Annotated in this window: 80 protein-coding genes and 1 tRNA gene (1 of these 81 cut by a window edge); 42 read left to right on the plus strand and 39 right to left on the minus strand. The window is 65.7% G+C overall.

Annotated elements, in window-relative coordinates; genetic code table 11:
* The 4 genes in view from F2P45_RS05950 to F2P45_RS05965 are tightly spaced (at most 35 nt apart) and all read left to right on the plus strand, a layout consistent with a single transcriptional unit that may run on beyond the window.
* Window positions 1-720: the 3' portion of an SPOR domain-containing protein gene (locus tag F2P45_RS05950; protein WP_166871414.1), read on the plus strand. The gene continues 303 nt to the left of window position 1, outside the view; only the last 720 of its 1,023 coding nucleotides appear in the window; its start codon lies beyond the left edge, outside the window; the stop codon is at window positions 718-720.
* A gap of 25 nt (window positions 721-745) precedes the next feature.
* On the plus strand, window positions 746-1,231 hold the full coding sequence (locus F2P45_RS05955; protein ID WP_166871415.1) for a CvpA family protein: 486 nt from the start codon (window positions 746-748) through the stop codon (window positions 1,229-1,231).
* 35 nt (window positions 1,232-1,266) lie between these two features.
* On the plus strand, window positions 1,267-2,787 hold the full coding sequence (gene purF / locus F2P45_RS05960; RefSeq protein WP_166871417.1) for an amidophosphoribosyltransferase: 1,521 nt from the start codon (window positions 1,267-1,269) through the stop codon (window positions 2,785-2,787).
* Window positions 2,788-2,790: 3 nt separating this feature from the next.
* Window positions 2,791-4,035 (plus strand): cystathionine gamma-synthase family protein, encoded by a 1,245-nt coding sequence (locus tag F2P45_RS05965; protein ID WP_166871419.1) that lies wholly within the window; start codon window positions 2,791-2,793, stop codon window positions 4,033-4,035.
* On the opposite strand, the gene F2P45_RS05970 is transcribed toward F2P45_RS05965, so the two are convergent.
* The 16 genes from F2P45_RS05970 to F2P45_RS06045 all read right to left on the minus strand — a co-directional run bounded on the left by F2P45_RS05970 (window position 4,032) and on the right by F2P45_RS06045 (window position 48,417).
* A complete protein-coding gene (locus F2P45_RS05970; RefSeq protein ID WP_166871420.1) occupies window positions 4,032-5,993 on the minus strand; it encodes a YehQ family protein in 1,962 nt (653 codons plus the stop codon). The two genes, F2P45_RS05965 and F2P45_RS05970, sit on opposite strands and share 4 nt — an antisense overlap.
* A complete protein-coding gene (locus tag F2P45_RS05975) occupies window positions 5,990-7,141 on the minus strand; it encodes a vWA domain-containing protein (RefSeq protein ID WP_166871422.1) in 1,152 nt (383 codons plus the stop codon). The genes F2P45_RS05970 and F2P45_RS05975 overlap by 4 nt, the downstream gene beginning before the upstream one ends.
* Window positions 7,138-9,471, minus strand: coding sequence for a DUF5682 family protein (locus F2P45_RS05980; RefSeq protein ID WP_166871424.1), 2,334 nt, complete (start codon window positions 9,469-9,471; stop codon window positions 7,138-7,140). Before F2P45_RS05980 ends, F2P45_RS05975 begins: the two co-directional genes overlap by 4 nt.
* Window positions 9,468-10,565 carry an ATP-binding protein gene (locus F2P45_RS05985; protein WP_229504935.1) on the minus strand — a complete coding sequence of 366 codons (1,098 nt, stop codon included), beginning with the start codon at window positions 10,563-10,565 and terminating at the stop codon, window positions 9,468-9,470. Before F2P45_RS05985 ends, F2P45_RS05980 begins: the two co-directional genes overlap by 4 nt.
* A gap of 70 nt (window positions 10,566-10,635) precedes the next feature.
* Entirely contained in the window at window positions 10,636-12,591 is a 1,956-nt protein-coding gene (locus F2P45_RS05990) for a DUF4132 domain-containing protein (RefSeq protein ID WP_166871429.1), read from the minus strand.
* Complete coding sequence (locus F2P45_RS05995) at window positions 12,588-16,277, minus strand: DUF4132 domain-containing protein (protein WP_166871431.1); 3,690 nt, start codon at window positions 16,275-16,277, stop codon at window positions 12,588-12,590. The genes F2P45_RS05990 and F2P45_RS05995 overlap by 4 nt, the downstream gene beginning before the upstream one ends.
* 35 nt (window positions 16,278-16,312) lie before the next feature.
* Complete coding sequence (locus F2P45_RS06000) at window positions 16,313-19,981, minus strand: DUF4132 domain-containing protein (RefSeq protein WP_166871433.1); 3,669 nt, start codon at window positions 19,979-19,981, stop codon at window positions 16,313-16,315.
* 36 nt (window positions 19,982-20,017) lie between these two features.
* Complete coding sequence (locus tag F2P45_RS06005) at window positions 20,018-22,522, minus strand: DUF4132 domain-containing protein (RefSeq protein WP_166871435.1); 2,505 nt, start codon at window positions 22,520-22,522, stop codon at window positions 20,018-20,020.
* A gap of 55 nt (window positions 22,523-22,577) precedes the next feature.
* Entirely contained in the window at window positions 22,578-26,324 is a 3,747-nt protein-coding gene (locus F2P45_RS06010; protein WP_166871438.1) for a DUF4132 domain-containing protein, read from the minus strand.
* 37 nt (window positions 26,325-26,361) lie between these two features.
* Entirely contained in the window at window positions 26,362-29,925 is a 3,564-nt protein-coding gene (locus F2P45_RS06015; RefSeq protein WP_166871440.1) for a WGR and DUF4132 domain-containing protein, read from the minus strand.
* A gap of 36 nt (window positions 29,926-29,961) precedes the next feature.
* Window positions 29,962-30,246 carry a hypothetical protein gene (locus F2P45_RS06020; protein ID WP_166871442.1) on the minus strand — a complete coding sequence of 95 codons (285 nt, stop codon included), beginning with the start codon at window positions 30,244-30,246 and terminating at the stop codon, window positions 29,962-29,964.
* A 15-nt stretch (window positions 30,247-30,261) separates the two neighbouring features.
* Window positions 30,262-33,945 (minus strand): DUF4132 domain-containing protein, encoded by a 3,684-nt coding sequence (locus tag F2P45_RS06025; RefSeq protein ID WP_223164681.1) that lies wholly within the window; start codon window positions 33,943-33,945, stop codon window positions 30,262-30,264.
* A 36-nt stretch (window positions 33,946-33,981) separates the two neighbouring features.
* A complete protein-coding gene (locus F2P45_RS35565) occupies window positions 33,982-37,425 on the minus strand; it encodes a DUF4132 domain-containing protein (RefSeq protein ID WP_223164682.1) in 3,444 nt (1,147 codons plus the stop codon).
* Between the two features lie 27 nt (window positions 37,426-37,452).
* On the minus strand, window positions 37,453-40,932 hold the full coding sequence (locus F2P45_RS06035) for a DUF4132 domain-containing protein (protein ID WP_223164683.1): 3,480 nt from the start codon (window positions 40,930-40,932) through the stop codon (window positions 37,453-37,455).
* 35 nt (window positions 40,933-40,967) lie between these two features.
* Entirely contained in the window at window positions 40,968-44,654 is a 3,687-nt protein-coding gene (locus tag F2P45_RS06040; protein WP_166871448.1) for a DUF4132 domain-containing protein, read from the minus strand.
* A 109-nt stretch (window positions 44,655-44,763) separates the two neighbouring features.
* The gene (locus F2P45_RS06045) at window positions 44,764-48,417 is read right to left on the minus strand and encodes a DUF4132 domain-containing protein (RefSeq protein WP_166871450.1); all 3,654 of its coding nucleotides are present in this window, start codon (window positions 48,415-48,417) and stop codon (window positions 44,764-44,766) included.
* A 188-nt stretch (window positions 48,418-48,605) separates the two neighbouring features.
* Between F2P45_RS06045 and F2P45_RS06050 the strand changes: the two genes are divergently transcribed.
* Entirely contained in the window at window positions 48,606-49,331 is a 726-nt protein-coding gene (locus F2P45_RS06050) for a tetratricopeptide repeat protein (RefSeq protein WP_166871452.1), read from the plus strand.
* A 175-nt stretch (window positions 49,332-49,506) separates the two neighbouring features.
* Here F2P45_RS06050 and lexA read toward each other — a convergent pair whose 3' ends face one another.
* Window positions 49,507-50,142, minus strand: coding sequence for a transcriptional repressor LexA (lexA, locus tag F2P45_RS06055; RefSeq protein ID WP_166871454.1), 636 nt, complete (start codon window positions 50,140-50,142; stop codon window positions 49,507-49,509).
* Between the two features lie 191 nt (window positions 50,143-50,333).
* On the opposite strand from lexA, the gene F2P45_RS06060 reads away from it, so the two are divergent.
* The 8 genes from F2P45_RS06060 (at window position 50,334) to F2P45_RS06095 (ending at window position 55,734) form a co-directional block, all read left to right on the plus strand.
* On the plus strand, window positions 50,334-50,780 hold the full coding sequence (locus tag F2P45_RS06060; RefSeq protein WP_166871456.1) for a DUF29 domain-containing protein: 447 nt from the start codon (window positions 50,334-50,336) through the stop codon (window positions 50,778-50,780).
* Window positions 50,781-50,918: 138 nt separating this feature from the next.
* Complete coding sequence (gene rpsF, locus F2P45_RS06065; RefSeq protein WP_054263949.1) at window positions 50,919-51,323, plus strand: 30S ribosomal protein S6; 405 nt, start codon at window positions 50,919-50,921, stop codon at window positions 51,321-51,323.
* Window positions 51,324-51,364: 41 nt separating this feature from the next.
* Window positions 51,365-51,658: a primosomal replication protein N gene (priB, locus tag F2P45_RS06070; RefSeq protein WP_166871458.1), complete on the plus strand. Its 294-nt coding sequence runs from the start codon at window positions 51,365-51,367 to the stop codon at window positions 51,656-51,658.
* 34 nt (window positions 51,659-51,692) lie between these two features.
* A complete protein-coding gene (rpsR, locus tag F2P45_RS06075; RefSeq protein ID WP_008450941.1) occupies window positions 51,693-51,983 on the plus strand; it encodes a 30S ribosomal protein S18 in 291 nt (96 codons plus the stop codon).
* A 26-nt stretch (window positions 51,984-52,009) separates the two neighbouring features.
* Window positions 52,010-52,462 (plus strand): 50S ribosomal protein L9, encoded by a 453-nt coding sequence (rplI, locus tag F2P45_RS06080; protein WP_126074165.1) that lies wholly within the window; start codon window positions 52,010-52,012, stop codon window positions 52,460-52,462.
* Between the two features lie 152 nt (window positions 52,463-52,614).
* On the plus strand, window positions 52,615-54,000 hold the full coding sequence (locus F2P45_RS06085) for a replicative DNA helicase (protein ID WP_166871460.1): 1,386 nt from the start codon (window positions 52,615-52,617) through the stop codon (window positions 53,998-54,000).
* 85 nt (window positions 54,001-54,085) lie between these two features.
* On the plus strand, window positions 54,086-54,712 hold the full coding sequence (locus F2P45_RS06090; protein ID WP_166871462.1) for a DUF47 domain-containing protein: 627 nt from the start codon (window positions 54,086-54,088) through the stop codon (window positions 54,710-54,712).
* A gap of 11 nt (window positions 54,713-54,723) precedes the next feature.
* The gene (locus F2P45_RS06095; protein WP_166871464.1) at window positions 54,724-55,734 is read left to right on the plus strand and encodes an inorganic phosphate transporter; all 1,011 of its coding nucleotides are present in this window, start codon (window positions 54,724-54,726) and stop codon (window positions 55,732-55,734) included.
* 73 nt (window positions 55,735-55,807) lie between these two features.
* Here the strand turns inward: F2P45_RS06095 and F2P45_RS06100 are convergent, their stop codons facing one another.
* From F2P45_RS06100 to F2P45_RS06115, 4 genes are all read right to left on the minus strand, one after another.
* Complete coding sequence (locus F2P45_RS06100) at window positions 55,808-57,574, minus strand: GspE/PulE family protein (protein ID WP_229504936.1); 1,767 nt, start codon at window positions 57,572-57,574, stop codon at window positions 55,808-55,810.
* A 109-nt stretch (window positions 57,575-57,683) separates the two neighbouring features.
* Window positions 57,684-58,091, minus strand: coding sequence for a hypothetical protein (locus F2P45_RS06105; RefSeq protein WP_166871468.1), 408 nt, complete (start codon window positions 58,089-58,091; stop codon window positions 57,684-57,686).
* Window positions 58,092-58,330: 239 nt separating this feature from the next.
* A complete protein-coding gene (locus F2P45_RS06110; protein ID WP_166871470.1) occupies window positions 58,331-58,663 on the minus strand; it encodes an antibiotic biosynthesis monooxygenase family protein in 333 nt (110 codons plus the stop codon).
* 116 nt (window positions 58,664-58,779) lie between these two features.
* Complete coding sequence (locus F2P45_RS06115; protein ID WP_166871472.1) at window positions 58,780-59,670, minus strand: MBL fold metallo-hydrolase; 891 nt, start codon at window positions 59,668-59,670, stop codon at window positions 58,780-58,782.
* 243 nt (window positions 59,671-59,913) lie between these two features.
* Here F2P45_RS06115 and F2P45_RS06120 point away from each other — a divergent pair, with 243 nt between their 5' ends.
* The 5 genes from F2P45_RS06120 to F2P45_RS06140 all read left to right on the plus strand — a co-directional run bounded on the left by F2P45_RS06120 (window position 59,914) and on the right by F2P45_RS06140 (window position 70,537).
* The gene (locus F2P45_RS06120; RefSeq protein ID WP_166871474.1) at window positions 59,914-61,530 is read left to right on the plus strand and encodes an HD family phosphohydrolase; all 1,617 of its coding nucleotides are present in this window, start codon (window positions 59,914-59,916) and stop codon (window positions 61,528-61,530) included.
* On the plus strand, window positions 61,527-63,788 hold the full coding sequence (locus tag F2P45_RS06125) for a CHASE2 domain-containing protein (RefSeq protein WP_166871475.1): 2,262 nt from the start codon (window positions 61,527-61,529) through the stop codon (window positions 63,786-63,788). Before F2P45_RS06120 ends, F2P45_RS06125 begins: the two co-directional genes overlap by 4 nt.
* 218 nt (window positions 63,789-64,006) lie before the next feature.
* Window positions 64,007-65,590, plus strand: coding sequence for a ShlB/FhaC/HecB family hemolysin secretion/activation protein (locus tag F2P45_RS06130; RefSeq protein ID WP_166871477.1), 1,584 nt, complete (start codon window positions 64,007-64,009; stop codon window positions 65,588-65,590).
* An 11-nt stretch (window positions 65,591-65,601) separates the two neighbouring features.
* Window positions 65,602-69,822: a two-partner secretion domain-containing protein gene (locus F2P45_RS06135; protein WP_166871479.1), complete on the plus strand. Its 4,221-nt coding sequence runs from the start codon at window positions 65,602-65,604 to the stop codon at window positions 69,820-69,822.
* Window positions 69,791-70,537 carry a FecR family protein gene (locus F2P45_RS06140; RefSeq protein WP_370663211.1) on the plus strand — a complete coding sequence of 249 codons (747 nt, stop codon included), beginning with the start codon at window positions 69,791-69,793 and terminating at the stop codon, window positions 70,535-70,537. The genes F2P45_RS06135 and F2P45_RS06140 overlap by 32 nt, the downstream gene beginning before the upstream one ends.
* Here F2P45_RS06140 and F2P45_RS06145 read toward each other — a convergent pair.
* Genes F2P45_RS06145 through F2P45_RS06155 form a run of 3 tightly spaced genes read right to left on the minus strand, consistent with a single transcriptional unit; the run spans window position 70,534 to window position 72,980 of the window.
* Window positions 70,534-71,436, minus strand: a complete 903-nt coding sequence (locus F2P45_RS06145) for a lipase secretion chaperone (RefSeq protein ID WP_166871481.1) — start codon at window positions 71,434-71,436, stop codon at window positions 70,534-70,536. The genes F2P45_RS06140 and F2P45_RS06145 overlap by 4 nt on opposite strands.
* Window positions 71,433-72,305, minus strand: coding sequence for a peptidylprolyl isomerase (locus F2P45_RS06150; protein ID WP_166871483.1), 873 nt, complete (start codon window positions 72,303-72,305; stop codon window positions 71,433-71,435). The genes F2P45_RS06145 and F2P45_RS06150 overlap by 4 nt, the downstream gene beginning before the upstream one ends.
* A gap of 27 nt (window positions 72,306-72,332) precedes the next feature.
* Window positions 72,333-72,980, minus strand: a complete 648-nt coding sequence (locus F2P45_RS06155; RefSeq protein WP_166871485.1) for an esterase/lipase family protein — start codon at window positions 72,978-72,980, stop codon at window positions 72,333-72,335.
* A gap of 240 nt (window positions 72,981-73,220) precedes the next feature.
* Between F2P45_RS06155 and F2P45_RS06160 the strand changes: the two genes are divergently transcribed.
* On the plus strand, window positions 73,221-74,240 hold the full coding sequence (locus F2P45_RS06160; protein ID WP_166871486.1) for an AraC family transcriptional regulator: 1,020 nt from the start codon (window positions 73,221-73,223) through the stop codon (window positions 74,238-74,240).
* A 14-nt stretch (window positions 74,241-74,254) separates the two neighbouring features.
* On the opposite strand, the gene F2P45_RS06165 is transcribed toward F2P45_RS06160, so the two are convergent.
* The 5 genes from F2P45_RS06165 to F2P45_RS06185 all read right to left on the minus strand — a co-directional run bounded on the left by F2P45_RS06165 (window position 74,255) and on the right by F2P45_RS06185 (window position 81,173).
* A complete protein-coding gene (locus F2P45_RS06165; RefSeq protein WP_166871487.1) occupies window positions 74,255-74,650 on the minus strand; it encodes a hypothetical protein in 396 nt (131 codons plus the stop codon).
* Window positions 74,643-77,924, minus strand: coding sequence for an ATP-binding protein (locus F2P45_RS06170; RefSeq protein ID WP_166871488.1), 3,282 nt, complete (start codon window positions 77,922-77,924; stop codon window positions 74,643-74,645). Before F2P45_RS06170 ends, F2P45_RS06165 begins: the two co-directional genes overlap by 8 nt.
* A gap of 110 nt (window positions 77,925-78,034) precedes the next feature.
* Window positions 78,035-79,840, minus strand: coding sequence for a PhoH family protein (locus tag F2P45_RS06175; protein ID WP_166871489.1), 1,806 nt, complete (start codon window positions 79,838-79,840; stop codon window positions 78,035-78,037).
* Window positions 79,841-80,088: 248 nt separating this feature from the next.
* Window positions 80,089-80,559: a peroxiredoxin gene (locus tag F2P45_RS06180; protein ID WP_166871490.1), complete on the minus strand. Its 471-nt coding sequence runs from the start codon at window positions 80,557-80,559 to the stop codon at window positions 80,089-80,091.
* 233 nt (window positions 80,560-80,792) lie between these two features.
* On the minus strand, window positions 80,793-81,173 hold the full coding sequence (locus F2P45_RS06185; RefSeq protein WP_166871491.1) for an Mth938-like domain-containing protein: 381 nt from the start codon (window positions 81,171-81,173) through the stop codon (window positions 80,793-80,795).
* A gap of 237 nt (window positions 81,174-81,410) precedes the next feature.
* Between F2P45_RS06185 and F2P45_RS06190 the strand changes: the two genes are divergently transcribed.
* Both F2P45_RS06190 and F2P45_RS06195 read left to right on the plus strand, forming a co-directional pair.
* On the plus strand, window positions 81,411-82,640 hold the full coding sequence (locus F2P45_RS06190) for a pyridoxal phosphate-dependent aminotransferase (protein ID WP_166871492.1): 1,230 nt from the start codon (window positions 81,411-81,413) through the stop codon (window positions 82,638-82,640).
* A gap of 22 nt (window positions 82,641-82,662) precedes the next feature.
* Window positions 82,663-83,985: a homoserine dehydrogenase gene (locus tag F2P45_RS06195; protein ID WP_166871493.1), complete on the plus strand. Its 1,323-nt coding sequence runs from the start codon at window positions 82,663-82,665 to the stop codon at window positions 83,983-83,985.
* 166 nt (window positions 83,986-84,151) lie between these two features.
* On the opposite strand, the gene F2P45_RS06200 is transcribed toward F2P45_RS06195, so the two are convergent.
* The 3 genes from F2P45_RS06200 to F2P45_RS06210 form a co-directional block, all read right to left on the minus strand.
* Window positions 84,152-85,318: a DUF3103 family protein gene (locus F2P45_RS06200; protein ID WP_166871495.1), complete on the minus strand. Its 1,167-nt coding sequence runs from the start codon at window positions 85,316-85,318 to the stop codon at window positions 84,152-84,154.
* 114 nt (window positions 85,319-85,432) lie between these two features.
* On the minus strand, window positions 85,433-86,881 hold the full coding sequence (locus tag F2P45_RS06205; RefSeq protein ID WP_166871497.1) for a sensor histidine kinase: 1,449 nt from the start codon (window positions 86,879-86,881) through the stop codon (window positions 85,433-85,435).
* A gap of 9 nt (window positions 86,882-86,890) precedes the next feature.
* Window positions 86,891-87,586 carry a response regulator gene (locus tag F2P45_RS06210; protein WP_166871499.1) on the minus strand — a complete coding sequence of 232 codons (696 nt, stop codon included), beginning with the start codon at window positions 87,584-87,586 and terminating at the stop codon, window positions 86,891-86,893.
* Between the two features lie 144 nt (window positions 87,587-87,730).
* Between F2P45_RS06210 and F2P45_RS06215 the strand changes: the two genes are divergently transcribed.
* From F2P45_RS06215 to F2P45_RS06235, 5 genes are all read left to right on the plus strand, one after another.
* The gene (locus F2P45_RS06215; protein WP_166871501.1) at window positions 87,731-88,807 is read left to right on the plus strand and encodes a porin; all 1,077 of its coding nucleotides are present in this window, start codon (window positions 87,731-87,733) and stop codon (window positions 88,805-88,807) included.
* A gap of 94 nt (window positions 88,808-88,901) precedes the next feature.
* Complete coding sequence (locus F2P45_RS06220) at window positions 88,902-89,846, plus strand: tripartite tricarboxylate transporter substrate binding protein (protein ID WP_166871502.1); 945 nt, start codon at window positions 88,902-88,904, stop codon at window positions 89,844-89,846.
* A 26-nt stretch (window positions 89,847-89,872) separates the two neighbouring features.
* The gene (locus F2P45_RS06225) at window positions 89,873-90,964 is read left to right on the plus strand and encodes an ABC transporter substrate-binding protein (RefSeq protein ID WP_166871504.1); all 1,092 of its coding nucleotides are present in this window, start codon (window positions 89,873-89,875) and stop codon (window positions 90,962-90,964) included.
* Between the two features lie 63 nt (window positions 90,965-91,027).
* On the plus strand, window positions 91,028-92,794 hold the full coding sequence (locus tag F2P45_RS06230; RefSeq protein WP_166871506.1) for an ABC transporter permease: 1,767 nt from the start codon (window positions 91,028-91,030) through the stop codon (window positions 92,792-92,794).
* A gap of 22 nt (window positions 92,795-92,816) precedes the next feature.
* Window positions 92,817-93,893, plus strand: a complete 1,077-nt coding sequence (locus F2P45_RS06235; protein ID WP_166871508.1) for an ABC transporter ATP-binding protein — start codon at window positions 92,817-92,819, stop codon at window positions 93,891-93,893.
* A gap of 164 nt (window positions 93,894-94,057) precedes the next feature.
* Here the strand turns inward: F2P45_RS06235 and F2P45_RS06240 are convergent, their stop codons facing one another.
* Window positions 94,058-94,852, minus strand: coding sequence for a DUF2145 domain-containing protein (locus F2P45_RS06240; protein WP_166871510.1), 795 nt, complete (start codon window positions 94,850-94,852; stop codon window positions 94,058-94,060).
* A 2-nt stretch (window positions 94,853-94,854) separates the two neighbouring features.
* Window positions 94,855-95,268, minus strand: coding sequence for a hypothetical protein (locus F2P45_RS06245; RefSeq protein ID WP_166871511.1), 414 nt, complete (start codon window positions 95,266-95,268; stop codon window positions 94,855-94,857).
* A gap of 142 nt (window positions 95,269-95,410) precedes the next feature.
* Here F2P45_RS06245 and F2P45_RS06250 point away from each other — a divergent pair, with 142 nt between their 5' ends.
* From F2P45_RS06250 to F2P45_RS06260, 3 genes are all read left to right on the plus strand, one after another.
* Complete coding sequence (locus F2P45_RS06250; RefSeq protein ID WP_229421833.1) at window positions 95,411-96,145, plus strand: helix-turn-helix domain-containing protein; 735 nt, start codon at window positions 95,411-95,413, stop codon at window positions 96,143-96,145.
* A 61-nt stretch (window positions 96,146-96,206) separates the two neighbouring features.
* Entirely contained in the window at window positions 96,207-98,093 is a 1,887-nt protein-coding gene (locus tag F2P45_RS06255; protein WP_166871514.1) for an MFS transporter, read from the plus strand.
* Window positions 98,094-98,220: 127 nt separating this feature from the next.
* A complete protein-coding gene (locus F2P45_RS06260; RefSeq protein WP_229504937.1) occupies window positions 98,221-100,452 on the plus strand; it encodes an ATP-binding protein in 2,232 nt (743 codons plus the stop codon).
* Here F2P45_RS06260 and F2P45_RS06265 read toward each other — a convergent pair.
* Window positions 100,449-101,981: a hybrid sensor histidine kinase/response regulator gene (locus F2P45_RS06265; RefSeq protein WP_166871516.1), complete on the minus strand. Its 1,533-nt coding sequence runs from the start codon at window positions 101,979-101,981 to the stop codon at window positions 100,449-100,451. The two genes, F2P45_RS06260 and F2P45_RS06265, sit on opposite strands and share 4 nt — an antisense overlap.
* 14 nt (window positions 101,982-101,995) lie before the next feature.
* Window positions 101,996-103,498, minus strand: a complete 1,503-nt coding sequence (locus F2P45_RS06270) for an ATPase domain-containing protein (protein ID WP_166871517.1) — start codon at window positions 103,496-103,498, stop codon at window positions 101,996-101,998.
* Window positions 103,499-103,737: 239 nt separating this feature from the next.
* On the opposite strand from F2P45_RS06270, the gene F2P45_RS06275 reads away from it, so the two are divergent.
* Window positions 103,738-103,814 (plus strand) — tRNA-Pro (locus F2P45_RS06275).
* A gap of 202 nt (window positions 103,815-104,016) precedes the next feature.
* Here F2P45_RS06275 and F2P45_RS06280 read toward each other — a convergent pair.
* The 3 genes from F2P45_RS06280 to F2P45_RS06290 form a co-directional block, all read right to left on the minus strand.
* Entirely contained in the window at window positions 104,017-105,150 is a 1,134-nt protein-coding gene (locus F2P45_RS06280) for a sensor histidine kinase (RefSeq protein ID WP_166871519.1), read from the minus strand.
* Between the two features lie 464 nt (window positions 105,151-105,614).
* Window positions 105,615-106,217, minus strand: a complete 603-nt coding sequence (locus tag F2P45_RS35435; RefSeq protein WP_187367147.1) for a hypothetical protein — start codon at window positions 106,215-106,217, stop codon at window positions 105,615-105,617.
* A 4-nt stretch (window positions 106,218-106,221) separates the two neighbouring features.
* Window positions 106,222-106,647, minus strand: coding sequence for an Arc family DNA-binding protein (locus F2P45_RS06290; protein ID WP_223164684.1), 426 nt, complete (start codon window positions 106,645-106,647; stop codon window positions 106,222-106,224).
* Here F2P45_RS06290 and F2P45_RS37220 point away from each other — a divergent pair.
* From F2P45_RS37220 to F2P45_RS06345, 12 genes are all read left to right on the plus strand, one after another.
* Window positions 106,624-106,803: an Arc family DNA-binding protein gene (locus F2P45_RS37220; protein WP_166871521.1), complete on the plus strand. Its 180-nt coding sequence runs from the start codon at window positions 106,624-106,626 to the stop codon at window positions 106,801-106,803. The two genes, F2P45_RS06290 and F2P45_RS37220, sit on opposite strands and share 24 nt — an antisense overlap.
* A 209-nt stretch (window positions 106,804-107,012) precedes the next feature.
* Window positions 107,013-107,492 (plus strand): hypothetical protein, encoded by a 480-nt coding sequence (locus F2P45_RS06300; RefSeq protein ID WP_166871523.1) that lies wholly within the window; start codon window positions 107,013-107,015, stop codon window positions 107,490-107,492.
* Entirely contained in the window at window positions 107,489-107,710 is a 222-nt protein-coding gene (locus tag F2P45_RS06305; RefSeq protein WP_166871524.1) for a hypothetical protein, read from the plus strand. The genes F2P45_RS06300 and F2P45_RS06305 overlap by 4 nt, the downstream gene beginning before the upstream one ends.
* Window positions 107,707-107,988, plus strand: coding sequence for a hypothetical protein (locus F2P45_RS06310; RefSeq protein ID WP_166871526.1), 282 nt, complete (start codon window positions 107,707-107,709; stop codon window positions 107,986-107,988). Before F2P45_RS06305 ends, F2P45_RS06310 begins: the two co-directional genes overlap by 4 nt.
* Window positions 107,985-108,449 (plus strand): hypothetical protein, encoded by a 465-nt coding sequence (locus tag F2P45_RS06315; RefSeq protein WP_166871529.1) that lies wholly within the window; start codon window positions 107,985-107,987, stop codon window positions 108,447-108,449. The genes F2P45_RS06310 and F2P45_RS06315 overlap by 4 nt, the downstream gene beginning before the upstream one ends.
* A gap of 139 nt (window positions 108,450-108,588) precedes the next feature.
* On the plus strand, window positions 108,589-109,671 hold the full coding sequence (locus F2P45_RS06320) for a hypothetical protein (RefSeq protein WP_166871532.1): 1,083 nt from the start codon (window positions 108,589-108,591) through the stop codon (window positions 109,669-109,671).
* Window positions 109,672-109,809: 138 nt separating this feature from the next.
* On the plus strand, window positions 109,810-110,109 hold the full coding sequence (locus F2P45_RS35570; protein ID WP_223164685.1) for a hypothetical protein: 300 nt from the start codon (window positions 109,810-109,812) through the stop codon (window positions 110,107-110,109).
* Window positions 110,106-110,327, plus strand: a complete 222-nt coding sequence (locus F2P45_RS06325; RefSeq protein ID WP_166871535.1) for a transcriptional regulator — start codon at window positions 110,106-110,108, stop codon at window positions 110,325-110,327. The genes F2P45_RS35570 and F2P45_RS06325 overlap by 4 nt, the downstream gene beginning before the upstream one ends.
* A 10-nt stretch (window positions 110,328-110,337) precedes the next feature.
* Window positions 110,338-111,114: an ORF6N domain-containing protein gene (locus tag F2P45_RS06330; protein WP_166871538.1), complete on the plus strand. Its 777-nt coding sequence runs from the start codon at window positions 110,338-110,340 to the stop codon at window positions 111,112-111,114.
* An 11-nt stretch (window positions 111,115-111,125) separates the two neighbouring features.
* The gene (locus F2P45_RS06335; protein ID WP_166871541.1) at window positions 111,126-111,485 is read left to right on the plus strand and encodes a hypothetical protein; all 360 of its coding nucleotides are present in this window, start codon (window positions 111,126-111,128) and stop codon (window positions 111,483-111,485) included.
* Entirely contained in the window at window positions 111,478-111,780 is a 303-nt protein-coding gene (locus tag F2P45_RS06340) for a hypothetical protein (RefSeq protein ID WP_166871543.1), read from the plus strand. The genes F2P45_RS06335 and F2P45_RS06340 overlap by 8 nt, the downstream gene beginning before the upstream one ends.
* A complete protein-coding gene (locus tag F2P45_RS06345) occupies window positions 111,773-112,663 on the plus strand; it encodes a hypothetical protein (protein WP_166871546.1) in 891 nt (296 codons plus the stop codon). Before F2P45_RS06340 ends, F2P45_RS06345 begins: the two co-directional genes overlap by 8 nt.
* Window positions 112,664-112,822 lie beyond the last annotated feature (159 nt).

Below are 112,822 nucleotides of genomic sequence, written 5' to 3' on the forward strand. Positions count from 1 at the left end.
CGCATTCCGTCCAAAGACAAGGTCGCACCGCAGGCGCAGCCGCGCGCCGTGGCCGCCGCCGATGCGCTCGACAAGCGCGAAGAAATCGTCGAGGTGCCGCCGACGCCGCTGGTGACCTTGCCGAAAGAGCGCCCGGTGCCAAGGGAGGAAACCAAGCCGCAACCGAAGCCGGTTGTCAAGCCGGAGCCGAAGCCGGTCGTCAAGCCCGAGCCGAAAGTCGTCGCCAAAGTCGAGAGACCGAAGCCGGAACCGAAGCCTGAGCCCAAGCACGAGCCGAAGCCGGAACCGAAACCGGAGCCGAAAGTCGCCGAGGTCAAGCGCGTCGAAAAACCGGTCGAAAAACCCGTCGAGAAGCCGCTTGAAAAACCGCTCGCCAAGGCGCCGCCCAAGGCCGAGGAAAAGGAAAAGCCGGCCGTCAAGCCGCCGGTGCCGGACGCCCAGCGCGCCATGTCCATCCTTGAAGGCAAGGCGCCCGAGAAATCCGCCGACGACAACCAGCGCTACGTGGTGCAGGTCGCGGCGCTGGCCACCCAGGAAAAAGTCAACGAATTGCAGGCCAGGCTGGCCGGCGCCGGCATCCGCTCGTTCACGCACAAGACCTCGACCCAGTCGGGCGACCGGATCCGCGTGCAGGTGGGACCGTTCAACAAAGATGAAGCCGAAAAAGTGCGCGCCAAGTTAAGCAAGATGGGACTGTCGGGCATCATGGTTCCGGGCTGATGGTGCGGATGCGGGCGGACGCAAGGTGACCGAGTTCGATTATGTGGTGCTGGTGATCCTGGTGTCCTCGGGCGTCATCGGGACCCTGCGCGGCCTGGTCAAGGAAATCCTGTCGCTGATCAGCTGGGTGGTGGCCTTCGTCGTCGCCAACGCCTATGGCGCCCAGCTCGCGCCGATGCTGTCCATGATTCCCGGCGAGACGGTGCGCCTGATGGTGGCCTTCGTGGCGCTGTTCCTCGGCACCCGCATCGTCATGGGACTGGTCATGATGGCGGTCGACCTGGTGGTCAAGGCCACCGGATTGAGTCCGGCGAACCGCTTGCTGGGCGCCGTGTTCGGGCTCGCGCGCGGGCTTGTGATCGTGCTGGCCGCCGTCATTTTGTGCGGCATGACCGACCTGCCCAAGCAGGCTTTTTGGACCAACGCGGTCACGAGCCCCTGGGCGGAGCAGGGCGCGCGCATGGTAAAGACATTTTTGCCGCCGGAGCTGGCGCGGCATGTACAGTTTTGACATTCTTTAAAATCAGTAGTCTCTAGGAGCGCTTCATGTGTGGCATCGTCGGCGTCGTCTCGAATAACCCCGTTAATCAAGTGCTGTATGACGCTTTGCTGCTGTTGCAGCACCGCGGTCAGGATGCGGCGGGGATCGCAACCAGTCATTCCAATATGTTTAGCATGCACAAGGCCAATGGCCTGGTGCGTGACGTTTTCCGCACGCGTAACATGCGTTCGCTGCAGGGGAACTCGGGCATCGGCCACTGCCGCTATCCGACCGCCGGTTCGTCCAGCGAGGAAGAAGCGCAACCGTTCTACGTGAATGCGCCGTTCGGCATCACGCTCGCGCACAACGGCAACCTGACCAACCAGGAACAGCTCAAGTCCGAGATGTTCCGCAACGACCGCCGCCACATCAACACCGACTCCGACTCGGAAGTGCTGCTCAACGTGCTGGCGCATGAAATCCAGGAATCGACCACCGGCTTCACGCTCGATCCCGATTCCATCTTCAAGGCTGTCGCCGCGGTGCACCGGCGCGTGCGCGGCGCCTACGCCGTCGTCGCCCAGATCGCCGGCCACGGCCTGCTGGCCTTCCGCGATCCGTTCGGCATCCGTCCGCTGTGCATTGGCACCAACGAAACCGACAACGGCACCGAATACCTGGTCGCCAGCGAATCGGTGGCGCTCGAAGGCATGGGCTTCCGCTTCCTGCGCGATATCGCGCCGGGCGAAGCGGTCTTCATCGACATGGACATGAAGCTGCACGAACGCCAGTGCGCCGACAATCCGTCGCTCAATCCGTGCGCGTTCGAATACGTGTACCTGGCCCGCCCGGACTCGATCCTCGACGGCGCCTCGGTCTACGCCACGCGCCTGAAAATGGGCGAGTACCTGGCCGACAAAGTGCGCCAGCAGTTCAAGTCGGGCGACATCGACGTGGTCATGCCGATTCCCGATTCTTCGCGTCCCGCCGCGATCCAGCTGGCACTCAAGCTGGGCGTCGAGTACCGCGAAGGCTTCATCAAGAACCGCTACATCGGCCGCACCTTCCTGATGCCGGGCCAGGCGATCCGCCGCAAGTCGGTACGCCAGAAGCTCAACGCCATCGGCTCCGAATTCAAGGGCAAGAACGTGCTGCTGGTCGACGACTCGATCGTGCGCGGCACCACCAGCCAGGAAATCGTGCAGATGGCGCGCGAAGCGGGCGCCCGCAACGTGTTCTTCGCCTCGGCCGCGCCTCCGGTGCTGTTCCCGAACGTGTACGGGATCGACATGCCGACCCGCGATGAACTGATCGCCTACGGCCGCAGCACCGAGGAAGTCTGCCGCGAGATCACGGCCGACGCCCTGGTGTACCAGGATGTCGATGCGCTCAAGCGCGCGATCTCCGACGTCAACCCGGCCCTGACCAGCTTCGAGGCGTCCTGCTTCGACGGCGTGTACGTGACCGGCGACGTCACGCCCGCCTACCTGGACCGGCTGGAATTCGCGCGCCACAATCCGAAAGCCGCACCGGCCGAAGACGCGGCGCGCACCCAGCTGAACCTGAACCTGGCGAACGCCGAGTAACGGATGAGCGAGAAGAAAAGCTACGGCTTCACCACGACCATCCTGCACAACGACCGGCAAAAGCCGATCGAGCATGGGTCGCTGCACAAGCCGATCCACACCTCGGTCACCTTCGGCTACAACGACGCGCGCCAACTGGCGTCGGTGTTCCAGGGGAAGGAAGCGGGCTTTCGCTACGGCCGCCAGGGCAATCCGACCATCTCCGCGCTCGAAGACAAGATCACGAAGATGGAAGACGGCGTCTCCACCCTGTGCTTTGCGACCGGCATGGGAGCCATCGGCGCCGTGTTCCAGGCGCTGCTGCGCGCCGGCGATCACATTGTGTCGTCGTCGTTCTTGTTCGGTAATACCAACAGCCTGTGGCAAACCGCCGCGGGGCAGGGCGTGGATGTGGCGTTTGCCGATGCCACCGACGTGGCCAACGTGGAAGCCGCGCTCACGCCGGCCACGCGGATGGTGTTCGTCGAGACCATCGCCAACCCGCGCACGCAGGTGGCGGACCTGGCGCGCATCGGCCAGTTGTGCAAGGAGCGCGGCATTCTGTTCGTGGTCGATAACACCATGACCTCGCCCTACCTGTTCCGGCCAAAAACGGTCGGTGCGGGACTGGTGGTGAACGCGCTGACCAAGTCGATCGGAGGCCACGGCAATGCGCTCGGCGGCAGCCTGACCGACACCGGCATGTACGACTGGAGCGCGTTCCCGAACATTGCGGCCAACTACAAGCGCAATCCGCCGGCGCAGTGGGGCATGGCGCAGTTGCGCGCCAAGGCCCTGCGCGACTTCGGCGCCTCGCTGGCGCCGGAAGCGGCGCACCATATCGCGGTGGGGGCGGAAACGCTGGCGCTGCGCATGGAGCGGGCATCAAGCAATGCGCTGGCGGTCACGCGCATGTTAGAGGCCGACGAGCGCGTGGCGGCGGTGTACTACCCTGGTCTGGCCTCGCACCCGCAGCATGCGCTGTCGACCAATCTGTTCAAGGCCTACGGTTCGCTGTTCAGCTTTGAACTGAAAGACGGCATCGACTGCTTCGACTACCTCAATCGCCTCAAGCTCGGTATTTCGGCCAGTAACCTGGGCGATACGCGCACGCTGGTCATTCCGGTCTCGCACACCATCTTCTACGAGATGGGTGCCGAGCGGCGCGCCAGCATGGGCATCGCCGAATCGCTGATCCGGGTCTCGGTCGGCATCGAAGACAGCGCCGACTTGCTCGACGATTTTCAGTCCGCGCTGGCGGTCGCTTAGCTGTCGCTGGCCAGGGTGTGCAGCAGCGCGTACAGCGCTGCCAGCCGCTCCGGCAGTATTCCCGGGTCGCTGCTTTTCACGCTCTCCAGCGCGGCGGCCAGGGCGTCGGCGCAGCGCGTCAGGCCGGCCGCGCGCAGGGCTGACGCCTGTTCCGCGGCGCGCACCACGGCGGCATCGCCCTGATGCCGCACTCCCTGGCGCAGGCTTTGCGCCAGCAGATTCATCGTCCCTTCCAACAGTTCATGCAGCGCGCTTTTGTCGTCGCCCTGGCCGCGCGCCAGATGCACGGGCGTGCCTTGCGCCGCCAGTTGCGGCACCTGCAAGCCCTGCGCCGTCAGCACCGCCAGCGGCATCATGCTCAGTTGCCCGGCCTCGCTCGATACGCTGCCCGCCAGCGCCAGCGGTCCATCGGCCAGCGCGCGCGCCAATGCATCGATGGCACCCGGCGTGGCCGGGTCGTGCCGCAGGCGCAGCAGCAGGAGATCGTCCTCCCCGAGCGCTACCTGCACGCGCGCGCACAAGGTCTGGCTGGCGGCATCCCACAGGCAGTCGACGACGGCCGCCACCGGCACCACATGCACATGCTCGATCGCGTGCAGCGGCCGCACGAAATCGGGCGGCAGGGAGCGCAGGTGCGCGCGCAGGCTGGCCACGTCCGGCTGGCGCAGCGGACTTGCCAGCGTGTCCCAGGCGCCGCCGGACAGCGGCAGCGCCGACGTCTGCGTGGCGCCGGTGCCGACCGTCAGCAAGCCATTGGCGCGCCGCTTGGCCGCCCGCGTGACAATCTGGCTGGCCGCCAGCCGGTGCAGCGGCATGCCCACCAGGCGCCGGTCGCGCAGGGCGACGGCGGTGACGCCGCTGTCGCCGCGCGGCCAGGTTTTTTCCATGACGGTGACGGCCAGCGTGTCGGGGTCGGCCCAGATCATGCGCACGCCGTCGACCGCTTCGTCGGACCAGCACTGGCTGCCCATCGGCACCAGGCGCAGGTGGTCGAGCGCCACTTCACCGGAGACCCCCACGCCGAGAATCTGGCTGGCCGGCAGGGGCGTGCGCGCGCGCGCCGCGCCCAGGCGGGCGATGAGCATCGAGACGAGGTGCAGCAGGGTGGCCGGATCGGCATTGCTGGCGCGCGCATGCTGGCCGGCGACCGCCTGGCGCAGCTGGGTCAGCGCTTCGACCACCCAGCGCCATCCGAGCCGACCGGCTTCCTGGAGCGCCTTTTCGAAGCGCGTGTCGAGGATCAGGGGACTCTGGCTGGTGCCGTCGAGCCAGAGCTGGGACGCCAGCGCCACGATTGCTTCGGCAGCACTGCCGCCATCCTGCAGCGGCGCCGGCGCCGCATCGGCGCCCAGGTCCAGCTCCACCGTGATGCTGGCAAAGCCGCTCTGCTGGCGCTGGCCCTGCGCAAAGGCCCACACGGCCAGCGCAATGTGCGCGCAGTTCTCGGCCTGTTTGCAGTCGCAGCGCGCCAGCGCCAGGCTGGTACGCGACAAGAAGCGCACATCGCACATCGGCAGGCGGGCATTCGGCGTGGACCCGGCCGTGAGCCGGATCGCCGGGCGTGCGGCCGCCATGCGGCGTGCCTGCTCGAGCGTCGTGCGCGGCAGCAGATCGACCGCGCCGGCCAGGGTCGACGGGCACCACGGCGCGGTGTCGGCCACGGCCTCGCTGGCGCCGCCGGCGTATTTGGACTGATACGCCAGCACCAGTGTGACCCGGTGCCGGCACAGGCCCGTGGCGGGACAGCTGCAGCGCGCTTCGCGCAGCGGCAGGCCAGGGGGCAGGGTGGTGCTGACGCCGTCGACGTAGCGCGCCAGCACGGTGCCGTCGGGCTGCTGTTCGATCTCGGGTAGCTTGCCTTCGACGACATCTTTCTGCGCGCGCTTCACGAAGCCCGCGTTCGACAGCGCGGTCAGCGCATCCACGCTCAGTTCCAGCAAATCGGTACGGGTGCTCATTGCGCTATTTTCTCCGCCAGCCAGGCGGCCAGCTGGCCCGGCGTCATGGCGGCGACGTGGGCGCCAACGCGCACCAGGCGCGCCGCCGTCTCGCGGTCGTAACTCGGATTGGCCGCCGAATCGAGCGCCGCCAGGCCCAGTACGGTGGCGCCGGCCGATATCAGCGCCTGCACGCGCCGCACCAGTTCCGTGTCATGGCCGCCTTCGTAAAAATCGCTGACCAGCACCACCACCGTGCGCTGCGGATTGACCACCAGCGACTGCGCATACGCTACCGCGCCGGCGATATTGGTGCCGCCGCCGAGCTGCACTTTCATCAGCAGTTCGACCGGATCGGAAACATCGGCCGTCAGGTCCACGACCGTGGTGTCGAAAGCGATCAGCGAGGTACGCATGCCTGGCAGCTGCCACAGGCAGGCCGCCATCACCGCCGAGTGAATCACCGAATCGACCATCGAGCCGCTCTGGTCGATCAGCAGGATGACGTCCCAGCGCTCGGCGTGGCGCTTGACGCGGCTGATGAAGGCCGGCCGCTTGATGTACAGTTTGCGCCGCTCCGGGTCCCAGTGTTTCAGGTTCCCGGCCACGGTGCGCTTGAAATCGAAATTGGCCGCCGCCGCGATGCGCGACGGGCGGCGCCGGTCGCGGCTGCCGCCAAACGCCTGGCGCACTTCGGTCACCAGTTTTTCCATGATGCGGCGCACCACTTCCGCCACCAGGCGGCGCGCCGCCGACAGCACGTCGGGGTTCATCAGGTGCTTGGTGTGCAGGACGGCGCGCAGCAGCGTCTCGGATGGTTCGATCCGCTCCAGCACTTCCAGGTTGGTCACCACGTCATCGATGCCGAAGCGTTCGACCGCGTCGCGTTCGAGGCGCTCGATCACCTCTTGCGGGAACAATTCGTGGATGGTGTTGATCCAGTCGGGCGTGCTCAGTACCGATGCACCGTCGGGCGAGCCGGTACGGTCCTGCGCTTGCTGGCGTTCGCCGCGCGCCAGCCGGTCCGGATCGCGCCCGTACAGCCACTCCAGGGCCTCATCGGCGGCACTGGCCGGGCCGGCCGGGCAAGGGATGCAATTTTCGGCGGTTTCGCCCAGCAGCAGGCGCCAGCGCACCAGCGGATCGGGCAGCGTCAATGGCCCGCTCATGGCGCGATTCCCCAGATGGCCAGGCGCTCGATGGCGGCGCGTTCGAGCGCATCGTGCCGCGCCAGCAGCGCGGGCGCCGTGGCGAGGCGGCCGGTAAGGGAGCGCTGCGAGCGGTGGCCGGCGTCGTGCAGCTTGAGCACATCGCCAGCGAGCGCGCCGCGCTCCTGGGTTGGCAGCCAGGTAAAGGCGGCGCGCATCGCCGGCAGCGCCAGCACGAAGTCGGCGTCGTCCAGGGTGCGCACCAGCGCGTCGAGCGCCTTGACGAAGCGCGCGTCCTGGCACAGGGACTGGCGCGCCAGTGCCAGCAGGCCGGCCAGGGCGTCGCCCACCATGGCCGGCGGCAGGGAGGCGAGCAGCTCGCTGGCCAGGGTGCCGGCATCGGGATCGGCATCGCTGGCCAGCAGCAGGCCGAGCGCCGCGCCACGGCTGACGGGCGCCGCGTCCATGCTGGCTGCCACGCGCCGGCACACCGCAAGCGCGCGCAAGGCTTCGACGCCGGGCAGCGCGCTAGCGCGTGCTTCGCGCACCAGCATGGCGATGGCGCTGTAGGTGCCGACGTGGGCATCCTGCTCCATCGGGGCCACGCCGCCGCCCGCTTCCGCCAGCCACAGGGCGCGATCGAAGGCGGCGCCGATGGCCGTTTGCAGCACCGCGCTGCCGCTCACGCCAAGCGCGTCGCCGTGGCGGTACAAGGCAAACAGCACCTGCATCGGACTACCCAGCTCGCCGAAGTGCGCTTCCTGGCCGATGGCCTCGTGCAGCTCGCCGAGCAGGCGCCCGCTCACATCGGCCAGGCCGGCAAAGGCGGCGCGGTTCAGGGCGCCGGTAATGGCGCCGATCCGGCTGCTGCCGGCGGGACGCTGGCGCAGGATTTCTTCGAGGCGCGCGCGGGCCGCGTCGTGCAGGGTGGCGCCGTAGGTGGCCGCTTCGATCAGCGCGGCGCGCTGTTCGAGCGGTGCGCGCACGTCCCAGGTTTCTTGCTGGCCGCGCCCGAGCGCCAGGTTAGGGCCCGTGCTGCGGACGATGCCGGGAATGTCGAGCAGGGCCAGACGGTGCAGGGCGCGGCTGCGCGCACGCTGGGCCGGGTCGAGCAGGTCGATCCTGACCTGGCTTGGGAGAACGATGCCGAGCGCCGCCAGTTCGGCCTCGACGGCGGCCACCAGCGGCGGCTGCGGCGTGCCGGGCGCCAGCTCGCCGACGGCGTCGCCGGCCAGCACCGCCATCACTTCCACCAGCGCGGCGTCGGTACCCGGACGCACGCGGCCCCGGTAGGTCCAGGGCAAGGGCACGTCCAGCGCCTGGCTGACCAGGCTGCCGGCCAGCGCATCGAGCCAGTCGCTGCGCAGCGGCGCCGGGTGCGCGCGCATGCGCGCCAGGCCCATGGCGCGGCTGTGGATCGCAATCACGTCGGCGGTGGAGGCGGGCAGCTTTTTCTCGCGCAGGCGCGCCAGCACGGTGCGCAGCAGTTCCTTGCCGGCGCCCGCCAGGCCGAGCGTCCAGGCCCATTCGTACCAGGCGGGCGACGACATGCCGGATGCATAGCCGTCGTACGCATCGAGGCGCTTGAAGTGGTAGGGCACCAGGTAGGAGCCGTAGCGCAGGCCGGGCGCGCTCGGCGGCAGCGGCGTTTCTGGCTCGCTGGCGCAGTCGGCGGCGGGAATGGCGCGCCACAGCGCCGCCAGTGCGGGCGCATGGTAGCCGCCGCAGACCACCACTACCGGGCCGTCGTCCTGGTGCATGGCCCAGGCGATGTGGCGCGCCATCATCGCCTCGCGCGCCTGGTTGCCCGGCGAGCCGGGGTCGCCCGCGCGCAGATGGGCGAAGTGCGCATCGAGCCGGGCCGACAGTTCGTCAAACGCCAGCTCGCCCTCGAACAGATGGTCCCAGAGCGCGTCGCGGCCGTCGATCGCCATCGCGCGGCACAATGCATCTTCGTAGGCTGCCGCCGCATCGGGAGCGTCGTCGTCGTAGCGGTTCGAGATGCACGCAAAGGCGTCGTGCCAGGCCGGCAGGTCGATGAAGCGCAGTTGCGCGCCGCACGCGCGCGCAGCCTGCATGGCCTGCCATTCGGGCGAATGCAGCGCGAACGGCGACCACGAGGCGCGCCGCTCGAGCGCGTCTTCCGCCGCCGAGAAGTAGCTGTAGATCGCCACCGGCAGCCGGTGCGGCAGCGCCAGTTCGCCAAGGCGCGCGTTGAAATCGGCCGGGCCTTCGATCAGCACGTGGCGCGGCCGCAGTTCGGCAATGCGCTGCACCGCCAGCCGCGCGCAGGCGGGGCTGAAGTGGCGCACGCCGATGATCAGCGGCTCGCGCTGCGCAACCCGTGTCACGGCAGGCGGTGGCGCGCGTTGAAGTATTCGCGCCAGTGGTTGCCCTCGCGGCGCGCGACGCGCTGCTCGAAATAGCGGCGCAGTTTGGCGCGGTCGTCCGGATTGTCCTTGACCACGGTGCCGGCGATGCAGTCGACCAGGTCGGCCGCGTTGCCGGCGCGCTGTTCCAGGAACCAGGCGCGCACGCCGACCGCATGCGCCACGTTGACCGCTTCGGCGGTCGACATCACGGCGGCCAGCTTGTCCATGCCGTCCGGCGCGCCTTTTCCGCCGCCGGAACGCAGGTCGCGGAAGGTCGATACCAGCAGGTCCAGGATGGGGCCGGGGACGCGATGCGGAATGCCGCTGCGTTCCAGCAGGCGGGCCGAGGCTTGCTCCACCAGCGCCAGTTCGTGTCCGAAGTCGAGGATCGGGAACACGGTCTCGAAGTCGAAGCGGCGTTTCAGCGCGGCGCTCATTTCATTGACGCCGCGGTCGCGCGTATTGGCGGTGGCGATGATATTGAAGCCCTCGCGCGCATACAGCATGGCGTGCTCGTTTTCCAGTTCCGGCACCGCCATCACGCGGTCCGACAGCATGCCGAGCAGGCAATCCTGCACTTCCAGCGGGGCGCGCGTGATTTCTTCGAAGCGCACGATCAGGCCGTCGCGCATGCCGTGGTACAGCGGCGCCGGCACCAGCGCGCGCGGGCTCGGGCCTTCGTTGATCAAGAGCGCGTAGTTCCACGAGTACTTGATCTGGTCCTCGGTGATCGACGCGCCGCCCTGGATGGTCAGGGTCGACTGCCCGCACACGGCGGCGGCCAGCAATTCCGACAGCATGGATTTGGCGGTGCCGGGTTCGCCGACCAGCATCAGCCCGCGCCCGGTGGCCAGGGTCACCAGCATGCGCTCGATGGCGGCGACCGGCGCCACCACCTTGCGTTCGATGCCAAGGGCCTCGTCGCCGCTGATGAAAGCGCGCGCCGCGTTCAGGCTCAGGGCCCACCCCGGCGGGCGCGGCGCCTTGTCGGCCTTGGCCAGTTTGGCCAGCTCGCCCGCGTACTGGATTTCCGCCGGTGGGCGCTGCATCGCTGCGGTTTTGGTTTTGCTCATTGCTGTGGTCCGACTCATGAAAGGTTGTCGTGCGCCGTTTGTGGATTTGCCGAGATGATAACGTCTTTTCTCATGCGCGCAAGAATTCGAGATCGCGAATCAATTCACTGGCGGCGACCGGATCGAGCGTGGACAGGGTGCCGGCGACGACCTTCTTCAAGGTCTGCTGCGGATATTCGTGAACCAGGCCCGCAATGATACCGGGGGTTATGTGCAGTTCGGCCAGGCGGCCGTCGGCGAGCGGTTTGTTGAAGGTGACGATGCTGCCGCCATCCTGCGCCGTGCCACGGCGCCAGCCCTTGTTGGCCAGTCCCAGCACGCGCCCCGTCGGCACCACCACCCCTTGCCAGCGCAGCAGCGATGTGGCCATGGTCTCTTTTTTGCTCAAGGCACGGGTGTCGCGCCCGATCTGGGCAAACGGCTGCAGCAGCTCGTAGTCGGCAAACAGCTGGCCGAAGGCTGCGGCGTCCATCGGCGGCAGGTCGAGCGCATGCGGAATACCGATGTGGAGATTGCCGCACGCAGGCGGCAGGAACTCATCGTCGCCGGCGGTGGTGGTGGCGCCATCCGGTCCGACCCGAAAGCACGCCAGAAGACGCCCGCCGTCGCTGGCGCCTGGTTCGAGTTCGTACACGCCCAGCACCAGCCGCCGCACCAGATGGCGCACCAGCGGGTGGCAGGCCAGCAGGCGCACGAACACCTCCGGCTGCCAGCGCCGCTGCGCGCACATCGCCAGTTCGAGCCGCCTGACCTGCTGCGCTGCGATGGTGCGGGCGTCCTGCTTGAGCAGCTTGAAACGCGCCACGGCCGCCTTGGCCAACGCCGCTTTGTCTTTTCTGTTCGGCTTTGGCAGGCCAGGCAGGCGCGCACCGGCGGCGTCGCGCACGTAGGGCTTGAGCGCTTCGTCGAAGCCGACGCGGAACTGGCGGGCCCCGAAGTCGAGCAGCAAGGTGCCTTGTTGGTCCAGTCCCAGGTCGGGCGCGAGACGGTCTTCCAGTTCGTCGGCGCTGAGCCGGCGCGCTGCGGCGACCTGTTCGATCTGTTCGCGCGCCTTGTCCTGCAGCGCCTTGAAGCGGACCTTTTGCGCGATCCCGTTGAGGAGCATCAGCGCGGTGTCGGTGCCGATGGCGGCCAGCGCAAGCACGCCGATGGCCGCGCGCCCGTGCTGGTTCCGGCCTGGCCAGGCCCGGATCAGCGGCGTCAGTTTGCGCGCCACGTCGTCGTTGCCCAGGAGGCCAAGGCTGGTAAAGGCCCAGTTCTCCTTGATGTCGCCGCCAGCGCGCAGCCAGGCGTTGAACAGGTCCCAGGCAAAATCGGCCAGCGACGCCGGCGTGCAGGCTTGCTGTACCTGGACGATGCCTGGGTAGATACCGTGCGACCGGGGAAACCGCAGCATCACGCCGAGCCGCTCGATCGCGTCGTCCGGCAGGGCCATGCCGGTACTGGCCAGATGCGGGCGGGCCGCGCCGCGCTTTTTCCAGAATGCGGGCAGCGGCGCGACTGTGGCGAAATAGCGTTCGAACGGATCCTCGTCAAGCATCGCCCGCATGGCCGCACGCACCGCGTGGTCCGCGTAGCGGTCCGCCACATCCAGCAGCAACGCGGCGTGGCCGCTGGCGGCGAGCATGCGTAGCGCGCCGATGGCGTTTTCGCGCGCAGTCCCGGCCTTGCCCAGGGCCGGCGCTATCAGCGCGTACGCGGCGCGTTCCGGGTTGGCCAGCAGCCAGCGATGTGCCATGTCGCGTTCGGCCTTGCCGTTGGCGTAGATACGCGCCGCCAGTGCCACGTTGCCGGCGTCGATAATGTCTTCATTGCCTGGTTTGATCACGCGTACCGCCGAAGGCCTGCGCTTGGGAAGCTGCTTCTTCTTCGGCAGCGGCTGGCGTTGTGCGTCCAGGGGATGGGGCAGCGGCGCCAGTGCCAGCGGCTTGGAGCGCGTCATGCGAGGCGCCAGCCACGGTGGGTTCACCAGCACTGCGGGCAGGCCGGCCGAATCGCCTGCGGCTGGCCAAGGAGCGAGTTTCATGCGCACAGTGTCTCCATGTCCCGAATCAGTTCACTGGCGGCGATGGCGCTCAAGGTCGACAGCGGCTGGCCCTTGTCGAAGCTGCTCCAGGCCCCTGCGCTGCCGATACTGACCTGTTCCATGATCTGGTCTTCCGAATCCATGATCGAGCCGAGCATCAGACCCGGGCCGAAACGCAGTGCCACCGTGCGCCCGTCGCCGAGCGGCCGGTTGAAATCGAAGACGAAGCCGGCATCCTGCGCATCGCCGCGGTCCCACCCCTTGTGCGCCAGTCCCAGAAGGCGCCCGACAGGCACCTCGATCCCTTCCCAGCGTGTGAGCGCGCTCGCGGCCAGTTCGTCAGCGGTCAGCGCGTAGGTGTCGCGCCCGATCTGGGCAAACGGTTGCACCAGCTCGTAGTCGGCCAGCAGCTGGCCGAAGCCGGCCGCATCCTGCGCCGGCAGGTCGAGCGCATGCGGAATGCCGATGCGGATGTTCTCGCCCTGCGGCAGTTGCCAGGTGTCGTCGGCGGCGTCGGTCAGGTCGTCATCCGGGCCGACCCGGAAGCAGCCGAGCAAGCGGCCGCCGTGGCTGGCGCCCGGTTCCATGTCGTAGGCGCCCCACACCAGCCGCTGCACCAGATGGCGCACCAGCGGGTGGCCGGCCAGGAAGCGCTGGAAGATGGCCGGCTCCCATCGCCGCTGCGCGCACATGGCCATCTCCAGCCGCAGCACCTGTTGATCCGCGATGCTGCGCGCATCCTTCTTGAGGGCCTTGAAGCGCTCCGTCGCCGCCGCCGACAGCACGGCATCGTCGCTCTTGTTCGGCTTGGGCAGGTCGGCCAGGCGTACGCCGAGCGCATCGCGCACGCACGGTTTGAGTGCTTCGTCGAAGCCGACGCGGAACTGGCGCGGGCCAAAATCGAGCAGCAGGGCGCCGTCGCCGTCGAGGCCCAGGTCGGGCGCCAGGCGGTCTTCCAGTTCGTCGGTGCTCAGATTGCGCGCTTCCGCGATCTGGCTGATCTTGTCGCGTGCATTGTCCTGCAGCGCCTTGAACTTGACCTTCTGCGCAATCCCGTTCAGCAGCATCAGGGCCAGGTCGGTGCCGATCGTGGCCAGGATGTCCAGACCGGCAATGGCGCGCGCGTTCTGGCTTTCGCCCGGCCAGGCGCGGATCAGCGGCGTGAGCTTGCGCGCGCAGTCATCGCCGCCGAACAGGCCCAGGGCCGTGAAGGCCCAGTTGTTCTTGGCGTCGCCACCGGCGTCGGCCCAGGCGCTGAACAAGTCCCAGGCGAAGCGGCTCAGGGAGTCGGGCGTGCATGCTTGCCGCACTTGATCGATACCGGCGTAGACACCGTCCGCCTGGGGAAAGCGCAGCATCACGCCGATCAGGTCGAGCACCTCGTCGGGCAGCGGCTTGCCGTTGGCGGCCAGGTGCGGACGCGCCCAGCTGCGCGGCATCCAGAACGCCGGCAGCGCAGCGATTTTGGAAGGGAAGCGGTCGAGCGGATCTTCGTCCAGCATGGCGCGCATGGCGGTGTTGACGGCGTCCTGGCCATAGCGGCCGGCCACCGCGATCAGCATCGCTTCGTGGCCGTTCGCGGCCAGCAGGCGCAGTGCGCTGGCGGCGGCATCGCGCGCCGCGCCAGCCTTGCCCAATGCCGGGGCGATCAGGCCGCAGGCGGCATGCTCGGGATTGGCCAGCAACCAGCTGCGCGCCATATCGCGCACGGCCCTGGACTTGAGGACGGCCAGCGCGCGCGCCACCGGCGCCGCCAGTTCCACGGCGCCGAAGTACATCGCATACTTCAATTCTTCGACCGGCCGGCGCTCGCACATCACCACCAGGCCGGCAAGGGCGTCGATCCCCATGCTGCCGATGGCGTGACCGGGCGAGTTGATGTCGTACTTCGCCATGGCTGCCCACACGGCCGCGTTGAATGGCGGCGGCAGCTTTGCGATGGCATGCACGCTGTTGGCCATTTCGTGGCCGCGTTGGCGGTAAGCTTCCCAGCACGCGACCACGCCTGCCACATCGCCGGCGGCGATCGCGGCCGCATCGTTCGGCGTTTTGAACCCCGATCCCCCGTACGTGTAGAGGATAAGACGCCGTTCGCGCAGCACGCGCTGGCGTTCGGCGTCGCTCCAGTGTTCGACTGGCGCCAGCGGCAGGGGAGCGAGCAGCAGTGCCTTGCTTGCGCCTTTCGCCCGCGCCAGCCATGGTGGGTTGGCCAGCACCGCCGGCAAGTCGCCGGTATCAGCAGCGTCGGCCGGCGCTTCCAGGCGGCCGGCAAGGCCGTCGAGCACCTTGACCGCCGCTGCGGACAGCCATGGCGTCAAGGCGGGCAAGGCTGCCAGGTGTTGCGGCACCAGTGCGGCCAGCACCGAGCGTGCCGCGCCGGGGGCGCGCTTGTCGGTGGCGATCAATTCGGCCAGGCCGGCGACGGCGGCGAGCGGCCAGCGCGCCGACGCCGACGTCAGGCGCTTGATCGCCTTTTTTGCGGTGATCGACGCCAGCGCGCGGATCGCCTCCGGCGTGCCGATGCTGGCGATGGCGTCGGCGGCCAGGTCGGCGCCGGCCCCGTCGCGCAGCGCCGCCACGGCGTCGGTGCCACGGTCCTGGATGGCGGTCGCAATCATCTGCGGCTTGTCGTACCACGCGAACAGGTAGAAGTCGTCGCACGCCTTGATCGTATCGAGGGCGCACATGCTGGCGGCGTCGCGCACCGTCAGGCGCAGCCACGCCATCGAGGTGGGGTAGACGGGACCGGACGCGGCGACGATGGCGTCCGACAGGCTCGGAGCGTCGGGCAGCAGCACGCCGAACAGCGCTTGCCGGTGCGCCGCCAGCGAAGGCAAACGGTCGCGAACCAGCTGCACGCAGGCGTCCCATACATCTTGCGGCGCATGCGCCAGATGGGAGCGCAGTGCCAGCTCGGTTTTGCCGAACACGTTTTCGGTGGGGGCGAACCATTGCCCGGCATCGTCGTCGATGCAGATGCCGGGGTTGCGCAGCCCTTGCTGGCGCACGCTGATGCGTTCCATCCGCAGCAAGGTGTCGAGGGCGTACGCGATGCCTTCGCGGGCCACCAGGAAGTCGATGAAAGGCACGCCATCGGACGGCGCCAGCAGGTCGTCGAAGGTGCTCGATAGTGCCAGCAAGACGATGTCGGAGGCGGCGGAGCCGTCGCGCTGCCCGTGTTCGATGCGCTGCGCCGCCTCGTCCATCGCCGGACGCCAGCCCGACGCCGAGAGCGCGGGACTGAGTGGCGCGCATTGCCGCGCATGGGCCAGGAACAGGTTCCAGCTGGCGTCGGCGTCGATTGCGGGCGCATTGCCCGGGAAGCGGCGCGAGGGCAGGGCCAGCGCCATCATCGTGGCCGGCATGTCGATCAGCGGGGAGACGGCCAGCCAGGGGGCGATGTCGGACGCGGGCGCGGGCGCCACCACCGGCACTGGTGCCGCCGGCGCGGGCACTGGCGTTGCCGCCACTGGCGCACCGGCCCCGGTTTCCGCGTAGCCCTTGCCGGTTTTTTCGCGTATCAGCTTGGCCATCGCCGCGCCGGCCGTGGCGGCATCCGGATGGTTCTTGGTCTGGACCTTGCCCGCCGTGCCGATCTTGCCGAAGCAGACCGTGACATCGCTGCCGTCCTGGCTCACTTCCCAAAATTTGCTGGAAACGCCATCGCTCAATTCAAATCGCAGCATCGTTCATCCCGAATGTAAAAGTATGGGCGCGCCGCTCAGGCGCACAAGTCTTGCATGTCGCGTATCAGTTCACTGGCGACGATGGAGCCCAGCGTCGACAGAGGATAACAAGCCGCTTTGCCGTTGACTGTCTGGCTATCCGTGACGCGCACTTCCTTCAAGCGCTGTTCCGGCTCGTGCTCGGGCATGCCGACGATCAGGCCGGGGTCGAGGTGCAGTTCCAGCAGGCGGCCGTCGCCGAGTGGCTTGTAGAACTCCCCGATCCAGCCGCCGTCCTGCGGGTCGCCGCGACGCCAGCCTTTGTTGGTGAGGCCAAGCACGCGTCCCGTCGGCACTTTTTCGCTGTCCCAGCGCGTCAACGCGAGCGTGCCCGATTCCGCCCCGGTGAGCGCGTACGTGTCGCGCCCGATCTGGGCAAACGGTTGCAGCAGTTCGTAGTCGGCAAACAGTTGGCCGAACGCGCTTGCCTCGGCGGCGGGCAGGTCGAGCGCATGCGGAATGCCGATCACAGCCTCCGGCGGCAGGTCGAACACCTCGTCGGCGGCGCTGGTGAGCGCCCCATCCGGTCCCACGCGGAAGCACCCGAGCAGTCGCCCGTCCGGGCCTGCCGCATATGCGCCCCACACCAGCCGCTGCACCAGGTGGCGCACCAGCGGGTGCCCCGCGAGGAAGGTGAAAAAGACCTGCGGCTGCCAGCGCCGCTGCGTGCACATCGCCTGTTCAAGCCGCAGCACCTGCTGCGCGGCGATGGTGCGGGCATCCTTCTTGAGCAGCTTGAAGCGCTCTTGCGCCGCGCCGGACAATGCGGCGTCGTCGGTTTTCTTCGGCTTGGGCAGGTCGGCCAGGCGCGCGCCGTCGGCATCGCGTACGTACGGCTTGAGCGTCTCGTCGAAGCCGACCCGGAACTGGCGTGGGCCAAAGTCGAGCAGCAAGGCGCCGTCATCGTCCAGGCCCAGGTCGGGCGCGAGGCGGTCTTCCAGTTCGTCGACGCTCAGCTTGCGCGCCTCGGCGATCTGGCCGATCTTCTCGCGCGCGTTGTCTTGCAGGGCCTTGAACTTGACCTTCTGAGCAATCCCGTTGAGCAGCATCAGCGCGGTGTCGGTACCGATCTCGCACAGGATGTCCAGGCCAAGAATGGCGCGCTGGTGCTGGCTTTCGCCCGGCCAGGCACGGATCAGCGGCGTGAGCTTGCGCGCGATGTCGTCGTTGCCAAACAGGCGCAGGGCACTGAATGCCCAATTCTCTTTGGCGTCTGCACCGGCGTCGGTCCACGCGTTAAACAAGTCCCAGGCAAAATCGGCGAGCGAGGCGCCGGTGCAGACTTGCCGCAGGTGCGCGATGCCAGGGTACACGCCGTCGGCCTGGGGAAAGCGCAGCATCACGCCGATGGGGTCGAGTGCCGCGTCGGGCAAGGCCTTGCCATTGCTGGCCAGGCGCGGACGGGTCCAGTTACGCGGCATCCAGAAGGCCGGCAGCGGTCCGATTTTTGCGGGCAGGCGGTCGAGTGGATCTTCGTCGAGCAGGGCGCGCAAGGCTTCGCTGACCTTGCTCTGCTGGTAGCGGCTGGCCACATCGGCCAGCAGCGTTTCGTGACCGCCTTCGGCCAGCAGGTGCAGGGCGCGGACGGCGGCGTCGCGCGCGCTGCCGGCTTTGCCGAGGGCCGGCGCAATCAGGCCGCAGGCGGCATGTTCTGGATTGTCCAGCAGCCATGCGCGCGCCAGCTCGCGCGCGCTTTTGCTTTTGAGGGTTGCGTACGCGCGCGCTACCGGCGCGGCCAGGGCGACCACGCCGAAGTAGCGGGCATACGGCAGCTCGTCGGCCGGGCGCCGCTCGCACATGCCCACCAGCGCCGGCAGGCCGGCAAGGCCCAAGGTGGCGATGGCATAGCCGGGCGAGTTGATCTCGTATTTGGACATGGTGCTCCATACGGCCGCGTTGAACGGCGCCGGCATGTCGGCAATCGCGTGCACGCAGCCGCCGATTTCGTAGCCGCCGACCGAGTAGGCTTCCCACAGGGCGACGACCTTGGCGACATCGCCCGCCGCGATGGCCGCCGCCGCGTCGGCGGGGCCGGGATAGCGTTTCCAGTTGTACGGCCAGGCGTTGTAGCGTTTTTGCTTGAGCAGCTCCTGGCGCTCGTCCTCGCTCCAGCGTATCACCGGCGCCAGGTCCAGCGGCGCCAGCGTGAGGACGTTGGCGCCCGGCTTCGGCGCCGCCAGCCACGGTGGACTTCTCAAGACCGCCGGCAGCTCGGCCAGGTCGGCCAGGTCGGCCGGGGCGGCGGCGCGCGCGGCCACGGCGTCGAGCAGCGCGGCCGCCGGGGCCGACATCCATGGCTTGACGTCCGCTACCTGGTCCGCATGGTCCAGCACCAGATCTGCAAGCACCGCGCTGGCCGCGGCCGGGGCCTGCTTGGCGGCGGCCAGCTCCGACAGGGCGGCCAGCGCCGCACACGGCCAGCGTTTCGCTGCCGATGCCAGGCGCTTGAGCGACTTCTTGCTCGCTTCGCAGGCCAGTGCCAGGGCGCGCAGCGCGTCGGGCGTGCCGATATGGGCCAGTGCTTCGCCGGTCGCATCGATGCCGGCGCCGTCCTTCAACAGGTCAACCGCCTCGATGCCGCGCTCCTGCACCATGGTGGCCACGGCGGCGGGCAGGTTGTAAAAGTAGTGAACCGCGTAGGTGCCGGTGGACGGCACGAACGGGTCGAGCGCGCGCAGGGCGGCCGGCGCGCTGGCGCTCAGGCGCAGCCAGGCGGCCGTGTCGACTTCCTGCTGCGCGAGTGCGAGGGCCAGCGCGTCGGACAGGTCGGGCAGGTCGGGCAGCAGCACGCCGAACAGCGGCTGGCGCCGCACGGGCAATGTCGGCAGCGCCGCGCGGATCATGCCGACGCACTGCTCCCAAACTTCCTGCGGCGCGTGCGCCAGGTGGGCGCGCATCGCCAGCTCGGTTGATCCGAAGTCGTCATTCGATGGCGAAAACGACCCAATGCCCCGTTCACCCATGTACCAGCACATGCCATACTGGTTGGTGTGTTCTTCGATGCTCACGCGTTCCATGTCGATCAGCACTTGCAGCGCATACGGCAAGCCTTTGGCGGCCACCAGGAAGTCGAGGAAGGGCGCGCCCTCCGCCGCTGCCAGCTTGTCTTCGACCAGCGTCGACACTGCCAGCAGCACCAGGTCGGACGCGGGCGAACCGCTGCGCAGATTGCCGCTGATGCGGGCGACGGCTTCGCTCACGGCGTCCTGGAAGCTTTTGGGGGAGTTGTCGGGGGCGACGTCGGCATAGCGCCGCACGCGCGAGATGAACAGGTCCCAGCAGGCCGCCGCGTCGGCGTTCGGCGGTGCACCGGGAAAGCGGCGCGACGCCATGGCCCTGGCCGCGAGGGCACGCGGCAGGTCGATCAGCGGGGCGACAGCCAGCCATGGCGCAACCTCGCCCGTTGCCGGCGTGGAGACGGGAGCGACTGGCGCCGGCGGCGGCGTCGGGCACGCGCCAGCATTGATTTCGGCGTAGCCCTTGGCGCACTTTTCGCGAATGAGTTTTTCGATCGCCGCCGCAGCTTTGCCGGCATCGGCGTGTTGCTTGGTCTGGCTGGTGCCGGCGCTGCCGATCCTGCCGTAGCAGACGTTGACGTCGCAGCCGTCCTGGCCTATCTGCCAGAATTTATCGGACGCCCCATCGCTCAATTCAAATCGCCGCATTCCATCTCCATAAAGTTAAAGCATGTGCATGTCGTCTCAGACGCGCAATTGTTCCACATCCCAGTGCAGCTCGCTGAAGACAACTGGTGCGAGCTGAGGGAACATGACCGATTCGCCTACGCCACCCCACGCGTCGGCACGTGCGACCTCCACGATATCGGGCTTCTGGGGCGGGCAATTGCGAATGTTCCCGGGACTCAGACCAGGTGAAATGTGCATGATCGCCAGATGTTTGACGTCAATCCGTTTCGTGAATTCGCGCACAAGGCCTCCGTCTCCCGCGCCTGCCTGGAGCCAACCACGATTGAAGAGCGCCACCAGGCGGCTGGCAGCTATGGGTGTTTCCCGGCCCGGCAGGAGACATTCGTTTGCAAAGGCGTAGTCCGTCCCCTGTGTCTCGCGGCCGATCTGGATAAATGGCTGCGGCAGCTCGTGGTCGGGGAACAGCTGGCCCAAACCCGCACCGTCGTTCGCTTCGAGCTCCATTTCATGCACGATGCCAATCCGGAAAAGCTCACCCTGCGGCAGCTCGAACGGTTCGTTGCGGGTGTCGATGAAGGTGCCGTCGGGCGCCACGCGAAAGCACGCCGTCAGCGCGCCGCGGTAGTTGCCACCGCAGCGCAACAGGTAGACGCCCCACACCAGGCGCGGCACCAGATAGCGCAGCAGCGGATGACCAACCAGCGCCGTGCGGAACACTGCCGGATTCCAGCGGTATGACGTGCACATTGCCATCTCCAGCCGTTGCACCTGCTGCGCGGCCAAATTGCGCACATCTTTCTTGAGCAGCTTGAAACGCATCACGGCGGCGCGCGCAAGCTCGGCGTCGTCGGTGCTTTTTGGTTTGGGAAGCCGGAACAGGCGCACGCCAGCGTGGTTGCGCACATACGGTTTACAGCGTGCGTCGAAACCGACCCGGAACTGGCGCGGGCCGAAGTCGAGCAGCATCTCGCCCTGGGCGTCGAGATCGAGGCGGGGCGCCATGTAGTCGTGCAGTTCCACTGGTATCAATCCGCGCTCGTCGGCGATTGCCGCAATCTTGTCGCGTGCGCGGTTCTGCACATCCTTGAACTTGCGCTCCATGGCGATCCCATTGAGCAGCATGAGCGCCACCTCGCTGCCGATCATCGCAAGGATGTCCAGGCCGGAGGCCGCGCACGCGCATGGATTTTTTCCAGGCCATGCAGTGAGCAGCGGGGCAAGTCGACGTGCGCAGTCGTCATTGCCCAGCAGACCGAGCGCAAGATAGGCCCAGTTGTCGCTGGCCGGTGCACCGTGGTCAAACCAGGCGCGGAACAGGTCCCAGGCAAAGTCGGCCAGCGAGTCCGGCGTGCACGCCGCGCGCACCTGGGCCAAGCCGGCGTACTCGCCTTCCCCGCAAGGGAAACTGAGCATGGTGCCCAGGGTATCGAGCGCGCCATCCGGCAGCGCCTTGCCGTTAGCGGAAAGAAGAGGGCGCCTCCATGAACGCGGTGTCCAGAATGCCGGCAGCGTGCCGATGTCGGCGGGATACAGGTCGAGCGGCTCTTCGTCGATCAGTGCGCGCATGGCGCGCGTGACGGCTGGCCTGTCGTAGCGCAGGGCGACCTTCATCAGCATGTCGGCGTGGCCGGCCGCAGCGAGCATGCGCAGCGCCTGGCGCGCATGGTTGCGCGCATCCCCGCCGATGCCCAGCGCAGCCGCAGCCAGGCCGCAGACGGCGTGTTCGGGAAAAGCCAGCAGCCAGTTGCGGGCGCTGGCCTGTAGCGCCTTGCCTTTCAGGGTGGCGTACGCGCGCGCAACCGGCGGCGCCAGTTCAGTGGCGCCGAAGTACTGTGCATACGACAGGTTCTGCGCAAGATGGCGCGTGACCATGGCGATCAGGCCGGGCAAGCCATCCAGTCCGAGCCTGGCGATGGCATAACCTGGATGATTGACCTCCATGTGCGCCACCGCATTCCAAACGTGCGCGTTCAGTGGTACCGGCAGATCGGCAATCAGGCGTGTCGCGTCACCCGCGTGCGCGCCCGCATTGATGCAGGCGCGCCAGGCCGCCAGCATGGCGTCGGCTGCATGTGTCTTCATCGCGGAACGCAGACTTGAAAGCGCCTCGCCCTTGCCCTGTCGTCCCGGGATGATGTTGCTGACATGCTGTCGTTGGCTGACATTCTTGCGTTGCAGCTCGCTCCAGTGCACGACCGGGGCCAGCGCCAGCGGATCGAGTGCGAGTGCCGGCAGGGCTTTGCAGGTCGCCCCGGCCCAGCGCGGGCGGATCAGCGTCTCCGGCAGGTCCGCATCGGCGCCCGGCTCCACCGGCGGTGCCGCGATCGGCACCGGTGCAGGTGTGGGCATGCCAGCGGCAATCTCCACATAGCCCATGCTGGACCTTTTGCGGCGCAGCCGATCGATCGCCGCCGCCGCTTTGGCATCGTCGGCATGGCTGATGGTGTGCGTTTGTCCGACCGTGCCCACCTTGCCATGGCGGACATGCACGTCGGATCCATCCTGTTCCACCTCCCAGAATTTGTCCGAGACGCCATCGCCACATTCAAATCGCCGCATGGATCACCATATAGTTAGTCATCGCGAATCAGTTTTCCGACCGCTACCGCACCGCTCATGCGCACAGCGCCTGCATGTCGCGAATCAGTTCACTGGCGGCGATCTGATCGAGCGTCGACAGCGGCTCGGGTTCGTCGACGCCGCCCCAGTTGCCGGGCAAGCCGACGGTGAGCTCCTTGAGGATTTGTTCGGGGAACTCGTCCACCAGGCCGGCGACGATGCCCGGCTCGAAGCGCAGGTTGACCACGCGGCCGGCACCAAGCGTCTTGGTGAAGTCCAGCATGCTGCCGCCGTCGAGCGGGCGGCCGCGCCGCCAGCCCTTGTTGGCCATGCCCAGCACGCGCCCGGTCGGCACGGTGATGTCTTTCCAGCGCATCAGCGCGCTGGCGCTCATTTCCCCGGCGCTCAGCGCGTAGGTGTCGCGCCCGATCTGGGCGAATGGCTGCATCAGCTCATAGTCGGCGAACAGTTGCGCAAAGGCGGCGCTGTCGATGGCTGGCAGGTCGATCGCATGCGGGATGCCGATGCGGATGTTCTGGCCTTGCGGCAGGTTGAACGCGTCGTCGTCGGCATCGGTCAGGCCGCCGTCGGGGCCAACCCGCAGGCAGGCGAGCAGGCATCCGCCGTGGCTGGCGCCTGCCTCGACCTCATACACGCCCCATACCAGCCGCTGTACCAGGTGGCGCAGCAGCGGATGGTGCGCCAGGAAGTCGAGGAACACTTGCGGCTCCCAGCGGCGCTGGGCGCACATGGCCACTTCCAGCCGCACAATCTGCTGGGCGGCGATGGTGCGCGCGTCTTTCTTGAGCAGCTTGTAGCGCTCGACCGCCGCATCGGCCAGCCCGGCGTCGTCGGATTTTTTTGGCTTGGGCAGGTCGGCCAGGCGCGCGCCATCCTCGTCGCGCACGAAGGGCTTGAGCGTCTCGTCGAAACCGACCAGGAAGCGGCGCGGTCCGAAATCGAGCAGCAGCGTGCCCTGTTCGTCCAGGCCCAGGTCGGGCGCGAGCCGGTCTTCCAGTTCTTCGGTGGTGAGCTCGCGCGCTTCGGCGATCTGGGCGATTTTTTCGCGCGCGTTGTCCTGCAAACCCTTGAACTTGACCTTTTGCGCAATGCCGTTCAGGAGCATGAGGGCGGTGTCGGTGCCGATCGCGGCCAGTACATCGAGTCCGGCCACCGCGCGCGCATGCTGGCTCTCGCCGGGCCACGCGCGGATCATCGGGGTCAGCTTGCGCGCCACGTCGTCGTTGCCGAACACGCGCAGCGCGCCATAGGCCCAGTTTTCTTTCGGGTCGGCGCCGGCGTCGAGCCAGGCGCGGAACAGTTCCCACGCAAAGTCGGCCAGCGAGGCTGGCGTACAGGCCTCGCGCACCTGCGGCAGGCCGGCGTAGACGCCGTCTTCCTGCGGAAAACGCAGCATGGCGCCGAGCGGATCGAGCGCGCTGTCGGGCAGTACCTTGCCGCTGCCGGCCAGGCGCGGACGGGTCCAGTTGCGCGGCAACCAGAACGCCGGCAGAGGGTCGACCCTGGCCGGATGGCGATCGAGCGGATCTTCATCGAGCATGGTCTCGATGGCGGCGTTGACGGCGTCCTGCTGGTAGCGGCTCGCCGTATTGACTATGATCGCGCGGTGCCCGCCGGCCGCCAGCAGTTGCAGGAGGCCGGCGGCGCAATTGCGCGCCGCGCCGGGTTTGCCCAGCGCCGGCGCGATCAGGGCGCAGGCCGCGTACTCCGGGTTGGCCAGCAGCCAGCTGCGCGCGATGGCACGCAGCGACTTGTTCTTGCCGCTGGCGCAAATGCGCCCCATGAGCTGCGCCAGTTCGACGCTGCCGAAGTGCATTGCGTACGGCAGTACGTCGACCGGATTGCGCTCGCACATGAGCAGCAGCGCCGGCAGGCTGTCCACGCCCAGCGTGGCGAAGGCGTAGCCGGGCGAGTTGATGTCGTGTGCGGCCATGGCGGTCCACACCGCCGCGTTGAAAGGTGCGGGCAGGTCGGCGATGGCGTGCACGCAGCCGCCGATGTCGTCATTCTCGTCGGCATAGTGCTCCCACAGCGCGACCACGGCCTGCACATCGCCCGCCGCGATGGCGGCGGCCGTGCCTTGCGGGCCGTCGAAACGCTCGGCGTCGTAAGGCCAGGCGTTGTAGCGCTGGTCGGCCAGCAGGCGCTGGCGCTGCTGTTCGGTCCAGCGCGTGCAGGGCGCCAGCGGCAGCGCCGCCAGCGCCTGCGGTTTTGGCGCCGGCTTGGGCGGCGCCATCCACGGCGGGTTGGCCAGCACCGCTGGCAGCTCGTGCGCATCGGCGGCGTCGAGCGATGCGCTGAACTTGCCGGCCATCTCGGCCAGCAGCCGGGCGGCCGGGGCCGCGATCCACGGCGTGATTGCCGGCACCGCGCCGGCATGGTCCAGCACCAGGCTGGCGAGGGTGGACCGCAATGCCGGCGCTGAGGCCGGGTCGCTGGCGACCAGTTCCGACAGGGCGGCCATGGCGGCCAGCGGCCAGCGCTGCGTCGCCATCGTCAGGCGTCCCAGCGATTTTTTGGTGACGTTGCAGACCTTCGCCAGCGCGCGCAGTGCGTCCGGCGTACCGATGCAGGCCAGCGCGTCGCCGGCCGCATCGACGCCGGCGGCTTCGTCGAGCAGCGCGACCGCGTCGACGCCATGCTCCAGCACCAGCGCGGCCACCACGGACGGCATGTTGTAAAACAGGTTGCGCGCGTACTCGTCATATCTTGGTTCGAACGGCTCCATTGCCTGCAAGCTGGCCGGATCGCGCGCGGTCAGACGCAGCCACCCGCTCGGGTTGTAGGGATGCTGCGCGAGCGTGAGGACCAGCGCGTCCGACAGCGCCGGCTCCTCGGGCAGCAGCAGGGCGCACAGCGGCTGGCGGTATACGGACAAGGTGGGCAGGCCGTCGCGCAGCAGTTGCGCGCATTCCTGCCACAGCGCTTCCGGCGCCCACGCCAGATGCGAGCGAAATGCCAGTTCGGTCGCGCCGAAACTGCTGCGCGACGACCCGTACGACAGGTCGCTCTCGTCGCTGATGAACCAATGACTGGTAAAACGGTTGCGCTCCTCGCGGATGCTCATCCTCTCCATTTGCAGCAGCACCCCGATGGCGTACGCAAGGCCCTTGTCGGCGACCAGGAAGTCGAGGAAGGGCGCGCCTTGCGCCGGCGCCAGCTTGCTCTCGAAACGGGTCGACAGCGCCAGCAGGACCGCGTCCGACAGCGCCGAGCCGCTGCGCAGGTCCTGTTCGATCCGCTGCATGGCTTCGGTTACGGCGGCGCGATATTGTTTGTGCGAGTGCTTCGGGTCGGCCGGATCGTAGGCGCGCGCCAGCGCCAGGAACTGCATCCAGCAGGCGCCGGCGTCGGCGTTCGGCTGGCGGCCCGGGAAGCGGCGCGAGGACAGGGCCTGGGCCGCGAGTGCGGCCGGCATGTCGATCAGTGCATCGGCGGCCAGCCATGGCGCGATGTCGCCCGATGGCGCTGCTGGTGGCAACGGCGGCGTTACCGGTACCGGCGGCGCGGCGGGGACCTTGGCGGCTTTGACCGCCTTCGGCGCTGCCGCGACCGTGGAAACGGCGGCCGCACCGCTGGTCACTTCGGCGTAGCCCTTGCCTGTTTTTTCGCGTATCAGCTTGTCCATTGCGGCGCCGGCCTTGGCCGCATAGGCGTGGTTCTTGCATTGGGTGGTGCCGGCGGTGCCGATTTTTCCGTAGCAGACGGTCAGATCGCTGCCGTCCTGGCTGATCTCCCAGAATTTGTTCGAAGTCCCGTCGCTCAATTCAAATCGCCGCATTCTCTGTCCTGTCATGATGATGTGTGTGCGTGCCGTCTCAGGCGCGCAGGTGTTCGATGTCGCGTATCAGTTCACTGGCGTCGACCGGGTCGAGCTGCGCCAGCGGCACCGCCTGGCGCAAATGTCCGAGCCGGTCGGCGCTGCCGAACAGCACCAGCCCGAGGGTCTGCTCGGAATGCGCGTCGACTGCGGCGATCAGAATACCCGGCTCGAAGCTCAGTTGAGCGACGTGTCCGCCGGCCATGGGCTTGCTGAAGTCGCGTGCGCAGCTGCGCTCGTGCGTGCGGCCGCGCTGCCAGCCCCACTTGGCCAGGCCCATGATGCCGCCGGTCGCCGCCAGTACGCCATCCCAGCGCAGCAAGCGGTCCGACGCCAGGTCGGCCTGCGTCAGTGCATAGGTGTCGCGATCGAGTTGCGAGAAGGGCTGCATCAGCTCATAATCGGCAAACAGCTGCGTGAATGCCGCCAGCCCGGCAGCCGTCATTTCGAGCGGATGCGGGATGCCGATGCGGATGCCGTCGTCCTGCGGGAGCGTGCAGGCATCGTCGGCGCCGTTGGCCAAGGTGCTGTCGGATGCAAGCCGGAAGCACGCTTCCAGGCGCTCCTCGCGGTACACGCCCCATACCAGGCGTTGCGCCAGGTGGCGCACCAGCGCATGGCCGGCCATGGAGGTCATCAGTGTGGCGTCGTCATTCTGGCGCGGCTTGGGCAGGTCGGCCAGGTGCGCGCCGCTTTGGTCGAGCACATAAGGACGCAGCGCTTCGTCGAAGCCGACCACAAACTGGCGCGCGCCAAAGTCGAGCAGCAGCGTACCTTGTTCGTCGAGCCCCAGTTCGGGCGTGAGATGGTCTTCCAGTTCCTCGGCGCTCATGCCGCGCGCTTCCGCAACCTGCACGATTTTTGCGCGCGCGTTTTCTTTCAGCGTGCCGGAATTGAAGCGTTTGACAATCGTCCGCAACTGCAACAGAGCCGCATCGGTGCCGATCGCGCCGAGTACGTCGACGCCCAAAGCCGCGCGCGAATGCAGGGCGTCGGCCGGCCACGCGCACACCAGCGGTCCGAGTTTGTTGGCGATGTCGTCGTCGCCCAGCACGCCCAGCGCGGTGATGGCCCAGTTTTCACGGGCGCTGCCGCCATCGTTCTGCCAGGCGTTGAACAGACTCCAGGCAAAGGCCGCCAGCGAATCGGCTGTGCATGCCGCGCGGACCTGGGCCAGGCCCGCGTACACGCGTTCCCCTTGCGCAAAGCGCAGCATGGCGCCAAGGGCGTCGATGGCGGCGTCGGGCAGCTCCTTGCCATTGCTGGCCAGGCGCGGACGGGGCCAGCTGCGCGGTGTCCAGAAATCCGGTGCCGTTGCCAGTTTTGCCGGATACAGATCCAGTGGATCCTGGTCGAGCAGTGCGCGCAGGGCGGCGCCGATCGCCGGCTTCTGGTAGCGCGCGGCCACCTCCATCAGCAGGGCGTCGTGGCCGGCGGCGGCCAGCATGCGCAAGACATCGGCCGCTTGCTCGCGCGCGCTGCCCGCCTTGCCGAGGGCCGGCGCGATCAGCGCGCAGGCGCTGTGTTCCGGATAGGCCAGCAGCCAGCGCCGTGCCGCAGTGCGCGCCGTTCTCTTTTTCAGGGGCGCAAAGGCGCGCGCCACCGGCGCCGCCAGTTCGATCGCGGCGATGTGGCGGGCGTACACCAGGTCGTCGCCGGGACGCTGTTCGCACATCGTCACCAGTGCCGGCAAGCCGCTCAGGCCCAGGGTCGCCACCGCGTAGCCGGGTGAATTGATCGGGTGCCCGGCCGTGGCGTTCCACACCGCCGCGTTGAAGGGGGCCGGCATGTCGGCGATGAGGTGCACGCAGGCCGCGAAGAACGTGTTGTCTTGTGCCGCCTCGTGCCACATGGCGACCAGGGCGGCGCTGTCGCCGGCTGCGATGGCCGCCGCGCTGTTTGCTGGCGCCGTTGCCTGGTTGGCGTACGTGGATAGCGTGTCGCGTTCCTCCATGCGCATCTCTTCGCGTTCCTCGTCGCTCCAGTGCTCGGCGGGCGCCAGCGGCAGCGGCGCCAGCGACATTGCCGCGACCGTTTTCTTGCGCGGCGCCAGCCAGGGCGGATTGGCCAGCACCGGCGGCAGCTCGGCATCGGGGGCAAGCGTGTCGCCGTCGATGCCGGCGCTGAGCTCATCGAGCACCGCCGCTGCCTGCGCCGATATCCATGGCCTGAAAGCGGGAACGACTGCGGCGTGTTCGTAGGCCAGCGTGGCCAGCATCGCGTGGACCACCTCGGGAACCTGCTGCTCGGTGGCGATCAGCTGTGCCAGGCCCGCGATTGCCGCCAGCGGCCAGCGCCGCACGGCCTCGCGCAGGCGCTGGCGCGCGTCGATGGCGGGCTGGCGGAAAAATCCGCGACTGGCCTCCACCAGTTCGCGCCCGAGCGTCTGAATGGCCAGCGGCGTGCCGATCCAGGTGAGCGCCTCGGTGCCCAGTTGAATGGTGGGTGCGGCATGTACCAGGACGGCAAGGTCGGTGCCGTGGTCCCGGATCAGCGTGGCGATGACCTTGAGCGCATCGTCGCGCAGCAGATCCCGCATGCTGCCTGCCTGCGTGACCAGTGCCCTGGCGTTGGCGAGGGTATCGTACATGCGCGACAGGGGGGCGGTTACCTGGCCGGCGTCGTCTCTTGAGCGCAGCGCGAGCAGCGGTGCATGCGGCTGGAATGGTGCAAGATGCACCTGGCGCTTGGCTGGCACACGCGCCACGCGTTCGCCGATCATGTGCAAGCATTCATGCCAGTTTGCCTCGCTGGCATGAACCAGGTGCTGGTGGAGTGCCTGTTTTGTCCTGAGACTGCCGTAGCTCTCGCTCGGGCCTTCATCGGACTCGATGACGCGCAACTGCCAAGTCTCGTTGGGCACGGCGGCGCTGGTGCGGATTGTATTGGCGGTCAGTCGTTCCATGGCGGCCAGCATGACGTCGACCGCATACGGCAGTCCTTTTTCGGCCGCGAGAAAATCGAGGAAGGGGACGGCGCCATTGAATGCTAACGGGGTGCAGGATATGTTGGCGACGGCGAACATGATCGTGTCCGACAGCATGCTGCCGCTGCGCGTGCCTTGCCGGATGCGCTGCATGGCCTCGTTGATGCCAGCGTGTAGCTCCACGTCGCAGAGGGCCATGGCCGGGTCCCTGAATGCGCGCGCCACCTGCAGGTACATGTCCCAGGCGCGGTCGGCGTCGGTGATGGGCGCCGGGCCGGGCACGCGGCGCGAGGGCAGGGCCAGCGCGGCGACGCCGGGCGGCAGGTCGAGCACCGCTCCGCAGGCGAGCCACGGGGCGATATCGCCTGACGGCAGTGGGGCCGCTGGCGCGGCGGCGCGAATGCCCGCCCCGGCGATGCTGGCCCTGGCGCTGGTCTCCGCATAGCCTTTGGCGGTTTTCTCGCGTACCAGCTTGACCAGCGCGGCGGCGGCCGTGGCCTCGTCCGCGTAGGTTTTCGGTTTGCTTTGCCCGGCGCTGCCGATCCTGCCAAAGCGGATCTGCAGTTCGGCGCCAGCCTGCCCAATCTCCCAGAATTTGCTGGAAACGCCATCGTCCAATTCAAATCGTCGCATCATGCCTCTCCTGAAAGTTGAAGTTGTACCGGCGCTGTGTCAGGCGCCCAGCGATTGCAGGTCGCGTATCAGTTCGCTGACCACGACCGCCGGCAGCGTGCCAAGGGCGACGGACGTGTCGATGTTGTCCCATTGTCCCACGCGCCCGACCACAACCGGGTCGAGGGTCTGCACTTCTCCTTCGCGCATCATGCCGCCGAGCGGCTTGTTGAAGTCCCGGATCGAACCGCCATCCTGCGCTTCGCCGCGCGCGGCCAGTGCCACCTGGCTGTCAACCTCCCCGAATTTGTTGGAAGCGCCTTCGCTATGTTCAAATCGCCGCATCGTCTTTCCTTGTCATCACATCGCACGCGCGCCGTCGACAGTACATAGTCTTTCCATTTCCCTGATCAACTCACTGAGCATGGCGGCATCGAGTGACGACAGCGCGACGCTGGCGCCCATGCGGTCCGCCGCATCGCCGCGCCGCACCACCAATTGATCGAGCCTTTGTTCCTCGCTTTCGTTGGCCATGCCCGCAGTGATGCCAGGCGAGATCGTTAGTTCGGCCATGTAGCCGCCGCCGAGCATCTTGCTCAGTTCATTGATCGCGCCGCCGTCCCACGCCTGCCCGCGCCGCCAGCCCTGGTTGACCAGGCCAAGCACGCTGCCGGTCGGTACGATTTTGCGCCATCGTTCCAGTGCGTGCAGGCCCTGTTCATCGGCGCCCAGCCGGTAGGTGTCGCGGCCGAGCTGCGCGAACGGCTGCAGCAGCTGGTAGTCGGCGAACAGCTGGCCGAAGGCCGCGGCCATCGCCGGCGGCAGGTCCACCGCATGCGGTATGCCGACCAGAATGTCGTCCTGCGGCAGCGTGAAGCTGTCGTCGCCGGCGTCGGTGAAGGCGCCGTCCACGGAGACCCGGAAGCAGGCCAGCAAGGCGCCGCCGCTGCCGTACACGCCCCACACCAGGCGCTGCACCAGATGGCGCAGCAGTGGGTGGCCGGCCAGGAAATCGAGGAACACCTGGCGCGGCCAGCGGCGCTGGGCGCACATCGCGCTCTCCAGGCGCCGCATCTGCTGCGCGGCGAGGGCGCGCGCGTCTTTCTTGAGCAGTTTGTAGCGCTCCACCGCCGCCGCCGACAGCTCGGGATCGTCGCTTTGCTTCGGTTTGGGCAGGTCGGCCAGGCGCGCGCCGCCCTCGTCGCGCAGGTAGGGCTTGAGCGCTTCGTCGAAGCCGACCCGGAACTGGCGCGGCCCGAAGTCGAGCAGCAGCGTGCCCTGTTCATCCAGGCCCAGGTCGGGCGCGAGCCGGTCTTCCAGCTCTTCGGCGCTCAAGCCCCGGACCTCGGCAATGGCGGCGATCTTTTCCTGCGCGCGGTCCTGCAGCGCCTTGAACTTGAGCTTCTGCGCGATTCCGTTGAGGTGCAGCAGGGCCGCATCGGTGCCGATCATGGCCAGGATGTCCAGGCCGGCGACTGCGCGCGTGTGCAGTTTTTCGCCGGGCCAGGCGCGCAGCAGCGGCGTGAGCCTGCGCGCGGTATCGTCGTTGCCGAGCAGCCCAAGCGCGTGGAAAGCCCAGTCCTCCTTCGGTCTGGCGCCATCTTCGGTCCAGGCGCGGAACAGCTCCCACGCAAAGTCGGCCAGCGAGGCCGGCGTGCAGACCTGTTTGAGCTGGGTCACGCCGGCGTACACGCCTTCGCTGTGAGGAAAGCGCAGCATGATGCCCACCGCATCGAGCACTGCGTCGGGCAGTGCCTTGCCGCTGCCGGCCAGCAGGGGACGGGTCCAGACCAGTGGTGTCCAGAACGGCGGCAGCTTGCCGATCTTGGCGGGATACAGCTGGAGTGGGCTTTCATCGAGCACGATGCCCAGCGCCGCGCGCACGTCAACCTGGCCGTAGCGGCCTGCGACGGTCAGCAGCAGGTCGCGCTGGCCGGCGGCGGCCAGCAGGCGCAGGGCGCGCCGCGCATGGTCGCGCTCCGGGCCGGGCTGGCCCAGGGCGACGGCGATCAGGCCGCACGCAGCATGCTCGGGATGGCGCAGCAGCCAGGCGCGCGCCGTGGCGAGCAGGCCGCGCGCCTTGAGCGTGGCGTAGGCGCGCGCAACCGGCAGCGCCAGTTCGACGGCGCCGAAATACAGCGCATAGCCGATGTGCTGGCCCGGGGTGCGGATGCACACCTCGATCAGTCCGGGAATCGCGGCCAGGCCGAGTTTGGCGATGGCTTGTCCGGGGTGGTCCATGCCCATGGCGGCGAGAGCGTTCCAGACCCTGGCGTTGACCGGCGCGGGCAGTGCGAGGATCTCCAGCGTGCGTCCCTGGAACGCGCGGTCCGGCAGCAGGCAGTCGACCCAGCGCGCCAGGCTGCCGTCGGTGTCGGCCGCCGCTACCGCGTCCACCGCCTGCGCCAGCGCTTCCGGCGACGTGCTCATGAAACCGAGAAAATAGCGCCATTCGTCGCGCAACTGCTGGCGTTCTTCTTCGCTCCAGGTGGCGATCGGCGCCAGCGGCAAGGGCGCCAGCGCGAACGGCGGCGCTTCCTTGCGTGCGGGCGCCTGCCATGGCGGCTCGGCCAGGACCGCCGGCAGTTCGCTCGTGTCGGCGCAGTCGCGCAGGGCGACGAACTGCGCGGCGGCCACCGACAGCACTTTCCATGCAGGCGCCGGCAGCAGCGGCTTGAGGGCGGCGGCGCGGGCGGCATGGACCGGCATGATGCTGGCCAGCGCCTGGCGCGCGCGCGCAGGACCGCAGTGGTCCTTCGCGATCAATTGGCTCAGCACCGTCATGGCCAGATCGGGCCAGCGCTGGGCGGCGGCGCACAGTTGGGTGAACGGTGTCTGGCTCTGGTCGCAGCCCAGTGCCAGCACCGTCATCGATGGCGCGGTGCCGATGCAGGCCAGCCCGTGGGCAGCCGCCTCTTTGCCGACTCCCTCCCGGAGCGCCTCGAAGGCTCCGGCGCCGCGATCCTGGACTGCGCAGGCCACGGCGCTGAGCGACTCGTGAAAAGATGTCATCGGCCGGTACGGCCACGCGCGCAGGGCGTCCAGCGCCTCGGGCGCGGTAGCGTACAACAACAGCCAGCCATCGTTGTCGGACCAGTACATGGACTGGTTCTCCCGATACGGCGGCAGCATCAGGGCCAATTCATCGGCCAGCCCGGGTGCATCCGGCAACAGCGCCGCCAGCAAGGGGCGGCGGCGCCGGTCCAGGCCGGGCGCGGCGTAGCGCGCGATCCGCACGCATTCTTCCCAGACCTCTTGCGGCGCATGCGCGAGGTGGGCGCGCAGGGCCAGTTCGGTATCGCCGAAAAACGCGTCGTCCCATGTGCCTGGGTCGTGGATCTGGTAGAAGCCCTTGCCGTCAATGCTGTCGTACGTGATGACGAAGCTCTGCCTGCGCAGCACGATTTCCATTGCGTACGGCAGGCCCTTGTCGGCCACCAGTACGTCGATGAACGCATTGTCGCGCGCGAACTGGGGTCTCGCACCGATTACGCTTTCGGTCGCCAGCAAAATGGCGTCGGACGCTGGCGAGCCGCGCCGCTCGCCTTTGGCGATCCGCGCGAGGGCCTCGTTGACGGCAGCGTGGTAAATCGAACCCTGCGAGCGCGGACGCAGTTCGCAGTGTTCGCGCACGCGTGCCAGGTACAGACGCCATCTGGCGTCGGCGTCCGCACTCGGCGGCGGTCCGGGATGGCGGCGCGACGGCAGGGCGTGCGCAGCCAGTTCCGGCGGCAGGATGGCCGACCCGGCGGCTTCTGGTGGCGCCGGGGTGCTCGCCACCATCGACGCTGCTGGCGCCGGGATGGGCGCGATCGCCGCCACCGCCACCGTTTCGCCGCCGGCGGTTTCGGCGTAGCCCTTGACGGTCTTTTTGCGGATCAGCTTTTCCATCGCGGCCCCGGCTTTGGTGTCGTCGGCGTAGTTTTTGCACTGGCGCTGGCCGGCGGTGCCGATCTTGCCGAAGCCGATATGGAGATCGTTGCCGACCTGGTCGACTTGCCAGAATTTGCTCGAAACATCATCACTCAATTCAAATCGTCGCATCGTGTGTCCTGAGTGTTGAATGGTGTCGGCGCCGTCTCATGCGCGCAGATTGTTCATGTCGCGTATCAGCTCACTGACCACCACAGGGTCGAGCGAGGACAGTGCAAGCGGCTGGCCGATGCCGCCCCAGTTGTCGCCGCGCCCGACCCGCACCTCGCCCAGCGTTTGCTCCGGATATTCGCCGGTAATCCCGGCGATCAGGCCCGGCGCGATGTGCAGTTCGGCCAGGTGGCCGGCATCGAGCGCCCTGGTGAAGGTCCAGATGCCGCCGCCGTCGCGCACCGGTCCGCGCCGCCATCCCTTGTTCGCCAGGCCCATGACGCGCCCGCTCGGCACCACCTCGCCGTCCCAGCGCGCCAGGGAATCCCGGACCGCTTCGGCGTCGTCCAGGCGGTGCGTGTCGCGCCCGATCTGCGCGAACGGTTGCAGCAGTTCGTAGTCGGCGAACAGGCGGGCGAAGGCTTCTCCATCGCCCGCCGGCAGGTCGAGCGCGTGCACGATGCCGATCCGCGCCGCGTCGGCCGGTGGCAGGTTCACAGCGTCGTCGGCCGCCGTGGTGAACGTGCCGTCCGGGGCGACCCGGAAGCACGCGAGCAAGGCATTGCCGTCGACACTGTACAGGCCCCAGACCAGGCGCTGCACCAGATGGCGCAGCAGCGGGTGGTGGGCCAGGAAGTCGACGAAGACCTGGCGCTGCCAGCGCCGCTGCGCGCACATCGCCATTTCCAGCCGCAGCACCTGCTGCGCGGCGATGGTGCGCGCGTCTTTCTTGAGCAGTGTGTAGCGTTTCACCGCCGCCGCCGACAAGGCCGGGTCGTCGCTCTTTTTCGGCTTGGGCAGATCGGGCAGGCGCGTGCCGGCGGTGTCGCGCACGCAGGGCTTGAGGGTTTCGTCGAAGCCGACGCGGAACTGGCGCGGGCCGAAGTCGAGCAGCAGCGTGCCTTGGTCGTCAAGGTCCAGGTCGGGCGCCAGACGGTCGTCCAGTTCCCCGGTGCTCAAGCCGCGCGCCTCGGCGATGGCGGCGATCTTGTCGCGGGCGCGGTCCTGCAGCGCCTTGAACTTGACCTTTTGCGCGATCCCATTGAGCAGCATCAGGGCGGTATCGCTGCCGATCAGTGCCAGCACGTCCAGGCCGGCGATGGCGCGCGCGCTGAGGCTTTCGCCAGGCCAGGCGCGCAGCAGCGGCGTGAGCTTGCGCGCGCTGTCGTCGTTGCCGAGCAGGCCGAGCGCGAAAAAGGCCCAGTTCTCCTTCGGCTGTGCGCCGTCTTCGACCCAGGCGCGGAACAGCTCCCACGCGAAATCGGCCAGCGAGTCCGGGGTGCACGCTTTTTTGAGCAGGGCGACGCCGGCATAGATGCCGTCGGCATGCGGAAAGCGCAGCATCGCGCCGATCGTGTCGAGCGTGGCGTCGGGCAGCGCCTTGCCGCTTGCGGCCAGGAGAGGACGGGCCCAAAGCTGCGGCGTCCAGAACGGCGGCAGGCCGGCGATTCTGGCCGGGTACAGGTCGAGCGGATCTTCATCGAGCATGGTGCGCATGGCGCTCGTCACGGCTGCCTGGCCGTAGCGGCTGGCGACGTCGAGCAGCAGCGCGCGGTGGCCGGCCGCATCGAGCAGCCGCAGCGCGCCGCGTGCCTGGTCGCGCGCGCCGCCTGGCTTGCCGAGTGCTGGCGCAATCAGGCCGCAGGCGGCGTGTTCAGGGTTCGACAGCAGCCAGTCGCCGGCGCTCGCACGCAGTTCTTTCGCTTTCAGGGCGGCCCAGGCGCGCGCCACCGGAGCGGCCAGTTCGACGGCGCCGAAGTGGCAAGCATACGCCAGGTCCTGCGCCGGACGCCGCTCGATCATGCTCACCAGGCCGGGCAGCCCTTCCAGGCCAAGTGTCGCAATCGCGTACCCCGGAAGATTGACCTCGACCTGCGCGACCACGTTCCAGACCTGCGCGTTGAGCGGCCCAGGCAGGTCGGCGATCATGCGCGCGGCGTCGTTGAGGTGCTTGCCGCCGGCGAGGCAGGCCAGCCAGGCGTCTATGATGGTGGCCGCGTTGGCGTGGGCGGTGGCATCGGCCGACACCAGCGGGTCCGCCTCGCTCTTGTACGACGTGACGGTGTAGCGTGGCTGCTTGCGCAAGCGGGCGCGTTCCTCCGCGCTCCAGCGCATGATTGGGGCCAGCGGCAAGGGCGCCAGTGCCAGCGTCGCTACAGCTTTCTTCTTCGCCGCTGTCCATGGCGGATTGGCCAGAATGGACGGCAGGTCGGCTGTGGCCGCGATATCGCGCACGGTGAGGTAGTGCGCGGCGGCGTTGGACAGCACCTTCCATGCGCGCGGCGAGAGCCACGGCTGGTATGCCGGCACGCTGGCGGCGTGCTGCGCGACCAGCGCTGCCAGGAAGCGGCGCGCGCGCGCCGGACCGCAATGGTCCCTGGCGATCAATTCGCTCAGTACCGCAATGGCCGTCTGCGGCCAGCGCGCCGCCGCCAGCGCGAAGCGCGCGCACTGCGCCTCGCCGTGGTCGCACGCCAGCGCCAGCACGGTCAGCGACTCGGTGGTGCCGATGCAGGCCAGCGCCGTGGCGGCCGCTTCTTCATGCATCGCCCTGTGTTTCAGGGCGTCGACCGCATCGACGCCGCAATCGCGCACGATCGTCACAAGCGCTTGCTGCGAGCGGCCGAAGTCGACATCGGCGGCGTGGCAGGTGCGGCGCCACTGGCGGATCGCTTTCGTCGCTTCCGGCGAAGTGGCGTAGGCAAGCAGCCATCCATATTGGGACAGCCAGTCGAGGCCATAGTAGCTCGGCGGCGGCTGCAGCGTCAGGGCGATGGCGTCGGCGATGTGCGGTGCATCGGGCAGCAAGGCCGCCAGCAGCGGGCGGCGGCAGGTGTACAGGCGCTCGATCGCGGCATGGCTGATGCGCACGCATTCTTCCCAGACCTCCTCGGGCGCGAGCGCGAGGTAGCTGCGCAGTGTCATCTCGGTTGGGTGGTACATGTCGTTGCGCAGGCAGCCGCGCGGGTCGGATGCGGCGCGCACGCCATGGCCACCCCTGGTCGACTCAATGGCGGTGCATTCCATGCCGATCAGTGCTTCGAGCGCATGGGGCAGGCCCCGGTCGGCGGCCAGCACGTCGATCAGGGAGGCGCCACCGATCAGCGGCAGATAGGGGAAATCCAGATGGCGCTCGACCGCCAGCAGCACCGCATCGCAGGCCGCCGAACCGCGCCGTTCGCCGCTGGCGATGCGCGCGGCCGCCTCGCGCACGAGCTGTTCGTCGTCCGAGCTGGCCGGGTCGAGCGCGCAGTGCTGGCGCGCAGCCGAGATGAACCGGTCCCAGATGGCATCGGTGTCGGGGCAGGGCGCCGGCCCGGGAAAGCGGCGCGAGGGCAGCGCTTCGGCCGCCAGTGCGGCGGGAATCTCGACCAGCGGTCCGATCGCGAGCCAGGGCGCCACGGCGCCGCTTGCGCTATCGCGGGATTGAGGAGGATTCATTGTCTGCCTTGTGTCGTAGGTGGCGATTCAAGCGCATAGCCGCGCCAGTTCCCGAATCAGTTCGCTGGCGGCCGCCGCATCGAGCGACGACAGCGGCACGCTGTCACGTATGCCCGCATGGCCGGCGTGCGCGATCACGACGCCGCCAAGCGTTTGTTCCGCGCTCTCGCCCGGCATGCCGGGCAGGATGCCGGGCGCGAAGTTCAGTGTCGCGGCATAGCCGCCGCCGAGGACCTTGACGACTTGCAGGATCGTGCCGCCATCCTGCATCCGGCCGCGCCGCCAGCCCCGCTCGAGCAGGCCGAGCAGGCTCGCGGTCGGCACGACCTTGCCGTTCCAGCGGCCGAGGGCGTGATGCTTCTTTTCGTCGTCGTCCAGGAGGTACGTTTCACGGCCGATCTGCGCGAATGGCTGCAGCAGTTCGTAGTCTGCAAACAGCCGGGCGAAGGCGGCGGCGTCGGCCGGCGCCAGCGAGAGCGCATGCGCAATACCGACGACGGCGCCTTGCGCCAGCACGAAGGCGTCGTCGGCGGCGTCGCTGAGTGTTCCTTCCGGCGTGACCCGGAAGCAGGCCTGCAACTGGCCGCCGCTGGCGTCGTACATGCCCCACACCAGGCGCTGGGCCAGGTGGCGCACCAGCGGGTGCGTGACCATGCACTCGTAAAACACCTGCACCGGCCAGCGCCGCTGGGCGCACATGGCCAGCTCCAGCCGCAGCACTTGCTGCCCGGCGATGGTGCGCGCATCGTTCTTGAGCAGCTTGAAGCGCTTGACCGCCTGCGCCGACAATTCGGCGTGGTCGCTTTTTTTCGGTTTGGGCAGGCCGGCGCTACGCTTGCCATCGGCATCGCGCACAAATGGCGTGAGCATTTCGTCGAAGCCGGCACGGAACTGGCGCGGGCCGAAGTCGAGCAGCAGGGTGCCTTGTTCATCGAGGCCGAGGTCGGGCGCGAGGCGGTCTTCCAGTTCCTCGCTGCTCAAGCCGCGTGCTTCGGCGATCTCCCTGATCTTTTCCTGCGCGCGGTCCTGCAAGGGTTTGAACTTGAGTTTTTGAGCGACGCCGTTGAGCAGCATCAGGGCGGTGTCGCTGCCGATCAGTCCCAGGACGTCCAGGCCCATGACGGCGCGCGCGTGCAGGCCCTGGCCGGGCCAGGCCCGCACCAGTGGCGTGAGCCTGCGCGCGCTTTCGTCGTCGCCGAGCAGGCCGAGTGCGTAGAAGGCCCAGTTTTCCTTGCCCTTGGCGTCGTCTTCGGTCCAGGCGCGGAACAGCTCCCACGCGAATTCGGCCAGCGACTCGGGTGTGCACGCTTCCTTGATTTGCGTGACGCCGGCGTACACGCCGTCGGTGTGCGGGAAGCGCAGCATGATGCCGATGGCATCCATCGCTTCATCGGGCAGCGCCTTGCCGCTGGCGGCCAGCAGGGGGCGGGTCCACACCAGCGGTGTCCAGAACGCCGGCAGTTTGCCGATCCTGGCCGGGTGGCGTTGCAGCGGGCTTTGATCGAGCATGGCGCGCATGGCGGCGCTGACGTTTGCCTGCCCGTAGCGGCTGGCCACTTCCATCAGCAGGCCGGCATGGCCGGACGCAGCCAGCATGCGCAGCGCCTGGCGCGCGTGATCGCGTTGCTCGCCGGCGTGGCCGAGCGCGGGGGCGATCAGGCCACAGGCCGCATGTTCCGGAAAGTCCAGCAGCCAGCTGCGCGCTATGGCCAGCAACGTCCTGTTTTTGAGGGTGGCAAAGACGCGAGCTACCGTTGGCGCCAGTTCGATGGCGCCAAAGTGGCGCACGAGCGGCAGCTCCCGGGCCGGTGCGCGCTCGAACATCGCGGCCAGGGCCGGCAGCGCGGCGAGGCCAAGCCGCGAGATGGCGTAGCCGGGATGGCACATGCCCATGTGCGCCACCGCGTTCCACACGCGCGCGTTCAGCGGCGCGGGCAGTTCGACAATGGCGCGCGTACTGCGTTGAAAGTAGTCCCCCGGCGCGATGCACTCCACCCAGCGCGCCAGGCTGCCATCGGCATCAATGTCGCTAACCGCCGCCACCGCTCTGGCGAGCGGATAATGCGCAATGGTCTCGTTATCCAGGTTGCGGGCACCTTGTTCGCCGACCTGTTCGCGTTCGTCCTCGCTCCAGTTCACGAGCGCGGCCAGCGTGATGGGCGCAAGCGCGCATGGTGCCGCTTCCTGCGCGGCAGGCTGGCGCCACGGCGGCGCGGCCAGCACCGGCGGCAGTTCGCTGGAGGCGGCGCAGTCGCGCACCGTGATGTATTGGGCGGCGGCGACCGACAGCACCTTCCAGGCTGGCGCGGGGATCCATGGCTGGAGGGCGGGAACCCGGTGCGCATGCGCAGCGACCACGCTTGCCAGGAACTGGCGTGCGCGTTCGGGGCCGCAGTGATCCCTGGCGATCAGTTGGCTCAGTGCTGCCATGGTGGCATCGGGCCAGCGCCGGCCGGCGTCGCGCAGATAGTCGGGCGGCAGCTCGCAGTGGCGCTGCGTCAGGGCGATGATCGCTTCCGGGGTGCCAATGCAGGCCAGCGCCTGTACCGTGAGCGCGTGCGTCAGCCCGTCCTTGAGCGCATCGACAGCGCCGGCCCCGCAGTCCTGCAATGCGGTGGCGACGCCGATCGGCGATTGATGAAAGCTGTCGCTGCCCGCACCCTCGCCGCGCGACCAGAGACGCAGCGCCCGCCGTGCGTCGGGCGAGGTGGCGTAGACGATCAGCCATGCGTCGTTGGCGCACGATTGCGCTTGCCCCTTGGGGTCCGTCTCCGGCTGCGGCATCAGCGCCAGTTCGTTGGCCAGGTCCGGCGCATCGGGCAGCAGCACGGCAAGCAGTGGACGGGCACAGGCAGGAAGTTCCCTGGCCGCCTCGCGCGCCATCTGGACGCATTGTTCCCATACCTGTTGCGGGGCATGCGCCAGGTGGGCGCGCAGCGCCAGTTCGGTCACACCGTACAACTGACGGGTGCCGCCGGTGTTGGCATGGACGTCGTATGCGGTCTTATCGGGGCCGGCTTCGGACGGCGCGAGACAAATACGCTGCGCCTTGAGCAGGATGTCGAAGGCGTATGACAAGCCATTGTCGGCCACCAGCACGTCGAGAAACGGGCAGCCTTCGGATGCCGGCCGCATTTTTTCGTTGATCCGTTCCATCGCCAGCAGGACCGCATCGGTATCGGGCGTGCCACGCTGCCTGCGCTTGGACAGGCGCTCGATGGTCTCGACGACTGCCGCCTGGAGCATGGCGTCGCCGCCGGCTTGCAGCGTGCAATTTTCGCGCATCCGGGTCAGGAACAGCACCCAGCGCTCCCTGCCGTTCGTGCATGGCGCCGGACCGGGGTGGCGGCGCGAGGGCAGGGCGTGCGCGGCCAGGCCGGGCGGCGGCGCGATCACCGCATCTGCGCCGAACCACGGCGGCGCGGCGGCCAAGGGCGCAGCCGCTGCGGTTTCGGCACAGCCCTTGGCTGCAGTGGTCCTGTCGTCTTTCAACTCAAATCGCCGCATTACCTACCTTGTCGTTGTCGTTGCAGGGCGCCCGATCAAGCGCACAGTTTGTTCATGTCGCCAATCAGCTCGCTGACTGTCGCCGCCCCGAGGGACGACAAGGGCACGCTCTCGCGGATGTCCTTCGGGCCGCCGCGCCCGATGCAGACCGACCCGAGCGTCTGTTCCGCAAACTCGTGCGCCGAGCCGGCGCGGATGCCGGGCGCCATGTCCAGCGTTGCGGTGTAGCCGTCGCCGAGCACCTTGAGCAGGTCCCGGATCATGGCGCTGTCGTGCGTTTCGCCAAGCCGCCATCCCTGGTTCAGCAGGCCAAGGAGGCGCCCGGTCGGCACCACTTCGCCGTCCCAGCGACCGAGCGCGTGATACGTCTCTTCACCCTCGTCCAGGGTGTGCGTGTCGCGCCCGATCTGCACGAATGGCTGCAGCAGCTCGTAATCGGCAAACAGCTGGCCGAAGGCGGTGGCGTCGGCCGGCGCCATATCGAGCGCATGCGGGATGCCGATCACGGCGCCTTCTCCTTGCGGCAGCGCGACGGCGTCATCGGCCGCATCGCTGAAGGCGCCTTCGGGCGTCACGCGAAAGCAGGCCTGCAACCGGCCGTGCGCATCGTACACGCCCCACACAAGACGCTGGGCCAGATGGCGTACCAGCGGGTGCGTAACCATGCAGTCGTTGAACACCTGCACCGGCCAGCGCCGCTGCGCGCACATGGCCAGCTCCAGCCGCAGCACCTGCTGCGCGGCGATGGTGCGCGCGTCCTTCTTGAGCAGCTTGAAGCGCTTGACCGCGTCCGCCGCCAGTTCGGCGTGGTCGGTCCTTTTCGGTTTGGGCAGGTCGGCACTGCGCGTGCCGTCGGCGTCGCGCACGAACGGCTTGAGCGTCTCGTCGAAGCCAACGCGGAACTGGCGCGGGCCGAAGTCGAGCAGCAGGGTGCCCTGTTCATCGAGGCCCAGGTCGGGCGCAAGGCGGTCTTCCAGTTCGTCGCTCGTCAGGCCGCGCGCTTCGGCGATCGCCTTGATTTTCTCCTGCGCGCGGTCTTGCAGCGGCTTGAACTTGAGCTTGAGGGCGATCCCGTTGAGCAGCATCAGGGCGGTGTCGCTACCTATCAGCGCCAGTACGTCCAGGCCCGTGACGGCGCGCGCATGCAGGCCGTGACCGGGCCAGACCCGCAACAACGACGTGAGCCTGCGCGCGGTGTCGTCGTTGCCGAGCAGGCCAAGCGCGTAAAAAGCCCAGTTCTCTTTCGCCTTGGCGCCGTCGTCCACCCAGGCGAAGTACAGATCCCAGGCGAAGTCGGACAGCGACTCGGGCGTGCACGCTTGTTTGATCTGGTCGATGCCGGCGTACACGCCGTCGGCGTGCGGGAAGCGCAGCATGATGGCGATGGCATCCATCGCCGCATCGGGCAGCGCCTTGCCGTTGGCGGCCAGCACGGGACGGCTCCACACCAGCGGCGTGCAGAAGCCCGGCAGCTTGCCGATCTTGGCCGGATAATTCTGCAGCGGTCCCTGGTCGAGCAGGGCGCGCATGGCGGCGCCGACGTCGTCCCGGCCGTAGCGGCCGGCCACCTCGATCAGCAGGTCGCGATGGCCGGCGCGTTCGAGCAGCCCGAGCACCCGGCGCGCATGGTCGCGCCCAGCGCACACTTTGCCCAGGGCGGGGGCGATCAGGGCGCAGGCGGCATGCTCGGGAAAACGCAGGAACCAGGCACGCGCCATGGCCAGCAGCGCAGAGGTCTTGAGCGTGGCGTACACGTGCGCCATCGGCGCGGCCAGTTCGACGGCGCCAAAACACGTGACGTATTCCAGTTCCTGGGAAGGCGCGCGCGTGAACGTCGCGATCAGGCCGGGCAGGGCGGGCAGGCCGATCCGCGCGAGCGCCGCGCCGGGGTGGTTCATGCCCAGCGTGACCACCGCGTTCCAGACCCTGGCGTTGATCGGCTCGGGCAGGGCGACGATGGCGCTGGTGGCGTCCTCGATGGCCTGCCCCGGCGCGAGGCAGTCGATCCACCCGGCCAGGCTGCCGTCAAGGTCGACCGCCGCCACCGCCGCTTTCGCTTCCGCGCGCCGGCTCTTGATGTGGCCCGTGCCGTCGTAAAAGCTGCGCTTGCCGGCGAGGTGTTCGCGTTCGGCCTCGCTCCAATCGGCGACGGGGGCCAGCGCCAGGGGAGCGAGCGCGAAAGCGGCGGCTTCGCGCGTGGCCGGCGCGCGCCAGGGCGGGGCGGCCAGTACCGGCGGCAGGTCGCTGGCGGCGGCGCAGTCGCGCACAGTGATGTACTGCGCGGCGGCGACCGACAGCACCTTCCAGGCCGGCGCCGTCATCCAGGGCGCGAGCGCGGGAACCCGGTGCGCATGCCTGGCCACCGCAGCGGCGAGGAGCTGGCGGGCGCGATCCGGGCCTTGCTCCCTTGAGGCGATCACCTGGCTCAGCCCCGCCATCGCGGCGTCGGGCCAGCGCTCGACCGCCTCGACCAGATAGCCGAACTGCCACTCGTAGTAGTGGCGCTGCGCGAGGGCGGCGATCGCTTCCGGCGTGCCGATGCAGCCGAGCGCCTGCGCCGTCTGATCGGCCCAGCTGCCGCCCATGATCGCATCGATCGCCGCGGCGCCGCGATCCTGGAGCGCAGTGGCCAGGCCACGCAGGGAGCTGTGAAAGGTGTCGCGCCACAGGCCCTCGCCGCTCGGCCACAGGCGCAGCGCCTGTTTTGCCTCGGGTGAGGTGGCGTACACGATCAGCCATGCGTAGTTGCTGTTCCACTTCGGCAGTCCTTTGTCGTCCGTCTCCGGCTGCAGCATCAGCGCCAGTTCGTTGGCCAGTTCCGGCGCATCGGGCAGCAGCGCGGCCAGCAGCGGACGAGCCCTGGTATGCAGGGTCCCTGCCGCCGCGCGCGCGCGCTGCACGCATTGTTCCCACAGCGCTTGCGGGGCATGCGCGAGATGGGCGCGCAGCGCCAGCGTGGTGACGCCGTAAAGGCGATGGACACCCCAGCTCACGTGGTCGGCCGTGTACACGCTGTCGTCGTTGTCGTAATCCGGATGGATCCAGATCCGTTGCAGCATCATCACCACATCGAACGCGTACAGCAGACCCTTGTCGGCGACCAGCACATCGAGGAACGGACAGCCGTCGGACGCCGGTTCGTATTCTTCGTTGACGGTTTCGGTCGCCAGCAAGACGGCATCGGACTCCGGCGAGCCATGCCGCTCGCGCCGGGAAATGCGGGCGATGGCTTCGATGACGCCCGGGCCGTCGGGGGCGCCGCCGGCGCGCGCTCGCAAAGGGCAATGCTCGCGCACGCGCTTGAGGTACAGCGCCCAGCGCAAATCGGCGTTGGTGCTGGGTGGCGGACCGGGGTGGCGGCGCGAGGGCAGGACATGCGCGGCCAGTTCCGGCGACAGTTGGACCAGCGCATCGGCGGCTAGCCATGGCGGTGTGTCGCCCGGTAGCGCCAGCGGGGTGGCGGCAGCTGGCGCAGCCGGCTTGGCTGCGGCGGGAGCCGCCACGACTGCCGCCGCGGCACCGGTTTCGGCATAGCCCTTGGCCGTTTTCTCGCGAATCAGCTTGTCCAGCGCCGCCGATGCCCTGGCCTGGTCGGGGAAGCTCTTGCACTGGCGCTGTCCGGCCGTGCCGATCTTGCCGAAGCCGATATGCAGCTCGCTCCCCGCTTGTTCAACCTCCCAGAATTTGCTGGAAACGCCGTCACTCAATTCAAATCGCCGCATGGTCTGCCCATTCATATCATATGTTATGCCAGGCGCCCATTCGGGCGCACCGGAACGTCTTGTCCCGCATCAGTTCACTGTGCGCGACCGGCCACCAGGCCGGCGTGCATCACGCGCACAATTGCTCCATATCCCGGATAAATTCGCTGACAACGATCGGGTCGAGCGCGGCCAGGCGCGCATCTTCGTCCGCGCCGATGTGCTCGAGGACCAGCTTGACCAGCGTCTGTTCTTCGTCACCGTCGATAAAGCCTGCCGTCAGGCCGGGCGCGATGATCAGGTGCGCCAGCTTGCTCTGGCCGAACCACCGCGAAAATTTGACCGTCTCGCCGCCGCTGCCGATCTCGCGGGACCAGCCCCGGTCGACGAGTCCGAGCAGGCGGCCGGCACTGATCACCGCGCCGTTCCAGCGCGTCAGCGCCCGGCTGCCGCGTTCAGCCTGGGTCAGCGCGTGCGTGTCGCGCGCGAGCTGGGCGAACGGCTGCAGCAGTTCGTAGTCGGCGAACAGCCGGGCGAAGGCGGCGATGAGGGCCGGGTCGAGCTCCACCGGGTGCGGGATGCCGATCCGGATATCTTCCCCCGGCGCCAGCGCAAAGGCGTCGTCCGCGTGGTCGGTGTAGCCGCCGTCGGGCGCCACGCGGAAGCTGGCCAGCAGCTCGCCGTCGCCGCCGTACGCGCCCCAGACCAGGCGCTGCACCAGATGACGCAGCAGCGGGTGGCCAGCCAGGAAGTCCCGGAATGCCTGCGCTGTCCAGCGCCGCCGCCTGCACATTGCCTGTTCCAGGCGCCGCACCTGCTGCGCGGCGATGGTGCGCGCATCCTTCTTGAGCAGCTTGTAGCACTCCACGGCGGCTGCCGCCAGTTCGGCGTCGTCGGTTTTCTTCGGTTTTGGCAGCTCGTCCAGGCGCGCACCAAGCGCCTCGCGCACGGTCGGCTTGAGCGCCTCGTCGAAGCCGACGCGGAACTGGCGCGGGCCGAAGTCGAGCGTCATTTCGCCGTCTTCATCAAGGCCCAGGTCGGGAGCCAGGCGGTCTTCCAGTTCCTCGGAACCGAGTTCGAGGGCTTCGGCGATCTCGCCGATCTTGTCGTCGGCGTGGGACTGCAGCGCGTAAAACTTGGCCTTGCTGGCGATTCGGTGCAGGAGCATGAGGGCGGTGTCGCTGCCGATCATGGCCAGCACGTCGACACCCACCAGGGCGCGCGCGTTGAGTTTTTCGCCGGGCCAGGCGCGCACCAGCGGCGTGAGCTTGCGCGCGCTGTCGTCGTTGCCAAGCAGGCCAAGTGCGTAAAACGCCCAGTTTTCCTTGGTCTCGCCGCCACGTTCGGCCCAGGCGCGGAACAGCTCCCAGGCGAAATCGGCCAGCGACTCCGGCGTGCACGCCTGTTTGAGCTGGGTCACGCCGGCGTAAATGCGGTCGGTGTGCGGAAAGCGCAGCATGACGCCGATGTTGTCGAGCGCGGCGTCGGGCAGCGCCTTGCCGTTGCTGGCCAGGCGAGGGCGGGTCCATCCCAGCGGATCCCAGAAGTACGGCATTTTGCCGATCTTGGGCGGATGCAGCGTGAGCGGATCTTCATCGAGCATGGCGCGCATGGCGCCGGTAACGGCGGCGTCGCCATAACGGGCGGCGACCTCCATCAGCACGCCGTCATGGCCGGCGCCGGCCAGCATGCGCAGGGCCTGGCGCGCCTGGTCGCGCGGCGCGCCCGGTTCGCCCAGGGCGGTGGCGGTCAGGCCGCAGGCGGCATGCTCGGGATTGCGCAGCAGCCAGCTGCGCGCACTGGCGATCATCTTTCCCGGCTTGGGCATGGCGTAGGCACGCGCCAGCGGCGCCGCCAGCTCGACCGCACCGAAGTGCTGCGCGTAGTGCAGGTTATCCGGAAGCTGGTGTTCGATCAGGGCGACCAGTCCGGGCAAGCCGGCCAGGCCCACGGCGGCGATGGCGCAGCCGGGGTGGTTGATGCCGGTTGCGGCCAGCGCGTTCCAGACCTGCACGTTCAGCGGCGCCGGCAGCGCCGCGATCAGGCGCGCGCCTTCCACCGGCGGTTTGTAGGAGCCGGTGCTGGCGCGCCATGCCGCGATCAGCGCATCGGCGTCGCCAGCCGCGATCGCGTCGTTGGCAAACGGCGTGGCCGGGCCGTGGTAGTGAAGGTAGCGGGGCTCCTTGCCCAGTTGTTCGCGCTGCTGCGCGCTCCAGCGTTCGAGCGGCGCCAGGGGCAGCGGGGCCAGCGCCAGCGCGGGGGCGGATGCCGGCTTCGTCGATGGGTTCTTCCAGGGCGGGTTGACCAGCACCGGTGGCAGGTCGGCCGCGTCGGCGATGTCGGGTACGCCGAGGTAGCGCGCGGCGGCGTTCGAGAGTACCTTCCACGCACCAGCCGACAGCCATGGCTTGAACGCGGGGACCATGGGGGCGTTGGTGGCGAGTACCTCGGCCAGCGCGCAGCGTGCGTAGCGCGGCCCGCAGCCGTCTTTGGCAATCAGTTCGCTCAGCACGGCCATCGCCGCCTGCGGCCAGCGCGTAGCCGCCGCCTCGAAACGACTGGACGAATGCGCCAGCGCCGTCATCGCGTCGAGCGTGCCGATGCAACTGAGACCGTCCGAGGTTTCCTCGAACAGGGCATGCGGCGCAAGTACTGCGACCGCGTGGGCGCCACGGTCGCACACCACGGTGGCCACGTTCACTGCCGACCTGCCGATATTGAACTCGCCGCAGCTTGCCGCCTGGGGCCAGCGGCGCAACGCCTTGATGGCGGCGTCCGATGTGGCGTAAGCCTTGAACCACTCATAGGGTTCGAACCACGGGGCAGGCGGCTGGCCTGGTGGCGCCTGCGCCGCCAGGATCAGTTCATTGGCCAGGTCCTGCGCCTCGGGCAGCAGGATGGGCAGCAGGGGACGGCGCCATTCCGGCAGCGATGGCGCGGCCAGCCGCATCAACCGCTCGCCGTCGTTCCAGTCCTCCTCGCGCGCCTGCGCCAGGTGCTCGCGCAGCAGCAAGTCGCCCTCGCGATAGCCGCTGGACCAGTTGTAGCCGATATTGTCGACGTCGGCGCTGATGGAGTACGCCAGGCCGTAGCCCTCACGGCCCTGTTCGAGGATCATTCCCAGCCGCCGTAGATAGACTGCGACGGCGTAGGGCAATCCTCTGTCGGTCACCAGGAAGTCGGTGAAGGCGCTGCGATTGACGTCGCCGAAGGCGGATCCTGTTGTCGATTCAAGCAGCATCATGATGGCGTCCGACGTTGGCGAGCCGCGCCGCCGGTCCTGAGCGATGCGTTCGATGGTTTCGGTCACGGCATCGCGGTAAACGGGATCGGAGACCTCCGCACTGAACCTGCAATGGTGGGTGACCAGGCTGAAGTCGTCCCAGCATGCATCGGCATCGATGGTGCGCGGTACACCTGGAAAGCGGCGCGACGGCATCGCCAGCGCCGCCAGTTCGGGCGATATGTCGACCAGCGGCTCGAGCGCCAGCCATGGCGCGACGCGGCTGTGCGCGGAGACGGCGGGTGCGGGAGGGGCGGGAGCGGCCGGCGCCGGCGCGGCGGCAGGTGGAGATGCAGCGCCGCTGTCAGCGTAGCCCTTGCCGGTCTTTTCGCGTATCAGCTTCTCGATCGCGACCGTCGCCGCGGCTTGGTCAGGATGGGTCTTGGTTTGCCGTTGACCCGACGTGCCCACCTTGCCGTAGCAGACATGCACCTCGCAGCCATCTTGTTCGACTTCCCAGAACTTGTTGGAAGCGCCTTCGCTAAATTCGAAACGTCGCATGGGCATCCTAGCCAAGTTTGAACGGAAGGGGGAGCGGGCCGCCGGCGCGCGCAGCGCTGTTGTTTCGCTTACTCATAAGTAATGATAAATATTGCAAAAAATGATACTTTACGGCAAAGCGGCACCTCTGTCGAGCCGGGCCAATCCGGTTATGATGCGCATCCGGACACCCCATCGTGAGACCTGCAATGAAGAAAACCCTGTTCTGCCTGGCATTGATGCTGAGCGGCGTGGCGCACGCGGACGAGCTGGCCGACGCCAACGCCCTGTTCGCGAAAAAGTCTTATCCGCAAGCGCTGCAGCTCTATACCAAGCTGGCCAATACCGGCAATGCCGAAGCCCAGTTGCATATGGGCGAGATGTATTTTTATGGCGAGGCGGGCACGGTCGACCTGGCCAAGGCCGAAGCCTGGTTCAAGAAGGCCGCAGCCAAGGGCAACAAGACCGCCGCCGCCTCGCTCGAGATGATGAAAAAGCGCGACACGCGCCGCGCCGAGCTCGATTACTGGATCGGCAAATACGATGGCGCCGAGCTCAGCGCGGGCCAGTTCCGCTGTCCGGCGCCGCGCATTCCGGCCATGTCGAAGCAGAACGATGAAATCGAGAGCGTGTCGGCCAAGGTCGCCGCGTGGCAGGATTGTTACAACGCCTTCGTGCGCAACCTGAACGAATCGAGCCCGCTGACCAAGCGCATTCCCAAGGACATCGCCGACTTGCTGACCAAGGACGAAACCGAGCAGTCGCGCGTGCACCTGGAAGGCGTGTATGCCGGCATCGCCGAAAACGCCAAGGTCTCGGCCAAGCTGGTGCTGGCCGACTTCGGCGCCTGGCGTAGCGCCACCGACGCCTACATCAAGGAACACAACCGCATCGTCACCGATGCGGCCGCCACCGCGCCGCGCAAGGGCGACTAAGTAAGCGTACAGAAATTATTGTCATTTATAGCGAACAGAAGCGGATGCCTGGCACGGCGCACGCCGCGACGCAGTGCGAGCACTGCTAGCGGTGGGCAACGCAGCAAGGCGCCGCTTATGGAAGCTGGAAATGACAAGAATGTATGTGCACTTACTTAGGCACTACAGGCGCGGCTTAGTTCCAGCTGCGCATCAACCCCACCGCCAGGCCTTCGAGCGCAAACTCGTCGGTCGCCGGATCGACGTGGATGACCTTGAAGTCCGGGTTCTCCGGGAGCAGTTCGATCAGCGAGCCGGTCTTTTTGTAGCGCTTGACGGTGACATCGTCACCGATGCGGGCCACCACGATCTGGCCATTCTTGGCGCTGTCGACCTTTTTGACGGCCAGCAGGTCGCCATCCATGATGCCGGCATCGCGCATCGACCAGCCACGCACCTTGAGCAGGAAATCGGGCCGCGACGAGAACATCGCCGGGTCCACGCTGTAGGTTGCCTCCACATGTTCCTGCGCCAGGATGGGCGAACCGGCGGCCACGCGCCCGACCAGCGGCAGCGACATGAGCAGGTTCGGCGGCGGCATGGGAATGGCGTCGACGCTGGCGCCGATCAGGCGGATGCCGCGCGAGGTGCCCGGTGAAATTTCGATGGCGCCCTTGCGCGCGAGCGCCTGCAGGTGCTCCTCGGCCGCGTTGGCCGACTTGAAGCCCAGTTCATTGGCGATCTCGGCACGGGTCGGAGGAAAGCCCGTGTTCTCGATCGCATCCTTGATCAGGTTGAGGATTTGTTCTTGCCGTGGTGTGAGCTTGATCATCGATGTGCGGGACTGTGTATATGGACAGACTGTATTTTTGTACAGTATTTCGCGCAATGCAAGGGTTAATTAACAGAATGGGGAATTATTTGCGACAGGGGCTGTCCAACAACTATCCGCGATTGCAGGATGGGGTTCCGTCGCGAAATCAAACACCGTTACTCAAAAACCGAGACCAGAGGAGGTAAGTCATGGATCGACTCCAAGTACCGCTTGCTGATTGCGAGCAAGACTTTGTCCGTTGGGCCGAGCGGCAGGTGAGCCTGTTGCGCGCGAAGCAGTTCGAGCAGCTTGATATCGACCATCTTGTAGAGGGGCTTGAAGGCATGATCGGCCGTGACCGGAGGGAACTAGGCAGCCGCTTGAAGGTGGTGATGATCCATCTCCTCAAATGCGAATTTCAGCCAGCGCTCAAGTCGACCAGCTGGCTAAATACGCTTGCCCACCAGCGTGACGAGATTGGCGAGCTGCTGCAAGACAGTCCCAGCCTTGCGCAGGGCATTCCGGCGCTTGCCAGGCGCCGTTACCGGCAAGCTGTTCTGGCTGCGGCAAGGGAAGCGCACCTTCCCCCGAGGACATTCCCATCCGAGTTGCCTTACAGTGAGGATCAACTGCTCGACCAAGGCTTCGTGCCATAAATCACGCCCAATCGCACAGCCCACTCACAGCCTCCTTGTTTGTTGCTCCATTTCACGCTATAATCGCCGGCTTTCCCTTCCCACACTCGTCTTGACGCCGAGGTGGGCATTTGTTTAAACGTCCCTAAGGAGTTATGCATGCGTCATTATGAAATCGTTTTTATCGTCCACCCGGACCAAAGCGAGCAAGTCCCGGCGATGATCGAACGCTACAAAGCCAGCGTAACCACGCGCGGCGGTTCGGTTCACCGTGTTGAAGACTGGGGCCGTCGTCAGATGGCTTACTCGATCCAGAAGCTGCCAAAAGCGCACTACATCTGCCTGAACATCGAATGCGACAACGAGACCCTCGTGGAACTCGAAACCGCGTTCAAATTCAATGATGCCGTGCTGCGTCACCTCACCGTTAAGATGAAGAAGGCTGAAACCGCGCCGTCGCCGATGATGAAATCGGTACAACGTGAAGACGCAGCCAAGAGCCACCGCACTGAAGCGCCTGCTCCTGCAGCCGCGCCAGCGCCAGCTCCAGCCGCAGCAGCGTAATTGTTGAACAAAAACCCTGAACGCGGCTTGACCTCACCTCGGTGAATCAACTCCAGTTCGTAGCCCAGATTTGCGAGCGCGACGTATTGCGCTACACCCCGGCCGGCGTGCCCATCGTGACCGCCACACTGATGCACAGTTCGCAGCAGATGGAAGCAGGGGGCGCCAGGTTGGTCGAATTCGAAATCACCGCGCTCGCCGCGGGCGAGATTTCGGGACGATTCAGCCAGGCCGAATTGGGTGCCGTCCATCAGTTCACGGGATTTTTGGCCAAGAAGAACCGCAGCAGCAAAAGCCTGGTGTTTCACATCATTGATTTCTGTGCCGCCGCCTGAGGCGTCAGCACATTTTTAGATACAGGAGCCTCAAATGGCATTCGGTAAAAAATTCGACAAGAACAAGCTCAAGCTTAAAGAAAAGCGCAAACAACAGAACCCACTGTTCAAGCGTAAGAAATTCTGCCGCTTCACCGCAGCAAACGTTGAACAGGTCGACTACAAAGACGTAGACACCCTGAAAGACTTCGTCCAGGAAAACGGCAAGATCATGCCAGCACGCCTGACCGGTACCAAAGCGCACTACCAGCGCCAGGTTGACACCGCAATCAAGCGCGCCCGCTACCTCGCGCTGCTGCCATACACCGATCTGCACCACGCTTAATCGCTGCGGATAAACTGGAGAACTCTATGCAAATCATTCTGTTGGAAAAAGTTGTTAACGTCGGCAACCTGGGCGATGTTGTTAAAGTCAAAGACGGTTACGCACGTAACTTTCTGATCCCGCAACGCATGGCTCGCCGTGCTACCGCCTCGGCTGTCGCCGAATTCGAAGTCAAGCGCGCCGAACTGGAAAAAGCAGCAGCTGCCAAGCTGGCCGCTTCCCAGGCTCAAGGCGAGAAGCTGGGCGGCATGACCATCTCGATCGCTCAAAAAGCGGGCGTCGATGGCCGTCTGTTCGGTTCCGTCACCAACTTCGACATCGCTGAAGCGCTGACGAAAGCTGGCTTCGCTGTAGAAAAAGCGCAAGTACGCATGCCTACCGGCCCGCTGAAAACGACCGGCGAACACGCTGTCGCAGTTGCTCTGCACACCGACGTCGTGGTCGAGATCACGATCGCTGTTGTTGGCGAAGCTGCTTAAGTACGCTCAGTGACTTCGTGTCACATAGTTGCCTTGCAGGCATGATGCTTGCAAGGCAACTACGAAAAAAGCCGGGTCTTCCCGGCTTTTTTTACGCCCGAATCTCCCCAATTATGTCAGCCGGTTGACCCGAAGCAGGTATAATTCGCGCCATGAACGCACCATCCGATCCGCAGCTCGACGCACTCCGCATCCCGCCCCATTCCATCGAAGCAGAACAATCTGTGATCGGTGGTTTGCTGCGCGATAACGCCGCGTTCGACCGCATTGCCGACATGATGCATGCCGACGACTTCTACCGTTACGATCACCGCATCATCTTCGAGCAGATCGTCAAGCTGATCAACCAGTCGAAACCGGCCGACGTGATCACCGTGTTCGAGGCGCTGTCGAACATCGCCAAGGCCGACGATGTGGGCGGCCTGCAGTACCTGAACGCGATGGCGCAGAACACGCCGTCGGCGGCCAACATCCGGCGCTACGCCGAGATCGTGCGCGACCGCGGCGTGCTGCGCAAACTGATCACCGTGGCCGACGAAATCTCGGGCAACGCGTTCAACCCGCAGGGCAAGGAAGTCAAGCAGATGCTCGACGAAGCCGAGTCCAAGATCTTCGCCATCGCCGAACAGGGCGCGCGCGGCTCGCAGGGCTGGATCGCGGTACAGCCGCTGCTCACCCAGGTGGTCGAGCGCATCGATGAACTCTACAGCCGCGACAACCAGAGCGAAATCACCGGCGTGCCGACCGGCTTCATCGACCTCGATCGCATGACCTCCGGCCTGCAGCCGGGCGACCTGGTGATCGTGGCCGGCCGTCCGTCGATGGGCAAGACCGCGTTCTCGGTCAACATCGGCGAGAACGTCGCCATCGAAGCCGGCCTGCCGGTCGCGATCTTCTCGATGGAGATGGGCGGCACCCAGCTGGCCATGCGTATGCTCGGCTCGGTCGGCCAGCTCGACCAGCACCGCCTGCGCACCGGCCGCCTGAACGACGAAGACTGGCCGCGCCTGACGCACGCGATCCAGAAAATGAACGACGCCCAGCTGTACATCGACGAGACCCCGGCGCTCAATCCGATCGAGCTGCGCGCGCGTTCGCGGCGCCTGTCGCGCCAGTGCGGCAAGCTTGGCCTGATCATCATCGACTACATCCAGCTCATGACCGGCAGCCAGCCGGGCGACAACCGCGCCTCCGAGATTTCGGAGATTTCGCGAAGCCTCAAGGGCCTGGCGAAAGAGCTGCACTGTCCCGTGATCGCCCTGTCCCAGCTGAACCGCTCGCTGGAACAACGCCCCAACAAACGCCCCATCATGTCCGACTTGCGCGAATCGGGCGCGATCGAGCAGGATGCCGACGTCATCATCTTCCTGTATCGCGATGAGGTCTACAACCCGGATTCGCCCGACAAGGGCACCGCGGAGATCATCATCGGCAAGCAGCGTAACGGTCCGATCGGCTCGATACGCCTGACGTGGATCGGCCAGTACACCAAGTTCGGTAACTACAGCGGTAACCTGGCGGTCTACCAGGGCGACTAATCCATTACGGCGCCGCCACGAGCGGCGCTCTCAAGCAGTATCACGCAGTATCAATCACGCTTTAACGCGCTTTAACGGAGAAACCATGTTCGGACGCCTGATGCCCACCGAGGGCAAATTTTTTGAGCTCTTCAACCAGCACGCTGCACTGTGCGTGAAGGGCGCGCATGAAATGGTCGGCCTGATGACCAACTTCGACGACCTCGAAAACCGCGTCCACGCGATTGAAAGCATCGAAAAGCAAGCCGACAAGATCACTTACGCCACAGTCGACATGCTGCACAAGACCTTCATCACCCCGATCGACCGCGACGACATCCACAAGCTGATCACGCGCATGGACGACATCCTCGACCTGATGGAAGACGCGGCGCAGACGGTCTCGCTGTACGACCTCAAGGCGGTCACGCCGGAAGCGAAGCGCCTGGCCGAACTGTGCCTGGCCTGCTGCGAAAAAGTCGAGCAGGCCGTCGGCCTCTTGCACAACATGGACAACTCGCAAAAGATCGTCGCCATCTGCGAAGAGATCGACCGCCTCGAATCCGACGCCGACCATGTCATGCGCGCCGCCATGTCGAAACTGTTCCGCGATGAACCGGACGTGCGCAACCTGATCAAGCTCAAGGCCATCTACGAGATCCTCGAAACCGTCACCGACCGCTGCGAAGATGTTGCCAACATCATCGAAGGCATCATCGTCGAGAACGCGTAAGCGGCAAGAGCATGGAACATATTCAAATCAGCATTTACGTGCTCGGCCTGTTGATCGCCCTGGCGCTGCTGTTCGACTTCATGAACGGCTTCCACGATGCGGCCAACGCGATTGCGACCGTCGTGTCGACGGGCGTGCTCAAGCCGCAGACCGCGGTGGCCATGGCCGCCGTGTTCAACTTCATCGCCATTGGCGTGGTCGGCCTGCACGTGGCCACCACCCTGAGCAAGGGCACCATCGACCCCAAGGTGGTGGACCATTACGTCATTTTCGGGGCCCTGGTGGGGGCCATCGTCTGGAACCTGATCACCTGGTACTACGGCATTCCCTCGTCCTCCTCGCACGCGCTGATCGGCGGCCTGGTCGGCGCCGCGGTGGCCAAGTCGGGCACCGGCGCGCTGATCGGCGCCGGCCTGCTCAAGACCGTCATCTTCATCGTGGTCGCGCCGCTGCTCGGCTTCGCACTGGGCTCGATCATCATGCTCATTGTGGCGTGGGTGTTCGTCAAGTCGACGCCGCGCAAGGTCGATACCTGGTTCCGCCGCCTGCAGCTGGCATCGGCCGCGGCGTATAGCCTGGGCCACGGCGGCAACGACGCGCAAAAGACCATGGGCATCATCTGGATGCTGCTCATCGCCAGCGGCTACACCAACCCGGCCGACGCGGCGCCACCGAGCTGGGTCATCATCTCGTGCTACGCGGCGATCAGTTTCGGTACGCTGTTCGGCGGCTGGCGCATCGTCAAGACCATGGGCCAGAAGATCACCAAGCTCAAACCGGTGGGCGGCTTCTGCGCCGAAACCGGCGGCGCGATCACCTTGCTGCTGTCGAGCCTTTACGGTATTCCCGTCTCGACCACCCACACCATCACCGGCGCCATCGTCGGCGTCGGATCGTCGCAGAAGATGTCGGCGGTGCGCTGGGGCGTGGCAGGCAATATCGTGTGGGCCTGGATCTTCACGATTCCGGCGTCGGCCTTCATGGCGGCGGTGGCCTGGTGGATCGGTACCCACATCATGTAAGCGAAGGCACGCGCCCGGCCAGAAAACCGCCGCTCTTGACCGGCGGTTTTTTTTCGCCTGGCCGATACCTGCGCTAGCGAATGCACACCTGGCGCACCGTGCGCAGGTCGGTCAGGCCCAGCAAGACCTTCTCGATGCCATCCATTTTCAGGGTCAGCATGCCTTCGTCGAGGGCGGCGGCGAGCAGGATCGCGACCCGGCTGCGCTCCTGCAGCAGGCGCTTGATGGCGTCGGACCCGATCATCAGTTCGTGCAGGCCGATGCGGCCCCGGTAGCCGCCATTGCAGGCGGCGCAGCCGCGCGCGCGGTACAGGGTGAAGCGGCCATCGGCGTCGGCATGACGCGCGCGCCAGGCGGCCAGCAGCGCCCCGGATGCCGCGCTTGGGCGGGGCAGTTCGGCGCAGTATTCGGCCAGCAGCTGCGCCATCTCTTCCTCGCCCGCCTGGTACGCTTCCTTGCAGGCGCCGCACAGGCGCCGGGCCAGGCGCTGCGCCAGCACGCCGAGCAGCGCGTCGGCGAAGTTGAACGGGTCCATGCCCATATCGAGCAGGCGCACGATCGACTCCGGCGCGCTGTTGGTGTGCAGCGTGGCCAGCACCAGGTGCCCGGTCAGCGAGGCTTCGATGCCGATGCCGACGGTTTCGCGGTCGCGCATTTCGCCGACCATGATCACATCCGGGTCGGCCCGCAGAAAGGCCCGCATCACGGTCGCAAAATCGAGCCCCGCCTTGCGGTTGACCTGCACCTGGCGCAGCCCTTTCTGGGTGATCTCGACCGGGTCCTCGGCGGTCCAGATCTTGGTGTCGGGCGTGTTCAGGTGCGCCAGCAGGGAGTGCAGGGTGGTGGTCTTGCCGGACCCGGTCGGGCCGCACACGAAGAACAGCCCATGCGGCTTGCCGATCGCCGCCAGCAGGCGCGCCAGGTTATGCGGCAGCACGCCGAGCTGGTCGAGCGGCATGGCGTCGCCGGCCGGCAGGATGCGCATGACGATGTCTTCCACCCCGCCGGCCGAGGGAATGGTCGCCACGCGCAGTTCGATGTCGAGCGGGCCGTACTTGCTGAACCTGATCTTGCCGTCCTGCGGCCTGCGCCGCTCGGACGTATCGAGGTCGCACATGATCTTCACGCGGGCGGCGAGGGCGTTGCGGTAGCCGGCCGGGATGTCGATGTAGGGTGAGAGCGCGCCATCCTTGCGAAAGCGGATCGCGGTGCGCCCGCTGCCGGGCAGCGGCTCGATGTGGATGTCGGACGCGCCCTGGCGCCAGGCATCCATGATCATCTTGTTGACCAGCTTGACCAGTTCATTTTCGACCGCCTGCGAGAGCGGCTGCGCATCCTCGCTGCCGCTCTCGTCGTGCCTCATGCTGGACAAGACCTCGCGCAGCGAGCTGCCGTCGCTGCGCGCGGTAGTGCCGAAGAACTGGTCGACCGTGCGCCGGAATTCGGCGCGCGTGGTGACGCACCAGGTGACGCTGGACCTGGGGAAGACCTGGTTGACGATGCGGCTGGCGCGCACCCGCTCCGGGTCGAGCGCGAGCACCAGCAGGCCGTCCTTGTCTTCGTCGAGCGGCAGCCACTGGTTGTCGTCGACGTATTGGGCCTTGAGGTTCTTGAGCAGCACAAGCGGCTTGACGCGGCCGGGCAGGAAAGGCGCGTACGGCACCCCGAAGTGGCAGGCCAGCGCGTTGCCGATGGCCTCCGGCGAGAGATGCAAGTCCTTCACCAGCACCTCTTCGATGTCGAGCAGCGCCGCATGCGCCGCGTGGTGCGCCTGGTCGAGCGCGGCGGCGGACACGAGTCCGTCCCGAACCAGCGCGTCGTATTTGGTGTGCGGCTGCATGCGCGATCCCGTCATGGCGGTGGAGGAAAGTCACATGATGTGGACATTCCCGCACGCCGCGCTTGACCTCGCTCAGGCGTGCGGACGGAACCGGAATCGCTTTGCGGGGTCAGCCGGGGCCGAGCAAGTCGTGCGCGTCGAGGATGGCGTAGATGATGTCCGGATGCCGCTCGAGCGAGCGCCGGATGGCGCTCGGGACCGCCTGACGGGTCTTGCGGCACAGGCCCGGCAGCTCGTCCAGCACAATGCTCAGCCCGCGCGCGCTGCGCACCTCGTTGTTGCTGGGGGTAATGCGCAAGACCACGCCGAGCTGGCTGCGCAGGCGTTCGGCCAGCTTGTTCAGTTCGGCGTAGCTGGCAATGCCGTCGATGTGCGCGAGCAGCTTCTTTTCTTCGTCGCGGGTCAGGCGCAGGATGCGGGTGTCCCCGGCCGGGTCTGCCAGCAGCGCATCGCGCTGGCACACGCAGGCGCCAGGCGGACATTCGATGCGGATCGGAAAAGGCGGTGCCTGGAGCATGGGAGTCACATCGCCGCAGCGGATGAACGGGCCGGATCGATAGAGTAGCGCCGTGGCGGCATCGATGTCAAACGGCGGCTAAGTTGGCGCTGAAACTTCTGGGAACCTCGAAAAACCTACTGCGCGGCGCAATTTTCGCCCTGCGATGCTCACCGTACTTTCGTACGGTTGCGTTTCTCGGACGAAACTTGCGCCGCTCGCTACGGTTTTTCGAGGTCCCCTTCTGTCATTGAATGCGTTCAAGAATGAATGGCCGGAACGTTCACCCGGTGCCCGAGCTCCGCATTGCCGTACGTGCGTATCACTTCCGCGATCACCACATGATAACCGTCCAGCCACCTGGCCTGCGCCGCCTTGGCCTGCAAATGCGCCGGATGCTGCATCAAGGCCTGCAGCGCTTCCAGGCTTTCCCAGTAATACACATTCGAAAACAGGCCGGTCGCGCGGTTTTCCCACGCCTCTTCACCGAGGTAGCCGGGCAGCGCCTTGGCGGCCTCGGCGATGGTTTTGTCGAGCTGATGAAATTCGTCGTCGAGATCTTTGGTGCCGAAAATGAAGGTGGAGGAGTACATGGCCGTGACGGTGGATAAGTGAACGGCGATTGTGCCATGCCGGCAAGAACATTGCCGGATCAGCATCCGGATTCATCGCGCGACGCCCGCAACGATGCGGCAGCCCGGGTGCACCGTCAGGGCAACTCCACTTCAAGTCCTTCGTACGCCAGCACCACGCGCAGCCCGGCCGGCAGCGGCCCGTGGCGCCTGAGCGCCTCGGCGAACACCGCTTCGAGTTCGTCGTCGCCGCGGGTCGGTTCGTGGTGGGTGCAGTACAGGGTACCGGCGCCGACCCGTACCGCCGTCGCCAGCGCCGCGTCGAAGGTGCCGTGCCCCCAGCCGCGCTTGGACGGATATTCGTCGCCCGTGTACGAGCAGTCCACGATCAGCGCGTCCACCCTGTCCATGGCGCGGTCGATGGCGTGCTGGCGCTGCGCCATATAGGCCTGGTAGGGCGCATGGCCCTCGTCGTGTTCCGGGTACGGATTGTAAAAAGGCTCATGGTCGCCCGTGAAGAACACCGACTTGCCGTTGCAGCTGATGCGGTAGCCCAGATTGGTCACCGGATGGTTCATGACCACGTTGTCGACCATGGCGTCGCCCACGGCCACCGCCACGCCCACCTCCAGCGTGCGGTATTCGATGGTGGCCGCCATCTGCGCTTCGCCGACCGGAAAATAGCTGTTCTGCAGCTGCACCCCCATCACATGCTCGATGCCCTGGCCGGTCGCCTCGTCGCGCGCGCCGTGCAGGCACACCCGGCTGGTCGGGATGAACAGCGGCGTAAAGAACGGCAGGCCGTGGATATGGTCCCAGTGGCTGTGCGTGATGAAGATGTTCGCATGCACGGGCAGGCGCGTGAGCAGGTGCTGGGCCAGCGCGAAAATGCCGGTGCCGCCGTCGAGGATGATCAGGGTGCCGTCGTCGCTGCGCACTTCGATGCAGGTGGTGTTGCCGCCATAGCGCGCCGTGCGCGGCCCCGGCGAGGGAATCGAGCCGCGCACTCCCCAGAAGCGCACTTTCATGTTGTTACTCTCATGGCTGGAATCGTCAGTGTTGCAATTACGGTCGATCATAGCGGTTTTGCCCCCAAAACGGCGGCAAAATTTGGCCCCGACTCCTTGCCGCGCCCGCTTTCGTGCCCTTTTGCCCACGCTTTTCGCGTGCCGATGTACAGTACTCGCAAGTGGCGCTACACTATGGGAAGTTACTCTACAGAAAGGGTGTGTCGGCTTCCGTAGGACGTCCCGCAAGGCCGCTGAACCATCATGCGAGTATTAAATCCCATTCAAATTGCCCAGCGCCTCGAGTTGCTTACCGAGGTTGGCGTAGCGCTTGGCAATCCGGACACCGGCTATGTGCTCGACCGCATCCTGCATGTGGCGCGCAACATGACCGGCGCCGACGGCGGCACCCTGTACCTGCCGAATGCCGACCGCACCAGCCTGCGATTCCACATTTCGATCAACGAAACGCTCGGCCTGTACCAGGGCGGCGCCAGCGGGCGCGAGATCGGCATGGAAGCGGTGCCCTTGTACGACGCCGCCGGCGCCCCGAACGTGAGCGCGGTGGCCGCCTATGCGGCGCACTCCGGGCACTCGGTCAATATCGCCGATGTCTACCAGGACGGCATATTCAACTTTTCGGGCATGCGCAGCTTCGACGCCGCCTACGGCTACCATTCGCAATCGTTCCTGACGGTGCCGATGAAGGATCACCACGGCACCCTGGTGGGGGTGCTGCAACTGATTAACGCGCGCCCCGCCGGGCGCGGCACGATCGGCGCCTTTTCCGCCACCGACCAGCGTTTCATCGAAGCGCTGGCGTCGCAGGCCTCGGTGGCCATCACCAACCAGCAGCTGGTGCGCCAGCTCGAAGAACTGCTCGAAGGCCTGATCGACCTGATTAACATCGGCATCGATGAAAAGTCGCCGCATACCGGCCGCCATTGCCAGCTGGTGCCGAAGCTGACGATGATGCTGGCCGAAGCGGTGCACGAGACCGCCGACGGCCCGATGGCCGAGTTCCACCTGAGCGACGCCGACCGCAAGGAGCTGTGGCTGGCCAGCCTGCTGCACGACTGCGGCAAGATCACGACCCCGGTGCACGTGGTCGACAAGGCCACCAAGCTCGAAACCATCGTCGACCGCATCGGCCTGATCGACACGCGCTTCGAAGTGCTGCTGCGCGACGCCGAGATCGACGCCCTGCGCGCGCGCTGCGAACCGGGCGCCGACCACGCCGTCATCGAGGCCGGGCATGCGCGCGTGCGCGCCGCGCTGCTCGACGACCGCGCGTTCCTGCGGCGCGCCAACGTCGGCGTCGAAAACATGCCCGAGGCCGATCAGGATCGGGTGCGCCGGATCGCCCGGCGCCGCTGGCGCGGGCCCGATGGGGGCGAGAGCGACTTCCTCGACGACGATGAAGTACTGAACCTGACCATCCGCTTCGGCACCCTCACGGCGCAGGAACGCAAGACCATCAACAACCATATCGACGTCTCCGTGCGCATGCTCGAATCGCTGCCCTGGCCCGAGCACCTGCGCAACGTGCCCGAATACGCCGGCGGCCACCATGAACGGATGGACGGCAAGGGCTATCCGCGCGGCCTGACCGGCGCCCAGATGTCGGTGCCGGCGCGGGTGATGGCCATTGCCGATATTTTCGAGGCGCTCACCGCGCGCGACCGGCCGTACAAAAAGGGCAAGCTGCTCTCCGAATCGCTGCACATCCTCGGGAAGATGGCGTGCAACGGCCATGTCGATCCGGACCTGTTCGATATTTTCGTGCGCAGCAAAGTCTATCTCACCTTCGCGCACGAGAACATGGACAAGCGCCAGATCGACAGCGTCGACGAAAGCACCATTCCCGGCTACCGCGCATGAAACGCGCCGCCCGCCTGCTGCGCAGGTATTGGGGGCGCTGGCTGCTCGGAATCGGATTGACCGTGGCGGCGGCGCTGGGCACCCTGGGCTACCTGCACAGCGACGCCATCGAGCGCATGGACGGTTTCCTGGCCGGCCTGCGCATGCGCATCGAAGCGCCGCGCCTGGACCCGCGCATCGTGATCGTCGATATCGACGAAAAGAGCCTGGCGGCGGTCGGGCGTTTTCCGTGGAGCCGCGACATCCAGGCCAGGCTGGTCACCCAGCTCACGCGCCACTACGAGGTGGGCGCGGTCGGCTTCGACATCTCCTTTCCCGAGCCGGACACCTCGTCCGGCTACGCGGTGCTGGAACGGCTGGCGCACCAGGAGCTGGACCGGGTAGCGGGCCTGAAGGAGCAGCTGGCCGCCCTGAAGGCCGGCATGGACTACGACGGCCTGCTGGCCGACGCCCTGCGCGGGCAGCCGGTGGTGCTTGGCTACAATGTGTCGGAAAAGCTGCGCAAGGGCGTGCTGCCGGCGCCCGCGTTCACGCTCGAGAGCCTCAACGGGCGCGAGCTGCTGGCCTACAGCGCCAGCGGCTATGAAGCCAATCTCGCGCGCCTGCAGCAGGCCGCCGCCGGCGCCGGCATCTTTACCGCCTTCACCGATGCCGACGGCGTGATCCGCTCCTCGATCCTGTTGCAGCGCATCGGCGACGCGTATTATCCCTCGCTGTCGCTGGCCACGGCGGCGGTGTACCTGAAGGCGCGCGCCATCGCGCCGTATTTCGATACCACCGTCGACCAGCTCTCGCAGGCCCAGAAGAACAGCGGCAGCGCGGCGCGGATTTCGCTGTTCCTGCCGCAGGGCCAGTTGCGCATTCCGGTGGGCGAGGGGCTGACCACGTACGTGCAGTATCGCGGGCGCGGCGGGCCGTCCGGCGGCGCCTTTCGCTACGTGCCGGCGGCCGATGTGCTCTCCGGCGCCGCGCCGCCGGCGCATCTGAAGGGCGCGCTGGTGCTGGTCGGCTCCACTGCGCCCGGCATCAACGACCTGCGCGTGACCCCGGTCAATCCGGAGTACCCGGGGGTCGAGGTGCATGCCAACCTGCTCAAGTCGATCCTCGACAACGACTTCAAGGCCCGTCCCGCCGAAGCCTACCTGCTCGAAACGGTGCTGGTGCTCGCGTTCGGACTGGTGCTCTCGCTCGCGCTGGCGCCGCTGTCGCCGCTCAGGGCGGTGGCGCTGGCCACCCTGGCGCTGGGCGCCGCCCTCGGCCTGAACCTGCTGCTGTACCACCAGGCCGGCATGGTGCTCAACGCCGCCGTGCCGGTGCTCCTGATCGTGGCGCTGTTCGTGATGAACCTGGCTGTCGGCTACGTGTTCGAGGTGCGCAAGGGGCAGGCGCTGGTGTCGCTGTTCGGCGAATACGTGGCCCCCGAGCTGGTGGCCGACATGGCCGACAATCCCGGCCACTACACGATGGAAGGCGCCACGCGCGAGCTGACCGTGCTGTTCGCCGACGTGCGCGGGTTTACCGGCATCGCCGAGCAGCTCACCCCGGCCGCGCTGCGCGAATACATCAACCTGTATCTGACGGCGATGTCGGAAGACATCCGCGACAGCCATCGCGGCACCCTCGACAAATACATCGGCGACGCCGTCATGGCCTTCTGGGGCGCGCCGCTGGCCTTTGCCGACCATGCCAGCCGCGCCGTCGCCAGCGCGCTGCTGATGCAGGCCAGCGCGGCGCGCCTGGACACCATGTTCCGCGCGCGCGGCTGGCCGCCGCTGGCCATCGGCATCGGCATCAACAGCGGCCAGATGCACGTTGGCGACATGGGCTCGGCCATCCGCCGCGCCTACACGGTCATGGGCGACGCGGTCAACCTGGGCGCGCGCCTGGAAGGGCTCACCAAGGTGTACGGCGCCGCCATCGTGGCCGGCGCCGCAACCCGCCTGGCCGCACCCGAATTCGCGTGGCGCGAACTCGATCTGGTGCGGGTCAAGGGCAAGCTCGAACCGGTGGCGATTTTCGAGCCGCTCGGCCATGCTGTTGCCCTGGACGCCGCCGCCGCGACCCGGCTCGCCGCCTGGCACGAGGCGCTGGCGCTGGTGCGCGCGCAGCAGTGGAGCGGCGCGCAAGCCATCCTGGCCGGCTTGCTGGCGGACCAGGAGTGCGTCCTGTACCGGCTTTATCTCGACCGTATCGCGCTGTACCGCGCCCACCCGCCCGGCCCGGATTGGGACGGCGTTACCAGATTTGACACGAAATAGACCCTGCAATCTTTTCGTTTTTGCTCGCCTTTTGCGGCTTCGTCGCGTCCGCTGACTCCACTAAACAACGCTTGCTTGAAATACGTCAATTTGCAACAGAATTTCTGTGTTGCAAGAGATGATGCAGTTAAACTGAGCGCATATACGCACCCTGTGGCTTGGCTTTTTTCTAAGTTTGAACGCATGCCAACACGAACAACACACCGTAGAGTTCATCCATGAATCTTCCCTTTGCGCGCCTGCTGGCTGGCGCCGTGCTGGCCGGCGCGGTCAGTGCGGCCTGGGCCACCGAGCCGGCCGCGACCGAGGCAATTCGGTTCGACATTGCCCGTTTCGATGTCGCCGGCAATACCTTGCTGCCCGCCGCGCAGCTCGACGCGGCGCTGGCGCCGTTTACCGGCAGCGGTCGCGATTTTGGCGACGTCCAGCGCGCGCTCGAAGCGCTCGAAGCGCTGTACCACCAGCGCGGCTACCAGGTCGTCACGGTCCAGTTGCCCGAGCAGGAACTCAATCGCGGCGTGGTGCGCCTGAACGTGGTGCAGACCAGGATCGGCCGCATCAGCGTCAGCGGCAACAAGCACGTCGACGACGCCAACGTGCGGCGCAGCCTGCCCACCCTGCAAGAAGGGAAGACGCCCGACCTGGACCGGGTGTCGGCCAATCTGCGCATGGCCAATGAGAACCCGGCCCGCAAGATCAAGCTGAACCTGCAGAACGGCGCCGCCGACGACACGCTCGACGCCAGGCTCGATGTGGCCGACGAGAAGCCGTGGACCGCCATGCTCAATGTGGACAACAGCGGCACCGGCCAAACCGGCAAGACCCACGCCGGCGTGGTGCTGCAGCACGCCAACCTGTGGGGCCGCGACCATGTGGGCAGCGTGCAGTACACCACCACCGTCGAGGAGCCGAGCAAGGTGAGCGTGTACGGCGCTGGCTATCACATTCCGCTGTACGAACTGGGCGACTCGGTCGACCTGTACGCCAGTTATTCGGATATCGATTCGGGTTCGGTCACGGCCGGCATCTTCAACCTGGCGGTGAGCGGCAAGGGCACCGTGGCGGGCGTGCGCTACAACCAGGGCCTGGCGCGGCGCGGCAGCCTGGAACCGCGCCTGGTGTACGGGTTCGACCACAAGGCCTTCAAGAACAGCGTGCTGTTTTCGGGCGAGAATTTTGGCAACGACATCACGGTTCATCCGGTGAGTGTGACATGGCTGGCCAGCACGCCCGTGGGCGGCGGCGAAGCCAATCTGTCGGTCGCGCTGGTGCGCAATATTCCCGGCGGCACCCGCGGCGAGAGCGTTGACTTTGCGCGCAACCGCGCCGGCGCCAAAGCCGGCTACACCATCGCCCGCGTCAGCGCGGCATTTACCCGCGCCTTCGGGGCCGACTGGCAGGTGCGCGCGCTTGTCAACGGCCAGCTGACGGGCGACGCGCTGGTGCCGGGCGAGCAGTTCGGCGCCGGTGGCGCATCCTCGGTGCGCGCTCTGGAAGAGCGCGCCGTCTCCACAGACTCCGGCGTGCTGGCCAATCTCGAAGTCTATACCCCGAACTTTTGCGCCGTGCGCGAACGCTGGCAGTGCCGCGTGCTGGCCTTTTACGATGGCGCCCACGGCCGCCGCCACCAAGCGCTGCCCGGCGAAGCCGCGCGCGCCACGGTGTCCAGTGCCGGCCTGGGATGGCGCTTTTCGATGGGCAGCTCGCTCAACATGCAGATCGACTATGGCCATGTGCTGCGCCGCGACGCCGGGGTGAACGACAAGAACAAAGTGCATGTCCGCGTAGGCCTTGCCTACTAAAGGTGAAACAGATGACTATCCAGAACCAATCCACCCGCCTGTTGCAGCGACTTTGCCTCCCGTTGCTGCTGGCCTTCGCCGGAATCCATAGCGTCCATGCAGCGCCGGCTTCCCCTCAGGTGGTGGCCGGCCAGGCCACGTTTTCGCAGCAGGGCAATGTATTTTCGATTACGAACGCGCCCAACACCATCATCAACTGGCAGAGTTTTTCGGTGGGTGCGGGCGACATCACGCGCTTCATCCAGCAGGACGCCAGCAGCGCGGTGCTCAACCGCATCGTCGGGCAGGACCCGAGCCGCATCCTCGGCGCCTTGCAGTCGAACGGGCAGGTGTTCCTGATTAACCCGAACGGCATCCTGTTCGGGCGCGATGCGCGCATCGATGTCAACGGCCTGACCGCGTCCACGCTCAACATGAGCAATGCCGACTTCCTGGCGGGCAAGCGCAACTTTAGCGGGCCGGCCAGCGCCGGCAGCGTCGTCAACCAGGGGTCGATCACCACTCCGTCGGGCGGCAAGGTGTTCTTGATCGCGCCGAATGTCGAGAACAGCGGCATCATCACTTCGCCGCAGGGCGACGTGGTGCTGGCGGCCGGGCACAGCGTGCAACTGGTCGATTCGAGCAATCCCGACTTGCACGTGGTGGTATCGAGCCCGGCCAATGCCGCCCTGAACCTGGGGCAGCTGATTGCGCACGGCGGCAAGATCGGCATCTACGGCGCGCTGGTCAAACAGCGCGGGCTGGTCAGCGCCGACAGCGCGCGCGTCGGCGAGAACGGCAAGATCGTGTTCAAGGCCAGCGCCGACGCCCAGCTCGAAGCGGGCAGCGTGAGCAGCGCCACCGGCGCCGGCAAAGGCGGCGAGATCAGCGTGCAGGGCGAACGCGTCGGCTTGATGGGCGACGCCCGCATCGACGCCAGCGGCGTGGCCGGTGGCGGCACGGTGCTGGTCGGCGGCGGCTGGCAGGGCCGGAATGCGCTGGTGCGCAATGCGCAGCAGACCGTGATGGGCAAGGCGGCCTCGATCCGCGCCGACGCCACCGAGAGCGGCGACGGCGGTACCGTGGTGCTGTGGTCAAGCGGCGCCACGCGCGCCTTCGGCAGCATTGCGGCCCGGGGCCGCGGCGGCAGGGGCGGGCTGGTCGAGACCTCGGGACACTACCTGAACGTGGAAGGCATCCGGGTCGACACCGGCGCGCGCGGCACCTGGCTGCTCGATCCCTTCGATATCACCATCGGCGGCACCGGCAGCGACGTGCTGGCCGACTTCGATCAATTCAGCGATGCCCCGGATGACGGCGTGTCGCTGCTCAACGTCGCGGTGCTCAACAACGCCGCACTATCCGCCGACATCGTGATCCAGGCCTCGAACGATGTGCTGATCAGCGAAGCCATCACGCGCGCACCCGGCGCCGCCGGCAGCCTGTCTATCCAGGCGGGCAACAACATCACGGTCGACGCCGACGTCTCGACCGCCGGCAGGCCGATGACGCTGAGCGCCGATGTGTTGGCCAAGGGCGTTGGCACCATCTACGTCAACAAGGCGCTGACCACCGGCGGCCGAAATATGACGCTCAACGGAGCCAACATCATGTTCACCCCCGGCGCGCTGGCCAACAGCGGCGTGGGCGACATGACGTTCAACGCCGTGAACGTGTTCCAGCTGTCGGCCGGCGCCGCCCTGAAAAGCGGCGGCATGGTCACGATCGGGGCCAGCCAGATGGGCCTGCTGGGCGCGGTCGGACCGGCGCAGTTCCAGCAGAACCCCTCGGTGACCTTGCGCCCGTCGACCTACGGAGGCGATATCGCCATCGCGGCCGGCGAAATCGTGCCCGGCAGCGTGACGCTGGCGCCGGCGCAACTGGCCGCCATCGAGGCGCAGGCGCTGATCATCGGCGGCAATCAGTATGCCGGCAAGATCGTGGTCAACTCGGCGCTGGGAGGCGCTGGCGGAGCGCTGAAAGCCAATTATCTGCTCATGAGCGGCCAGGGCGGCATCGTCCTCAACGCGCCGGTCACGATCGCCGGCGGGATGCAGGTGGACGCGGCGAGCATCGTCAACACCAGCGCGGCGCCGATCAAGGCCGGCTCGCTCTCGCTCATTACCAAACAGGGAGCCGGCACATCCGCCACGCCGCTGTACACCCAGACGGCCCTTTTGGACGGCAGTAATACCGTCGAGAATGGCAGCGCGCCGCTCAATATCAGCAACAGCGGCACCCTTGCGCTCGGCAACCTGAGCCAGAGCGGCGGCAACAACAAAGGCGCCATCATCGTCGCCAACAAGGGCGGCATGACTTTGCCGGACGGTAAGTCGGTCACCACCCTGGGCGGCGCCGTCAATCTGTCGACCCAGAGCCCGCTGGCCATCAATGGCAGCATCGACTCCCAAGGCGGCGCCATCGCGCTGCAAGCGGGCAACGGCGGCGAACTGGGCATCGGGCCGCAGGGCTCTGTCACGTCCGGCGCCGGCAATATGTCGCTGGTGGGTGGGTCGATTGTGAACAAGGGCAGCGTCAGCGCGACGTCCGGCAATATTTCGCTGAGTACGCCGGCACTCAGCGGCAACGGCACCATCGGCAGCGCCAGCGGTACCGTCACCGGCCTGCCCGACATGTCGACGACCTTGCCGGCCTGCGTCGCCGCGCCAGGCAAGAATGGTTGCGCACAGGTGCTGGCGAACGCGTTTGCGGCCTGCGTCGCCGATCCGGCTGGCGCTTACTGCGCGGCGATCCTGCCGTCGCTGGACGCCTGTAGCGCCAATCCCGGCAAGCCCGGCTGCAGCGCGGTGCTGCCATCGCTGAGCGCCTGCGTCGCCGCCCCGTCCATGGGCGGCTGCGACGTCGTGTTGCCGTCGGTCGCTGTCTGCGTGCTTGGTCCCACCGCGCCAGGCTGCTCCGCTGTGCTGCCGGCACTGAGCGCCTGCGTCGCCAATCCCGCAACAGCAGGCTGCGGCGCCGTCCTGCCGACCCTGGCCGCTTGCAGCGCCGCGCCAGCGACGGCCGGTTGCAGCGTGGTGCTGCCGACCCTGTCCCAGTGCAGCGTGAATCCGACCCAGCCCGGCTGCGCGCAAGTGCTGCCGAGCCTGAATGCCTGCGTTGCCGCGCCGTCGACCAGCGGTTGCGCGGTGGTGCTGCCAACCCTGGGCGCCTGCCTGACGACGCCGTCGCGCGCCGGTTGCGCGGCGGTCCTGCCGACCCTGTCCGCCTGCGTGGCCAGCCCGACCCAGGCCGGCTGCAACGTGGTGCTGCCATCGCTGGCGGCGTGCAGCGCCAGTCCAGGTTTACCGGGCTGCGCCGTGGTGCTGCCGGGCGTGGCCCAATGCGTGGCCGCGCCCACCCAGGCCGGGTGCGCAGTCGTGCTGCCGACCCTGACCCAGTGCATTTCCTCGACCAGCCTGCCCGGCTGCGGCGTGGTCCTGCCGGCGCTGAGCCGCTGCGTCGCCAACCCGGCCACGCCGGGCTGCGCGGTGGTGCTGCCGTCGCTGAGCCAGTGCGTGGCCAATCCGGGCGCCAGCGGGTGCGTGGTGGTGCTGCCGACCCTGGCCCAATGCGCGGCGAATGCCGCCGTGCCGGGTTGTAACGTGGTCTTGCCGACCCTGAACCAGTGCGTCGGCAATGTCGGCTTGCCGGGCTGCGGCGCGGTCTTGCCGAGTCTGCAGAGCTGCGTGGCCAATCCTGGCGCGCTCGGTTGCTCGGTGGTCTTGCCGACCCTGGCCCAGTGCAGCGTGACGCCGTCGCTGGCGGCCTGCAACGTGGTCTTGCCGAGCGTGGCGCAGTGCAGCGCCGCACCTGGCCTGGCCGGTTGCGGCGCGGTCCTGCCGGCGCTGGCGCAGTGCGTTGCCACGCCATCGGCACCGGGTTGCGCAGTGGTGCTGCCGCGCCTGAGCCAGTGCGAGGCGACGCCAACCGCGGCCGGTTGCAGCGCCGTGCTGCCGACCCTGTCCCAGTGCACCGGCAGTCCGAGCCTGCAAGGGTGCGCCGTGGTGCTGCCGCCGGTGAGCGCCTGCGTGGCCAATCCGACGGCGCCCGGCTGCACGGTGGTGGCGCCCCCGCAGCAACTGGCCGACAGCACGCTCAATGAAGTGGTCGTCAACACGGTCAACGCCGTCAACAGCGTGACGACGGCCACCGCAGAAAAACCGGCAATCAAGGACGATGGCGTGAAAACCGTCGCGACGAGTAATGTTAAAGGAGACGCGAGTGAACTGCGCAAAAAGACGTATTGCAATTAAGGCGCTCGCGGGTGTCTTGCTGGCGGGGTCGTTCGGGATGGCGTGGGCGGCGCAGGTGGCCGGCACCATCGTCAACCTGAGCGGGCCGCTGATGGTCAAGAAGGCCGACGGCAGCGTGAAGGTGCTGGGTGTCAAATCCGAAGTGGAGCAGGGCGATACGCTGGTGTCCGAAAAGAACACCTACGCCCAGATCCGCTTCATCGACAACAGCGAAATCACCTTGCGGCCGGGGACCACCTTCAAGATCGAGGCCTTCGCTTATGAGACCGGCAAGCCGGAAGCCGACAGCGCCAGTTTCAGCCTGCTCCAGGGCGGGCTGCGCTCGCTGACCGGGCTGCTGGGCAAGCGCAACAAGGAGAAGTTCCAGCTCAAGACGCCCACCGCCACCATCGGCATTCGCGGCACGACCTTTGTTGCGCAGTATGTGCCGCCGCTGACGCGCTCGCCGGTGCCGCAGCCGGTCGCCAACTCACTCTCGCCCGGCTTGCACGTGTTCGTGATTGACGGGGCGATCATGTTGAACAATGCCGGCGGCAGCACGAATTTTTCGGCTGGCCAGTTCGGATTCACGCCGAACATGCAAACGCCGGCGCTGAGCGTGCCGAGCAATCCTGGCCTCAAGTTCACTCCGCCGCCGATGTTCAGCATCCCGACGGTGTTGACTACCGCCACCGGCCTGGCCAAGCCGCAGACGGTCGACTGCGAGGTACGCTAGCGCGCAGCGCCCGGCTGCTGGCTGCGCAGGCGCTCCATGTTGTAGGCGCGCGCGGCCGGCATTTCCTGTTCCGAGTACAGGCCGCGCAGCAGGCTTTCCATATCGCTGCCCGGCTTCACGGCGGCGAGGAAGGCGGCGCTGCGCTGTTCCCAGTCCGATTGCACCTGTTCCGTGTCCTGCAATTGCTGCGCGCGCTCGGCCCCGAGCACCTGCTGGCGCAAGGCGGCCACCTTCGCTTCGGGCGTCCCGGTGCTGCGCAGCGCGGCCACATCGGCGCGCAGACGGTCGAGCGCGGGGTCCGCCGCCAGTGCACTGTGCGGCTCGGGCGCGCCCGGGCGCGTGGCGGCCAGGTCGGCGCGCATCTGTTTCTCTTCTTTCCCATACATTGACGCGGCCAGCCGCTCGCCGAAGTGCCCGATGCGCAGGGCATGCAGCTGCTCCAGCGCCTGCTCGGGCGTGAGCGCGGCATCAAGGCGCTGGCGTTCGCCCAGCTGCGTTTCGAGCTCGCGGTAGGCCACGTAGTTGCGCAGCAGTTGCGCCAGCTCGGGCGCCGCATCGGGCGGCAGGCCGGCCGCCAGCTCCTGTTCAAGCTTGTCCATCTCGGCGCGGCCGGGATGGCGCGGCAGGCTCGCCAGCAGCACGTCGAGCAGGATGCTGGTGCGTTCGTCGATGGCCAGCTTGCCGTCGGCGCCGAGTCGGAACGAGGGCGCGCGACCCGGCTGGTCCGGCATCGCGCCGAAGAGCGCGCTGGTCTCGGCCAGCAACGCAAAGCTGCGTTCGACCGCCTGCCCGGTGCGCTGTTCGGGCGTGGCGGGGGCGTCGGGGACGGGGGCGCGGTACAGCAGCGCGCCGGCGATCAGCACGGCCGCGATGCCGGCCAGCGGTCCCTTGATGCTCATCTGACGGACTCCGGCGGCGCCACGCGCCCGGCCGTGAGCCGGATGGCGGCGCCCGTCTTGAGCGCTTCGATGCGCTGGCCGAGCCGTTCCTGCATGATCCGGGTGCGCAAGCCGAGCCGCAGTTCGGCCAGTGCCGGCTTGGGCATCTGCCTGGTGGCGATCAGTTGCACGACTTGCGAGCCGCCCTGCGGCAGCGGGCGTTCGATGGCTTGGCCCGCACGCATGCCGGCCACTTGCTGCGCCAGGGCGCTATCCATCTGGGCCGCCATCAGCCAGCCTGGCGCGGGCGGATTGGGCGCGCTTGAATAGCGCCTGGCAACCTGCGCAAAGCGCTTGCCCGCGCGCAGTGCGGCCAGCGCGGCGCGTGCCTGCGCGGGACCGGCCACATCGAGCGTGGCCAGCTGGAACTGGCGCTCGTTTGGCACGCCCTGGTAGCGCTGCGCGATCTCGTCTTCGGTCACCGGAATGGTGGACAGCAGGTGCCGCACCAGATCGCGCTGCAGCAGCGTTTTGTAGGCCAGCTCCGCTTCGGCCACCAGCTCGGGCGACTCGTGCAGCTTCAGTTTGACCGCTTCCTGCGCCATCAGTTCCATGGTCACCAGTTCGCCCAGCAGTGCGTTGCGGTCGAGCGCGGCGCGGGCGTCGCTGCGCGCCTGGCGGTCTTGCGCGCTTTCTTCATCGAAGGGATTGGCACGGCCGGCGTTGGCGTCGACGAGCGCGTCGAGCAAGGCTGTACGAACCGGCTGGTCGCCGACCAGCGCGACGATACTCGACGCAGTGTCCGGAGGCGCGGCGTGCGCCCCCGTCAACGCCAGCAGCAGGACCAGACAGTGGCGGCGCAAAACGGCCGATGTGCGGTAAAAATCCATGGCTGATCCTTGTCCTGGTTGCTTGTATTACGGCAGTTGCGCGCGGACCTGGTTGTAGACGCTGGTGTCGGTCAGCATCGCAATGTGGCCGACACTGGCGGTCTGCACGCTGGTGCCGCACTGCGCATTACTCGCCGGCAGGATCACGCCATCGTTGGCCGACCACAGCGAGCGGTCGCAACCGGCGCCGGCCAGCTGGGTGATGAACGACGAGCCGGGCCGCATGTCGAAGCATGCCGGCGAATAGCAACCGTAGGCGCTGGTGGTGCCCTTGTGCGGCGTGCCCAGGGTGATGAAGCGGCGCATGCCGGCCTGGCCGCCGAGCTTGGCGCGCTGCCAGCGCACCACCAGTCCGCCGTTCGAATGGGCGATCACGCTGACCGGCTGGTTGCCGTTGCTGGCGCGGACGCTGTTGATGAAGGTGTTGAGCGAGGCGGCGCTGGTGCGGTCGCTGCTCGTCAGGGAGCTGTAGTTGAAGCCGTACAGCTTCGCGCGCGGATAGCCGCTGGCCGTAAAGCGCATGAGCATGGCGTCGAAGTTGGACGACGAGCCGCTGTAGCCGTGCACGAAAATGATCGGTTCCTGGGCCGCGGCCGCGCCGGACAGTCCGAGTCCCGCTGCGAACAAACCGAGGGCGAGTGCGGACCTTGCGGCCTGGGTGAATGCGTGTCGCATGAGTGTCTCCTTTAGTTGTGGACAACCACTATATGCGTGGCGGTCAGGCCGGGCAGTCGCCGGACAGGCCAATTCGCTCGCTTTCCGGGCCATGCGGGGCGGCTGTGGCGCCGATGACAACAAACTGAAGGAGTTGTTTTCGTGACAATGGGTTCATAGTATGATGCGAGCAGGGCGGCACAGCGCCAAGGCGTGGCCGCAGCCGTTTTCGCGGGCCAGAAAGACGAGGTTCCCATTTCCGTGACGATATCCAGACCGACCGTGTCCGCAGCATGGGTAAAAGGGATCGTCGAGATGATCGGCGCGCTCGGTCTTGAGCCGCTGTCATTGCTGGAGGAAGCCGGCTTGCCGCTGGACGAGCTGGACGATCCCGACGGCCGCTTCGACAGCGCCGCCGTCTCGGCCCTGTGGTCGCTGGCGGCGCAGCAGTCGGGCCACCCGCATCTGGGCCTGGCACTCGAAGGCGCCGCCAAGCCGGCCTGCTTCGGCGCGGCCTTGCATGTGATGATGTCCAGCCCCGACCTCGATGCCGCCGTGCGCCGCATGGCGCAGTACGTGCCGATCATCAGCAGCGCGGCCACGGTGGAACTGGCATTCGACAGCCAGGGTTGCAGCCTGACCCTGGCGCTGGGCGAGGACGTGCCCGGCGAACGCTACGATTTCGCACTGCTCATGTTTACCAATCTGTGCCGCTGGATGACTGGACGCGAGCTGCGCCCGCAGTCGGTCGACCTGGCGCACGCGCGGCCGGCCAACCTGCTGCCGTACCTGGCGGCGTTCGGCTGTCCCTGCCATTTCGGCACGAGGCACTATCGCCTGTGTTTTTCACAGGCCGATCTGGGGCTGGCGCTGATGACCGGCAATCCGCTGCTGACCGAACTGCACGAGCGCTTCGCCGACGAGCGCCTGGCGCGCCTGGGCGACGCCCGCACCACGCGGCGCGTGCGCGAGCTGGTGATGGCGTGCCTGGCCGACGGCGAACCGGCGCGCGGCGACGTGGCCAGGGCGCTGTGCATGAGCGAGCGCACCTTGCACCGGCGCCTGCAGGACGAGGGGACCTCGTATGTGCAGCTGGTCGACGCGGTGCGGCGCGAGCAGGCCGCGCATTATCTGGATCAGACCAGTTTGTGCTTTACCGAGATCAGTTTCCGGCTCGGCTTCGCCAACCAGGGCACCTTGTTCAGGGCGTGCAAGCGCTGGTTCAATGTGTCGCCGGGGCGCTACCGCGAGCGCCTTCGGGCGCGGGTGGAAAGCGGTTGACGCCACGGCGGCGTTTACCTGGCGTCGAACGCGCGGGTCCACCAGTGCGTTCCCTCGAATCGCATCAGCACGATCTTCGGGCCGAGGTTCGACTCGACCAGCACGGCGGTCAGTTTGGGTGAACGTTTGTCCTCCGGCGCAATGAGCACATCGCGTACGGCGACGATCTTGTAATCCTCGATCGGTCCCGCGTCAAAGCGCATCATCTGAAAACACCGGTCCAGTACCTCCGAGGGGGAAGCGTCGGCGCCCAGCCGGAGGTGCGGCGTCATGCCGTTCATCCAGAGCTGGTTCGTCGACAGTGCGGACACCAGGGCGGCGATCCTGTCGGCGGCCGGCGCTGGCTGGGCAAAGGCCTTGGCGGCCAGCAGGACCAGCGCGGCGCCGATGGCGAGGGTCAGTCTATTCATCATGGTTTTCCAGGTTGACCAGCGAGATGGTGAGCTGGCCGGCGATCAGCATCACCGTGTCGAGTTGATTGGCGGTGAAGGCGCCGCGCACGCTGCCGTTCTCCAGCAGCAGGACGGCGTGCGGCACATGCTGCTTGAAGATCGGCACGGCCAGGACCGAACACTGGCTGCGCCCTTCAAAATACGGGTCGCGCGCAAACCGGTCATCCTGCAGCGCATCGTCGAGCAGCAGTACCTCGCGCGTGCGCTCGACATGGCGCAGCAGCGACATGGGCAGGGCGGGGGTGTTCGCGACCGGGCAAATCAGCAGCTGCGCGGCGCTGGCGCCGGCCAGCGCGCAAAGCAGCTCGCCGGCGCGCTCCTGCAAGCGCGCCAGGGTGGTCTGGGCGCTCAGGGCTTGCGAGGCCCGCAGCACGGCCAGCAGGTCGATGTTGTCCAGCGGCGCATTGGCGGCATCGGCCGCGCGGCGCGCCGGCGCGGCCGCGTTGCGCAGGAAGGCATGCCGCCCGCGCAGCGCGCTGGCCTTGGCCGACGCGCCCCAGGCCTCGTAATGGCGCAGCGCCTCGGTCAGCAGCGAGGCGCCCACGTATTCCAGGCCCTGCGCAAGGTAACACAGGCCGGCGCGCTCGGTGATCGCGGCGCGCTGCCAGGGCCGCCGGTGCGCGCGCATGGCCAGCAGCGCGTGGTCGAACAGCGTGGCGGCAGCGGCCGGCGCGCCGCTGGCCCAGGCGCGTTCGGCGTCGATCCACGTGACCAGATGGGCGAAATTGCGCGGCGCGTCCGCGGCGCGCAGCGCCATCCAGTCGCGGCAGGCGCCCAGTTCGCGCAGCGCGTCTTTGTCATCGTGCGCCTGCCGCGCCAGCGCCAGCGCGCGGAACAGGTAGCCCAGGGCGGCCGCATAGATGCCGGCAAAAGAGGCCAGCAAGGGCATGGCGGCCGCCGAATGGCGCGCCAGCGCGTCGTCGTCGCCGAACAGCAGGGCCACATGCGCGCGCACCAGGCAGGCGGTGGGCGTATCGAGGTCGCCGGCGGGCGCCGGGAAGTGCATGTCGATCGCGCCGCGCACCACATCGAGCAGGTAGCGGTAGCTGCGGTGGACGCGGCTGGCGGTGACGTTGCCGCCACGCCCGGTGCTCGCTTCGGCCTCGGACAGGAGCGCCGCGAGCATGTCCAGGGTCGGCGCGCACTCGAGCTGCGCCACGATCTCGGTGTGGTAGCTGTGGGTCGCGTATTGAACGTCGCCGTGTTGCAGCAGCACCCGGCGCGCCTGGCGCGCGTGGGCGATGGCGTTTTCGAGCGGCTCGACCCAGTGCAGCGACGCCAGCGCGAACACGTGCTGCAGCCAGGCGGACTCGTAGTCGTAGCCGCGCGCCTTGCCGATTGCCTGCGCCTTGATCAGCATCGCATGGCCGGTGCGGTAGTCGCCGCGCTGCTTGAACAGGATCGGCAGCGTTCCGAAGGTCTTGAGCAGCGCCGCGCAGGGACCGTGCTCGATCCACATCTGCTGGTAGCGCACCAGCAGCGGCACCAGGCGCTGGTCGTCGGCGTAGTAGCTTGCCAGCGTGGTCAGGTGCAGCAGCCTGCCGACCGCCTGCACATGCGGATCTAGCGGCGCGGGGCGCCGCAGGTCGGCGTCCAGCGCGCCGCTGTAGGCCCAGGCGGCGATGGCGTCGAGCCGCGCCGGCCCGCAGTCGGCCAGCACGACACCGGCGCGGGCCAGCAGGGCGATTCCGAGGTCGATGGCAGCGGGCAGGAGGCGGCGGCTGGTCATGCTGTCGATCTGCACCGAGGCCGCTTCGATCAGGTCGGTCAGGCTGGTGTCGCCGCCGGCTATCCGCGCGTACACCGCGTCGGCCTCGGCGTGGCGGCCAAGGCTGTACAGGGACGCGTGCCAGGCGCGCATCAGCGCAGGGGCGGCGCCATGCAGGCGCACGGCGGCGTTCAGGAAGCGCTCTTCGAGCGCGTAGTCGGCCTGGGTGCGGGCCTGGGCCGCGGCCTGGCCGAACAGCGTGGCGACCTGGCGCCGTTCGGCCGGGTCGGACGGGCTGTCGGCCAGCGCCAGATACTGTTCCGATGCGCCGGCTTCCTGCCCCTCCCGCGCCAGCAGGCGACGGCCGATGGCCAGGTGCAGCGCCTGGCGTTCGCCGGCCGGCATGCCTTCGTAGACCGCCTGCTGCACGCGGTCGTGGCAGAAGCGCAGGGCGCGCCCGGACGCCAGCACCAGTCCATCGGCGAGCGCCGGCGCCAGTGCGGCCGCATCGCACCCTGCGGCCAACGCCAGCACCTGCGCATCGACCGCGCCGCCGAGGCAGGCCAGCACCCGCAGCATCAGGCGCGGTGCCGGCGGCAGGCGGGCGATGCGCAGCGCCAGCAGGCTGGTGACGTCGCGCTGCGCGATGAAGGCGAGGATGGGCGCCATGTCGTCATCGGCGCGCAGCAGTCCGTGCCTGCGCAGCGCGTCGACCAGCTCGATCGTGTCGAAGGGATTGCCGCGCGTGCGTTGGCCGATGATGGCGGCCAGGGCGGCGCAGCGCTGCGTCTCCAGGCCTGCGAGCCGGCCGACGAAGGCGCCCATGCCAGCCTGCGGCAGGTTGTTCACTTCCAGCGTCGCGCAGGCGCGCCAGCGCAGCAGCATGGCATGCAGCGGGTGGGCGGCGTCGACGTCGTCGTTGCGGAAGGCGCCCACCAAGAACAGGCCGTGCAGGGTCGCGTCGCGCAGCAAGGCGTCGAACGCGGCCAGCGCCGCCGGTCCCGCCCATTGCAGATCGTCGATGACGATGACCACCGGGCGCGAAGGCGACACCACGGCGCGCAGCAGGTCGAGGAAGGCGGTGCGCATGCGGGCCTGGTGGCGCGCCGGGTCGCTGTCGGCGGCCTCGATGCGGCCGAGCAGGAGGGCGAATTCGGGCAGGCCGGCGGCGACCAGGCCGGCGTTGGTATCGAGCGCCGCCAGGATGCGCTCGCGCTGGCGCTGCCGCGCCGCCGCCGGTTCGCCCAGCAGCAGGCGGCCCAGCGCGCGCATGGCCTGGACGATGGCCGACGGCGCATCGTGCCGGTACTGGTCGAATTTGCCGCTGACGAACCAGCCGCCCTGGCTGGCCGCCATCGCGCCCAGCTGCGCCAGCAGCGCCGACTTGCCGGCACCGGCGCCGCCGGTGACGAGCAAGCCCCATTGCTTGCGCCGGCAGCCGGCGGCGAAGGCGGCGCGCAGCGCGTCCGTCTCCGCTGCGCGGCCTGTCAAGAGCGCGCCTTCGTCATGCGGCACTGTGTCCATTGCGTCCCTTACAAAGCATCCAGCAAAAGAAAACGGCCTCTGTCCAGATGACTGGAGAGAGACCGTTTCGACTGAACTAGTCAGTGATTAGCGAAATAGGATCAAGCGTGTTACAGCACTTCGCTCGCGTGGTCGGCCAGGCGCGAACGTTCGCCGCGCGCCAGGGTCACGTGGCCGCTGTGCGACCAGCCCTTGAAGCGGTCGACCACGTAGGTCAGGCCGCTCGAGCCTTCGGTCAGGTACGGCGTGTCGATCTGGGCGATGTTACCCAGGCACAGGATCTTGGTGCCGGGACCGGCGCGCGTGACCAGGGTCTTGATCTGTTTCGGCGTCAGATTCTGCGCTTCATCGATGATCAGGAACTTGTTCACGAAGGTACGGCCGCGCATGAAGTTGAGCGACTTGATCTTGATGCGCGAGCGGATCAGGTCTTGCGTTGCCGCGCGGCCCCACTCGCCGCCATCCGAATCGGACTTGTTGAGCACTTCGAGGTTGTCGTCGAAGGCGCCCATCCACGGACCCATCTTCTCTTCCTCGGTACCCGGCAGGAAGCCGATGTCTTCGCCCACCGGCACGGTGACGCGGGTGACGATGATTTCGTTGTACAGCTTGGTCTCAAGCACCTGCGCCAGACCGGCCGCCAGGGCCAGCAGGGTCTTGCCGGTACCGGCCTGGCCGAGCAGGGTGACGAAGTCGCATTCCGGATTCATCAGCAGGTTCAGCGCAAAGTTCTGCTCGCGGTTGCGCGCGGTGACGCCCCACACGTTGTTCTTGTTGTGGCTGAAGTCGCGCAGGGTCTGGATCACGGCGGTTTTGCCGTTGAGCTGCTTGACCTGGCCGTAGAACGGCGCTTCGCCATTCTTTGGTTCCAGGTAGACAAACTGGTTCACCAGCAAGGTCAGCATGGTCGGGCCGGTCACGCGGTAGAAGGTCGACGAGACGCCGTTCTTGTTTTCCTGCCAGGACTCCATGTCCTTGCCGTTCTTGTTCCAGAAGTCGTCCGGCAATTGCACGATGCCCGAGTACAGCAGGTCGCTGTCTTCCAGCACGTGGTCGTTGAAGTAGTCTTCGGCAGGCAAGCCCAGCGCGCGTGCCTTGATGCGCATGTTGATGTCTTTCGACACCAGCACGATGGCGCGGCCCGGCTGCTCGGCTTCCAGGTTGCGCACCACGCCGAGGATCTGGTTGTCGGCTTTGCCGACCGGCAGGCCTTCCGGCAGGGTCGGGCCGTTTTGCAGGCGCGTCTGGAAGAACAGGCGGCCCTTGGCGTCCTTGTTGCCCAGCTTGGCCAGCGGGATGCCGCTTTCGATGGCGCCGTCGTCGATGTTGCCGACCAGCGCGTCGAGCGTGCGCGACACCTGGCGGGCATTGCGCGCCACTTCGGACATGCCCTTTTTATGGTCGTCGAGCTCTTCGAGCGTCATCATCGGCAGGTAGACGTCGTGCTCTTCGAAGCGGAACAGCGACGATGGGTCGTGCATCAGCACGTTGGTGTCGAGCACGAACATCTTGGTCTTGCCGGTCTGGTCGGCATTGCGGCTGGCGGAGGACTTGACCACCATTTCGACGGCCTTGTGCTTGGCCGGGTGCGGCGCTTCCAGGTCGAGCGGCTGCTTTTCCTTGCCGCGAGCGGCAGGTTTGGCGATCGGCGTCTCCATGACGGCTGGCGACGTGATCAGCGGCGCCGGGGCGGCTTGGGCCGGCGCGGCGACCAGGGCGGCTTTCTTGGCCGGGGCCTTGGCGCGCGTGGCCTTGGCCGGCGCTTGTGCGACCGGTTCGACGGCGATTTCGGCCACCGCGCTCAGTTTTGGCTTGGCGGCCGCGACCGGCGCAGGCTTGTTGCCGCGCTCGGCTTTTGGATAATCTTCGGCCAGCAGCAGGGTGGCTGGCTTGGTGGGGATTTTTGGCAGTGGCATCAGGGTCTCAATCTAAAAAGGTGCAGGAGGATAGCCCGGAGGCGTCGGCGCAGGCGGCGCTTGTGGCGGCGGGCTCGATGCGGCTGTGCGAACTAAGGGGGTGGTGGTCGGGCCCGGCATAGTGGCCGGGCCGGCAGGCCGCCAGATTGGGATGATGCTGGAAACGGAAGGTGTGACTCAAAATGGCTGGTGCAATCGGTTCTGCTGCGGGTTGATCGACAGGGTCCCCTGGATAAGAAATGTCCCTCTCAAGGTTGGCTCTTTACAAACTCCAGCACGTCCTCGGCGTGATTAGGGACTTTCACGCCTCTCCATTCTTTCATCAATTTACCATCAGCGTCAATTACAAACGTGCTGCGTTCGACGCCGCGCACTTGCTTACCGTACATATTCTTCATTTTCATCACACCGAACTGGAGGCACATGGCTTCTTCCGGGTCGGAAATGAGTTCGAACGGCAGCCCGAGCTTGGATTTGAAGCCTTCGTGCGAGCGCAGCGAATCGCGGCTGATGCCGTAGATGTCGGTGCCGGCTTGCTGGAACTGTTCGTGCAGGTCGCGGAAAGCGATGCTTTCGGTGGTGCAGCCCGGTGTGTTGTCTTTTGGATAAAAGTACAGCACGGTGTAGCGGGCGGGGCGGCCGGACAGCTGGAACGGCTTGTCGCCCGTCATGACGGCGGAGAAGTCGGTAAAAGGTGCTGCAGTTTGGCTATCAGCCACAGGTTCTCTCCTGAAGGTGAGTCAGCGCTGATTTTATACCCCGCAGCGCAACAGGGGAAATGTGTTTGGGCGCAGCAGATATGGGGGCGGAGTGCCGGATTGCAAGTAGCGGAGTGACGGCTGGGTCGCCCTGTCGTTACCTGTTGCACCGTCCGCGCCGTCGTTCCCGTGGGGGCGCCCAGCCCTGCGCGGGAACGACGGTCCTTAAAGCTGGCGGTCGTCGCAAGCGTGGGTTATCGCGCTTCGCCCAGGATCAGGGCCAGGGTCACCTTGCGTCCCTCGCCCATCAGGATGTTATAGGTGCGGCAGGCGGCCTTGTTGTCCATGCATTCGCAGCCGATGCGGCGCTCGAGCAGTGCGGCGATCAGTTTCGGATGCACGAAGCGCTGTTTGTCGCCGGTGCCGAGAATGAGCACGTCCGGCTGGTCGGCTTCGATTTTCTCGAAATGCTCGGCCGTGAGCGCCTCGAAACTGGCGACGGGCCAGGGGCGCGGGGGCGTCTCGGGCATGACCAGCAGGCTGTAATCGAAGCGCTGGGCGTTGATTTCGACGCCGGTATCGTCGTAACCGGTCACGGTCTGGTATTGTTGGGTGGGGCTGGAATGGAGCTTCATGGCATGGGCACAAAATAGGTAATGCAGGGTTCTTTGACACTGCGCGTGGCGTTAGCATGCCACAAAGTCCAGTAAACCGCGAATTTTCGCGAAATTGAGGTGCAACGGACGCCAAAGCGCACCATGTCGCGTGTTGTTGCCGATTCGGCAGCAAGCGAAGGTTGCTTAAATTATCTCCTTTCGGCAAAATGGGTCTTTTTCGCACTGCAACAAAGCGCCACTGAACAGGGAAATATTTTGCGACCGATTCTGAAATCGAACAAGCTCGACGACGTCTGCTACGAAATCCGCGGCCCCGCGCTGGAGAAATCCAAGCAGATGGAGGAAGAAGGCCACAAAATCATCAAGCTCAACATCGGCAACCTGGCCGTGTTCGGTTTTGACCCGCCGGACGAGATCGTGCAGGACATGATCCTCAACATGCACGGCGCCGCCGGCTACACCGATTCGAAAGGCATGTTCGCGCCGCGCAAGGCCGTCATGCACTACACCCAGAGCAAGCACATCTGCGGCGTGACGATCGAAGACATCTACCTCGGCAATGGCGCCTCGGAACTGATCGTCATGGCCATGAACGGCTTGCTCAACACCGGCGACGAAGTGCTGGTGCCGGCCCCGGACTATCCGCTCTGGACCGCCGCCGTGAGCCTGTCGGGCGGGAACCCGGTGCATTACATCTGCGACGAGCAGGCCGGCTGGTACCCCGACATCGACGACATGCGGCGCAAGATCACCAGCAACACCAAGGCGATCGTGGTGATCAACCCGAACAACCCGACCGGCGCGCTGTATCCGCGCGAGATCCTGCTCGAGATCATCGAGCTGGCGCGCCAGCACCAGCTGATCATCCTGGCCGACGAAATCTACGACAAGGTCCTGTACGACGGCGAGCAGCATGACTCGATCGCCGCGCTGGCCGACGATGTGCTGTTCATTACCCTGAACGGCCTGTCGAAAAACTACCGTTCGTGCGGCTACCGCGCCGGCTGGATGGTGGTGTCGGGCGAAAAACGCCACGCCAGGGACTACATCGATGGCCTCAACATGCTGGCCTCGATGCGCCTGTGCGCCAACGCGCCGGGCCAGTTCGCGATCCAGACCGCGCTCGGCGGCTACCAGAGCATCAACGACCTGGTAGGTCCCGGCGGGCGCCTGCTGCGCCAGCGCGACATGGCGCACAAACTCTTGACCGATATTCCGGGCGTGACCTGCGTGAAGCCAAAAGCGGCGCTGTACATGTTCCCGCGCCTCGACCCCGTGATGTACCCGATCGCGGACGATCAGCAGTTTGCCTACGACCTGCTGGCCGAAGAAAAAGTCCTGGTGGTGCAGGGAACGGGCTTCAACTGGATCGCACCGGATCACTTCCGCCTCGTGTTCCTGCCCAATTCCGACGACCTGACCGACGCTTGCGGCCGCATTGCGCGCTTCCTTGACGGCTACCGACGCCGCCATGGGCGCGGCTGATACCTCTTCCAGATAAAGAACTATGAAACCCATCAAAATCGGCCTGATCGGCCTTGGCGTAGTTGGCGCCGGCACCTTTAACGTCCTTAAACGCAACCAGGAAGAAATCCGGCGCCGCGCCGGCCGCGGCATCGAGATTGCCATGGTCGCGGTCCGCAACGTGGAGCGCGCGCGCGCCATCGTCGGCACCGACTGCGAGCTGGTGACCGACCCGGACCTGGTGCTCAACCATCCGGATATCGACATCGTGGTCGAACTGATTGGTGGCAACGACACCGCCAGGAGCCTGGTACTGAAGGCGATCGACAACGGCAAGCACGTGGTCACCGCCAACAAGGCGCTGCTGGCGCTGCACGGCAACGAGATTTTTGCCGCGGCCCAGGCCAAGGGCGTGATGGTGGCGTTCGAAGCGGCGGTGGCGGGCGGCATCCCGATCATCAAGGCGCTGCGCGAAGGCCTGACCGCCAACCGCATCGAATCGGTGGCCGGCATCATCAACGGCACCACCAATTTCATTCTGTCCGAGATGCGCGACAAGGGCCTCGATTTCGCCACCGTGCTGAAACAGGCGCAGGAACTGGGCTACGCCGAAGCCGATCCGACCTTCGACATCGAAGGCGTGGACGCCGCGCACAAGGCGACCATCATCGCCTCGATCGCGTTCGGCATCCCGGTGCAGTTCGACAAAGCCCACGTGGAAGGCATCAGCAGCCTGCAGGCGATCGACATCCGCTACGCCGAGCAGCTGGGCTACCGCATCAAGCTGCTGGGGATCACCAAGCGCGCCGTGGTCGATGGCGTGGAAGGGATCGAACTGCGCGTGCATCCGACCCTGATTCCGGCCAAGCGCCTGATCGCCAACGTGGAAGGGGCGATGAACGCGGTGCTGGTGCAGGCCGACGCGGTCGGCGCCACGCTTTACTACGGCAAGGGCGCGGGCGGGGAGCCGACGGCGTCGTCGGTGATCGCCGACCTGGTCGACATCACCCGCCTGGCCACGGCCGATCCGGAATGCCGCGTGCCGCATCTGGCGTTCCAGCCGAACCAGATGACCAACGTGGCGATTTTGCCGATGTCGGAGATCACCACCAGCTACTACCTGCGCGTGTACGTGAAGGACCAGCTGGGCGTGATGGCGGACCTGACGCGCATCCTGGCCGACGCCAGCATTTCGATCGACGCGGTGATGCAGAAGGAGCCGGGCGAAGGCGAGACGCGCACCGATATCATCATCCTGACGCACCAGACGCAGGAAAAGAACATCGATGCGGCGATCGGCAAGATCGAGGAGCTTGGCGCGGTGGTCGGCAAGGCGGTCAAGATCAGGCTTGAAAACCTGAGTTAATGCCGCTCGCCCCCGCCGAGGACCGCCCTGGCGCGGGGCGACCAGCCTTCCACCGCACTTCGCAAGCGAGCTGCGCCACCTTGCTGGCGCACGCACCACCGCTGTCCACCCCGCTAAAGCCGTACACGCGCGTTCCCGGCGCCGCCCGTGGCGCCGCGAGCGTGATTTACTGCGCGCGCAGCAGATACGGCGACAGCGTCACCGTCGCATTGTTGGCGGCGCCGCGATGGTTGTCGTAGGTGCGGCCACGTTCGATGGTGTAGAACGAGTCGACGTAGTCGTCATCGTTGCTGAACCAGCCGGCCGGCATGGCTTGCAGGATCGCCGTGGCGACCTGGCCGATGACGGCGTACGAGGGTGCGAACACGCCGAGGATGGCGCTCACGCTTTGTCCCAGGGCCACCGCCAGGTCCTTGTAGTTGGTGTTGTCGTCATGTTCGAACAGCTGGATGTTGGCTGCGCCGTAGCGGTAGCTGCTCCAGAAGACCATGATCTGGTTCGGCGTGTAGCTGGTGCCGGCGTAGTCGAGGTAGGGCATGTCGACCACGCTCAGTTCCGCCTTGGCCTGGTCGGGCTGTACCCCGGAGACGATGGCGAAGACTTCGGCCGGCCCCGAGACCCAGGTTTCCTGGCTGTTGGCGAGGCTGACCCGGTCCAGGCGCGTGGTGTCGATGTCGGCCGCGGCCACGCTGGCTTTGGCCATGGGCGCGACCGATTGCAGGCCGGCTGCGCGCAGGCTGCGGTTAACGTAGGCCAGCCCGGCGCGCATGTCTTCGCGCGCGTTGATGCCGACGATCAGCACCGGCATTGCCGGCGGCGTGCGCGCGTCGAGCAGCTGCACCTGGCCCAGATGGTCGAATGCCTCGACGTCGCTCCATTCGGCGCGTTTGCCGGCGGGCGCATAGGCGACCAGCAGGCCGCTCATGTCGCGCGGCGCCTCGGCTCCCGGCGGCAGGTAGAGGCGCACTTCGAGCAGGTTTTTGGCATCGCGCGCGATGGCTTTGTGCTCGCGCACGCGCTGGTCCAGGAAGCGCAGTTTATCGGCGCTGGCCCTGGTCTGCGCATCCGGCTGGCGCACGTCGTCGAGCAGGGTAGTGAGCATGACCGCCTTGTCGTCGCCGGCGAGGCGCCGGTCCAGCGCTGTTGCGAACTGCGGGTTGGCCAGCATGCGCGCCACGTTCCAGGCGCTGTAACGCTTGGCCTGGTCGACCAGCGTGGTGTGGCCGCCGCGTGGTTCCTGGTACTGCGCGCTCAAGCGGTCCGCCGCGCCCGCGCCGCCGATCGCGCCGCCCGCCAATACGATGCCGAGTAATGCTTTTTGAATGAACTGCATGCCTGCTCTCCGTTTCTTGTTGTTGAGATGTGCTGTAAATACAGCGCTATCAACATTAGCACCGGGGGCGCCGGCTGACTGGCAGTTTTACGTGTCTGTATTGAATCCGCAATCTTATGCGGCCGAATTGAAGCGAATTGTGATCTTCAGCCCCGGCCCCGCGCTGGCGCCGGCCAGGCTCACGTCGGCGCGATGCAGGCTCGCGACTTCGCGCACGATGGCCAGGCCCAGGCCAGTGCCGCCAGGGTTGGTCTCGAGCGCGCCCGACGACCGGTAAAACGGGGTGAACACTTTTTCATGCTCGTCGTCGGCAATGCCGCAGCCGCTATCCTCCACATCGAGTTGCACTTTGGCGCCATCGACCCTGACCCGCAGCGCCACCTTGCCGCCCGCCGGGGTGTAGCGGATCGCATTGTCGACCAGGTTGGTCACCAGTTCATGCAGCATCAGCTCCTGGCCGTCGACCCGCGCTTCTTCAAACGCGTCGAGCGAGAGGTCGATCCGCTTTTGCACGGCCGGCAGCGCCATCTCCAGCCCGACCTGGCGCACGATGGCGGTCAGCGAGACCGGCGCCATGCCGGCCGCTTCGCTGCCATGCTCCACGCGCGCCAGGGTGAGCAGGCGGTTGGCCAGGTGCACGGTGGCGTCGGTGGTGGCCGCGATCGACTTGACGATCTCGCGCATCGCCGCCGCGTCGTTTTCGCGCAGCGCCAGTTCGGCCTGCGTCTTGAGCACGGTGAGCGGGGTGCGCAACTGGTGCGAGGCGTCGGCGATGAAGCGGCGCTGGCTGGCGATCAGGTTGTGCATGCGCGACATGGTGCCGTTCATGGCCGCCACCAGCGGGCGCACTTCCTTGTGCACCAGCGCCTGGTCGACGTCCGACAGGTCGTTCAGGGCGCGGTTTTCGACTTCGATCTTCAGCCGCATCAGGGGCCGCAGCACCAGCCGCACGGCGAACCACACCAGCGAGGCGACCGCCAGCACCATCACGGCCTGGCGCAGCAGCGTATCGAACAGGATCTTGCGCGACAGGCCGCGCCGCGCGTCGAGCGTTTCGCCGACCTGGATCAGGGCGATGCCGCGCATCGAATCGTCGTACACCGGCTGCAGCAGGGCGGCGATGCGGACCTGTTCGCCGTTGTAGTCGGCGTGGTAGAAGCGCACCAGCGCCGGATAGGCTTCCGAACGGGGCACGTTGGCCGGCACCGGCGGCAGGTCGTCGAAGCCGGAGACGGTTTCGCCATCGATGCCGCTCACTTTGTAGTAGATGCGCCCCAAGGTATCGGTTTCGAACGAGTCGAGCGCCACGTAAGGCACGTCGGCCACCACCTTGCCTTCCTTGATGGCGACCCGCTCGGCCAGCGCGCGGGTGGACGCCAGCAGCGAGCGGTCGTACGCCAGGTCGGCCGCGTCGAGCGCGTTGTCGTACACCGAGACCGCGTTCAGGGCCACCAGCAGCACCAGCGGGATGAGGAGCCAGCGCAGCAACTGGCTGCGCAGGCTGCCCAGCGGCGCGGCGCCGATCCGGCGGCGCAGGGTGGCGTACAGCGGCGTCATGGTCATGGCGCGCTGTCAGCCTGGATGATCGCGCGGCTGCAACAGGTAGCCGATGCCGCGCAGGGTGGTGATCGCCGCCGCGCCCTCCTGGACGCGTTCGAGCTTCTTGCGCACGCGGTGGATATACAGCTCGATGGCGTCGAGGTTGGCGTCGTCCTCCAGCGCGAAGACTTCATCGAACAGCTTTTCCTTCGATACCGCGCGTCCGGGGCGGGTGATCAGCGCTTCGAGCACCGCATGTTCGCGCGGCGTGAGCGCCAGCGCCGCGCCGCCGTACGCGAACATGCGCGTATTGGTGTCGAAACTGAGCGCGCCGCACTGGTGCACCAGGGCTTCGCTACCCTGGCTGCGGCGCAGCAGCGCCTTGACGCGCGCTTCGAGTTCGGCCAGTTCGAACGGCTTGGACAGGTAGTCGTCGGCGCCCAGGTTCAGGCCCTGGACCCGCTCTTCCAGGCCGCCGCGCGCGGTGAGGATCATGACTGGGGTCTTGGCGCGCGCGCCGCCACGGGCGCGCAGGCGGCGTAGCACGTCGAGGCCGTCCATCTTCGGCAGGGTCAGGTCGAGGATGACGAGCGCGTAGTCCTGCGTGTGCAGCAGGGCGTCGGCGTCGGCGCCGTTGGCGGCGCATTCGACGGTCAGGTGGGCGTCGCGCAGGGCCTTGGAAAGCCAGTGCGACAGTTCGATGTGGTCTTCGACGAGGAGTATGCGCATGCGGGCAGTGTAGCCCCAAGCGCGCAAAAATGCCCGGGCTGTGTGGTCTGTGGGGTACATGCGCTCACTGAAAGCCAATTGAAAGGATGGCGAACATATAGTGGCTCCAGTACCACATAAAACATAAAAACTCAGGAGACAAGAATGAAACCATCCGTGCTTACGCTCGCGCTGGCGGCCGCCCTGCCGGCCGCTTTGGCGATATCGAGTGCCGCCCAGGCCCAGTCCAGCGTGCAGATTTATGGCCTGATCGACGCCGGCGTCGACTACACCACCAATACCAACGCCGCCGGCGACAATGCCACCCGCGTCATCTCGGGCGGTAAAAACACCTCGCGCTGGGGCCTGCGCGGCACCGAAGACCTGGGCGGCGGCCTGAAAGCCGTGTTCGGGCTGGAAGGCGGCATCCTGATGGATACCGGCGGCGCCGACGGCGCCCTGTTCAAGCGCCAGGCCTACGTGGGCCTGGACGGCAGCTTCGGGCGCGTGGTGATCGGGCGCTCGTTTACCACCACCTACGACTTCGTGATCCTGTTCGACCCGCTCGGCTACGCGCCGAACTACTCGTGGGCCACCTCGTCGAACGCCACCGGTTCGTCCAAATACGGCATGACGACCGCTTTCGACAACCTGGTCAAATACTCCGGCAAGACGGGCGACTTCAAATACGGCGCCAGCATCGGCGTGGGCGAGCAGGCGGGCAGCAGTGCCGACAGCCGCAAATATTCGGTGGCCAGCTCCTGGACCCGCGGCAGCTTCGCGGCGATGGCGGCCTACGAGCAAATCAACGCCAATACCCTGGCCGGGACCGGCCGGCGCGACCAGACCACGGCCTTCCATGCGGCGCTCGATTACAAGACCGCGGCGATGCGCCTGACCGCCGGTGCGCGCGACTACACGCTGGAAGCGGCCAAGGCGGCCACGCCCGACGTGCGCGCCACCACCTGGTGGGGCGGCGCGAGCTGGTACGCCACGCCGGCGGTGACCCTGACTGGCGCGGTGTATTACGTGGACGTCAAGAACGTGGCCGCCAATGCCGACGCCGATCCGATCATGTACGTGGCGCGCGGCATGTATGCGCTGTCCAAGCGCACCGACCTGTATGTGGCCGCAGCCTACGCCAAGGCCGACAACGGCAAGCTGGTGGGACTGTCGCGCGACGACGCCGGTTTCGGCACGACCCAAAAGGGGCTCACGGCCGGTATCCAGCATCGCTTTTGATACATCTGCTGATACCGCTTCCGATGCATTTCGCATGACTGGCGGGGCTATCATGCTTGTTCGATCGCCGCGCCCGACCAGAGAAGCCACCGCCATGAAAATCCTGTTTTCCACCTTGATTGCCTGCGCTAGCGTGCATGCCGCCGCCGCCGAATGCATCGTGCCGTCCAAGCCGGGCGGCGCGATGGACCTGACCTGCAAGCTGGCGCGCGAAGGGCTCAAGGGCGACGCCAGTGCGCCGGCGCTGCGCCTGTCGTACCTGCCGGGCGGGATCGGCGCGGTGGCCTGGCACACCATGGCGGCCCAGCGCGGCAGCGAGAAAGATACGCTGGTCGCGTTCTCGGGCGGCTCGCTGCTCAATCTGGCGCAGGGCAAGTTCGGCAAGGCCAGCGAGAACGACGTGCGCTGGGTGGCCGCCCTGGGCGCCGACTACGGGATGATCGCGGTGCGCTCCGATTCGGCCTTCCGCAACCTGGCCGACCTGCTGGACGCCTTGCGGCGGGCGCCGGAAAAGGTGCTGATCGGGGTGTCCGGCACGATCGGCAGCCAGGACTGGATGAAGATGGCGCTGCTGGCCAAACGCGCCGGGATCGATCCGAAGGTGCTGCGTTTCGTGGCGCTGGAAGGCGGCGGCGAGGCCTTCACCGCGATGCATGCGAACCATGTGCAGGTGGTGTCGGGCGACGCCTCGGAAGCGAGCCTGTACTCGGGCGCCGGCAAGGTGCGGGTGCTGGCGGTGCTGTCGGAACAGCGCTTGTCGGGCGTGCTGGCGCAGGCGCCGACCGCGCGCGAGCAGGGCGTGGACGTGGTGTGGCCGATCATCCGCGGCGTGTGGATGGGACCCAAGGTGGCCGATAGCGAGTACCAGCGCTGGGTGGCCAGTTTCGAGCGCATGACGGCCAGTCCCGATTTCGACAGGCTGCGTTCGGCGCACGGGTTGTATCCGTTCACGCTGACCGGCCAGGCGCTGACCGATTACATTCACAAGGCTGTCGCCGACTACAACCGGCAGGCCAGGCAATTCAAATTGATTCGCTAAAAACACAACAACAATCTGGAGACAGCATGACTATCAAACGATCCCTTATCTGCGCAGGCATTGCGCTCATCTTCGCCGGCAGCGCCCTGGCACAGGTCCCGGCGGGCTACCCGGCAGATTACCAGAAGATCATCGACGGCGCCAAGAAAGAGGCCAAGCTGGTGATCTACTCGGCCACCGACAGCAAGGCAGCGCAGCCGCTGATCAAGGACTTCAACGCGTTGTATCCCGGCGTGAAGGTCGAATACAGCGACATGAATTCGACCGAAGTGTACAACCGCTTCATTTCGGAAGCGGCGGCCGGCGGCAACACGGCCGACGTGGTCTGGTCGTCGGCGATGGACCTGCAGATGCGCCTTGCGTCCGAGGGCAATGCGCTCAAGTACCGGTCGCAGGAAGCGGGCAAGCTGCCGGCATGGGCGGTGTGGAACGACAGCGCCTACGGCACCACCTTCGAGCCGGCGGCCATCGTCTATAACAAGCGTATCCTGACCGGTAACGAAATACCGAGGACGCACGCCGCCTTTGCCGCCATCATCAAGACGGAAAAATTCCGCGACAAGGTCACCACTTACGACATCGAAAAATCGGGCGTGGGCTTCATGTTCATGACCGCCGATGCGCGCGAGAACCCGCAGTTCGGCGAGCTGCAAAACGCGTTCGGAGCGGCCAAGGTGCGCGTGCAGTCGTCCACCGGCACCATGCTCGAACGGATCTCGTCGGGCGAAAACCTGATCGGCTACAACGTGCTCGGCTCCTACGCGCTGGTGCGCGCCAAGAGCGATCCGTCGCTGGGCGTGGTGCTGCCGGCCGATTACACCCTGATCATGTCGCGCGTCCAGTTCATCAACAAGGCCGCCAGGAATCCGAACGCGGCCAAGCTTTGGATGGATTACCTGCTGTCGGTGCGCGGCCAGACCGTCATCGCCAACGAGTCGAAGCTGTTTGCGATCCGCGCCGACGTCACCGGCGAAACCACCTCGGCGGAACTGATCAAGATCATCGGCGAAAAGAACGTCAAGCCGATTCCGGTGCACCCGTCGGTGCTCGAGTACCTGGCGCCGGCCAAGCGCATGGCCTTCCTGAAGCAGTGGAAAGACACCGCAGGGAAGAAGTAAACCCAGTAATCGCCGGCACGGTGGGCCAGCGCCCGCCTCCCTCATCCCAAGATCGGACCTGACATGACCACCTTATCATTGCGGGCCACGCGGCTTAACTGGCCGCGCGGCCTGGTGGTGACGCTCGCCTGCGTCGCCATCTTCCTGCCGCTGTATTTGATTTTTTACCAGAGCTTTTTGTCGGCGCCATTCTTCATGCCCGAAAAAACCCTGGGCTTCGAAGCGTACGCCTTCATTTTCGACGACCCGGACTTTACCCAGGCCTTCAAGAACGGCGCGATCCTCGCCACGGGCCTGGCCGCCATCGCGGTGCCGCTGGGCGGCATGCTGGCCTTCCTGATGGTGCGCACCGACCTGCCGGGGCGCAGCTGGATCGCGCCGATGCTGCTGGTGCCGATTTTCGTCTCGCCCATGGTGATGGGCTTCGGCTACGTGGTGTCGATGGGGCCTGTCGGCTTCTATTCGGTGTGGGCCAAGCAGCTGCTCGGCTTCATCCCGTGGAATATCTATTCGTTTACCAGCATCGTCGTCATCGCCGGGCTGACCCACGTGCCGCACGTATACCTGTACGCTTCCTCGGCCTTGAAGAGCCTGGGCTCGGACGTGGAAGAGGCGGCCCGCGTGGCCGGCGCCTCGCCGCTGCGCGTGATGATGAACGTGTCGCTGCCGATGATCATGCCGGCCCTGGCCTACGCCGGCGTGCTGGTGTTCTTCCTCGGCTTCGAAGTGTTCGGCCTGGTGCTGGTGCTGGGCGACCCGGAAGGCCACCTGGTGCTGGCCACCTACCTGTACAAGCTGACCAACAAGATGGGCACGCCCTCGTACCACCTGATGGCGGCGGTGGCGGTGTGCCTGGTGATGGTGACCATGCCGCTGGTGATGATCCAGCGCTGGCTGCTCAAGTCGGCCAACAAGTACGTGTCGATCAAGGGCAAGGGCGCGCGCCAGAAGGCGATGCCGCTGGGCCGCTGGAAGTGGCTGGCGTTCGCGCTGCTGGCCGGCTGGCTGCTGGTGACGATCATCCTGCCGCTGTCGGGCATCGTGCTGCGCTCTTTTGTACAGAACTGGGGCGAAGGCGTGGTGCTGTGGGATGTGCTGACCCTGCAGCACTTCCGCGACATCCTGGACCAGCATTCGCTGGTGCGCGGGATTATCAACACGGTGCTGATCGGCGTGATCGGCGGCGCTTTGGCGGTGGTGTGCTACACGGCCATCGCACTGGCGATGCACCGCAAGCCCGATGGCATTACCCGCATGCTCGATTACAGCGTGCTGGTGCCGCGCGCGGTGCCGGGCCTGCTGGCCGGCCTGTCGTTCCTGTGGGTGTTCCTGTTCGTGCCAAGCTGGCTCGATGGGATGCTCAAGGCGAGCGGGTTCGGGCCGCTGCTGTGGCTCAGCGAGCATGCGATTCCGCTGCTGCGCGAAGTGCGCTCGACCATTTTCGCCCTGTGGCTGGCGTATTCGGTGGTGTGGCTGGCCTACGGCATGCGCCTGATTTCGGCCGCGCTGCTGCAGGTGGGGCCGGAACTGGAAGAGGCGGCGCGCGCGGTGGGGGCGACCCGCGGCCAGGTCACGCGCGACGTGACGCTGCCGCTGATCAAATTCGGCATGCTGGGCGCCTGGCTGATGGTGTTCCTGATTTTCGAGCGCGAATATTCGACCGGGGTGTACCTGCTCACGCCGGGCACCGAAGTGATCGGGGCCATGCTGGTGTCGCTGTGGGCCGGCGGTTCGACCGACCTGGTGGCGGCACTCTCGTTCATCAATATCACGCTGGTGGCCATTGGCCTGGGCATTGCGCTGCGCTTCGGCGTCAAGCTGCATCAATAAAATATCTAGAACGGAAATCATCATGAATGAATTGACTGTCAACGACCTGCATCTCGATTACGGCACCGGCGCGCAAGCCAATCAGATACTCAAGGGTGTATCGATGCACCTGCGGCGCGGCGAAGTGGTGGCCCTGCTCGGGCCTTCGGGCAGCGGCAAGACCACCTTGCTGCGCGCCGTGGCCGGGCTGGAAAGCCCGAAGAGCGGCACCATCGACATCGGCGAGCGGCGCGTGTTCGACGGCGCGCGCAAGTTCGAGATGGCGGCCGAGCACCGCAGCCTGGGACTGGTGTTCCAGTCGTACGCGCTGTGGCCCCACAAGACCGTGTTCGACAACGTGGCGTACGGCCTGACCCTGCGCAAGATGGGCAAGAGCGAGATCGAGGCCAAGGTCAAGGACGTGCTGGGCCAGCTGGGACTGGGCCACCTGGGCGAGCGCTATCCGCACCAGCTCTCCGGCGGCCAGCAGCAGCGGGTGGCGATTGCGCGCGCGCTGGTGTACAACCCGCCGGTGATTTTGCTCGACGAACCGCTCTCGAACCTGGACGCCAAGCTGCGCGAAGAGGCGCGCGCGTTCCTGCGCGAGCTGATCGTGCGGCTTGGCCTGTCGGCCTTGATGGTGACGCACGACCAGGGCGAGGCGATGGCGATTTCGGACCGCATCCTGCTGCTCAATAACGGCAAGATCGAGCAGCAAGGCTCGCCACAGAGCATGTACGAGACGCCCGAGACCCTGTTCACCGCCGAATTCATGGGCAGTAACAACCGCCTGCAAGGCCAGGTGGTGGCCGCCAACGATGGCGCGGCGACGGCGACGGTGACGGTGATGGTCGATGGCGTGCGCATGCAGGGCACGGCGCGGGGCGCCCGCAGCGGCGGCGAGGCCACGCCGCTGATCCGCGTTGAGGATGTGAAGATCAGCGCCCAGCAGGTCGACAACGCGTTGGAGCTGCCGCTGTTGACCTGCATGTACCTGGGGGATCGCTGGGAGTGCCTGTTCAAGCGCGGGGAGTGCAGCCTGCGCGCGTATTCCAAGTACCGGCTGGAGGCGGGCAGCTACTGGCTGCACATGCCGCCCGAAAAGCTGTGGGTGTTCTGAACTGGGTTAAGTAAGTGCACATAAATTCTTGTCATTTCCAGCTTCCATAAGCGGCGCCTTGCTGCGTTGCCCACCGCTAGCAGTGCTCGCACTGCTAGCGGCGTGCGCCTTGCCAGGCATCCGCTTCTGTTCGCTATAAATGACAATAACTTCTGCACACGTACTTAGCGGATGCCGACCACGCTCTCGGTGACGGCGGAATCGCGCTTCTTCACGAAGCGCACCACCGATTCGACGGTGACGATGTCGATCTGGCCGGCGATGCGGCGGCCCAGCGGATGGTCGTCGAAGGCCACGTTGGCGCGGAACACGCGCGCGCCGAGGCGCTTGACCGACGGCACCCAGATCGTGTCCGGCGCGTAGCCGGCCTGCTTGAGCCAGGACTGGGCGGCGCCGCGGTCTTCGATGGCCGATTCGCTGGCGGCGTAGGTTTCGAGCACCCACTGGTTGGAGTTCTGGTACTTGGTCGAATACGGGAAGGCCAGCATGTTGTAGTGCGCGCCGTGCAGGCGTGCCGGCGCCCCGGAGGCCAGCATGGCGGCGATGCGCTTCTGGCTTGGCGCGCCCGGGATCACGATCTGGCTTTCGTAGGCGAACAAATCGTCGAGGAAGAAGTTGGCCAGGCCCTGGTCGAACACCTTGGAGCTGGCCGTGCCGCACTGGTTCAGCAGGTGCACCACGGTCCAGCGGCCCTTGGGATGGTCGCGCCAGGCGTAGGCCATGTGCGAGTAGCGCAGGTCGTATTTGGACAGATCCTGGCCGACGCGCGCGATCAGCGCCACCTCGGCCCCGGAGGCGTCGAGGGCGGCGCTGGTGTTTTCGGCCAGCTTGACCGCCTTGACGAAGCTGTCGGCATCCTGCGCGACCTGCTCGCAGGCGGTGCCGGCGTGCGCGCTGTGCAGCGGCGCGGCAAGCGCCAGGACAAGCGCAAAGACGAGACCTCGACCGAAGCGCTTCATGCTCAGCCCTTCGCGCCGTTTTGCGAGTGATGCAGCAAGCCCTTGCCGATTTCGGTCGGGATGAAGGCGATCACCTTGCCGGCGGCGATCAGCACATGGCCGCTGGCGGTGGCGGTGACCGTGACGGTCTGGCCGACCAGGTTCGAAAAGCCCCTGGCGCCATCGCCACTGAATTTGACGGTGGCGGTGGAGCCGTCGGCGACGTTCTTGAAGACCACCATGGTGCCGTCGGCGACCGTTTCCACGCTCTGCGCCACCACGCTGCCCCCGACGGCCACCACCAGCATACTTCCGAACACCACGTTGCCCGATACGTTGCTGGCCGACGTGGACAGGTTAGAGCCCTGGGCCTGCGCGGCCGGATTGGCGCCGAGCAGGGCGCAGGCGATGGCGACGATCATCAGCTTGGTTTTCATGCTGTTCCTTCATATATGAGTAGCCGGGTTGGCAAGCACATCTTACGCAAGATTGGCCTTCGCTAAATGACATGATAGGTCGTATCGCTTTTATTGCGAATAAGTATTAATATTTGCTACCAGAATTCAGAGGGATACGGAAATGCCGCACGCAATTACACTTGTCGACACCTTGAAGCGCCTGTTGAAGGGGCGCGGCATCACTTACGGCGACCTGGCCGGACGGATCGGCATGTCGGAGGCCAGCGTTAAGCGTATGTTTTCACAGAAGAATTTCACTTTGCAGCGGCTCGACGAGATCCTCACGGCGACCGGCATCGAGTTCGACGAACTCAGTGCGGCGCAGTCGGCGCCGACCCTGATTTCGCACCTGACCCTGGCGCAGGAGCGCGAAATCATCGGCGATCCGCGCCTGCTGGTGGTGGCCGTGTCGGCCATGAACCACATCTGCTTCGACGATATTGTGCGTTTTTACGACATGACCGAAGCCGAAGTGACCAAATATTTGCTGCGGCTGGACCGCATCGGTTTTCTGGAGCTGCTGCCGAATAACCGGGTCAAGCTGCTGATCGCGCGCACCTTCGGCTGGATCGCGAATGGCCCGATCCAGGGCTACTTCCGGCACGAGGCGGCGGCCGACTACCTGAACTCGCGCTTCGATGGCGAAGATGAAGTCATGCGGCTGGTGAACGTGATGCTGTCGAAGCAGTCCGGCGCGGCGCTGCTCGAACGCCTCAAGCAGGTGGCGGCCGAATTCGCGCAGCAGCACCAGCACGAAACGCGCCTGCCGTTCGACCAGCGCCACGCGATCAGCTTCATCGTGGCCGCGCGGCCGTGGGTACCGCAGGCCTTCAAGGCCTTGCTGCGCCAGCCGTGATTACCCTGCCGATGAACAGCCACTTTTTTTGCCACATCAAGACCCTGAGAGAACGATCAGCATGAGTCAATCCAGCCAGTTTTCCCTCCTCGCGCAGCGCCGCTTCGCGCCGTTCTTCTGGACCCAGTTTCTCGGCGCCTTCAACGACAACGTCTTCAAGACGGCCTTGCTGGTGATATTGACGTTCGAAGCGGCCAGCTGGACCACGATCGATCCGGCCATCCTGAACAGCCTGATTCCGGGCCTGTTCATTTTGCCGTACGTGGTGTTTTCGGCGACCGCCGGGCAGATCGCCGAAAAGGTCGAGAAAGGACGCCTGGCGCGTTTTGTGAAGATGCTGGAGATCGCCATCATGCTGGTGGCCGGCATCGGCTGGATGACGCACACCCTGTGGCTGCTGATCGCCTCGGTGGTCGGCATGGGCGTGCATTCGACCCTGTTCGGCCCCGTCAAGTATGCCTACATGCCGCAGCACCTGAAACCGGAAGAGCTGGTCGGCGGCAACGGCGTGGTCGAAATGGGCACTTTTGTGGGCATCCTGCTCGGGCAGATCCTGGGTGCGGCGCTGGTGTTAAAGCCCAACGGCCTGGTGCTGGTGGCCGGCGCCACCATGTTCTTCGCAGTCGCTGGCCTTGCGGCCAGCTACCGCATTCCGCACTCGCCGGCGCCGATGCCGGACCTGAAAATCAATCCGAACCCGTTTGCCGAATCGGTGCGCAACATCGGCCACGCGCGCAAGAACCGCACCGTGTTCCTGTCGATGCTGGGTAATTCGTGGTTCTGGTTTTACGGCGCCATGATCCTGTCGCAGTTCCCGCTGTACGCCAAGAATTTCCTGCATGGCGACTACAGCGTGTTCGTGATGCTGCTCACCGTGTTCTCGGTCGGCGTCGGCGTCGGCTCGCTGTTGTGCGAAAAGCTCTCGGGCCACAAGGTCGAAATCGGCCTGGTGCCGTTCGGTTCGATCGGCCTGTCGCTGTTCGGTATCGACCTGTATTTCGCCAGCATGGGCTACGTGCGCCCGGCGCTGGAGGTGGACATGATGGGCATCCTGGCGCAGGCGGGCGTGGCGCGCGTGCTGTTCGATATTGCGATGGTGGGCGTGTTCGGCGGCCTGTTCATCGTGCCGCTGTTCGCCCTGATCCAGACGCGCTGCGAGCCGGCCCACCTGTCGCGCACCATCGGCGGCATGAATATCCTGAACGCGCTGTTCATGATCGGCGCGGCCGGCCTGGCCATTGTGATGATCAAGCTCGATTTCACGATTCCGCAGATGTTCCTGGCCACCGCGATCATCAACGCTGTCGTGGCATTGTATATCTTCTCGCTGGTGCCGGAATTCCTGGTGCGCTTCGTGGCCTGGATGCTGATCCACACCATCCACCGCGTCAAGACGGTGGACGTGGACCGCATTCCCGATGAAGGCCCGGCGGTCCTGGTGTGCAACCACGTCAGCTATGTCGATGCGCTGGTGATCGGCGCGGCCAGCCCGCGTCCGATCCGCTTTGTGATGGACCATAAGATCTTCAAGATGCCGCTCATGGGCTGGCTGTTCCGCACCGCCCGCGCCATTCCCATCGCGCCGGCCAAGGAAGACCCGTTCCTGATGGAGAAGGCATATATCGACATCGCCCAGGCGCTGCACGAAGGGGACCTGGTGTGCATCTTCCCGGAAGGGCGCCTGACCTCGACCGGCGAGATGGGCGAGTTCCGCGGCGGGATCGCCAAGATCGTCGAACGCAGCAAGGTGCCGGTCATTCCGATGGCGCTGCGCGGCCTGTGGGGCAGCCTGCTCACGCGCGATCCGGCCAATCTGTTCGAGCGCACCTTCGCGCGCGGGCCGCGTTCGCGCCTGGCGCTGGCGGTCGGCGCGCCGGTCGCGCCCGAAGACGCCACCCCCGATTACCTGCACCAGCAGGTGCTGGCCTTGCGCGGCGACTGGAAGTAGGGCCGCTTGACCGGGCCGCAAGAATGCGTGAGAAAGTGGATATAATTGCAACCGTACGGCATTTTGCCACTTCTTCCGTTTTTCAAAGGCCGCAGCATTCCATGAACAGTCTTTCGCCGCCGCTGCCATGAAAATCCGCGCTTATCTCGCGCTGATGGTCGCGGCGATCCTGATTCCGGTCATCCTGTTCTCGACGATTTCGCTCAACATGCTGCTCAAGGCCGAGCGCGAAGCGGCGCTCAAGGGGGTGCGCGAAACGGCGCGCATCTCGCTGGTGAGCATCGACCGCGAACTGACCAACACCCAGAGCGCGGTGCGCATGCTGGCCACCTCGCCGCACCTGGCGCGCGGCGACCTGGCCGGCTTCTACGAGCAGGCGCGCTTCGCCGACAAGGTGGGCGCCACCTGGACCGCGCTGCTCGACGAGCGCGGGCAGCAGCTGATCAATACCGCAGTGCCGTTCGGCGCACCTCTGCCTGGTCCGGACGCGGCCCTGCGCGTGGCCCAGGTGCTCGATGCCGGCACGCCGCAAATATCGAACCTGATTCGCGGCGTCGTCACGCAAGCCTTGCTGGTGGTGGTCGACGTGCCGGTCACCACGCCGGACGGCATGCGCTACGTGATCGCGCAGGGCTTCAAGATCGACCACTTCAACGGTGTACTGACCCAGGTGAACGCGCCGCCGACCTGGCTGGCCGGCGTGTACGACCGCAACGGCATGACGATTGCCCAGACCTACGGAGGCGGCGCGGCGGGACGCGGCGACACCCGCCCGGACCTGCGCGAAGCGATCCGCAGCAAGACCATCGGCGTGATCCGCAACGCCAGCGACGACAACATGAAGCTGTACACGGTGCTGGAACGCTCGGCGCTGTCCGGATGGACGGTGGCCGTGGGCGTGCCGGAAGCCGAAATCGAATCGGCGGCGCGCAGCGCGCTGATGGTCTCCATTATCGGACTGGCGGCGGCGGTGTGCTGCGCCGCCGTCGCCGCCGTGTTCTTTGCGCGCCGGCTGTCGCGCTCGATTCGTCAGGTGGCGCGCTCGGCGCATGCGCTCGGCGTCGGCGGCGTGGCGGCCCGCAGCGGCGTGTCGGGCGTGGCCGAGGTGGACGAAGTGCAGGCGGCGATTGCGGCGGCGGCGGCGGTGGTCGAGCAGGAAAAGCAGTCGCGCCTTGCGGCCGAAACCGAGCGCGAGATTCTGTTCGAGCGCGAACACGAGGCGCGTACCAGGGCCGAACAGCAGAACCGGGCCAAGGATGAATTCCTGGCGATGCTGGGGCACGAACTGCGCAACCCGCTGGCGGCGATCGTGAATGCGACCACCGTGATGGCCCATCCGGGCATGCCGGCCGCCGCCAATGAACGCGCGCGCGAGATCATCACGCGCCAGAGCGGGCACCTGAGCCGCATCGTGGACGACCTGCTCGATATGGGGCGGGTTCACTCCGGGAAAATCCTGCTGGAGCGGCGCGCGCTGCGGCTGGACCAGGTGATCGACAATTACATGAGCACCCTGCGCGCGTCGCAGCGCTCGGCGCGCCATGAGCTGCGCGTCGATAGCGTGCCGGTGTGGGTCGATGGCGACCCGACCCGGCTCGAGCAGATCGTCTCCAACCTGCTCGACAACGCACTCAAATACACCCCGGCCGGCGGCACGATTTCGGTGAACGTGACCAGTGAGGGCGACGACGCGGTGCTGTGCGTGTCCGATTCCGGCATCGGCATTGCGCCGGAGCTGATGCCGTACGTGTTCGACCTGTTCGTGCAGGGCGCGCGTCCGCTCGACCGCGCGCAGGGTGGCCTTGGCGTCGGGCTGGCGCTGGTGCGGCAACTGGCGCTGATGCACGGCGGCCAAGTCGACGTGCGCAGCGCCGGCATGGGCCTGGGCAGCAGTTTCGAACTGCGCCTGCCGCGCGTGCAGCCGCCGCAGTCCGAGGTGAGCGTGCCGGCGCCGGCGCCATCGTCGCGCCAGCGCGTGCTGCTGATCGAAGATAACGAGGACGGGCGCGAGATGATGGCCATGATGCTGGAGGCGCAGCAGTACCGGGTCGACACCGCCGTCGACGGTGCCGACGGCCTGCGCCAGGCTGGCGCGGCGTGCCCCGACATTGCGCTGGTCGATATCGGCCTGCCGGGCATCGACGGCTATGAAGTGGCGCGGCGCATGCGGGCCGACCCGGCCACCAGCAAGGTGCGGCTGGTGGCGCTGACCGGCTATGGGCAGGACAGCGACCGCGAACGCGCGCTCGGCGCGGGATTCGATGCGCACCTGGTCAAGCCGGTCGACATGGCGCGCCTGGTGGAAGCGCTCGAGAGCGGCGCGCCCGCCTCGCCGCGGCTGGCGAAAACCGACGGCTAGCCAATCAGGCGCAAGCCCTGCGGCCTGGCCAGGCGGCCGTCGGCCAGGCGCTTGATTTCGTCGAAGTTGACCGGCTTGATGAGGTGATGGTCGAAGCCGGCGTCGAGGGTGCGCTGGCGGGCGTCGCTCTGGCCCCAGCCGGTGAGGGCGATCATCAGCACCGATTGCGAACCGGGTTTGAGGCGGATGCGGCGCGCCGCTTCGTAGCCGTCCATGCTCGGCATGCCGAGGTCCATCACGATCATGTCGGGCATGCCCTGTTCCACCGCCTGCACCGCCTCAAAGCCGTCGTAGGCCGTGGCGACGTTACAGTTTTCCATTTCGAACAGCGCCTGCAGCGAGTCCGCCGCATCGCGGTTGTCGTCCACCACCAGCACTTTGGGCCGCTGGTCGGGCGAGCCGATGATGTCGGCCATGGGCGCGGGATGGGCCGGACGCGCTTCGCTCACCACCGGCAGGGTGACGATAAACTCGCTGCCCTTGCCAAGTCCCTCGCTGGCGGCGCGCACGCTGCCGCCATGCATTTCGGCGAACTGGCGCGACAGGCTCAAGCCGATTCCGAGACCGCTGGCGATCTGGCCCGAGGGCGGGCGGCTTTGTTCGAACATGGCGAAAATGCGCTTGACGGCGGCCGCTTCGAGCCCGATGCCGGTATCCTTGACGTAGATGTTCAGGGCGCCGAATTCGACCTGCCCGCGCACGCTGATGTAGCCGTCGGCCGGCGTGAACTTGACCGCGTTGGAGACGATGTTGGCGACAATCTGCACCACGCGCGCGTAGTCGGCGTAGAGCACCACGTCGTCGGGCGGCATGGCCACGTCGATCTTGATGCGCTTGGCCGCCGCGGCGGCCGAGCACAGTTCGGTGACGTGTTCCATCACCTGCGCAAAGGTGGTGTAGTCGCGCTGCAGTTCGATCTTGCCGCTGTTGATGCGGGCCACGTCGAGCAGGTCGTCGACCAGGCGCGTGAGATGGGTCACCTGGCGCTCGATCACGTCGCTCACCTTTTTGACGGGCGCCTGGTCGGGATACAGGTGATTGAGTACGCTCATCGAGGTGCGGATGGGCGCCAGCGGGTTACGCAGTTCGTGACCGAGGCTGGCCAGGAATTCATCCTTGCGGCGGTCGGTCTCGCGCACCTGGTACTGCTTTTCGCGCGCGCGCAGCACCGATTGCAGCGACGTGATGAGGGTCAGGGTACGCACCGGGCGCTCGAGCAGGGTGACGTTGCCGAGGGCGCTGATGGCCTGGCGCACGCTGAGCGAGTCGGGACCGCGGTGCGTGAGCAGCACGATCGGCAGGTCCGACCAGTTGGGCTGGCGCTGGACGAATTCGCCGAGCGCTTTGAGGCCGCCGTTCGACAGCGCTTCTTCGACCGTGAGCACGGCGCCGACGCCGATCAGGAGCTCTTCGGAGAGCCGCTGGACGTTTTCGGTGACCAGGTTGTCGACTTGCGCGAGGGTGAGCATTTTCGATGCCAGCACCGCGTCTTGTCCGGTCGGGGCGTAGATCAGGACACGTTTTTCCATAGGCCGCTTTTCGCTTATCCGTTTTCGTCGTCGAACAGCACGTGGCACTGGCTGTCGTCGAAGGTGGGAACACCGGTCAGGATGCCGTGGAAGCTGGTCAGCACTTCGCCCACCTGGATGCCCTTGCTGCTCATCGAGAACAGGCGGATGGTGCGTTCGTGCAGGCCGACGCGCTTCTTGAATACCGAGATGGCCTGGCGCACCTTGCCGCGCGCTTCGAAGTAGCGCAGCATGATGACGCTGTCGGCGATGTAGCTGGCGTCGACCGTGGTGCTCATGTTCGAGCCGATCACGCCCGCCTGCACGCCGACCAAGATGGTGACCACGCCGCGCTGGCCCAGGTAGGTCAGCAGCTCGTGCATGTGGGTGGCGAGGAAGCGCTCGTCGGGCATCGCCTTCAGATAGCCATTGAGGCTGTCGATGACGATCACGCGCGCGCCGCCGGCTTCGGCATCGGTCACCGACTGCATGAATTCGCCGGGCGCCATTTCGGCCGGGTCGATCTGCTTGATGGTGAGCAGGCCGCTGTCGATCGCGCCCTGCAGATCGATACCGAGGCCGGTGGAGCGCAGCAGCAGGTTGTTGGCCGCTTCCTCGAACAGGAACATGGCCGCTTTCTGGCCGCGCTGCGTGGCCGCATACACGTACTGCGCGCACAGCGACGACTTGCCGGTGCCCGGTGGGCCGGAGAGCAGGGTGCTGGTGCCTTCATCGAGGCCGCCGCCGGTGAGGGCGTCGAGCTGCGCGATGCCGCTCGAGAGCTGTTTGCGTTCGGTGTGCACGCGCGTGTGGGCGGCGATCAGGCGCGGGAAGACCACCAGGCCGCCGGTGACGATTTTGTAGTCGTGCGAGCCGCCGCGAAAGGCGATGCCGCGGTATTTGACGATGCGCATGCGGCGCCGTTCGGAGCCGTAGTCCTGGTTGATCAATTCGAGCGTGATGACGCCATGCGCCACGCTGCGCACCTGCAGGTCGCCGGACAGGGCGGTGCGGTCGTCGAGGAACAGGGTGGTGCAGCCTTTGCCGGACAGGTACTGCTTGAGCGCGAGCACCTGGCGGCGGTAGCGCAGCGGGCTTTCGGCCAGCAGCTGCAGTTCGGAGAGCGAATCGAGGACGACGCGGGTCGGCTTGTATTTTTCGATGGCGTCGAGGATGCGCTGGGTGGTCATGCCCATCTCGATTTCGGACGGGTGGAAAATGGTGAACTGGTGGTCGGGGTGGAGGATGTTCTCGTTGGGGATGATGTCTTCGACGTGGATGCCGTCCATCGACCAGCCATGCGACTGCGCCACCGCCTTGAGCTCGACGCGCGTTTCGGCGAGGGTGATATAGATGACCGATTCGCCGCGCCGCACGCCTTCGTACAGGAACTGGAGGGCGAGCGTGGTCTTGCCTGTGCCGGGCTCGCCTTCGATCAGGAACAGGCGGTCACTGGTGAGGCCGCCGCCGAGAATGGTGTCCAGTCCCGGGACGCCGGTTGAAAGAAAGCGGCTGGTGTCGCTGTTCTGTATTTCCATGGAGGGGATCTCCGTTTTTCTCATCGTAAATTTCGTTAATTACAACACTGTTTGAGAAATAGTACCTGAATGTCCTTTTGGTCGTAGTTCTGTACGGAAGCAAACCGCTAGTAGAGTTGTAGGTAACGCGCAGTGTTGGTAAGGAGTTTGAGGCAGCGCAAGGTGCGTGCGGGCGCACGGGAGGGATGCGATTTTGTGTCCCAAAAACGCAAGATGCTCTGATATAATTCGCAACTCGTCGGGGCGTAGCGCAGCCTGGTAGCGTACTTGCATGGGGTGCAAGGGGTCGAGTGTTCGAATCACTCCGTCCCGACCAATAGAATCAAAGACTTAGCAGAAGCCGGCACATGCCGGCTTTTTGTTTTCCTGCTCCGTGCCTTACCGGTGCCTTAGATTTAAGGCGTGCCTTAGCGCTGGCGTGACGGCTGTCTGTCCAGCGAGCATCGCAGCGTGGAATTTTGAACTAACGATGGGCCGTCAACAGCATTTGCGCCGGAAGATGATCTGAGCTGTGAATCTCAGTTCGGCAGCGTGTGCCTGGGCAAAGATACCGTGAATATGCAACCAGTGCCTGGCACATCCCGGACGGACAAGATTCCGTTGTCGGCATTGATGCTCTGCTGCGAAATTGTAAGTCCGATGCCAGAACCAGTTCGGTTGCTACCCCGTTGCGAGTATGGCAGAAACATTGTTTCCTCTACCCCTGGTGCTAGGCCGCCGCAATGGTCACGGATATCAATCAAGATCCGGTCCGCTGCGCCGTACGCAGTAAGCAAGACTTCCGTGTTGGGCTTAGTGAACTTGAACGCGTTTTGAAGGATGTATGCGACAGCGGTTAGCAGTAGTTCACGGTTGCCCACCAGGCCGAGCGATATGTCTACTGGTTGAACGAGCAATGTGCAAGCACTGTGCGAGGACGCAGGGTCAGCAGCGTTAGCGATTTCCTGAATCATCTTTGCTAGGGAAAACACTTCCAAAATGGCTGGGTCAAAGCTTCGTGACCGAACCTCGTCAAGCGATTCATCAATGAGTTTTTGTAGTGAGATCAAAGCTCTTTCCAGGATTGACCCGGTGGCGCCACCCAGACTTAAATTTCCCGCTTTAGCAGCGGTAAACGCCAGAGATGCTGTGCCAAGATGATTGCGGAGTTCGTCGGAATAGAATCCCAGGCGACGATTTGACTCTACCGCAAGTCTTCTTGCGAAAATCTCGTCCCGCTGGTAGCTGAACTCCGTGACAGCATCGGAAATTGCATTGTCTAAACAGCGGTTGAGGGTGCGAAACTCCTCGACTCGAAAGGGGGCGTCGCGCTCGACCGCAAGGTCTGTAATAGCCTGACAAAGATCGCCGTAGTCATGTACTACTTGGTCGACGCTAAACCCGAGGTCAAGCAGGTCTTTGCCATGCTGGGCTGCCGTTACGCTCACTTCTGAAAGCGTCTGCGCTCCACCCGCCGGTCCAGAAATGCGTAAACTATCGGTCGGAATCGCGGACTCTTCAGTTTCCAAAGTTCTAATCAGTTGATCCAAGAAGATCGGAACACCGTTTTCCAGCTGCCCTGGACTTGCATTACGACCCGGACGCGCGTTGACCTTAATGCGGCATCGCGAGGTCAAGTCGTCGCGATTATTGCGGAGAAAATCATGTAGCATGGCCCACCTCGCGCCTACTAAGGCAATATGAGTTGCGACAAGCTTGCCTCAACTTCAACTGAGAATAGACTGTAATCGTGTCTGGTGGCGCTCAATTGGCTGCACTCGCGCTCTTGCAGAGCGACGATGCGTTCCAACTTCCAATACCTATTTTGAGCTTTCGGCATCTGCTAATATCCCGGTTAACAGATCGTGTAGCTCTGTGTCAGCCACTGGCCCCCGTGGACTTTGGCCGTTGTCGCGTACGTCGTAGGACGTGACCTGGGGCGGCATGACGCGCGCCAACTGTTCAATCGAATTTACCCGTATCTCGGCAACTGCGCTGCCAGCGGGTGTGCGCATCGTGATCAGGCAATTGAGAGGCATGATGGTGCTCCAAGTGAAACTGCTCGACAGTTGCGTGCAGCAAAATGATGGACTTCTCACTTGTACGCGCATAGTCTCACATTGGATGCATTTTTCGATCAGATCGGCTTGCCGACCGCCTTGCGGGTCTTGGATGGCTGCTGAAAGCTCTCCGCCCACCGGACCACTTCGCGCGCAATGTACAGCGCTTGCGGTTTCGCTGTGCCGGGCAGTCGGACCGGTTTGGGGAAGCTTGGTTGAACAACGATATCCCTGCGAACCGTGTCCGCTGATCGCTTGAGGTATGCTGCAATGTCGCTGGTGTCCCACAGATCTAGCGACCCTGGTACAACCAGGGCGACGCGTTTGCCCACGGAGTCCGCCACGGCTTTAGCGATACGCGATATGTCCTCGTCGGAAATTTTGACCGCATTGCTCTGTGGCTGCTCAGTGCACGTATTGTCGTGACTATGGTCTGCTTTGGGTATAGTTGACGGCGCATGCGACTGCGCGGCTTCCTCTCTACATCGGTCGAGGTAACTACCGACATCGCGTACGTCGGCCACCACTAAATTGCCCTCGTTGCGTGTCGGGATTGGAAAAGTGCCGGCGCTCATCTGGCTGCGCACCGTCCCAATCTCGGCCCCGATTTCGTGGCATACCTCATCCAGCCTCATCACGAGTCGCTCGTATTTCATCGCTAGGAAGATGTCGGCCTTCATGCTTTCAGTGCCCGCCCAGTTTAAGCAAGGTTTCGACCACGGATTCAAGCGTTTGCCTGTTCGTCGGGGCCGCAAGTTTTTCTGCAATCGCGGCAGCCTGCGCGTCGTTCGTAGAGCCCATGTGTCCGGGCTCAAGTGAGAGTGCCAAGCGAAAAACAATCTCCGCGTTCATGCTGCGATTGTTCTCCTTCGCACGAGCTGCAATTTGTGCGCGCATGCCGTCCGGCAAGCGAAGAACGAACTTGTCTGCGAGCTGGGGCGCGCGCCCTGAATTTTCTGAGTTCATAGCTTCAGCATACTGGCAATGAGCCATTTTTAAAATGATGGCTATGAGCCATAAAAATGCCTTGCATATGATGGCTAATAGCCATATAGTTTCCCTACTTTTACAAATTTTGGAGCGGCAATGAGCATCGGAATCAAGTTTCAACTGAGGTTGCCTGCGGACCTGAAGACTTGGCTTGAGGAGGATGCGTGCCGAAACGATCGTTCGATGAACGGGCAAGTAATTGCCGTCCTGCGTGAGCGAATGAACAAGCAGCTGGAGAGTCAGGAGTCACGAGTCGGCGCGAGCAAGCCCGACTAGTCTCGCAGAACAGCGTTAGCGAACACCGTGTTAAATCAATGGAGGGACGGATGAGGTAGAACTTTTACGAGAAACGAAATGACAAAGGGCCGGCGTGCAAGCCGACCCTTCTAATTTTTTGCGACCGGCCTGGCGGAACCAGGTTAGTGCGGCTATTGGTGGTGGAACACCTTTAGCTGTATTGGATCAGTGTAATCTGGAGAAAACACATGAACAAGATGGATAATAATGTAGCAGTACCGAACAGTCAACATTTTTCGGGGGCTGACTCTGCCTGCGTCGCAGCGCCGCTTCAAACGCTGATGAACTTGGATCGCTACCTCAGCGCCAGTGGCTATGACGCCTCCCATCCGTGGCGCTTGGAAATCGGCACCGCAGTCACGAGCGGCAAGACCGACCTGCACCATCCGCTCCGCGAGGTGGCCATTGGTCGCGCTCGCGACGCTGTCGACATGGCAGCCATCGGTGCGAGCTTCATCAATGACAATATCCTGCCAGCGGTGTATGCGCTCGTGGAGCTTATCGAAATTCATGAGAGTGGGGATGCCGAGGCCGGCCGATACGCGTGTCCGCTTCTGCCGCTCGCAAAATTGACGCGTCAACTGACCGAAAACGCTGCGGGCTGCCTTGAGGACAATGAACGAGAAATGCAAGCAAAACTCGCTGTGGTCGAGGGAGATGAAGCATGAGCTCCGTGCCTAAAAGAGGATTTCAGCCACGTCGCTGGCTTGGTGATAATTTAGGGTTGGATTGTGACGTCACCGTGCGCACGTTAGTCGATGGGAAGTACGTGGACCTCGACATTGAAGAGGCGCTCCGGCGTATCAACGAGTTCGACGAGGCGGAGGGTGCCCGAGCCCTTGCGAGACTGCCTTTCCACTTCAACATGAGCGAGGTTGCAAAATGATGCGCGATAACTTACCTAGAAGCACTCCGGCTACTGCCGATGCCAAACAAGCTGTCGACATCGACACAATCCAACAGCACGGACGCGAGCTCGGCATTTTGATGGATGCCATACTGGATGCTCTCGATGGACTGGTGTGCCCTGATCGGAAAACGTCAAAAATCCACGACAAGGTTAGCTATTTCGTGCGCTGTGCAGCCGGCCATGCTCGGGTTCTTACTCAGCTTTCCCATGAAGCTGAGGCGCAAGGATCGTCAATGAAAGGAGGTGAGGCATGAATGCTCGCGTCCCCAATCCCTACTTTAAATTTGTAGAGCGTGCGCCCTATGAAATCGGACACTTGCTGAGGCAGATGTCGGCTCATTTCTCAGCATACGAGCCGGTTGCCCCGGACGACCGGCTTATAGCGGAAGCACTGACACAGCATGCCACTAATGCCAACGACACCTTAATGAGCGGAATTGAAGCAATTGGACATGTTTTGCAGACGGCCTTCCATAACCCCGCATGGGAGATGTCGCCTCAGCAACTGAAGGGAATTGCGGGGCTATTAGTTCATCTGTCTGCTGAAGCGCAATTTATGCAAGAATTGGACTGGGAAATCAAGTGTGCGCTAGATGCGGATGCATTGCGCAGAGCTGATACAGGGCAAGAGTCGAAGGCCCCCGCATCGGCTGCCAGCCCAGATGAGTCAGGGCAAAGTAGCTGCGTCAAGAAGCATACGTCAGCAGTTGGATAGTACTGAACCTACGGCGGAGACGGACAGGCTGATCGAATTAAGTCTTTTTTGATGCTCAGCCAGCCACCGAGCCTGAATGTTCAGAAATACTGCCCAAATTAAAGTTCGCAAACACCTAAATATAGTTACGGAGTTTTGTATGGCCAATAACGGATGGCAACGCATCAATAAAAACCTGGGCGAAGGATACGCTAACTTGATTGATGGGGCGCATTCCAAGCCTCCGGCATGTGAATTTTGCGATAGCATAAACCCAGATGAGTTTAGCTCCTTTCGAGAGAGAATGCCGGAAGTTCTTGAGCATTTGCTAACGTCGCACCGCATAGATCTTTCTCCCCTTTACGCGGTTGAACGCTTTGAAGCAATTACACCAGAAATTCCTGATGATTGGTATTTCGCGTATTTTTCCGATATCGCTCGCCGCGCACGCAACATACTCGCAGGCAGGAATGACCGTCAGATTCATTTGTGCGCTTTAATTAATCGAGTACGCACAAAAAAAATATATGTCGACATGGATCACACTCTGGCTGTGTTGCCAGATGATCAATTTGATTTTTATCAATCTTCACAAAGTATCAGTGAGATTTCTGCTATGCGCCGCTTCTTTAGGGAGCAATGGTCACACCTCTCCGCTGAGCCAACGATCATCGTATGTCTCCCCGATCCAGAATTCGAAGATGTGACTGTTGATTTTTTTCAGCATGAAGTATTTGCGGTATTGGCAATAACAAAGTTAGTTGAGGCCATTTTCGCCTTTGATGCGCCGCTAGAGTTGTTAATAATAGAAGATTCTCCTTTAAATGAGTTGGTCCAATATCTTGAGTCATTTTATGAGTTACCCGTACATGAAAGAGACGCTAGAATGTTTCAGGAAAATCTTCGTGTGGCGGCAAAATTTTCCATGGAGGCAATGGAGGCAATCAATTATGCAGAGTTAAAAAAGCTTGAATACGAGAATAGAAATGAGGTTCAGGAGAAAAAGGGTGAACAGATACGAATATTGCAGAGCGATCGACACAAATCGAACCGAGAGATCAAAGACATGACGATTGCTGAATGGGATCGAATTCGGAGTGAACTTGGATATATTTTGAATGCGGAAAGGAATGGGATCTCGTTGTCGATGTGGCTTTCGACGAAGAACATTGTCCGAACACCTAGGGTAGTTGCAGGCTGGCTTCGCGAGCATGCGCAGAACGTCGGAGTGCGGTGGCGGTAGGCAGTCTCAGCCGGAGGCTGTACAGCTTCCGGCTGAGACTGTACAGCTTCCGACTGAGATGCATTGCCGGCGAGTATGTCGAGCACTACGATTCTTCCATCGCCTTGATCGGGCTCAAACAGATGGAAGTATCCCAACATGGACAAGCGCCAATGTATTGAAGCAGTTAAGTTGCAAAGCGAAAATTCAAAATTTTTCGTATGGACTAGAAGAGTCCGTTTAAACATGTTAAAGTTTGTTTGGCGCTTAGTTTGCGGCGCTAACTGTAATGCCAAGACCGAAGAAACCCGCATCACCAATTGTCCCAACGAGACCCGCTTCACCAGGATAGGTCATGAACCAAATAAATCGCATGGCACTGTTGCCGCAATTTTATTTGGCGTCTATCCTGCGCTGACTGCGTTAGGTAGGCGCCTTTATAGGAGCACTACCGAATGAACCCACTTCCCGAAACTGGCTTTTTGAAGCTGTCTCAAATCCTTGGCAACCCGAAGGCGACGCCACCTGTGCCGCCTATTATTCCCGTCTGCAAGGCGACTTGGTTCGCCGGTCAAAAAGGTCCGAACCCACGATTTCCTATGCCCGTCCGTATCGGTGGCGGACGCGGCTCGTTCTATCGAGTCGAGGAAATTCGCGCCATCCTGAAATCCGCGTAAGGAGCTACCCATGAACATCACTACAGCCGCCGGCTTCCAGCCGGCAGCGCGGACTCTGCACGCCTCCGCTCTGCAAATTAACGGTATTGCTCTGGCTCCGGTCGAGCATCACGGCCAACGCGTAATGAGCTTGGCAATGATCGACCAGGTACACCAGCGCCCTGACGGAACAGCGGGTCGGAACTTTCGCGAGAACCGTAGTCGCCTTATCGCCGGCGAGGATTTCTTCGAGATTGACCAGCCCGACGAAATTCGTCGGCTTGGTTTTTCACGTCCGCAGGGTGGAGTGCCTGCAATGGTTCTTCTCCTCACCGAAACCGGTTACAGCATGTTGGTGAAGTCATTCACCGACGATCTCGCATGGGATGTACAGCGCCAACTAGTGAAGTCCTACTTCGCCAAGCCGGCAACCTTGGCTGACCCAATGGCCAGCCTGTCGCCAGAACACCGCGCGCTGGTGGCGCTGCTTTTCGAAAGTTCGGCCATCAAAGCGCAGCAGGCCGCGCACGCTGCTGAACTCGCGGCCCAGGCCGAGAGCATCAAGCGCATCGAGGCTAACCAGATCGCCGCAGTCGCAAGCGTGCAGTCGTTCACAGCGCTCGGCTATTCCCTTTTTAGGGACTTGGGCCTCAGCAAAATCGAGCTGGGCAAGCTTGGCCGGAAAGCGACGGCCCTCAGCAAGGCGCGCGGCATCACCGTCGACCAAGTCGGCGACGGACGGTATGGCCGTGTCGGCTCGTATCACATCAGCGTGCTCGACGATGCATTGATAGCTATTTCGAACTGAGGGGGTAGACGATGAATCTCCAGCAACTTTTGCAAACGAAGTTCGAACAGCGCATCTACGGCTCGCTCAAGGTTGGCGACCTGTGTATTTGGCAGAACCTCACCGGCGACGACGCGCACCTCAACGGCACCGAGACGACGATTCTCCAGATCAACGAGACCGTGATGGTACGCGCACCTTACCTGACCGACACGTGCCTCCATGGCATGCGCTGCTGCGGCGAGCCCCACGAGTTGCGCAAAAAGGCGCTGCCGGCGCGCGAGGTCGACACCTTGGTCGCCTGGGCGGAGTGTCCCTGGCAGCCGGGTGATCTGACAGTATCGGTCGGCGTTGCCGCGCCCATCAAAAACACGGAGAGCAGCCATGCATAAGGAAATGAGAGTGGTCCTGGACATTTGCGCAGCCTCGCGCGCAGCCGGCCTGGTGGCGCGTCCCGACATCGCAAAGTGCCATGGATCGGTTGGTGACCTTACGACCAAGTGCATCAGTTGCGTGCGCATCCTGGCGCCGGAGGGGGGAGGGCAGCAGTATGCCGAGCCCACGATCACAGGTGACGTATGCAGCCAGTACGCCAGCCTGGAACGCTACGGCCACCTGTTTGTGGCTGTGGCAGCGCCATTGCCGGCAGAATCGCCTGAGCCGCTGAGCGAGGTGCACGGTGGCTAGAGCGCGCAACATCAAGCCTGGCTTCTTCACGAACGACGAGCTGGTCGAGCTGCCGTTCGAGGTACGCCTGCTGTTCATCGGTCTGTGGACGATCGCCGATCGTGAAGGCCGCATGGTCGACCGTCCACGGAAAATCAAGATGGAGATTTTTCCAGCTGATGATGTCGACTGCGACAAGGCCCTGGCACTCTTGGCTGACAGCGGATTTATCACGCGGTATCAGGTCCGCGAGCATAAGGTCATCGAGATCCTAAATTTCTGCAAGCATCAGGCCCCGCACTCCACGGAGAAAGACAGTGTATTGCCAGATGCCGTCGGTTATTTCACTGTGAACGAACGCAGTAAGAACGGTGGGGTAACGGGGATTTTCCATAAGGCGCGGACACTTTCGGAGGTTGATAACAGTGCCTTAACGTTGGATAACGTTAGTCCACCGTTAGAGCAAGTTATCCCTCAGTCCCATAACGCCCTGATTCCTGAATGTGGAATCCTGATTCCTGAATCCTTTAGAACTTCAACTGCATCGTCGACAAGCGACGACGTTCGGCAATGCCCGACCGCAGAACTCGTCGAGCTGTACCACGAACTCTTGCCGAGCAACCCTCGGGCAAAGGTCGTCAATACGGCGAGGAAGAGCGCTATCCGGTCGCGCTGGACGGAGGCGTCGAAGCTGCGCTGCGAGCCGTTCGGCTATGCGACCAGGGCGGAGGGACTGGCAGCGTGGCGTGAGTTCTTCGAAATCTGCGCCACGTCCCGGTTCCTGACGGGACTGTCACCGCCGACGCCTGGCAAGCCGGCGTTCGTTGCCGACATCGATTTCCTTTTCTCCGCCAGCGGCTTTGCGAAGACGCTTGAAAACAAATACCACAGGGATGCACCATGACCGACCAGCACGAAGACCACACCGTATCGATCGTAAGCGCTCCATAAACCCCAGACTTGCTGGCTAATCCGAATTTCCGCATTCTTGCTACTTCGATTTGATACCGGAGCAAGCATGGAAAACACGACCGTTTTTTGGGAGAAGCACGTTGCCGCGATT

This window comes from Massilia mucilaginosa (genome assembly GCF_011682145.1).
GTDB classification, from domain to species: domain Bacteria; phylum Pseudomonadota; class Gammaproteobacteria; order Burkholderiales; family Burkholderiaceae_D; genus Telluria_A; species Telluria_A mucilaginosa.

Excerpts from the sequence above, each read along its gene's own strand:
- F2P45_RS35435 (WP_187367147.1), bottom strand. The coding sequence starts at position 106,217 with ATGAAGGCCGACATCTTCCTAGCGATGAAATACGAGCGACTCGTGATG.
- F2P45_RS06085 (WP_166871460.1), top strand. The coding sequence starts at position 52,615 with ATGAACGCACCATCCGATCCGCAGCTCGACGCACTCCGCATCCCGCCC.
- F2P45_RS05990 (WP_166871429.1), bottom strand. The coding sequence starts at position 12,591 with ATGAAACTCGCTCCTTGGCCAGCCGCAGGCGATTCGGCCGGCCTGCCC.
- F2P45_RS06260 (WP_229504937.1), top strand. The coding sequence starts at position 98,221 with ATGAAAATCCGCGCTTATCTCGCGCTGATGGTCGCGGCGATCCTGATT.
- F2P45_RS06105 (WP_166871468.1), bottom strand. The coding sequence starts at position 58,091 with ATGCTCCAGGCACCGCCTTTTCCGATCCGCATCGAATGTCCGCCTGGC.
- F2P45_RS06215 (WP_166871501.1), top strand. The coding sequence starts at position 87,731 with ATGAAACCATCCGTGCTTACGCTCGCGCTGGCGGCCGCCCTGCCGGCC.
- F2P45_RS05995 (WP_166871431.1), bottom strand. The coding sequence starts at position 16,277 with ATGCTGCGATTTGAATTGAGCGATGGCGTTTCCAGCAAATTTTGGGAA.
- F2P45_RS06050 (WP_166871452.1), top strand. The coding sequence starts at position 48,606 with ATGAAGAAAACCCTGTTCTGCCTGGCATTGATGCTGAGCGGCGTGGCG.
- F2P45_RS06250 (WP_229421833.1), top strand. The coding sequence starts at position 95,411 with ATGCCGCACGCAATTACACTTGTCGACACCTTGAAGCGCCTGTTGAAG.
- F2P45_RS06110 (WP_166871470.1), bottom strand. The coding sequence starts at position 58,663 with ATGTACTCCTCCACCTTCATTTTCGGCACCAAAGATCTCGACGACGAA.
- F2P45_RS06095 (WP_166871464.1), top strand. The coding sequence starts at position 54,724 with ATGGAACATATTCAAATCAGCATTTACGTGCTCGGCCTGTTGATCGCC.
- purF (WP_166871417.1), top strand. The coding sequence starts at position 1,267 with ATGTGTGGCATCGTCGGCGTCGTCTCGAATAACCCCGTTAATCAAGTG.
- F2P45_RS06245 (WP_166871511.1), bottom strand. The coding sequence starts at position 95,268 with ATGAAAACCAAGCTGATGATCGTCGCCATCGCCTGCGCCCTGCTCGGC.
- F2P45_RS06315 (WP_166871529.1), top strand. The coding sequence starts at position 107,985 with ATGAATGCTCGCGTCCCCAATCCCTACTTTAAATTTGTAGAGCGTGCG.
- F2P45_RS06255 (WP_166871514.1), top strand. The coding sequence starts at position 96,207 with ATGAGTCAATCCAGCCAGTTTTCCCTCCTCGCGCAGCGCCGCTTCGCG.
- F2P45_RS06240 (WP_166871510.1), bottom strand. The coding sequence starts at position 94,852 with ATGAAGCGCTTCGGTCGAGGTCTCGTCTTTGCGCTTGTCCTGGCGCTT.
- F2P45_RS06280 (WP_166871519.1), bottom strand. The coding sequence starts at position 105,150 with ATGCTACATGATTTTCTCCGCAATAATCGCGACGACTTGACCTCGCGA.
- F2P45_RS06220 (WP_166871502.1), top strand. The coding sequence starts at position 88,902 with ATGAAAATCCTGTTTTCCACCTTGATTGCCTGCGCTAGCGTGCATGCC.
- F2P45_RS06045 (WP_166871450.1), bottom strand. The coding sequence starts at position 48,417 with ATGCGACGTTTCGAATTTAGCGAAGGCGCTTCCAACAAGTTCTGGGAA.
- F2P45_RS06335 (WP_166871541.1), top strand. The coding sequence starts at position 111,126 with ATGAATCTCCAGCAACTTTTGCAAACGAAGTTCGAACAGCGCATCTAC.
- F2P45_RS06340 (WP_166871543.1), top strand. The coding sequence starts at position 111,478 with ATGCATAAGGAAATGAGAGTGGTCCTGGACATTTGCGCAGCCTCGCGC.
- F2P45_RS06205 (WP_166871497.1), bottom strand. The coding sequence starts at position 86,881 with ATGACCATGACGCCGCTGTACGCCACCCTGCGCCGCCGGATCGGCGCC.
- F2P45_RS05970 (WP_166871420.1), bottom strand. The coding sequence starts at position 5,993 with ATGAGCACCCGTACCGATTTGCTGGAACTGAGCGTGGATGCGCTGACC.
- F2P45_RS06100 (WP_229504936.1), bottom strand. The coding sequence starts at position 57,574 with ATGCAGCCGCACACCAAATACGACGCGCTGGTTCGGGACGGACTCGTG.
- F2P45_RS06020 (WP_166871442.1), bottom strand. The coding sequence starts at position 30,246 with ATGCGGCGATTTGAACATAGCGAAGGCGCTTCCAACAAATTCGGGGAG.
- F2P45_RS06015 (WP_166871440.1), bottom strand. The coding sequence starts at position 29,925 with ATGATGCGACGATTTGAATTGGACGATGGCGTTTCCAGCAAATTCTGG.
- F2P45_RS06270 (WP_166871517.1), bottom strand. The coding sequence starts at position 103,498 with ATGGAAATACAGAACAGCGACACCAGCCGCTTTCTTTCAACCGGCGTC.
- F2P45_RS06175 (WP_166871489.1), bottom strand. The coding sequence starts at position 79,840 with ATGCCACTGCCAAAAATCCCCACCAAGCCAGCCACCCTGCTGCTGGCC.
- F2P45_RS06170 (WP_166871488.1), bottom strand. The coding sequence starts at position 77,924 with ATGGACACAGTGCCGCATGACGAAGGCGCGCTCTTGACAGGCCGCGCA.
- F2P45_RS06200 (WP_166871495.1), bottom strand. The coding sequence starts at position 85,318 with ATGCAGTTCATTCAAAAAGCATTACTCGGCATCGTATTGGCGGGCGGC.
- F2P45_RS06320 (WP_166871532.1), top strand. The coding sequence starts at position 108,589 with ATGGCCAATAACGGATGGCAACGCATCAATAAAAACCTGGGCGAAGGA.
- F2P45_RS06310 (WP_166871526.1), top strand. The coding sequence starts at position 107,707 with ATGATGCGCGATAACTTACCTAGAAGCACTCCGGCTACTGCCGATGCC.
- F2P45_RS06230 (WP_166871506.1), top strand. The coding sequence starts at position 91,028 with ATGACCACCTTATCATTGCGGGCCACGCGGCTTAACTGGCCGCGCGGC.
- F2P45_RS06130 (WP_166871477.1), top strand. The coding sequence starts at position 64,007 with ATGAATCTTCCCTTTGCGCGCCTGCTGGCTGGCGCCGTGCTGGCCGGC.
- F2P45_RS06025 (WP_223164681.1), bottom strand. The coding sequence starts at position 33,945 with ATGCGACGATTTGAATTGAGTGATGATGTTTCGAGCAAATTCTGGCAA.
- F2P45_RS06090 (WP_166871462.1), top strand. The coding sequence starts at position 54,086 with ATGTTCGGACGCCTGATGCCCACCGAGGGCAAATTTTTTGAGCTCTTC.
- F2P45_RS06145 (WP_166871481.1), bottom strand. The coding sequence starts at position 71,436 with ATGAGCATCAAGGGACCGCTGGCCGGCATCGCGGCCGTGCTGATCGCC.
- F2P45_RS06005 (WP_166871435.1), bottom strand. The coding sequence starts at position 22,522 with ATGCGGCGATTTGAATGTGGCGATGGCGTCTCGGACAAATTCTGGGAG.
- F2P45_RS06235 (WP_166871508.1), top strand. The coding sequence starts at position 92,817 with ATGAATGAATTGACTGTCAACGACCTGCATCTCGATTACGGCACCGGC.
- F2P45_RS06185 (WP_166871491.1), bottom strand. The coding sequence starts at position 81,173 with ATGAAGCTCCATTCCAGCCCCACCCAACAATACCAGACCGTGACCGGT.
- F2P45_RS06330 (WP_166871538.1), top strand. The coding sequence starts at position 110,338 with ATGAACATCACTACAGCCGCCGGCTTCCAGCCGGCAGCGCGGACTCTG.
- F2P45_RS06305 (WP_166871524.1), top strand. The coding sequence starts at position 107,489 with ATGAGCTCCGTGCCTAAAAGAGGATTTCAGCCACGTCGCTGGCTTGGT.
- F2P45_RS06125 (WP_166871475.1), top strand. The coding sequence starts at position 61,527 with ATGAAACGCGCCGCCCGCCTGCTGCGCAGGTATTGGGGGCGCTGGCTG.
- F2P45_RS06265 (WP_166871516.1), bottom strand. The coding sequence starts at position 101,981 with ATGGAAAAACGTGTCCTGATCTACGCCCCGACCGGACAAGACGCGGTG.
- F2P45_RS06060 (WP_166871456.1), top strand. The coding sequence starts at position 50,334 with ATGGATCGACTCCAAGTACCGCTTGCTGATTGCGAGCAAGACTTTGTC.
- F2P45_RS06150 (WP_166871483.1), bottom strand. The coding sequence starts at position 72,305 with ATGGATTTTTACCGCACATCGGCCGTTTTGCGCCGCCACTGTCTGGTC.
- F2P45_RS06195 (WP_166871493.1), top strand. The coding sequence starts at position 82,663 with ATGAAACCCATCAAAATCGGCCTGATCGGCCTTGGCGTAGTTGGCGCC.
- F2P45_RS35570 (WP_223164685.1), top strand. The coding sequence starts at position 109,810 with ATGGACAAGCGCCAATGTATTGAAGCAGTTAAGTTGCAAAGCGAAAAT.
- F2P45_RS37220 (WP_166871521.1), top strand. The coding sequence starts at position 106,624 with ATGAGCATCGGAATCAAGTTTCAACTGAGGTTGCCTGCGGACCTGAAG.
- F2P45_RS35565 (WP_223164682.1), bottom strand. The coding sequence starts at position 37,425 with ATGAATCCTCCTCAATCCCGCGATAGCGCAAGCGGCGCCGTGGCGCCC.
- F2P45_RS06115 (WP_166871472.1), bottom strand. The coding sequence starts at position 59,670 with ATGAAAGTGCGCTTCTGGGGAGTGCGCGGCTCGATTCCCTCGCCGGGG.
- F2P45_RS06325 (WP_166871535.1), top strand. The coding sequence starts at position 110,106 with ATGAACCCACTTCCCGAAACTGGCTTTTTGAAGCTGTCTCAAATCCTT.
- F2P45_RS06035 (WP_223164683.1), bottom strand. The coding sequence starts at position 40,932 with ATGCGGCGATTTGAGTTGAAAGACGACAGGACCACTGCAGCCAAGGGC.
- F2P45_RS06165 (WP_166871487.1), bottom strand. The coding sequence starts at position 74,650 with ATGAATAGACTGACCCTCGCCATCGGCGCCGCGCTGGTCCTGCTGGCC.
- F2P45_RS06300 (WP_166871523.1), top strand. The coding sequence starts at position 107,013 with ATGAACAAGATGGATAATAATGTAGCAGTACCGAACAGTCAACATTTT.
- F2P45_RS06225 (WP_166871504.1), top strand. The coding sequence starts at position 89,873 with ATGACTATCAAACGATCCCTTATCTGCGCAGGCATTGCGCTCATCTTC.
- F2P45_RS05965 (WP_166871419.1), top strand. The coding sequence starts at position 2,791 with ATGAGCGAGAAGAAAAGCTACGGCTTCACCACGACCATCCTGCACAAC.
- F2P45_RS05985 (WP_229504935.1), bottom strand. The coding sequence starts at position 10,565 with ATGAGCAAAACCAAAACCGCAGCGATGCAGCGCCCACCGGCGGAAATC.
- F2P45_RS06000 (WP_166871433.1), bottom strand. The coding sequence starts at position 19,981 with ATGCGGCGATTTGAATTGAGCGATGGGGCGTCCGATAAATTCTGGCAG.
- F2P45_RS06210 (WP_166871499.1), bottom strand. The coding sequence starts at position 87,586 with ATGCGCATACTCCTCGTCGAAGACCACATCGAACTGTCGCACTGGCTT.
- F2P45_RS05975 (WP_166871422.1), bottom strand. The coding sequence starts at position 7,141 with ATGAGCGGGCCATTGACGCTGCCCGATCCGCTGGTGCGCTGGCGCCTG.
- rpsF (WP_054263949.1), top strand. The coding sequence starts at position 50,919 with ATGCGTCATTATGAAATCGTTTTTATCGTCCACCCGGACCAAAGCGAG.
- rpsR (WP_008450941.1), top strand. The coding sequence starts at position 51,693 with ATGGCATTCGGTAAAAAATTCGACAAGAACAAGCTCAAGCTTAAAGAA.
- F2P45_RS06040 (WP_166871448.1), bottom strand. The coding sequence starts at position 44,654 with ATGCGGCGATTTGAATTGAGTGACGGCGTTTCCAGCAAATTCTGGGAG.
- F2P45_RS06120 (WP_166871474.1), top strand. The coding sequence starts at position 59,914 with ATGCGAGTATTAAATCCCATTCAAATTGCCCAGCGCCTCGAGTTGCTT.
- F2P45_RS06135 (WP_166871479.1), top strand. The coding sequence starts at position 65,602 with ATGACTATCCAGAACCAATCCACCCGCCTGTTGCAGCGACTTTGCCTC.
- lexA (WP_166871454.1), bottom strand. The coding sequence starts at position 50,142 with ATGATCAAGCTCACACCACGGCAAGAACAAATCCTCAACCTGATCAAG.
- rplI (WP_126074165.1), top strand. The coding sequence starts at position 52,010 with ATGCAAATCATTCTGTTGGAAAAAGTTGTTAACGTCGGCAACCTGGGC.
- F2P45_RS06155 (WP_166871485.1), bottom strand. The coding sequence starts at position 72,980 with ATGCGACACGCATTCACCCAGGCCGCAAGGTCCGCACTCGCCCTCGGT.
- F2P45_RS06010 (WP_166871438.1), bottom strand. The coding sequence starts at position 26,324 with ATGCGGCGATTTGAATTGAGCGACGGGACTTCGAACAAATTCTGGGAG.